Annotated in this window: 100 protein-coding genes, 2 tRNA genes and 3 pseudogenes (2 of these 105 cut by a window edge); 75 read left to right on the top strand and 30 right to left on the bottom strand. The window is 71.3% G+C overall.

The genetic code is table 11. The features are described 5' to 3' along the window. From OHS82_RS15175 to fxsT, 7 genes are all read left to right on the top strand, one after another. Positions 1 to 23, top strand: the 3' portion of a protein-coding gene (locus OHS82_RS15175; RefSeq protein ID WP_328434014.1) for a VMAP-C domain-containing protein. 2,302 nt of this gene lie to the left of the window's left edge; the window shows 23 of its 2,325 coding nt (coding positions 2,303-2,325); the start codon falls outside the window, past its left edge; it ends in the stop codon at positions 21 to 23. A gap of 108 nt (positions 24 to 131) precedes the next feature. Beyond that, on the top strand, positions 132 to 1,154 hold the full coding sequence (locus OHS82_RS15170) for an AAA family ATPase (protein ID WP_020130728.1): 1,023 nt from the start codon (positions 132 to 134) through the stop codon (positions 1,152 to 1,154). Positions 1,155 to 1,161: 7 nt separating this feature from the next. Beyond that, positions 1,162 to 4,602 carry an SAV_2336 N-terminal domain-related protein gene (locus OHS82_RS15165; protein WP_199863982.1) on the top strand — a complete coding sequence of 1,147 codons (3,441 nt, stop codon included), beginning with the start codon at positions 1,162 to 1,164 and terminating at the stop codon, positions 4,600 to 4,602. A gap of 26 nt (positions 4,603 to 4,628) precedes the next feature. Next, complete coding sequence (gene fxsA / locus OHS82_RS15160) at positions 4,629 to 4,844, top strand: FxSxx-COOH cyclophane-containing RiPP peptide (protein ID WP_057584188.1); 216 nt, start codon at positions 4,629 to 4,631, stop codon at positions 4,842 to 4,844. 261 nt (positions 4,845 to 5,105) lie between these two features. Then, the gene (locus OHS82_RS15155) at positions 5,106 to 6,302 is read left to right on the top strand and encodes an FxsB family cyclophane-forming radical SAM/SPASM peptide maturase (protein ID WP_079041605.1); all 1,197 of its coding nucleotides are present in this window, start codon (positions 5,106 to 5,108) and stop codon (positions 6,300 to 6,302) included. Continuing rightward, complete coding sequence (locus OHS82_RS15150; protein ID WP_443042333.1) at positions 6,299 to 7,798, top strand: aKG-HExxH-type peptide beta-hydroxylase; 1,500 nt, start codon at positions 6,299 to 6,301, stop codon at positions 7,796 to 7,798. Before OHS82_RS15155 ends, OHS82_RS15150 begins: the two co-directional genes overlap by 4 nt. A gap of 133 nt (positions 7,799 to 7,931) precedes the next feature. Next, complete coding sequence (gene fxsT, locus OHS82_RS15145) at positions 7,932 to 10,973, top strand: FxSxx-COOH system tetratricopeptide repeat protein (RefSeq protein ID WP_057584186.1); 3,042 nt, start codon at positions 7,932 to 7,934, stop codon at positions 10,971 to 10,973. A gap of 194 nt (positions 10,974 to 11,167) precedes the next feature. On the opposite strand, the gene OHS82_RS15140 is transcribed toward fxsT, so the two are convergent. From OHS82_RS15140 to OHS82_RS15125, 4 genes are all read right to left on the bottom strand, one after another. After that, on the bottom strand, positions 11,168 to 14,977 hold the full coding sequence (locus tag OHS82_RS15140) for a multifunctional oxoglutarate decarboxylase/oxoglutarate dehydrogenase thiamine pyrophosphate-binding subunit/dihydrolipoyllysine-residue succinyltransferase subunit (protein WP_057584185.1): 3,810 nt from the start codon (positions 14,975 to 14,977) through the stop codon (positions 11,168 to 11,170). Between the two features lie 302 nt (positions 14,978 to 15,279). Then, the gene (locus OHS82_RS15135; RefSeq protein WP_057584184.1) at positions 15,280 to 16,395 is read right to left on the bottom strand and encodes a sensor histidine kinase; all 1,116 of its coding nucleotides are present in this window, start codon (positions 16,393 to 16,395) and stop codon (positions 15,280 to 15,282) included. Then, positions 16,392 to 17,132: a response regulator transcription factor gene (locus tag OHS82_RS15130; protein WP_057584183.1), complete on the bottom strand. Its 741-nt coding sequence runs from the start codon at positions 17,130 to 17,132 to the stop codon at positions 16,392 to 16,394. Before OHS82_RS15130 ends, OHS82_RS15135 begins: the two co-directional genes overlap by 4 nt. Positions 17,133 to 17,254: 122 nt before the next feature. Then, a complete protein-coding gene (locus tag OHS82_RS15125) occupies positions 17,255 to 17,941 on the bottom strand; it encodes a spermidine synthase (protein WP_328434013.1) in 687 nt (228 codons plus the stop codon). Positions 17,942 to 18,158: 217 nt separating this feature from the next. On the opposite strand from OHS82_RS15125, the gene OHS82_RS15120 reads away from it, so the two are divergent. After that, a complete protein-coding gene (locus OHS82_RS15120) occupies positions 18,159 to 19,004 on the top strand; it encodes a rhomboid-like protein (RefSeq protein ID WP_328434012.1) in 846 nt (281 codons plus the stop codon). 188 nt (positions 19,005 to 19,192) lie between these two features. Here OHS82_RS15120 and OHS82_RS15115 read toward each other — a convergent pair whose 3' ends face one another. Then, the gene (locus tag OHS82_RS15115) at positions 19,193 to 20,212 is read right to left on the bottom strand and encodes a DUF5954 family protein (RefSeq protein WP_057584177.1); all 1,020 of its coding nucleotides are present in this window, start codon (positions 20,210 to 20,212) and stop codon (positions 19,193 to 19,195) included. Positions 20,213 to 20,557: 345 nt separating this feature from the next. Here OHS82_RS15115 and lon point away from each other — a divergent pair, with 345 nt between their 5' ends. Continuing rightward, entirely contained in the window at positions 20,558 to 22,972 is a 2,415-nt protein-coding gene (gene lon, locus OHS82_RS15110; protein ID WP_328434011.1) for an endopeptidase La, read from the top strand. Between the two features lie 155 nt (positions 22,973 to 23,127). Then, complete coding sequence (locus OHS82_RS15105; protein WP_057584170.1) at positions 23,128 to 23,628, top strand: MarR family winged helix-turn-helix transcriptional regulator; 501 nt, start codon at positions 23,128 to 23,130, stop codon at positions 23,626 to 23,628. 166 nt (positions 23,629 to 23,794) lie between these two features. Here the strand turns inward: OHS82_RS15105 and OHS82_RS15100 are convergent, their stop codons facing one another. Further along, entirely contained in the window at positions 23,795 to 24,586 is a 792-nt protein-coding gene (locus tag OHS82_RS15100; protein ID WP_328434010.1) for a hypothetical protein, read from the bottom strand. Between the two features lie 368 nt (positions 24,587 to 24,954). Between OHS82_RS15100 and OHS82_RS15095 the strand changes: the two genes are divergently transcribed. The 6 genes from OHS82_RS15095 to OHS82_RS15070 all read left to right on the top strand — a co-directional run bounded on the left by OHS82_RS15095 (position 24,955) and on the right by OHS82_RS15070 (position 32,343). Further along, on the top strand, positions 24,955 to 27,978 hold the full coding sequence (locus OHS82_RS15095; protein WP_328434009.1) for a sensor histidine kinase: 3,024 nt from the start codon (positions 24,955 to 24,957) through the stop codon (positions 27,976 to 27,978). Then, a complete protein-coding gene (locus OHS82_RS15090; RefSeq protein ID WP_057584166.1) occupies positions 27,975 to 28,478 on the top strand; it encodes a roadblock/LC7 domain-containing protein in 504 nt (167 codons plus the stop codon). Before OHS82_RS15095 ends, OHS82_RS15090 begins: the two co-directional genes overlap by 4 nt. Next, on the top strand, positions 28,475 to 28,897 hold the full coding sequence (locus OHS82_RS15085) for a DUF742 domain-containing protein (protein WP_057584164.1): 423 nt from the start codon (positions 28,475 to 28,477) through the stop codon (positions 28,895 to 28,897). The genes OHS82_RS15090 and OHS82_RS15085 overlap by 4 nt, the downstream gene beginning before the upstream one ends. Beyond that, positions 28,878 to 29,522: a GTP-binding protein gene (locus OHS82_RS15080; protein WP_057584162.1), complete on the top strand. Its 645-nt coding sequence runs from the start codon at positions 28,878 to 28,880 to the stop codon at positions 29,520 to 29,522. Before OHS82_RS15085 ends, OHS82_RS15080 begins: the two co-directional genes overlap by 20 nt. Positions 29,523 to 29,546: 24 nt before the next feature. After that, positions 29,547 to 30,800, top strand: a complete 1,254-nt coding sequence (locus OHS82_RS15075; RefSeq protein ID WP_057584160.1) for a styrene monooxygenase/indole monooxygenase family protein — start codon at positions 29,547 to 29,549, stop codon at positions 30,798 to 30,800. Positions 30,801 to 30,867: 67 nt separating this feature from the next. Then, on the top strand, positions 30,868 to 32,343 hold the full coding sequence (locus OHS82_RS15070) for a hypothetical protein (protein WP_328434008.1): 1,476 nt from the start codon (positions 30,868 to 30,870) through the stop codon (positions 32,341 to 32,343). Here the strand turns inward: OHS82_RS15070 and OHS82_RS15065 are convergent. From OHS82_RS15065 to OHS82_RS15020, 10 genes are all read right to left on the bottom strand, one after another. Beyond that, positions 32,316 to 33,638, bottom strand: coding sequence for a C40 family peptidase (locus OHS82_RS15065; RefSeq protein ID WP_242433432.1), 1,323 nt, complete (start codon positions 33,636 to 33,638; stop codon positions 32,316 to 32,318). The genes OHS82_RS15070 and OHS82_RS15065 overlap by 28 nt on opposite strands. 103 nt (positions 33,639 to 33,741) lie before the next feature. Continuing rightward, on the bottom strand, positions 33,742 to 34,104 hold the full coding sequence (locus OHS82_RS15060; protein ID WP_057584156.1) for a hypothetical protein: 363 nt from the start codon (positions 34,102 to 34,104) through the stop codon (positions 33,742 to 33,744). Between the two features lie 14 nt (positions 34,105 to 34,118). After that, positions 34,119 to 34,769: a TetR/AcrR family transcriptional regulator gene (locus OHS82_RS15055; RefSeq protein ID WP_266724581.1), complete on the bottom strand. Its 651-nt coding sequence runs from the start codon at positions 34,767 to 34,769 to the stop codon at positions 34,119 to 34,121. Between the two features lie 35 nt (positions 34,770 to 34,804). Further along, complete coding sequence (locus OHS82_RS15050; protein WP_057584154.1) at positions 34,805 to 35,743, bottom strand: AurF N-oxygenase family protein; 939 nt, start codon at positions 35,741 to 35,743, stop codon at positions 34,805 to 34,807. 238 nt (positions 35,744 to 35,981) lie between these two features. Then, complete coding sequence (locus OHS82_RS15045; RefSeq protein ID WP_057584151.1) at positions 35,982 to 37,439, bottom strand: peptidoglycan D,D-transpeptidase FtsI family protein; 1,458 nt, start codon at positions 37,437 to 37,439, stop codon at positions 35,982 to 35,984. After that, positions 37,436 to 38,935 carry an FtsW/RodA/SpoVE family cell cycle protein gene (locus OHS82_RS15040; protein ID WP_079041602.1) on the bottom strand — a complete coding sequence of 500 codons (1,500 nt, stop codon included), beginning with the start codon at positions 38,933 to 38,935 and terminating at the stop codon, positions 37,436 to 37,438. Before OHS82_RS15040 ends, OHS82_RS15045 begins: the two co-directional genes overlap by 4 nt. Before the next feature lie 52 nt (positions 38,936 to 38,987). After that, entirely contained in the window at positions 38,988 to 39,725 is a 738-nt protein-coding gene (locus OHS82_RS15035; RefSeq protein WP_328434007.1) for an SH3 domain-containing protein, read from the bottom strand. A 70-nt stretch (positions 39,726 to 39,795) separates the two neighbouring features. Next, a complete protein-coding gene (locus tag OHS82_RS15030; protein ID WP_328434006.1) occupies positions 39,796 to 41,181 on the bottom strand; it encodes an ATP-binding protein in 1,386 nt (461 codons plus the stop codon). Further along, positions 41,178 to 41,954, bottom strand: a complete 777-nt coding sequence (locus OHS82_RS15025) for a hypothetical protein (protein WP_328436065.1) — start codon at positions 41,952 to 41,954, stop codon at positions 41,178 to 41,180. The genes OHS82_RS15030 and OHS82_RS15025 overlap by 4 nt, the downstream gene beginning before the upstream one ends. 363 nt (positions 41,955 to 42,317) lie before the next feature. Next, positions 42,318 to 42,827 (bottom strand): protein-tyrosine phosphatase family protein, encoded by a 510-nt coding sequence (locus OHS82_RS15020; RefSeq protein ID WP_079041601.1) that lies wholly within the window; start codon positions 42,825 to 42,827, stop codon positions 42,318 to 42,320. A gap of 110 nt (positions 42,828 to 42,937) precedes the next feature. Between OHS82_RS15020 and OHS82_RS15015 the strand changes: the two genes are divergently transcribed. Beyond that, positions 42,938 to 43,741 (top strand): nuclease-related domain-containing protein, encoded by an 804-nt coding sequence (locus tag OHS82_RS15015; protein ID WP_057584145.1) that lies wholly within the window; start codon positions 42,938 to 42,940, stop codon positions 43,739 to 43,741. Positions 43,742 to 43,917: 176 nt separating this feature from the next. Here the strand turns inward: OHS82_RS15015 and ligD are convergent, their stop codons facing one another. Continuing rightward, positions 43,918 to 44,802 carry a non-homologous end-joining DNA ligase gene (gene ligD, locus OHS82_RS15010; RefSeq protein ID WP_057584143.1) on the bottom strand — a complete coding sequence of 295 codons (885 nt, stop codon included), beginning with the start codon at positions 44,800 to 44,802 and terminating at the stop codon, positions 43,918 to 43,920. A gap of 70 nt (positions 44,803 to 44,872) precedes the next feature. Between ligD and ku the strand changes: the two genes are divergently transcribed. Further along, the gene (ku, locus tag OHS82_RS15005) at positions 44,873 to 46,027 is read left to right on the top strand and encodes a non-homologous end joining protein Ku (protein ID WP_328434005.1); all 1,155 of its coding nucleotides are present in this window, start codon (positions 44,873 to 44,875) and stop codon (positions 46,025 to 46,027) included. Positions 46,028 to 46,196: 169 nt separating this feature from the next. Here the strand turns inward: ku and OHS82_RS15000 are convergent, their stop codons facing one another. Continuing rightward, positions 46,197 to 47,600, bottom strand: coding sequence for an acyltransferase family protein (locus tag OHS82_RS15000; RefSeq protein ID WP_079041663.1), 1,404 nt, complete (start codon positions 47,598 to 47,600; stop codon positions 46,197 to 46,199). Between the two features lie 312 nt (positions 47,601 to 47,912). On the opposite strand from OHS82_RS15000, the gene OHS82_RS14995 reads away from it, so the two are divergent. The 3 genes from OHS82_RS14995 to OHS82_RS14985 all read left to right on the top strand — a co-directional run bounded on the left by OHS82_RS14995 (position 47,913) and on the right by OHS82_RS14985 (position 52,511). Next, positions 47,913 to 49,067, top strand: coding sequence for an MFS transporter (locus OHS82_RS14995; RefSeq protein WP_057584729.1), 1,155 nt, complete (start codon positions 47,913 to 47,915; stop codon positions 49,065 to 49,067). Positions 49,068 to 49,293: 226 nt separating this feature from the next. Then, the gene (locus OHS82_RS14990) at positions 49,294 to 51,180 is read left to right on the top strand and encodes a beta-galactosidase (protein ID WP_328434004.1); all 1,887 of its coding nucleotides are present in this window, start codon (positions 49,294 to 49,296) and stop codon (positions 51,178 to 51,180) included. Between the two features lie 248 nt (positions 51,181 to 51,428). Next, positions 51,429 to 52,511 (top strand): LacI family DNA-binding transcriptional regulator, encoded by a 1,083-nt coding sequence (locus OHS82_RS14985; protein ID WP_328434003.1) that lies wholly within the window; start codon positions 51,429 to 51,431, stop codon positions 52,509 to 52,511. 24 nt (positions 52,512 to 52,535) lie between these two features. On the opposite strand, the gene OHS82_RS14980 is transcribed toward OHS82_RS14985, so the two are convergent. Both OHS82_RS14980 and OHS82_RS14975 read right to left on the bottom strand, forming a co-directional pair. Further along, positions 52,536 to 53,366: a hypothetical protein gene (locus OHS82_RS14980; protein ID WP_057584135.1), complete on the bottom strand. Its 831-nt coding sequence runs from the start codon at positions 53,364 to 53,366 to the stop codon at positions 52,536 to 52,538. Between the two features lie 233 nt (positions 53,367 to 53,599). After that, the gene (locus OHS82_RS14975; RefSeq protein WP_057584728.1) at positions 53,600 to 53,887 is read right to left on the bottom strand and encodes a DUF4190 domain-containing protein; all 288 of its coding nucleotides are present in this window, start codon (positions 53,885 to 53,887) and stop codon (positions 53,600 to 53,602) included. A gap of 289 nt (positions 53,888 to 54,176) precedes the next feature. Between OHS82_RS14975 and OHS82_RS14970 the strand changes: the two genes are divergently transcribed. Further along, complete coding sequence (locus tag OHS82_RS14970) at positions 54,177 to 54,959, top strand: hypothetical protein (RefSeq protein WP_328434002.1); 783 nt, start codon at positions 54,177 to 54,179, stop codon at positions 54,957 to 54,959. Between the two features lie 15 nt (positions 54,960 to 54,974). Here OHS82_RS14970 and OHS82_RS14965 read toward each other — a convergent pair whose 3' ends face one another. Continuing rightward, entirely contained in the window at positions 54,975 to 55,625 is a 651-nt protein-coding gene (locus tag OHS82_RS14965) for a dihydrofolate reductase family protein (protein WP_057584128.1), read from the bottom strand. Between the two features lie 375 nt (positions 55,626 to 56,000). On the opposite strand from OHS82_RS14965, the gene OHS82_RS14960 reads away from it, so the two are divergent. The 5 genes from OHS82_RS14960 (at position 56,001) to OHS82_RS14940 (ending at position 62,082) form a co-directional block, all read left to right on the top strand. Further along, complete coding sequence (locus tag OHS82_RS14960) at positions 56,001 to 56,705, top strand: hypothetical protein (RefSeq protein ID WP_328434001.1); 705 nt, start codon at positions 56,001 to 56,003, stop codon at positions 56,703 to 56,705. Between the two features lie 136 nt (positions 56,706 to 56,841). Beyond that, positions 56,842 to 59,907, top strand: a complete 3,066-nt coding sequence (locus OHS82_RS14955) for an ATP-binding protein (protein ID WP_328434000.1) — start codon at positions 56,842 to 56,844, stop codon at positions 59,905 to 59,907. A gap of 118 nt (positions 59,908 to 60,025) precedes the next feature. Beyond that, positions 60,026 to 60,733 (top strand): hypothetical protein, encoded by a 708-nt coding sequence (locus tag OHS82_RS14950; protein ID WP_063894344.1) that lies wholly within the window; start codon positions 60,026 to 60,028, stop codon positions 60,731 to 60,733. Between the two features lie 101 nt (positions 60,734 to 60,834). Then, positions 60,835 to 61,407, top strand: coding sequence for a cysteine hydrolase family protein (locus OHS82_RS14945; protein WP_057584124.1), 573 nt, complete (start codon positions 60,835 to 60,837; stop codon positions 61,405 to 61,407). 162 nt (positions 61,408 to 61,569) lie between these two features. Beyond that, positions 61,570 to 62,082 carry a DUF3761 domain-containing protein gene (locus tag OHS82_RS14940; protein ID WP_242433430.1) on the top strand — a complete coding sequence of 171 codons (513 nt, stop codon included), beginning with the start codon at positions 61,570 to 61,572 and terminating at the stop codon, positions 62,080 to 62,082. 65 nt (positions 62,083 to 62,147) lie between these two features. On the opposite strand, the pseudogene OHS82_RS14935 reads toward OHS82_RS14940, so the two are convergent. Then, positions 62,148 to 62,378: pseudogene (locus OHS82_RS14935) on the bottom strand (CPCC family cysteine-rich protein); the annotation flags it as partial. 349 nt (positions 62,379 to 62,727) lie between these two features. Here OHS82_RS14935 and OHS82_RS14930 point away from each other — a divergent pair. The 5 genes and pseudogenes from OHS82_RS14930 (at position 62,728) to OHS82_RS14910 (ending at position 67,126) form a co-directional block, all read left to right on the top strand. Then, complete coding sequence (locus OHS82_RS14930) at positions 62,728 to 63,264, top strand: HAD domain-containing protein (protein ID WP_328433999.1); 537 nt, start codon at positions 62,728 to 62,730, stop codon at positions 63,262 to 63,264. Positions 63,265 to 63,374: 110 nt separating this feature from the next. After that, positions 63,375 to 63,872, top strand: a complete 498-nt coding sequence (locus OHS82_RS14925) for a lactococcin 972 family bacteriocin (protein WP_057584119.1) — start codon at positions 63,375 to 63,377, stop codon at positions 63,870 to 63,872. Positions 63,873 to 64,720: 848 nt separating this feature from the next. Then, the gene (locus tag OHS82_RS14920; protein ID WP_057584117.1) at positions 64,721 to 65,758 is read left to right on the top strand and encodes an NADP-dependent oxidoreductase; all 1,038 of its coding nucleotides are present in this window, start codon (positions 64,721 to 64,723) and stop codon (positions 65,756 to 65,758) included. Positions 65,759 to 65,806: 48 nt separating this feature from the next. Continuing rightward, on the top strand, positions 65,807 to 66,199 hold the full coding sequence (locus OHS82_RS14915) for a MerR family transcriptional regulator (protein WP_057584115.1): 393 nt from the start codon (positions 65,807 to 65,809) through the stop codon (positions 66,197 to 66,199). A gap of 94 nt (positions 66,200 to 66,293) precedes the next feature. After that, positions 66,294 to 67,126: pseudogene (locus tag OHS82_RS14910) on the top strand (IS5 family transposase). A 139-nt stretch (positions 67,127 to 67,265) separates the two neighbouring features. Here OHS82_RS14910 and OHS82_RS14905 read toward each other — a convergent pair. Then, a tRNA-OTHER gene (locus OHS82_RS14905) sits at positions 67,266 to 67,339 on the bottom strand. A gap of 159 nt (positions 67,340 to 67,498) precedes the next feature. Between OHS82_RS14905 and OHS82_RS14900 the strand changes: the two are divergent. Next, positions 67,499 to 67,690 (top strand): annotated as a pseudogene (locus OHS82_RS14900) (transposase); the annotation flags it as partial. Positions 67,691 to 67,710: 20 nt separating this feature from the next. On the opposite strand, the gene OHS82_RS14895 reads toward OHS82_RS14900, so the two are convergent. Then, positions 67,711 to 68,016 carry a hypothetical protein gene (locus OHS82_RS14895; RefSeq protein ID WP_327691669.1) on the bottom strand — a complete coding sequence of 102 codons (306 nt, stop codon included), beginning with the start codon at positions 68,014 to 68,016 and terminating at the stop codon, positions 67,711 to 67,713. A 790-nt stretch (positions 68,017 to 68,806) separates the two neighbouring features. On the opposite strand from OHS82_RS14895, the gene OHS82_RS14890 reads away from it, so the two are divergent. The 5 genes from OHS82_RS14890 (at position 68,807) to OHS82_RS14870 (ending at position 73,374) form a co-directional block, all read left to right on the top strand. Beyond that, positions 68,807 to 69,736: a hypothetical protein gene (locus OHS82_RS14890; RefSeq protein WP_328433998.1), complete on the top strand. Its 930-nt coding sequence runs from the start codon at positions 68,807 to 68,809 to the stop codon at positions 69,734 to 69,736. A 434-nt stretch (positions 69,737 to 70,170) separates the two neighbouring features. After that, positions 70,171 to 71,022, top strand: coding sequence for a helix-turn-helix domain-containing protein (locus tag OHS82_RS14885; RefSeq protein WP_328433997.1), 852 nt, complete (start codon positions 70,171 to 70,173; stop codon positions 71,020 to 71,022). A gap of 96 nt (positions 71,023 to 71,118) precedes the next feature. Further along, positions 71,119 to 71,523, top strand: coding sequence for an ATP-binding protein (locus OHS82_RS14880; protein ID WP_057584106.1), 405 nt, complete (start codon positions 71,119 to 71,121; stop codon positions 71,521 to 71,523). 178 nt (positions 71,524 to 71,701) lie between these two features. Then, the gene (locus tag OHS82_RS14875; protein WP_328433996.1) at positions 71,702 to 72,553 is read left to right on the top strand and encodes a sigma factor-like helix-turn-helix DNA-binding protein; all 852 of its coding nucleotides are present in this window, start codon (positions 71,702 to 71,704) and stop codon (positions 72,551 to 72,553) included. Further along, positions 72,550 to 73,374 carry an integrase gene (locus tag OHS82_RS14870; RefSeq protein ID WP_328433995.1) on the top strand — a complete coding sequence of 275 codons (825 nt, stop codon included), beginning with the start codon at positions 72,550 to 72,552 and terminating at the stop codon, positions 73,372 to 73,374. Before OHS82_RS14875 ends, OHS82_RS14870 begins: the two co-directional genes overlap by 4 nt. 27 nt (positions 73,375 to 73,401) lie before the next feature. Here the strand turns inward: OHS82_RS14870 and OHS82_RS14865 are convergent, their stop codons facing one another. Then, positions 73,402 to 74,709 (bottom strand): HEAT repeat domain-containing protein, encoded by a 1,308-nt coding sequence (locus OHS82_RS14865; RefSeq protein WP_328433994.1) that lies wholly within the window; start codon positions 74,707 to 74,709, stop codon positions 73,402 to 73,404. 232 nt (positions 74,710 to 74,941) lie between these two features. On the opposite strand from OHS82_RS14865, the gene OHS82_RS14860 reads away from it, so the two are divergent. The 10 genes from OHS82_RS14860 (at position 74,942) to OHS82_RS14815 (ending at position 81,380) form a co-directional block, all read left to right on the top strand. Next, on the top strand, positions 74,942 to 75,289 hold the full coding sequence (locus tag OHS82_RS14860; protein WP_057584100.1) for an SCO3933 family regulatory protein: 348 nt from the start codon (positions 74,942 to 74,944) through the stop codon (positions 75,287 to 75,289). Between the two features lie 5 nt (positions 75,290 to 75,294). After that, entirely contained in the window at positions 75,295 to 76,662 is a 1,368-nt protein-coding gene (locus OHS82_RS14855; protein WP_328433993.1) for an FtsK/SpoIIIE domain-containing protein, read from the top strand. A gap of 87 nt (positions 76,663 to 76,749) precedes the next feature. Further along, complete coding sequence (locus tag OHS82_RS14850; protein WP_328433992.1) at positions 76,750 to 77,442, top strand: DUF2637 domain-containing protein; 693 nt, start codon at positions 76,750 to 76,752, stop codon at positions 77,440 to 77,442. A gap of 15 nt (positions 77,443 to 77,457) precedes the next feature. Next, a complete protein-coding gene (locus OHS82_RS14845; RefSeq protein ID WP_328433991.1) occupies positions 77,458 to 77,643 on the top strand; it encodes a hypothetical protein in 186 nt (61 codons plus the stop codon). Then, a complete protein-coding gene (locus OHS82_RS14840) occupies positions 77,640 to 77,822 on the top strand; it encodes a mobile element transfer protein (RefSeq protein WP_328433990.1) in 183 nt (60 codons plus the stop codon). The genes OHS82_RS14845 and OHS82_RS14840 overlap by 4 nt, the downstream gene beginning before the upstream one ends. A 15-nt stretch (positions 77,823 to 77,837) precedes the next feature. Continuing rightward, a complete protein-coding gene (locus OHS82_RS14835; RefSeq protein WP_328433989.1) occupies positions 77,838 to 77,993 on the top strand; it encodes a hypothetical protein in 156 nt (51 codons plus the stop codon). Positions 77,994 to 78,017: 24 nt separating this feature from the next. After that, entirely contained in the window at positions 78,018 to 78,338 is a 321-nt protein-coding gene (locus OHS82_RS14830) for a SpdD protein (RefSeq protein ID WP_328433988.1), read from the top strand. 101 nt (positions 78,339 to 78,439) lie between these two features. Next, positions 78,440 to 79,807 carry a replication initiator gene (locus OHS82_RS14825; RefSeq protein WP_328433987.1) on the top strand — a complete coding sequence of 456 codons (1,368 nt, stop codon included), beginning with the start codon at positions 78,440 to 78,442 and terminating at the stop codon, positions 79,805 to 79,807. Continuing rightward, positions 79,807 to 79,977, top strand: a complete 171-nt coding sequence (locus OHS82_RS14820; protein WP_328436064.1) for a helix-turn-helix transcriptional regulator — start codon at positions 79,807 to 79,809, stop codon at positions 79,975 to 79,977. Before OHS82_RS14825 ends, OHS82_RS14820 begins: the two co-directional genes overlap by 1 nt. Further along, on the top strand, positions 79,974 to 81,380 hold the full coding sequence (locus tag OHS82_RS14815; RefSeq protein ID WP_328433986.1) for a tyrosine-type recombinase/integrase: 1,407 nt from the start codon (positions 79,974 to 79,976) through the stop codon (positions 81,378 to 81,380). The genes OHS82_RS14820 and OHS82_RS14815 overlap by 4 nt, the downstream gene beginning before the upstream one ends. A gap of 232 nt (positions 81,381 to 81,612) precedes the next feature. Here OHS82_RS14815 and OHS82_RS14810 read toward each other — a convergent pair. Beyond that, positions 81,613 to 81,684: transfer RNA gene (locus tag OHS82_RS14810), tRNA-Arg, on the bottom strand. A 111-nt stretch (positions 81,685 to 81,795) separates the two neighbouring features. Here OHS82_RS14810 and OHS82_RS14805 point away from each other — a divergent pair. From OHS82_RS14805 to OHS82_RS14680, 26 genes are all read left to right on the top strand, one after another. Further along, a complete protein-coding gene (locus OHS82_RS14805) occupies positions 81,796 to 82,287 on the top strand; it encodes a response regulator (protein ID WP_079041662.1) in 492 nt (163 codons plus the stop codon). 260 nt (positions 82,288 to 82,547) lie between these two features. Then, the gene (nrtL, locus tag OHS82_RS14800; RefSeq protein ID WP_057584084.1) at positions 82,548 to 83,630 is read left to right on the top strand and encodes an ArgS-related anticodon-binding protein NrtL; all 1,083 of its coding nucleotides are present in this window, start codon (positions 82,548 to 82,550) and stop codon (positions 83,628 to 83,630) included. Between the two features lie 14 nt (positions 83,631 to 83,644). Further along, positions 83,645 to 85,036, top strand: a complete 1,392-nt coding sequence (gene lysA / locus OHS82_RS14795; RefSeq protein ID WP_057584080.1) for a diaminopimelate decarboxylase — start codon at positions 83,645 to 83,647, stop codon at positions 85,034 to 85,036. 176 nt (positions 85,037 to 85,212) lie between these two features. Beyond that, the gene (locus OHS82_RS14790) at positions 85,213 to 86,511 is read left to right on the top strand and encodes a homoserine dehydrogenase (protein ID WP_057584722.1); all 1,299 of its coding nucleotides are present in this window, start codon (positions 85,213 to 85,215) and stop codon (positions 86,509 to 86,511) included. A gap of 3 nt (positions 86,512 to 86,514) precedes the next feature. Next, positions 86,515 to 87,573 carry a threonine synthase gene (gene thrC, locus OHS82_RS14785; protein WP_057584078.1) on the top strand — a complete coding sequence of 353 codons (1,059 nt, stop codon included), beginning with the start codon at positions 86,515 to 86,517 and terminating at the stop codon, positions 87,571 to 87,573. A gap of 628 nt (positions 87,574 to 88,201) precedes the next feature. After that, positions 88,202 to 89,131, top strand: a complete 930-nt coding sequence (thrB, locus tag OHS82_RS14780) for a homoserine kinase (RefSeq protein ID WP_057584076.1) — start codon at positions 88,202 to 88,204, stop codon at positions 89,129 to 89,131. Positions 89,132 to 89,558: 427 nt separating this feature from the next. After that, positions 89,559 to 91,595: a transcription termination factor Rho gene (gene rho / locus OHS82_RS14775; protein ID WP_057584074.1), complete on the top strand. Its 2,037-nt coding sequence runs from the start codon at positions 89,559 to 89,561 to the stop codon at positions 91,593 to 91,595. A 135-nt stretch (positions 91,596 to 91,730) separates the two neighbouring features. Further along, the gene (locus tag OHS82_RS14770; RefSeq protein ID WP_328436063.1) at positions 91,731 to 93,533 is read left to right on the top strand and encodes a trypsin-like serine protease; all 1,803 of its coding nucleotides are present in this window, start codon (positions 91,731 to 91,733) and stop codon (positions 93,531 to 93,533) included. A 169-nt stretch (positions 93,534 to 93,702) separates the two neighbouring features. Then, positions 93,703 to 94,872, top strand: coding sequence for an LCP family protein (locus OHS82_RS14765; protein ID WP_328433985.1), 1,170 nt, complete (start codon positions 93,703 to 93,705; stop codon positions 94,870 to 94,872). Positions 94,873 to 95,043: 171 nt separating this feature from the next. Then, positions 95,044 to 95,268, top strand: a complete 225-nt coding sequence (gene rpmE / locus OHS82_RS14760; RefSeq protein WP_057584064.1) for a 50S ribosomal protein L31 — start codon at positions 95,044 to 95,046, stop codon at positions 95,266 to 95,268. Positions 95,269 to 95,375: 107 nt separating this feature from the next. After that, on the top strand, positions 95,376 to 96,452 hold the full coding sequence (gene prfA, locus OHS82_RS14755) for a peptide chain release factor 1 (RefSeq protein ID WP_057584061.1): 1,077 nt from the start codon (positions 95,376 to 95,378) through the stop codon (positions 96,450 to 96,452). Between the two features lie 87 nt (positions 96,453 to 96,539). Continuing rightward, positions 96,540 to 97,379, top strand: coding sequence for a peptide chain release factor N(5)-glutamine methyltransferase (gene prmC, locus OHS82_RS14750; RefSeq protein WP_057584721.1), 840 nt, complete (start codon positions 96,540 to 96,542; stop codon positions 97,377 to 97,379). Between the two features lie 89 nt (positions 97,380 to 97,468). Continuing rightward, positions 97,469 to 98,116 (top strand): L-threonylcarbamoyladenylate synthase, encoded by a 648-nt coding sequence (locus tag OHS82_RS14745; RefSeq protein WP_057584058.1) that lies wholly within the window; start codon positions 97,469 to 97,471, stop codon positions 98,114 to 98,116. Then, complete coding sequence (locus tag OHS82_RS14740; protein WP_057584057.1) at positions 98,113 to 98,790, top strand: arsenate reductase/protein-tyrosine-phosphatase family protein; 678 nt, start codon at positions 98,113 to 98,115, stop codon at positions 98,788 to 98,790. The genes OHS82_RS14745 and OHS82_RS14740 overlap by 4 nt, the downstream gene beginning before the upstream one ends. A gap of 76 nt (positions 98,791 to 98,866) precedes the next feature. Continuing rightward, on the top strand, positions 98,867 to 100,105 hold the full coding sequence (gene glyA / locus OHS82_RS14735; protein ID WP_328433984.1) for a serine hydroxymethyltransferase: 1,239 nt from the start codon (positions 98,867 to 98,869) through the stop codon (positions 100,103 to 100,105). A gap of 173 nt (positions 100,106 to 100,278) precedes the next feature. Then, positions 100,279 to 101,625, top strand: coding sequence for an MraY family glycosyltransferase (locus OHS82_RS14730; protein WP_328433983.1), 1,347 nt, complete (start codon positions 100,279 to 100,281; stop codon positions 101,623 to 101,625). 304 nt (positions 101,626 to 101,929) lie between these two features. Then, positions 101,930 to 102,343 (top strand): hypothetical protein, encoded by a 414-nt coding sequence (locus OHS82_RS14725; RefSeq protein ID WP_057584054.1) that lies wholly within the window; start codon positions 101,930 to 101,932, stop codon positions 102,341 to 102,343. Between the two features lie 222 nt (positions 102,344 to 102,565). Further along, entirely contained in the window at positions 102,566 to 103,375 is an 810-nt protein-coding gene (gene atpB / locus OHS82_RS14720; RefSeq protein WP_057584053.1) for a F0F1 ATP synthase subunit A, read from the top strand. Between the two features lie 72 nt (positions 103,376 to 103,447). Next, positions 103,448 to 103,693, top strand: a complete 246-nt coding sequence (locus OHS82_RS14715; protein ID WP_020131181.1) for an ATP synthase subunit C — start codon at positions 103,448 to 103,450, stop codon at positions 103,691 to 103,693. A gap of 46 nt (positions 103,694 to 103,739) precedes the next feature. Then, entirely contained in the window at positions 103,740 to 104,288 is a 549-nt protein-coding gene (locus OHS82_RS14710) for a F0F1 ATP synthase subunit B (RefSeq protein ID WP_079041661.1), read from the top strand. Next, complete coding sequence (locus tag OHS82_RS14705) at positions 104,285 to 105,106, top strand: F0F1 ATP synthase subunit delta (protein WP_057584043.1); 822 nt, start codon at positions 104,285 to 104,287, stop codon at positions 105,104 to 105,106. The genes OHS82_RS14710 and OHS82_RS14705 overlap by 4 nt, the downstream gene beginning before the upstream one ends. A gap of 134 nt (positions 105,107 to 105,240) precedes the next feature. Continuing rightward, complete coding sequence (atpA, locus tag OHS82_RS14700) at positions 105,241 to 106,830, top strand: F0F1 ATP synthase subunit alpha (RefSeq protein WP_057584041.1); 1,590 nt, start codon at positions 105,241 to 105,243, stop codon at positions 106,828 to 106,830. Between the two features lie 21 nt (positions 106,831 to 106,851). After that, positions 106,852 to 107,769 (top strand): F0F1 ATP synthase subunit gamma, encoded by a 918-nt coding sequence (locus OHS82_RS14695; protein ID WP_057584034.1) that lies wholly within the window; start codon positions 106,852 to 106,854, stop codon positions 107,767 to 107,769. After that, complete coding sequence (gene atpD, locus OHS82_RS14690) at positions 107,769 to 109,205, top strand: F0F1 ATP synthase subunit beta (RefSeq protein ID WP_057584031.1); 1,437 nt, start codon at positions 107,769 to 107,771, stop codon at positions 109,203 to 109,205. Before OHS82_RS14695 ends, atpD begins: the two co-directional genes overlap by 1 nt. 133 nt (positions 109,206 to 109,338) lie before the next feature. Continuing rightward, positions 109,339 to 109,713, top strand: coding sequence for a F0F1 ATP synthase subunit epsilon (locus OHS82_RS14685; RefSeq protein WP_057584029.1), 375 nt, complete (start codon positions 109,339 to 109,341; stop codon positions 109,711 to 109,713). 141 nt (positions 109,714 to 109,854) lie between these two features. Continuing rightward, positions 109,855 to 110,301, top strand: a complete 447-nt coding sequence (locus tag OHS82_RS14680) for a DUF2550 domain-containing protein (RefSeq protein WP_057584027.1) — start codon at positions 109,855 to 109,857, stop codon at positions 110,299 to 110,301. Between the two features lie 41 nt (positions 110,302 to 110,342). On the opposite strand, the gene OHS82_RS14675 is transcribed toward OHS82_RS14680, so the two are convergent. The 3 genes from OHS82_RS14675 to OHS82_RS14665 form a co-directional block, all read right to left on the bottom strand. Then, entirely contained in the window at positions 110,343 to 112,163 is a 1,821-nt protein-coding gene (locus OHS82_RS14675) for a glycoside hydrolase family 18 chitinase (protein ID WP_057584026.1), read from the bottom strand. A 126-nt stretch (positions 112,164 to 112,289) separates the two neighbouring features. Beyond that, a complete protein-coding gene (locus OHS82_RS14670; RefSeq protein ID WP_057584025.1) occupies positions 112,290 to 112,943 on the bottom strand; it encodes a response regulator in 654 nt (217 codons plus the stop codon). Then, complete coding sequence (locus tag OHS82_RS14665; RefSeq protein WP_328433982.1) at positions 112,940 to 114,127, bottom strand: sensor histidine kinase; 1,188 nt, start codon at positions 114,125 to 114,127, stop codon at positions 112,940 to 112,942. The genes OHS82_RS14670 and OHS82_RS14665 overlap by 4 nt, the downstream gene beginning before the upstream one ends. A 153-nt stretch (positions 114,128 to 114,280) precedes the next feature. Here OHS82_RS14665 and OHS82_RS14660 point away from each other — a divergent pair, with 153 nt between their 5' ends. Further along, positions 114,281 to 114,850: a hypothetical protein gene (locus OHS82_RS14660; protein ID WP_057584022.1), complete on the top strand. Its 570-nt coding sequence runs from the start codon at positions 114,281 to 114,283 to the stop codon at positions 114,848 to 114,850. Here OHS82_RS14660 and OHS82_RS14655 read toward each other — a convergent pair. After that, a protein-coding gene (locus OHS82_RS14655; RefSeq protein WP_057584018.1) for a cob(I)yrinic acid a,c-diamide adenosyltransferase crosses the window boundary here: on the bottom strand, positions 114,847 to 115,343 show its 3' portion. It continues 76 nt past the right edge of the window; the window shows 497 of its 573 coding nt (coding positions 77-573); its start codon lies off the right edge, out of view; it ends in the stop codon at positions 114,847 to 114,849. The genes OHS82_RS14660 and OHS82_RS14655 overlap by 4 nt on opposite strands.

The following is a 115,343-nucleotide window of genomic DNA, read 5'->3' as shown; positions in this document are numbered from 1 at the left end:
GTGACCTGCTGGAGGCCCCTTGAGCCACCCGTCCGCGGGGCCGGCCGGCCCCTTACCAGGCACCCCCAGGATGGATAACGTGATGCACGTTCGGACCGCCGCGGCAGTGGACGAGTGACGAGGACCGGATCATGACCGAATCCAGTGAGTGGCTCATCTACCGAGGCGCCGGCGAACCGCACGACGGGATCGAGCGGCTGCCCGATCCTCCTCCGTGGCGGGACTTCACCAGCCGGGACGCGGCGGGGTCGGGCGACGGCTCCCAGGACCGCAGGCTCGGCGCGCACCGGCATCTGGCGGAACTGCACCGGCCGGGCGCCGAGGAGCTGGAGATGATCAACGCGGCGCTGTATCTGCGCCGTCCGCTGCTCGTCACGGGCAGCCCCGGCGCGGGCAAGAGCACCCTCGCCCACTCGGTGGCGTACGAACTCGGACTCGGCAACGTGCTGCGCTGGTCCATCGTCAGCCGTTCCGCGCTGCAGGACGGGCTCTACCACTACGACGCCATCGCCCGGCTCCAGGACGTGCAGATCGCCGCGCAGGGCGGGTTCGGGTCGGCGGCCGGCTCGCCGGGCGCGGTCGAGGGCATCGGCAGCTATATCCGGCTGGGGCCGCTCGGCACCGCCCTGCTGCCCTCCGACACACCGCGCGTGCTGCTCATCGACGAGCTGGACAAGAGCGACATCGATCTGCCCAACGACCTGCTGAACGTCCTGGAGGAGGGCGAGTTCGCGATACCCGAGCTGGAGCGGATCGCCGACCGGCTGCCGGACGGCGAGGCGGAGGTGCTGACCGCCGACGGCGTGAAGGTGCGGGTGCGCGACGGACGGGTGCGCTGCCGCGCCTTCCCCTTCGTCGTGCTCACCAGCAACGGCGAACGCGACTTCCCGGCCCCGCTGATGCGCCGGTGCATCCACCTGGAGCTGGGGCGCCCCGACCACAACCGGCTCGCCACCTTCGTCCGCGCGCATCTCGGTGACGAGGCGGCCCGCGCGGGGGACGATCTGATCACGCGGTTCCTGGAGCGCTCGCGCAGTGAACTCCTCGCCGCGGACCAGCTGCTGAACGCGATCTACCTCACCGACGCGGCCGCGCCGCCCAGTCGTGACCGGCTGGCCGACCTGCTCATCCAGCGACTCGACCGCCCGAGGTGAGGGCCTGATGCCCGACGCAGCGGCCCGCCACGGCCCCGTCCCGCCCGACGACCGTCACCAGGACCACCACGACGACCCCTCGACCCCCCGGACCCGGGCCCCGTCCCGGGCCCCGGACGGGGGTGACCCGCTCGCCGAACTGGTCGCGCGCCTGCGCGGGGTGGGGCTCGATCCCGACGTGGAGCAGTTGTGCGACGCGTTGTGGCTGGCGCGGTGGACCCGGCCGGTGGACGTGCCCGAACCGGAGGAACCGCGTGCCGAGGCCGGCGACCGGCCGGCGTTCCGGCGCGACGGCGGTCGGGGCGGGGGGCCGCACGCAGGGGCGCGTGCGGAGCGGCCCGAGCGTGCGGAACCGCCCCCGCAGGAGGTGGGCGCCGGCGGCCGCGTGAGCCTGTACCCGGTGCCCCAGGACGGAGGGCAGCGCGCCCGTGGCGCGGGCCGGGCCGCCGCGCTCCCGGTGGGCGTGCCCGCCGCCCCCGCGCTGCCCGCCCCGCTCGAACTCCAGCGCGCTCTGCGGAGGTTGCAGCGCTACCGCAGCCCGGCGCCGCCGCTGCGCATGCGGCTCGACGAGACGGCGACGGCGGAGCGCAGCGCGCAGGCGGGCGGCCTGATCATGCCCGTCCACCGTGCCGTCGTCCGCGGCGACGCCCGGCTCCAACTGGTCCTGGACGCCTCGTCGTCGATGCGGGTCTGGGACCGGCTCTTCCTCGAACTGGAGCAGGTGTTCGGCCAGTTGGGGGCATTCTCGGACATCAGGGTCAGCCATCTGCACCAGGGTCCGGACGGCGCTCCCGCCGTCAGCCGCAGCCCCGACGTGTACGCGGCGCCGCTGCACTCCACGGACCGGCTCAGCGACCCCACCGGCCGCCGGATCGTGCTCTTCGTCAGCGACTGCGCCGGCCCGCTGTGGCACAGCGGGCAGGCGCACCGGCTGCTGCACCACCTCTCCCGGCAGGGCCCGGTCGCCGTGCTCCAGCCGCTTCCACAGCGTCTGTGGAACCGGACCCGACTGCCCGTGGTCTTCTGCGAGTTGAGCCGGGGCGAGACGCTGGGCGGGGCGGCCGCACTGCGGGTGCGCACGCCGTCCGGCGTTCCGGCGGAGACCCGCCGCGGGGCGCTGCCGGTGCCCGTGCTGCCGCCCGAACCGGTGGCCCTCGGCGCCTGGGCCAGGCTGCTGTCAGGGGCCGGCGCGGGGCCGGTGCCGGGCGCCGTGGGCTGGGTGCGCGCGGACCAGCCGCCCGCCCCCGCCGGGCGCGCCGACCGGCGGCGCACACCGCTCGAGCGGGTCAGCAGGTTCAGCTCCAGCGCCTCCCCGGCCGCCGGACGGCTCGCCGTGTACCTGGCCGCCGCGCCCCTGTGCCTGCCGGTCATGCAGCTCGTCCAGCGCACGATGCTGCCCGACTCGGGACCGTCCGAGCTGGCGGAGGTCCTGGTCGGCGGCCTCCTCACGCGCGAGTCGGAGGAGTACGCCGACGACGGGGCCCAGTGGTACCGCATCGATCCGGACGTGCGCGACGCCCTGCTGTCCCGGCTGGGCCGCGACGAGGCCATGCTGGTGCTCAAGCACTGCTCGGAATACATCGAGCAGCGCTTCGGCAAGGGCGGTCCCAACTTCCCGGCGCTGGCCCTCGCCCAGCTCGGCGACGGCGGCGCGGGCCGCCCCTACGCGCCCGCCGCCGGCGCCGCGGACCGCGCCGAGCGGGCCGACCACGGGGACAACGGCGGCAACGGCGACGAGGCGCCCGTGCCGCAGCCCTTCGCCGAGGTCGCCGCGCGCGTGCTGCGACGGTTCATGCCGCTGCCCGAGCAGTTCGAGACGCCCGGCGGCCGCACCGGCCCGGGCCGTCCCGAGGAGCGGCCGACGCACCAGGCGGTCCGCCGGGCCCGCACGCTGATCGAGCGCTTCGACCGCGAGGGCATGATCCAGGACGTCATCGACGCGGTGCAGCTGCTGCGCGGCGCCACCGAGCACGAGCGGCCCGCCGGGGCGGACCCCGAGCTGTGGGCCGAGTACGCGCACTGCACGCTGCGCCTGTGGGAGGTGCAGGGCGGCGACGATCTGCTGCAGGAGGCGGAGGCGGCCGCGGAGCGCGCCGCGGCGCACCCGAGGCGGCTGCGCGAACGGGCCGTCCTGGCGCGGGTGCTGCACGCCGCGGCGACCGACCGCAGACGCCGCGGCGACCCGGCCGGCGCCCTGGACCTGCTGCGCCGCGCCGACCGCGAGTACGCCGTCGCCTGCGCGGCGCCCGACCTCGACCACCACCAGGCCCTCGGACTCACCCTGGAGCGGGTGCGCGCCCTGGAGGCGCAGTGGCGGCTCGGCGGGGACAGTGCGCTGCTCCAGGGCGCGGTCGGCATGCTGGAGGCCTTCGCCGACGTCTGGCCCGACCGCCGGCAGCGGCCGCCCGAACTCCCCCTGGAGCACGGCCGGGTCCTGCTGCGTCTCTCCGGAGCCACCGCCGACCCCGTGCAGGCCCGCCTCTACGCCGAGCAGGGCGCGCAGTCGCTGCGCACCGCCCTCGACACCGGGGAGGAGCCCGACACCGCGGAGTCGGTACGCGCGCGGGTGCGCGTCCTGCTCGACCTGGTCGACGCCCTGCTCCGGGCGGGCGGCCCGCTCGACGACGCCCAGGCCCGCGTCGACGAGGCCCTCGCCCTGGTCCGCGAGCAGGGCCGGCGGGCGGCGCTGCTGGCGCGGGCGGGCCGGATCGCCGTCGCCCGCCACCGGGAGTCGGGCGATCCGGCGGAGCTGGAGACGGCCGCCGACCGCTTCGCGCAGGCCGCCCAGCGCATGTCCCGCGACGCGCCCGCGCACGCCGACGTCCTCGCCGAGTGGGGCGAGGCGCTGCTGCGGCTGGCGGGACTGCAGTCGGGGGCGCGGGCCCAGGGCACGCTCTCCCGGGCGATCCGGGTGCTGCGGGACTGCCGGATGGAGACCCCGGCGGGCAGCGCGCAGGTCGCCCACCGGCTGCTGCTGCTCGGCCGTGCGCTGATGCTGCGCTACCGGGGCCGCGGGGACCGCGTCGACCTGCGGGAGGCCGAGCACCTCTTCGGGCTCGCCGCCGCCGACGCGGCGGACCCGCTGCTGGCCTCCCGGTGCCGTCTGGAACTCGGCCAGGTCCAGTTCGAGGCCTACCGCAGCCTGCGCCGCCCGGCCCGCCTGGACCTGGCGGTCGACGCCTTCCGCGACGCGGCGGAGTCGGCCCGGGAGGCCGAGGGGGCGGCCACCACGGAACGCGGCCGGCACGAGGCCGTCCGGACGGGTGCGCAGGCGCACCACTGGCGGGGTATGTCCTATGAGGCGGCCTCGCGGCCACGGGCCGCCCGGGAGGCCTACCGGGCCGCCCGGACGGAGTGGTCGCGGCTGCCGGAGGGCAGCCTGGTCGCCGACGGGCCGACGGCCGCCAAAACGGCGGAGCGGCTGGCCGCGCTGGAGCGTGTGACGTGAGCCGAGCGGGTTGGGGAGGTACGGGCATGGACGTACGGGGCGAGTCCGTGGCGGAGGCGGCCGCGCAGGACATCGGCGCGGGTGAGCCCGGCGCGGGCGGGCCGCTGCCGGATCTGCTGGCGCTGGACCTCGCGGAGTTGCGGACGATCGGGCATCCGGTGCTGCGGGAGGTGGTGGAGGACCTGCGGGAGCGGGCGGGGAGGTCGAGCGAGACGCTGTGGGGGTTCGACGCCGTGCTCTGACGGGTCCGCCACTACCCCTCTACAGGACGCATTCGATCGCTCGGAAGTCGAATTCGGTCTCATATGCGCGCGACTCGGACAAGTTCGGTCGGGCGGGGTTTGTGTCCGCGGTACATACGGGCATGCGCCCCGTGCGGCGCTCGCGCCGCGGAGCGGGGGACACGGCGGCACGGGCCGAAGCCGGCCACAGGGCCGCCGCAGGGCTGCCGTACGGCAGCCGCAGGGCCGCTTCAGGACCGCCGCAGGGCATGGGGGTGCTGGATGTCCGGACAGGCCTTCCGGCAGTTCATCGTGAAGATGCACGGCCGCTGCAACCTCGCCTGCACCTACTGCTACCTCTACGAGGGCCCGGACCGCACCTGGCGCGCCCGACCCGCGACGGCGGCCCCCGAAGTCCTCGACCGCACCGCGGCCCGCATCGCCGAGCACGCCCGCGCCCACGCCCTGACGGACCTCTCCCTCGTCCTGCACGGCGGCGAACCCCTGCTGGCCGGCGCCGAGACCCTCACCCGCTTCACCGGCCTGGTCCGGGACCGCGTCCCGGCCGGCTGCACGGTCCACGCCGTCGTCCAGACCAACGCCACCCTGCTCACCGCACGACGGCTGGCCGTCCTCGCCGACGGCGGCATCCGGATCAGCGTCAGCCTCGACGGAGGGCGGGCCGCGCACAACGCGCGCCGCGTCGACCACGCCGGCCGCCCCTCCTGGCCCGCCGCCGCGCGCGGCGCCCTGCTGGCCGCCGAGCACGCGCCGTCGGCGTACGCAGGCATCCTCACCGTCGTCGACGCCACGCTGGACCCCGTGGAGACGTACGAGTCCCTCCTCGGCCTGCGTCCCCCCGCTGTCAACTTCCTGCTGCCGCACGGCAACTGGTCCGCCCCGCCGCCGCACTGGGCCGGCGTGCGGCACGGGGAGTGGCTGTGCGCCGTCTTCGACCGCTGGTGGGACGCCGGCCGCCGGGAGACCCGCGTGCGTCTCTTCGAGGAGTGCCTCGCCCTCCTGCTGGGCATGCCCGCCGCCACCGAGTCCCTGGGCCTCGCGCCCTTCGACGCGGTCGTGGTCGAGACCGACGGGTCGATCGAGCAGACGGACTCCCTCAAGTCCGCGTACGACGGCGCCGCGCACACCGGCCTGGACGTCTTCCGCAACTCCTTCGACGACGCGTCGCGGCACCCGGCCGTCGCGGCCCGGCAGGCGGGCACGGCGTCCCTCGCGCGGCAGTGCCGCGCCTGCCCCCTGCTCGCGGTCTGCGGGGGCGGTCACTACGCCCACCGCTACCGGGCCGGACACGGCTTCCGCAACCCGTCGGTGTACTGCGCCGACCTCCAGCGCCTGATCCGCCACATCGCCGCCCGGCTCGCCGCGCAGACAGCCGTCGCCACCCCTGCGGCCACCGACGCCCCTGCCGTAGCCGCCCGGCACGCCGTGTCCGCCGCCCGCGAGGAGGACGCTCCGTGATCCGGCCCGCGGTCCCGGAACGCAGTCTCCTGGAACTCGGCCGCACCCAAGGGAGCCCCGACACCCTGGCCCTCCTGGTGCGTGACCAGGACACCCGGCGTCTGCTCCTCCTGCGCGCCGTCCTCGACGCGGCCGAAGCGGCGCACCCGGCGGTCTGCTCCACGGCACGCAAGGCCCGGCTGCGCGACGACTGGTCCCTGCTCACCGCGGCCGACCGTCCCCGCCCGCCCGCGGAACACCCCGGCCCCTGCGGTGTGCCGGCCGACGGTCCCCGCCCGCCCGCGGGTCACCCCCGCGCGTCCGGCGCCGCGCACTCGCCCGCCCGTGCCCGTCTCTTCCACCCGTTGACCGGCCCCTGGGCGCTGAGCTGTCTGCGCGGACTCGACGAGCGCGGCGGCCCCGGGGGCGAACACCGCGACCGTCGCCTCCGCCAGGACCTGGCCCACTTCAGCGCCCTCGCCGCAGTGGCCGCCGCGCGCGCCGGCATCCCCTTCACCGTGCGGCTCACCGCCCGCGCCGGGGTGCTCGCCCTGCCGTCCCTCGGCGCGCTGCACACGGCCACCCGCGCGGACGCCCCCGTCGACGTCGCCCACCGCGACGGGCGGCTGACGCTTCGCGGACCCGACGCGCCGGACGTCGTCGTCCACCTGGAGAGCGGGATCGGCGCCTGGTCCGCCGCCCTCGCCTGGACGCCCGTGCGCACCCTGCCCGGCCTGCTGCCCGGCACCGCCCCCCTGCCGCTGGACGACGTCGACCCGTACCGCACCGCGCCCGGTCCCGGCCACCGCACCCTGGGCGGACCGGCCGTGCTCGACGACACGGACCACAAACGCTGGCTGCAGGCCTGGTCGGGCACCGAGGCCGCGCTGCGCTCCGGCGGCGCACACCGGGTGGCCGAGGCGGTGGCGCTGCTGCGCTGTCTGGTCCCGCTGGAGAGCCCGCCGGGCGCCGACGGCCGCGACAGCTGCAGCGCGACCCGGCACGAGGCGTTCGGCGCCCTGCTCGCCAGCCCCCCGCAGGACGCCGTCGCCCTCGCCGCCACGCTCGTCCACGAACTCCACCACGCCAAACTCGCCGCCCTGGGAGACCTGGTGACGCTCCATCACGCCGACTCCGAAGCGCGCTACTTCGCCCCGTGGAAGACGGGACCCCGGCCGTACGACGCCCTGCTGCAGGGGGTGTACTCCCATCTGGCCCTCGCCGACTACTACCAGCACCGGGCGCTCGTCGGCTCGCCGCCCGACGGCGAGTACGCCTGGTCCCGGCACGCCCGCTACCGCGCCCAGGTGAAGGCGGCGCTGCCGGCGCTCGTCGGCTCGCCCGACCTCACCGTCCGCGGACGCCGGTTCGTCGACGCGATGGCCGCCGCCTACGAACGCATGGCCGAACACCCGGCGCCCCGCAGCCACACCGCCCGGGCCGAGGCCTACGTGAAGGCCGCGCGCGCTTTGTGGACACAGCGTCATACTCCCGCGCTGCCACGCCCGAAAGAATGAGGATGGCCTGCGAGGGGCCGTCCGGTGAGCGAAGATCGTCGGGCCGAGGCGCGCGCGGAAGAGGTCGGCGGACTTACGCGCGCCGCGCCGAGGTCCTAGGATTTTCGAGGTACTACGTGCTGGAGGCCGCTGCATGTCTGGAGCTCGTACGCCGGTCGGGGCAACCGGGAGAGGGGCCGCGAGGCAGGCGGTCACGATCCATTTCGCGGGATTCAACCGGGCCTGGGCGGCATGGATCGGAGACCGGCTCGAACGCCGCGGCCTGCGCGTGGTGTACCTGCGCTGGGACTCCCCGGCCGAGGTGCCCCTGGTCGATCTGCTGCGCGACCTGGAACTCGCCGAAGGCCGCGTCCTCATCGTCGTCAGCGAGTGGTACTTCCAGCTCGGTCCCCGTACGCAGGAGGAGTGGAACGCGGCACTGCGCGAGGTCGTCGCCCCCGACCCGTCCCGGTTCGCCGCCGTCTCGGTGACGACGGCCTCCGTACCGGCGGCGACCGCCGTCCTCGCCCCCGTCGACCTCACCAACATGGGCGCCGAGGAGGCCGAGCGCCGCCTGTTCGACCGGCTCGACCTGCCCTTCGAGCCGCAGCCCGACGTCCCCGACGGCGCCCGCCGCGGCCCCCGCTTCCCGGCCGCCATGCCCGAGGTCTGGGGCGGGGTACCGCGCCGCAACACCCGCTTCACCGGCCGCGAGACGCTGCTCAACGACGCCTACCACCTGCTGCAGGGCGCGGAGCCCGGCGCCGGCGTCGTCACGCTGCACGGCATGTCCGGAGTGGGCAAGACCCAGACGGCCGCCGAGTACGTCTACCGGTTCGGCTCCGAGTACGACGTCGTGTGGTGGGTCAACGCCGAGAAACGCGTCACCTACCGCAGGCTGCTCGCCGAACTCGCCCCGAAACTGGGCCTGCAGACCGGACAGGAGTACGGCGAACGACTGCGCGCCGTCCGTGACTCGCTGCGCCGCGGCGACCCGTACGGACGATGGCTGCTGATCCTCGACGGAGCCGACGAGCCCGACCAGATCTGGGACCTGGTGCCCACCGGCCCCGGCCATGTCATCATCACCTCCCGCAACCCCGAATGGACCGAGCACAACAGCAAGTTGCTGGAGGTGCCCGTCTACGCCCGCGACGAGTCGGTGGCGTTCATCAGGCGTCGCGCGCCCCGGCTGTCCGAGGGGGAGGCCGACCAGCTCGCGGACGCGCTGGAGGACCTGCCGCTCCTCCTGGACCAGACGGCGGGCTGGCTGAACGACTCCGACCTGTCGGTGCGCCAGTACATCGCCCTGCTGGACGGCGGCATCGACAGCGACGTGGTGAAGGTGTCGGCGGACTTCCCGCTCGCCTTCCAGACCGCCTGGTCGATACTGCTGAACAAACTCCGCGAGACCGTCCCCGAGTCCGTGGACCTGCTGCGGCTGTGCACCTTCTTCGCCCCCGGCTTCATCCCCGTCCGGCTGCTGCGCGAGATGTCGAGCGACGAACTGCCCGAACAGCTCGCCGGACTGCTCAACGACCCGCTGCTGTGGAACAAGGCCATCAACCAGCTCCGCCAGTACTCCGTCGTCCGTCTGGAGTCCCACGAGGCCGTCGGCGACGAGGGAGCCGGTTCAGGGGAGTCGCTGTACCTGCACCGCATGGTCCACCAGATCGTGCACAAGGACATGCCGGACGCGGACCGCAAGGAGTTCATCGACGTCGTCCGGCTGGCCCTCGCCGCGGCCGACCCGCGCCGGCCCACCGACCCCGACCTGTGGCCCGGATACGCCGAGATCGTGCCGCACCTGAAGTACGCCGACGTGCTGCAGACCCAGGAACCGACCGTCCAGCGACTGGTCTTCAACTGCCTGCGCTACATGTACTTCTCCGGCGAGTACGTCGCCGGCATCAAGCTCGGCGAGCGCGCCATGAAGGCCTGGCGCGAACTGCTCGGCCCGACCCACCCCCGGATCTGGGAACTGACCTACCACTACACCAACCTGCTGCGGGCCGTCGGCGACTACGCCGCCACCGAGGCCCTCAGCCGGGCCGCCTCCGAACACCTGAAGGCGGAGCGCGGCCCACAGGACCTGGAGCATCTGCGGGCCGCCGCCGGCCTCGCCGCCGACCTGCGCGGCCTCGGCCGCTACGACGAGGCGCTGGAACTCTCCCAGTGGGTCCTGGTGGCCTACCGCGACCTGCTGGGCGACCAGGACTCGCGCAGCCTCAACTCGCTCAACAACCTCGCCGTCTCCCTCCGGCTGCTCGGCCGCTACCCGGAGGCCCTGGAGCACGACCGGCGGACCATGGAATCGCGCCGCCTGCTCCTGCGGGCCCGCCATCCGTGGACCCTCGGCTCCGAGATCTCCTACGCCATCGACCTGCGGCTGCTCGGGCGATACGCGGAGGCCGAGTCCATCCAGGCGAAGAACGTGCGCGAGATCCGGCTCGTGATGGGCCGCGACAACCCCCAGACCCTCAAGGCCGAGCACAACCTCGCCCTGTGCCGCTACCGCCTGGGCGAACGGGACCGCGGCCGCGACCGCGGCGCCGAACGCGAGGAGCCCGGGGAGCTGCTCTCCAGCGTGCTGGAGCGCGGCGAGCGCGTGCTCGGCGAGACCCATCCGCTGACCCTGATCTTCGCGACCGCCCAGAGCTGCTACGCCCGCGAGCACGGCGACATCGACCGGGCCCGCGAGCTCAGCGAGGCCGTCGTCGCACGGTACGAGGTGATGCTGGGAGACGAGCACCCGTTCGTCGCCGGGGCCCGCGCCAACCAGGCGCTGATCCTGCGCAACGTCGGCGAGCGGGAGGCTGGCCACGTCCTCCTCGAGCAGGCGCTCGCGGCGATGACCGACGCGGTGGGGGAGCATCACCCCTGGACGCTGGGCTGCGCCCTGAACGCCTCCGCCCTGCGCAACATCGTCGGCGACACCGAGAGCGCCGCCGAGCTCAGCCACGACACGGTGGGCCGGGCCGTCGAGACGCTCGGCCGCACCCACCCGCTGACCCTGTCGGCGCGCATCGCCCACGCGGCGGACCTGCGCGGACTGCGGGACCGGCGGCAGGCGGAGAAGGTCGAGCAGGAGGCGCTGTCGGACCTCGACGCGACGCTGGGCAGCAAGCATCCGCACACCGTCTCGGCCCGCTCCCGCAACCGGCCCTACTGGGACTTCGAACCCCAGGTCATCTGAGGCCCCGGTCCCGGCACCGGCCGCGCATCCGCGCGGCCGTACGGACCGGACCGGCAGACGCACAGCCGTACAGACACACAGCAGTACAGACGCACAGCAGTGCAGACGCACGGCGAAGGGCCCGCCCCCGAAATGTCCGGGGGCGGGCCCTTGCCGTGGATCACGCCGTCGACGCTTTCTCGACGGTCAGCGGGTCACGCCTCGAAGACCTCGCGGACCAGCTGCTCCTGCTCGGCCTGGTGCCGCTTCGCCGAGCCGACGGCCGGGGACGAGCCGTGCGGCCGGGAGATGCGGCGCAGACGCTCGCCGTGCGGGATGTCGGCTCCGACCGCCAGGTCCAGGTGGTCGATCAGGTTCAGGGCGATGAACGGCCAGGCGCCCTGGTTGGCCGGCTCCTCCTGCACCCACAGGTACTTCTCGGCGTTCGGGTACTTGTTCACCTCGGCCTGGACCTCGGCGCCCGGCAGCGGGTACAGCCGCTCGAGGCGGATGATCGCCGTGTCCGTGATGCCGCGCTTCTGCCGCTCGGCCTCGAGGTCGTAGTACACCTTGCCGGCGCAGAAGACGACCTTCTTCACCGCGTCGGCCTGGACCGACGTGTCGCCGATGACCGGGCGGAACTGGCCCGTGGTGAACTCCTCCGCCTTCGACGCGGCGGCCTTCAGGCGCAGCATCGACTTCGGGGTGAAGACGACCAGCGGCTTGTGGTGCGGGTTGTGCACCTGCCACCGCAGGAGGTGGAAGTAGTTCGACGGGAGCGTGGGCATCGCGACCGTCATGTTGTTCTGGGCGCAGAGCTGGAGGAAGCGCTCGACACGGGCCGAGGAGTGGTCCGGGCCCTGGCCCTCGTAGCCGTGCGGCAGGAGCAGGGTGACGCCGGACGTCTGGCCCCACTTCTGCTCGGCGGCCGAGATGTACTCGTCGACGACCGTCTGAGCGCCGTTGACGAAGTCGCCGAACTGCGCCTCCCACATCACGAGCGCGTCGGGGCGGGCCAGCGAGTAGCCGTACTCGAAGCCCATGACCGCGTACTCGGACAGCAAGGAGTTGTAGACGTTGTAGCGCGCCTGCTCCTCGGCGAGGTACTGGAGCGGGGTGTGCTCCTCGCCCGTCTCGCGGTCGATGAGGACCGCGTGACGCTGGCCGAACGTGCCGCGCTGGGAGTCCTGGCCGGACAGCCGGACCGGCGTGCCCTCGAGGAGGAGGGAGCCGACCGCGAGGGTCTCGCCCATGCCCCAGTCGATCGTGCCGTCCTCGACCATCGACGCCCGGCGCTGCAGCTGCGGCAGCAGACGCGGGTGGACGTGGAAGTAGTCGGGGATGTTGACCTGCGACTCGGCGATCCGCTTGACGGTCTCGGCGGAGATCGCGGTGTTCACGGCGACCGGGAACTCCGCCTGCGGGTCCGACACCGGGCCGGCGCTCGGCTGGGCCGTGACGGCCTCGCGGACCTCCGTGAAGACCTTCTCCAGCTGCCCCTGGTAGTCCTGCAGCGCCTGCTCGGCCTCTTCCAGGGTGATGTCGCCGCGACCGATGAGGGACTCGGTGTAGAGCTTGCGCACCGAGCGCTTCTTGTCGATCAGGTCGTACATCAGCGGCTGGGTGAAGGCCGGGTTGTCCGACTCGTTGTGACCGCGGCGGCGGTAGCAGATGAGGTCGATCACCACGTCCTTGTTGAACGCCTGGCGGAACTCGAAGGCGAGCCGCGCGACGCGCACGACGGCCTCCGGGTCGTCGCCGTTCACGTGGAAGATCGGGGCCTCGATCATGCGCGCCACGTCGGTGGCGTACATCGACGAGCGCGAGGACTCCGGGGCGGCCGTGAAGCCGACCTGGTTGTTGATGACGATGTGGACCGTGCCGCCGGTGCGGTAGCCGCGCAGCTGCGACATGTTCAGCGTTTCGGCCACCACGCCCTGGCCCGCGAAGGCCGCGTCGCCGTGCAGGGCGACCGGCAGGACCGTGAAGTCCGAGCCGCCCTTGTTGATGATGTCCTGCTTGGCGCGGGCGATGCCCTCGATGACCGGGTCGACCGTCTCCAGGTGGGAGGGGTTCGCGGCCAGCGACACCTTGATCTGCTCGCCGTCCAGGCCGGTGAAGGTCCCCTCGGCGCCCAGGTGGTACTTCACGTCGCCGGAGCCGTGCATCGACTTCGGGTCGAGGTTGCCCTCGAACTCGCGGAAGATCTGCGCGTACGACTTGCCGACGATGTTCGCGAGGACGTTCAGCCGGCCGCGGTGGGCCATGCCGATGACGACCTCGTCGAGACGGGACTCGGCCGCGCTGTCCAGTACCGCGTCGAGCAGCGGGATGACGGACTCGCCGCCCTCCAGCGAGAAGCGCTTCTGGCCGACGTACTTCGTCTGCAGGAACGTCTCGAAGGCCTCCGCCGCGTTCAGCCGGCGCAGGATGCGCAGCTGCTCCTCGCGCTCCGGCTTGGTGTGCGGGCGCTCGATGCGGTCCTGGATCCAGCGGCGCTGCTTGGGGTCCTGGATGTGCATGAACTCGACGCCGGTGGTGCGGCAGTACGAGTCGCGCAGCACGCCGAGGATGTCGCGCAGCTTCATCAGGGACTTGCCGGAGAAGCCGCCGACGGCGAACTCGCGCTCCAGGTCCCACAGGGTGAGCCCGTGCTCGGTGATGTCGAGGTCGGGGTGCTTGCGCTGGCGGTACTCCAGCGGGTCGGTGTCGGCCATGACGTGGCCGCGGACCCGGTAGGAGTGGATCAGCTCGAAGACGCGGGCGGCCTTGGTGACGTCGTCGTCGTGGCTGGCGTCGATGTCCTTGAGCCAGCGGACCGGCTCGTAGGGGATGCGCAGCGCCTCGAAGATCTCGTCGTAGAAGCCGCTCTCGCCGAGCAGGTAGTTCGCGACGATCCGCAGGAACTCGCCGGAGGCCGCGCCCTGGATGACCCGGTGGTCGTAGGTCGACGTGAGCGTCATGACCTTGGCGATGCCGAGCTTGTTCAGGGTGTCCTGGCTGGTGCCCTGGAACTCCGCCGGGTAGTCCATGGAGCCGACGCCCATGATGACCGACTGGCCGGGCATCAGGCGCGGCACGGAGTGCACGGTGCCGAGGCCGCCGGGGTTGGTCAGGGAGACCGTGACTCCGGTGAAGTCGTCCATCGTCAGCTTGCCGTCGCGGGCGCGGCGGACGATGTCCTCGTAGGCCTGCCAGAACTCGAAGAAGTTCAGCGTCTCGGCCTTCTTGATGCCGGCGACGACGAGCTGGCGGTCGCCGTTGGCCTTCACCAGGTCGATGGCCAGGCCGAAGTTGACGTGCGGGGGCTTGACGAGGGTGGGCTTCCCGTCCTTCTCCGCGTAGTGCCAGTTCATCGACGGCATGGCCTTGATGGCCTGCACCATCGCGAAGCCGATCAGGTGCGTGAAGGAGATCTTCCCGCCCCGGGCGCGCTTGAGGTGGTTGTTGATGACGATGCGGTTGTCGAACAGCAGCTTCACCGGGACCGCGCGCACGGACGTGGCCGTGGGCAGCTCCAGCGAGGCGTTCATGTTCTTGGCGACCGCGGCGGACGGGCCGCGCAGCGTCACGAACTCCGGGCCCTCGGGGGAGGCGGGCGCCGCCGCGGCGGCGGGCGCGGGCTTCGCGGCGGCGGCCGGCTTGGCCGCGGGGGCCGGGGCAGCCTTCGCCGGAGCCGGAGCGGCGGCCGCGGGCTTCGGCACGGCGGCCGGAGCAGGAGCGGGAGCCGGTGCGGCAGCGGGAGCCGGCTGGGCCGGGGCGGCGGGCGCGGGGGGCGCGGTGGTGGTCGCTGCGGCCCCCGCGGCCGCAGTACCCGCCGTAGCCGAGGGGGCAGCGGCCCCTGGCTTGTAGTCGGCGAAGAAGTCCCACCAGGCGCGGTCTACCGAATTCGGGTCCTGGAGGTACTGCTGATAGATCTCGTCGACGAGCCACTCGTTCGGTCCGAACGCGGCAGCGGGGTTCTTGCCCGCTTGGTCTGCGTCGGTCGAGATGCTCGATGCGTTACTGGGGGACTGTGGCGACACGGCGGCAACCGCCCTCTTCCGCTTCACAAGGTGATGGACAGCGGGAATAAAGGCTACGCCCCCCGGAGGGGGAGAGTCAGGCCGGGCCCGTCCATCGTCGCGTAAGTCACATCGGAAGGTGAGTTTCGGGGGTGGAAATGGCGGGAAACAAGCGCGGTTGCGCGTCAAAAGGGTGTGTTGATGTCCGTCACGCACGACGGGCGTGCGGACCCTTCGCCGACCTGCGGCGGCGCTCTGCCTGATCACACGTGTCCGACTGGGCGAACACCGGTGGATCTTGCGGCTCCGCTTCGAACTTTACGTCAACTTGGGATGGAGGACTCTCCCGGAAGAGTGACAAGAATCCGACAGCCTCGCTCGGATTCGGCCACTCCGATCCGGCCTCCGTGGAGATCGACCGCCCAGCGGGCGATCGCCAGCCCGAGCCCCGTGCCGCCGTCGCTGCCCGGACCGTGCGGCCGGCGCACGGCGCCCCGGTTGAACCGCTCGAACACGCGTCGCCACTCCGAGCGCGGAATGCCGGGCCCCTCGTCCAGGACCTCGATCTCCAGCGACTCCGGCAGCGGCCCGCGCCGCGCCTTCACCGTCACCCGTCCGTGCGGCGGGCTGTGCTTGACGGCGTTGTCGATCAGGTTGGCGACGACCTGGTGGATGCGCTCCGGGTCCGCGTGCGCGGTCAGCTCCGGCGGGCACACGTCCAGGTGCAGATGGACGTCCGTGCGGGTGTGGCTGCCGCCCGAGCCCATCGTGGCGCGCGCCGAGGCGACCATGTTGGCCTCCTTCAGCACGCCCGACAGGTACGGCCACACCTCGAAGCGCCGCCTGCGCAGCGGGACGACGCCGTTGTCGAGGCGCGACAGGTCCAGCAGGGTCTCCACGAGTCGGCCGAGCCGCTCCGTCTGCTTCAGCGCGGTGCGCATCGTCTCGGTGTCCGCCTCGGCGATGCCGTCGACGACGTTCTCCAGGACGGCGCGCAGACCGGCGATGGGCGTGCGCAGCTCGTGCGAGACGTTGGCCACCAGCTCCTTGCGCTGCCGGTCCTGCGCCTCCAGCTCGTCCGCCATGACGTTGATCGTCTGGGCGAGGTCGCCCAGCTCGTCGCGGCGGTTCTCGCTCACCCGGCGGGTGTAGTCACCGTGCGAGATGGAGCGGGCCACGGTGTTCATCTCGTCCAGCGGCGCGGTCAGCGAATGCGCCACGAACTGCGTGATGAGCAGCGTCGCGACCATCGAGAAGACCGTGATGAAGCGGAGCTCCGTCTTGGTGTGCACCGCGATCATCGACAGACCGGTGGTGATCAGCACCGAGATGACGACCAGCGCGCCCAGCTTGGTCTTGATCGAGAACGGGCGCAGACGGCCCCAGGGCTCCCCGGTTCCGGGAGCGGGGCTTCTGGGTCCGTCCGGCCCGGGACTCATGGCGTCGGGGTCTCCAGCGCGTAGCCCACGCCGTGCACCGTGCGGATCCGCTCGGCGCCGATCTTCCGGCGCAGCGCCTTGATGTGGCTGTCGACCGTGCGGGTGCCGGAGGCGTCCGCCCAGTCCCAGACCTCGGCGAGGAGCTGCTCGCGGGAGAGCACCGCGCGCGGGGTGTTCGCCAGGCAGACCAGCAGGTCGAACTCGGTGGGCGTGAGGTGCACGTCCTCCGAGCGCACCCGCACCCTGCGCTGCGCGTGGTCGATCTCCAGCTCGCCGAGCCGCAGGATCCCGCTGCGCGGCGTGGTCGCGGCGATCGCGGCCCGCTCCACCCGGCGCAGCAGCACGTGCACGCGTGCCGCGAGCTCCCGCATGGAGAACGGCTTGGTCATGTAGTCGTCGGCGCCCACGCCGAGCCCGACCAGCATGTCGGTCTCGTCGTCGCGCGCGGTGAGCATCATCACCGGCACCGGGCGGGCGGCCTGCACGCGACGGCAGACCTCCAGGCCGTCGAAGCCGGGCAGCATGATGTCGAGGATCAGCAGGTCGGGCTGCCAGGCCTCTGCCGTGTCGACGGCCGCAGGGCCGTCGCCCGCCGTTTGCACGAGGAATCCCTCGGCGCGCAGGCGGGCCGCGATGGCGTCGACGATCGTCGGATCGTCCTCGACCACCAGGACGCGCCGCTGCGCGCCCGGTGTGGCGGTCGCCGTGCTGTTGTGTGCGGTGTGTGTCTGCTCCATCGCCCGCCCCTGAGTGTGCTTTCCGGAACCAGTGGGGTGATCCCATGTCTGCGCATGACTGCGGTTGACGCCTAAATGATCGGCGTCAGGGGTGCAGCGTACGGGGAGTCACCACGGCTTTGCTATCCAGGCCGGACGGCGAGATGCACGACGTCCGGCACTCCTCGGGCAACGGGGATCTCTTCGGTACGCACCTGCCGGAACCCGGCATTCCGCAAGGTTCCCTCGAATTCCGGAGAGGGCCGGGCAGACCAAACGGCCAGTACGCCGCCCGGTCTCAACACTCGTGCGCAGTCCGCGAGTCCACCGGGGGAGTACAGGCTTTCGTTGCCCTCGGTGACGGTCCAGTCGGGCCCGTTGTCGATGTCGAGGCATACCGCGTCGAATGTGTCGTGAGTCTCATGGACGTAGTCGAGCAGATCCGCTGCCACGATCCTCGACCTGGGGTCGGCGATCGCCGGCCCGGACAGCGCGGCCAGCGGGCCGTCGAGATGCCAGTCGATCACGGCCCGCTCGCGCTCCACGACCGTGACCTCGCCCCAGTGCGGGTCGGCGGCCGCGTGGGCGAGCGAGAAGCCCACGCCCAGGCCGCCGATCAGCAGACGGGGGTTCGCGCGGTCGTCGAGCGCCGCACGCGCGGCCGCCACCAGCAGGCGCTCCGAGCGGCCGTCGGAGGTGTCCATCAGGAAGCAGCCGTTGGCGATGATCTGGAGCAGCTTTCCGTGCCGACGCAGGACCACCTCGCCGTAGGGGCCCTCGCGACGGTCCAGCACTTCCGGGGCGTCGGGCATGTCGTACGGGAGAAGCATGTGTCCATCCTGGCAGTCCGCCGGGGGCCGGGCGAGGGAAATCCGGGTGCGGCGGGCGCAGTTGACGTACGGACGTTCGAGCCGGGTTCGGGTCGTATGAGAATCGCCCGAGAGGAGTCTCAGAGGTTTCTGTGAATCCGCCCAGGCGTGGCGCGGATCACAGACAGGGGGCGTGCGGGGCGCGAAGGGTGGGGGTGAAACGGAAGGAGCGCCTCAGGTGGAGCGCACGACCTCACCCACGAGCCCGCCCCTGCCCGGCGTCGCGGAACTGCCCGACGCCGCCGGTCTGCTGGACGGCATCCCCGGCCAGCGTGGCGCGCGGCCCCTCCCGGCGCCCGTCGAACGGCCCGGCGCACAGTGCGCAGCAGGTCCGGCCGAGCCGCCCGTGCGGACGAGCACCGCCCCGCGTCCCCGGCGCCGGGCAGGATCGCGCGTGCGGGTCCCCGTACCCTTCACCCTCGCCTACGCGGCCGTCCTCGCCGTCACCTCGTATGTCGCCGCGCACGCCGACCCCGCCCTGGTGTACGCCCTGTACCAGGGCTCCAGCACCGATGTGACGCACCTGCTGCAGACGCCGGGGCTGGTCCTGGTGGCCAGCGCGCTGTGGGTGGCGGGCGGTTTCGCCTCGCCCTTCACCCTCGGATTCGTGGTCGTCCTCACCGCGCTGGAGCGGCGGATCGGCGGGGCCCGCACGGCGGTGGTCTTCCTGCTCGGGCATGTGCTGGCCACCCTCGCGACCGAGGTCCCGGTGGGTCTGGCCGTGCTGGTGGGCCGGCTGCCCGACAGCTCGCTCCACCGCCTCGACTACGGCATCAGCTTCGGCGTCGCCGCGAGCGTCGGCGCGCTGGCCGGACTGCTCGGGCCGTGGCTGCGCGCGCTCCTGCTCGTCGCGTTCGGCGGGATGCTGCTGCAGGACCTGATCGCCTACACCGACCCGCTGACCAACTGGGGCCATGTGATCGCGCTGGCGATAGGCGTCGCCCTCTGGCCGTGGGTCCGGCGCTGGGACCTGACGGGCCGGTCGTCCCGTCCTCGGCAGGCGGCGTCGCTGCCCGCGGCGTGAGCGTCGCGGGCAGCGACGCCGGGAGTCGAGCGGGCGGGTCCCGGCCGGACCCGTGCGGTCGGACACGTCCGGGGCCGGACCCGTGCGGGGCCGCACCCGTTCGGGGTCGGACGCATCGAGGGGCGGGGGCCCTGGAGGTCGGACAAGTTCCGGTCGGGCGGGCCTCAGTCGTCGGAGTCGTGCGGGCCTCAGTCGTTGAACCGGACCGTGCCGTCCTCGCACAGGGTCGGATGGAGCTTCATGGGGCCGTACTCGTCCACGTCGGACGGGCGGGGCGGTTCGGGACCGTCGGGGCCCAGCCGGATCATCCGTTCGACGCGGCAGACCCGGAACAGGCGGCCCTCCACGCTCGCCTCGTCCGCCCGGCCGGCCGCCCTGAACGCCTCGGCGGCCCGCGCGTAGAGGGCCTTCTTGCGCTCGTCGAAGCGGTAGAGCATCGCCCAGACGCGGGCCATCCCCTCGTACAGCGCGCGGCGCGCCTCGTGCGGGGTCGCGGCCAGCGAGCCGAACGGCGTCCAGTCCGTGCCCTCGCGCTCCGCCACCGAGAAGCCGACCGGCAGCCGGACCACGTCCGGGTGGGTCAGCGCCGCCCGTGCGGAGTCCTCGCGGACGTCGGCAGGGAAGCGGGCGCCCGTGTACGTGAAGTCGCGCAGTCCCAGCCGCAGCGCGCCCGCCATCGGCCCCTCGTCCCGGCCGGGGTCGAGGGCGAAGCCCACGTCCGGCGACGGAGCGGCTCCCGGGTCCTCCCACGACGCGCCCGGGACCTCCGGATCGGTGGGCCGGGGCGGCTCCAGCCCGTCGTCGCCGGTCCGGGCGAACTCGTCGCCGCGCACCACCCGGTAGCGCACCCCCAGTGCCTCGACCTCGTCCGCGGGAGCCCTCTCCAGCACGGCGACGGCGGTCAGCAGCTCCCGCCGCACGGCCGGGTCGCCGGCGCCGTCCTTCGCCTGGAACCACAGGTGCGAGTTCAGTCCGTCCCGGGCCTGCTGGGGCATGCCGTCCACCACCGGCTTCAGCAGCCGCCAGCACGGCCCGTCGGCGGCCGGGTCCAGCGCGGCGACGCCGAAGACGGGCCCGCGCAGCGCGATGTGCGGATAGCGCCTGGATGCCTCGACGGCGTCCGCCTCCGTCACCCAGGCGACGGGGTCGTCGCGGAGGACCAGCTCCGCGTGGAGGGCGTCGAGACGTCGCTTCCAGTCATCGGTCATAAGCGCATTGTGGTCGGGGCGCAGCGCCGCTTCGGGGTGAATGCCGGAAGTGGGCGGGGTACGGGCAGGGGGCGCGGGGGGCGTGGCCCGTCGTGCGGCGGTGCGGGGTGCGCCCCCTCGGCCGGCGGAGGTCGCCCCTGTGCGTCCCCCGTGAACTCCGCGCTCGCCGGCGACGACTCGCGCCCTGCGCCGCAGGCTCGTACAGTGCCCGCCCTCCCGTCGTCCGGCACCCCCTGCCGGAGCGGTGATGATCGCCCACAGCGAACGGAACGGTCCGCGGGGAACATTCAGGGGCTCAGGTGCATTGAGTCGGCATAGCTCAACTTGACTGCCGAAGGGGAGATCATGGCATCGACGTCCGCTCCGCTCACTCTGCCCGTGCTGCCTCTTGATGACGAGGTCGTGCTCCCCGGCATGGTGGTTCCGCTGGACCTCAACGACGCCGACGTACGCGCTGCGGTGGAGGCCGCGCAGGCCGCCGCCCGTTCAACACCGGGCAAGCCTCAGGTACTCCTCGTGCCGCGTGTCGACGGCACGTACGCGAGCACCGGTGTGCTCGGCACCGTCGAACAGGTCGGCCGGCTGGCCGACGGCGACCCGGGCGCGCTGATCCGCGGCCGCGGCCGCGTGAAGATCGGCGCCGGCACGACCGGGCCCGGCGCGGCGCTGTGGGTCGAGGGGACGAAGGTCGACCAGACCGTCCCCGAGCCGCTGCCCGGTCACGTCGCCGAACTCGTCAAGGAGTACAAGGCGCTCGCCACCGCCTGGCTGCGCAAGCGCGCCGCCTGGCAGGTCGTCGACCGCGTCCAGGCCATCGACGACGTCTCCGCGCTCGCCGACAACTCCGGCTACTCGCCGTTCCTGACCACCGAACAGAAGGTGGCGCTCCTGGAGACCGCCGACCCGGTGGCCCGCCTGAAGCTCGCCACCCAGCAGCTGCGCGACCACCTCGCCGAACAGGACGTCGCCGAGACGATCGCCAAGGACGTCCAGGAAGGCGTCGACAAGCAGCAGCGCGAGTTCCTGCTGCGCCGCCAGCTCGAAGCCGTCCGCAAGGAACTGCGCGAGCTGAACGGCGAACAGGAGGGCGAGGAGTCCGACGACTACCGCGCCCGCGTCGAGGCCGCCGACCTGCCCGAGAAGGTCCGCGAGGCCGCCCTCAAGGAGGTCGACAAGCTGGAACGCTCCAGCGACCAGTCGCCCGAGGGTTCCTGGATCCGCACCTGGCTGGACACCGTCCTCGAACTTCCGTGGAACGAGCGCACCGAGGACCGCTACGACATCCGGGGCGCCAGGTCCGTCCTCGACGCCGAGCACGCGGGCCTTGAGGACGTGAAGGAGCGCATCACCGAGTACCTGGCCGTGCGCAAGCGCCGCGGCGAGCGCGGTCTGGGCGTGGTCGGCGGCCGGCGCGGCGGCGCGGTCCTGGCCCTCGTGGGCCCGCCCGGCGTCGGCAAGACCAGCCTCGGCGAGTCCGTCGCGCACGCCATGGGCCGCAAGTTCGTCCGCGTCGCCCTCGGCGGCGTCCGCGACGAGGCCGAGATCCGTGGCCACCGGCGTACGTACGTCGGCGCGCTGCCCGGCCGGATCGTGCGGGCGATCAAGGAGGCCGGGTCGATGAACCCGGTGGTGCTCCTCGACGAGATCGACAAGGTGGGCTCCGATTTCCGGGGCGACCCGGCGGCGGCCCTCCTCGAAGTGCTCGACCCGGCGCAGAACCACACGTTCCGCGACCACTACCTGGAGGTCGAGCTCGACCTGTCGGACGTGGTGTTCCTGGCCACCGCCAACGTGCTCGAAGCCATCCCGGAGGCCCTGCTCGACCGCATGGAGCTGGTCCGCCTCGACGGCTACACCGAGGACGAGAAGATCGTCATCGCCCGCGACCACCTGCTCCCGCGCCAGCTGGAGCGCGCGGGCCTCGCGGCGGACGAGGTCACCCTCGAGGAGAGCGCGCTGCGCAGGCTCACCGGCGAGTACACCCGCGAGGCGGGCGTGCGCACCCTGGAGCGGACCGTCGCGCGGCTGCTGCGCAAGGTCGCGGCCCAGCACGAACTGGGCGAACGGAAGCTGCCGTTCACCATCGGAAGCGAGGACCTGCGCGCTCTGATCGGCCGGCCGCACCACGTGCCCGAGTCCGCCCAGGACCCGGCCGAGCGCCGGACCGCCGTGCCCGGTGTCGCGACAGGTCTCGCGGTCACCGGCGCGGGCGGCGACGTCCTGTACGTCGAGGCCTCGCTGGCCGACCCGGAGACGGGCGCGGCGGGCCTGACCCTGACCGGTCAGCTCGGCGACGTGATGAAGGAGTCGGCGCAGATCGCGCTCAGCTTCCTGCGCAGCCACGGGGCCGAACTGGAGCTGCCGGTGGGCGATCTGAAGGACCGGGGCGTGCACATCCACTTCCCGGCGGGCGCGGTCCCCAAGGACGGCCCGAGCGCCGGCGTCACCATGACGACCGCCCTCGCGTCCCTGCTGTCCGGCCGGCTCGTGCGCACGGACGTGGCGATGACCGGCGAGGTGTCCCTCACCGGCCGGGTCCTGCCGATCGGCGGCGTGAAGCAGAAGCTGCTGGCCGCGCACCGGGCGGGCGTCACCACCGTGATCATCCCCAAGCGCAACGAGCCCGACCTGGACGACGTCCCCGCGGAGGTGCTGGACACGCTCGACGTCCACGCCGTCACGGACGTCCGCCAGGTGCTGGAGCTGGCGCTCGCGCCCGCCGCGAACGGCGCGACGCCGGAGGTTCCCGTGGCGGCGTGACGGACGCCGTGGGAGGGACGAGGGCCCGGGACCCGTGGGGACCGGGCCCTCGTCATGCCCCGGGGGCGGCCCTGCGAGCCGCCGGGCGGCGCCTGCGAAATACTGAGGAGCTGCGCCGATGGCGGCGACCGGCGAACAAAAGCAGAGGTGCTGACGTGCACGAGGACACAGACGGCGACGGACGCGGGGACGAGTCCGGCGCGCCGTCGCGCGGGGTGGAGCGGGACGACCGGGAGTTCCTGTCCCTGGAGCGGGAGCTGACGGTGCTGTTCCGCCGGGCCCGCGCCAACCAGGGGGAGATGGCCCGCGAGGTCCATCCGGACCTGGAGTCCGCCGCCTACGGGCTCCTCGTCCGGCTGGAGGAGTGCGGTCGGCAGCGGGCCACCGAGCTCGCCGCCTACATCGGCGTCGGCAAGGCCACCATGTCGCGCCAGCTGCGCGCCCTGGAACAGCTCGGCCTGGTCGCGCGCGCACCGGACCCGGCGGACGGCCGGGCCTGGCTGGTCGACCTCACCGAGGAGGGCCGCACCCGGGTGAGCCGGGTCCGCGAGGCCCGCCGTGAGCGGTACGTCAGCCACTTCTCCCACTGGGACCGCGTCGAGGTCGAGGAGCTGGCACGACTGCTGCACCAGCTGAACCGGGGCATGGAGAAGTAGCCCGAGAAGCAGCCCCACCGGGCCGGAACCACCGGGCCGGAACCGTCGGGCCGGAACCGTCGGCGATGGCGATGGCGATGGCGATGGCGTCGGGGCCGCCGTGGCCGGGCCCGGGCGGGCCGGCGATGGCGTCGGGGCCGCCGTGGCCGGGCCCGGGCGGGCGCGGTCACGGCTCCACGCACACCACCGTCGCGTCGTCGTGGGTCTTCGCCCGGCCGAGCAGGGGCCGTCCGGCCGCCTCGTCCGCCCGCTCCAGCTCCCGCACCCGCGCCACGAGCGCCCGCGCCCCCTGCTCGCCGACGAGGGCGAACAGGTCCCCCCAGTCACCCTGGCGGAACAGCTCCGCCCAGCGCCCGGCCCCGTCCGACAGGGCGACGAGCGACCGGACCTCGCCGCGCGGCACGGACCCCGTCACCGCGCGGGCCGCCACCGACGGATCGGCCGCCGCCGTGAAGAAGCCGCCCTCCCGGTTGCGCAGCGTGCCGTCGACGACGGCGGCGCTGCGCAGCAGGGCGCGCGGCACACGGGCCAGCCGGTCGTCCTGGACGGCGGTCACCGCGCCCTCGGGCGAGGCGAGCAGCAGCGTCGCGTCGCACAGGACCAGGTACTCCACCGTCCGCGGCGACCAGCGTGCCAAGACCGCCGTCGCCTGAGGCGTGCGCGGGTGAGAAAGGTCACAGGTTTCCGCATGGGCCTCGGCGGTACGTGCGATGGCGAGGGCGAGCGCCCCCGCCAGCGGAACATCCGTGAGCGAAACGGTCAGTTCGACCAGGGCGCCGCCCAACCGTGCCGTGAACCAGGGGACCGAATGCAGACAGCCCCCGCCGTCCCTCGGCGGAGTCACCCCGTCCAGGAGGACGAACGAACCTCCCTGCCCGGAGGCGGCGAGCCCGACACCCGCGAAGTCCTCGTTGGGGCGGGCCCGATCGCCGGCCTCCGAGACAAGTTCCGTACGCATCCGGCCAGTCTGCACGAGCCCTTCACAGCCTTCGCGAAAGACCGGCAACACGCGCCGAACGGATACACCGTCGCAGGTCAGACGCCTGTTTTGGGCGGGAATGAAGCACTCCGGGAACGCGTGTCGGCGAATACTGCCAAAGCCCGCCGCCCACGTCCAACCGGCCGACCGGACGGGGCTGCTGCACACGCCGGAGGAACTTGCCCGCCAACTCCCCTCCGATGTTCACTCCTTCGGGTGGCGGGGCCGACGATGCGCGACCCCTGCCCACCGGCACTGGGAGGGTCGGGAGCCGTACCGGACGTAGGCGTCAGTTGACAGAGCGTCACATCCGGCCCCTGGAACACGAGTCAGGAATGCGAGCACCGGTGCAGAAGACGCGGCCTCGGCGTACAGGCAGGCAGACGGCCTCCGAGGGGGGCGCGGAGCGCACCCCCGTCGGCAAGGGCCGTCCGACCCATGTGCGCAACCGGCTGATCGTCGCGGTGGCCGTGGTGGCCGCCGCCATCGCCGGCGCCGGCGCCCCCTCCATCCTGGCCGCCTCCGGCCAGCTCAAGGACTCCCAGGACCTGGTCACCCTGGCCGAGCAGACCCAGGACGCCCTCGCCCTCGCCCAGTCCCTCGCGGCCGAGCGCGACGAGGTCACCGCCTATGTGGCGGCCGGGCGCGTCAAGTCCCGGGCCCCCTCCACGCAGAGCAGCACCAAAGTGGACCTCCAGGTGCGCGAGCTGACCGCCGAGACCGACGTCTCCGCCGCACTGCGCGCCGCCCTCGCCGCCGTCCCCTCCGCGCGGCGGTCGGCCCTCACCGGCAACAGCACCGCACTGCAGGCGCACCAGGACTACTCCGAGGCGATCGCCGCGCTTCACGCGCTCGTCGACCGGCTGGCGGAGGACACACCGCCCCGCGCGGGCTCCGGCGCCTACGCCTTCGCCGAACTCGACACCGCCGTCCAGCAGGCCGCCGCGACCCGCGGACTGCTGCTCGCGGCGCTCAGCGTGCCGACCACCACCGAGACGGACTACGACCCCGCCACCGGCCGGACGAGCACCGAGAAGGTCTCGAGCGACGCCGACGCCGCCCGGCGCGACGCCCTCACCGCCGCCGCACAGCAGGCACGGCTGCGCTCCGACGCGGCCCTCGCCGACTTCCGCGAGGGCGCGCCCAAGGAGGCGCTGGCCTCCTACGACTCCACCGTCACCGGCGGCGACGTCGACACCGCCGAGGCCTATCTCGCGTCCCTCACCGACCAGCCCAGGCTGAGCGACCGCGAACTCGGCACCGGCGTCAGGAAACTGGACGTCGCGCTCTCCGCCCGCGTCGACCTGATGCGCGGGGCCGAGGCCTCCCTGTACGGCCACCGCGCGGAGGAACTCGCCCGGTTGCGCGACGACGACGTCACCGGCCTGGAGATCCGCGTCGCCGTCCTCGGCGCGCTGATGCTGCTCGCCGTCGCCGTCGCCACGGGCATGGCACGCAGCCTCACCCGCCCGCTGTCCGTGCTGCGCCGCGGATCGGCCAGGCTCGCGGAGGCGGAGAACCCGGCGGCCGAGGAACCGGTCGCGTTCACCGGCCGCAACGACGAGTTCGCCCAGGTCGTGCGCTCCGTCAACGCCCTGCACGAGCACGCCGCGACGCTCCACGAGCGGGTCGCCACGCTGGAGTCCGACCGCAAGCACCTCGTCGGGCAGCGCCAGCGGATGGCCGACGCCCGGGAGGAGCTGCGCGCCGAACTCGGCGACGCGGCGGCCCAGCTGGACGGTCTGCGGGACACCATCAGCGGCACGTTCGTCAACCTCGCCCTGCGCACCCTGGGCCTGGTGGAGCGCCAACTCGCCGTCATCGAGGGCCTGGAGGAGCGCGAACAGGACCCCGACCGGCTCGCCACCCTCTTCAAGCTCGACCACTTCGCCACGGTCATGCGCCGGCACAGCGAGAACCTGCTGGTGCTGGCCGGCACCGAGCACGTCCAGCAGCACGCGGGCCCGATCCCGCTGGTGGACGTGGTCCGCGCCGCGGTCAGCGAGATCGAGCGCTACGAGCGCGTCCGGATCTCCGCGCTCCCGCCGCACGCACACGTGGCGGGCTTCGCCGCGGACGACCTCTCGCACCTGCTGGCCGAGCTGATGGAGAACGCCACCTCGTTCTCCCCGCCGGACCTGCCGGTCGAGGTCTCAGGCTGGCTCCTGGAGAACGGCGAGGTCATGCTCTCCGTCCAGGACGAGGGCATCGGGATCACGGAGGACCGGCTGAGCCGCCTCAACGCCCGCCTCGCCGAGTTCGACCCCGCGACGCCGTACGACCAGGAGGGCGAGGACGGTCTCGGCCTCGGTCTGTACGTGGTGGCCCGGCTCGCCCACCGGCACGGGGTGCGGGTGCGGCTGCGCGAACAGAAACAGGGCGGTGTGGCAGCGGTCGTCGTCCTGCCGGCCCCGCTGCTGGCCGCCGCCCCGGCCGCCGCGATCCCGGCGACGTCCCCGGCCTCGGCCGCCACCCAGAGCTTCACCCTCCCCGGCGCGGACGCGGAGGCCAACTCCAACGTCCTGCCCGGCCGTTCGCCGTCCGCGGACCCGCTGGTCGCCATGGCGGAGCGGGCGGTCCGGGAGGCACGGCCCCCGGCGGAGCGGACGCCCGATCCCGCGCCGGCACCCGAGCCCACGCACGGTGAGCCCACGCACGACGAGCCCACGCACACGCCGACGCCCGAGTCCCTTGCGACGCCCGAGCCCACGCCGACGCCCGAGCCCGCGTCTGAAGCCGTGCCTGCGCCCATGGCGACGCCGACGGCGGATCCGGCGGCGCGGCCGCCCGTGGAACGGCCCGCCGAGACGACGATGGAACTCCTGCTGCCGAGCCTGCCGGACTCGCCGAACACGGCGGAGGAGAGCACCCGGTGGCGGGACGACGACCCCGCACCCGCAGGGGAGACGCCCGCGGTGCCGGCCGCGCGACCGGCACCGACCGCGCCGGTGGGCCCCGGGGCCCGGCCGGAACCCCGCACCAAGACCGACACCCGCAACGACACCGACACCGGAAACGACACGGACGCCGAGGCCGAAGCGGAGCACACCCGCACCCCCGACGCCCCGGAAGAGCTCGTCACCGACAAGGGTCTCCCGAAGCGCACGCCCAGGATCACCGCACCCGCACAGGCCCCGCGCCGGCGGACCGCCTCCGTCGACGCGGACGCCCTCCGCCGCCGTCTGGGCGGCTTCCGCCGGGGGGCGGAGGCCGGCTACCGCGACGTCGAAGCGGAGATCGCCGAACGAACGGGCCAGAACCGGGTCCCGTCGCCTTCCGCGGAACCGGACGCAGCGCGTCCGGCAGCTCAAGAAGTACACGCACACGCCGAAGAAGACACGGGGGGCACAGTCGAGGAGGCAAGCAGTTGACCGCGCCCAGTACCTTCGGACTGAGCAGTGAAGCCCGAAACCTGCACTGGCTGTTGAGCAACCTCGTGGAGGAGGTCCCCGGCATCCAGTCCGTCGCGGTCGTCTCCTCGGACGGCCTGCTGCTGCTCTCCTCCGACCCCGGCCGCAACGCCGCGGCCCGGCAGGCCAGAGAGACCCGGCCCTCCGGACCCCGCGGGTCCTCGGCGGACCTCGCCACCATCGTCTCCGGCATCGGCAGCCTCACCATCGGGGCCGCCAAGCTCATGGAGTTCGGCGGGGTGAAGCACACCATGGTCGCCATGGAGGAGGGCAGCCTCTTCGTCATGTCGATCAGCGACGGCTCGCTCCTCGGCGTGCACGGCTCCGCCGACTGCGACATGAGCGTGGTGTCGTACCACATGGCGCTCTTCGTGGGCCGCGCCGGACACGTGCTCACCCCGGAACTCCGCAGCGAACTGCGGAAATCCCTGGAGACCGAGACGACCGGGAGTCTGCGATGAGCACGGGCCCGAAGAACGTCAGGCAGCAGCTCCCGGTCCGCGGCGGCGACCGCAAGCCGGCCCGTGTGCGCCCCTATTCGCTCACCGGCGGCCGCACCCGCTTCGGCCACGTCCTCCTCGTCGAGACGTTCGTGGCGGCACTCGAGGCCCCCGAGGAACGGCGGGAGCTGACGGGCGGGTCGCTCAAGTCGACCGTCATGCCCGAGCTGCTGGCCATCGTCGAACTGTGCCGCCGGATGCGGACGGTGGCCGAGATCGCCGCGCTGCTGAGGATGCCGCTCGGCGTGGTCCGGGTGCTCCTCAGCGACCTCGCGGACCAGGGAAAGATCCGTGTGTACGGCACCGGTACCGCTCACGGTACGGGCCGTCCCGACCGCGCTCTGCTGGAAAGGGTGCTGAGTGGACTCCGTCGTCTCTGACGCCGCCTCCTCCCCTGGCGTCACCCCCTTCGTCGAACGCGACGAACCCCTGCAGCCCTGGCAGACGGACCGCACGCGGGCCCCCGTCGCCACGAAGATCGTGGTGGCGGGCGGCTTCGGAGCCGGCAAGACCACCCTGGTCGGCACCGTCTCGGAGATCGAGCCCCTCCAGACGGAGGCGCTGATGACCCAGGCGAGCGAGGAGACCGACGACCTCACCGGCACCCCGGAGAAGGTCACCACCACGGTCGCCATGGACTACGGCCGGCTCACCCTCGACGACGACCTGGTGCTCTACCTGTTCGGCACGCCGGGCCAGCAGCGGTTCTGGTTCATGTGGGACGACCTGGTGCGCGGCGCGATCGGCGCGGTCGTGCTGGCCGACACCCGCCGTCTGAAGGACTGCTTCCCCGCGCTGGACTACTTCGAGAGCTGCGGGCTGCCGTACGTGGTCGCCGTCAACCACTTCGACGGCAGTGACCTGTTCGAGCCCGCGGACGTGCGGGAGGCGCTGACGGTCCCCCCGCACATACCTGTCATGATCATGGACGCGCGACGCCGGATCTCGGTGATCGAGACCCTCCTGGCCCTGGTGGGCCACGCGCTCGACGAAACCCCCGAGTAATCCTCGTTTAGGAGCCATCCCCGCATGCGGAAGATACTCGTCGTCGGAGCCGGTCAGTCCGGACTCCAGCTCGCCCTCGGCCTCCAGTCGCACGGGTACGAGGTCACCCTGATGTCGAACCGGACGGCGGACGAGATCCGCTCCGGCCGCGTCATGTCGACGCAGTGCATGTTCCACACGGCCCTGCAGCACGAGCGCGACCTCCAGCTGAACTTCTGGGAGCAGCAGGCCCCTAAGATCCAGGGCCTCGGCGTCTCGGTCGCCGCCCCGGGCTCGCACGACCCCGGTCCCACCCAGCGAGCGATCGACTGGCTGGGCCGGCTCGACGGTTTCGCCCAGTCCGTCGACCAGCGCGTGAAGATGGCCGGCTGGATGGAGACGTTCGCCCAGCGCGGCGGCCAGCTGGTGATCCACGGCGCGGCGGTCTCCGACCTCGACTACTTCTCCCGCGCCTACGACCTCGTCCTGGTCTCCGCGGGCAAGGGCGAACTCGTCCAGATGTTCGGCCGGGACGCCGGGCGCTCCCCCTACGCCGAGCCGCAGCGCGCCCTCGCCGTCTCCTACGTCCACGGCCTGGGCCCGCGCCCGGAGCACCCGGACACCGAGGCGGTCCGCTGCAACCTGGTCCCGGGCGTCGGCGAACTGTTCGTCATGCCGACGCTCACCACCTCCGGCCGCGCGGACATCCTGTTCTGGGAGGGCATACCCGGCGGCCCCCTGGACGTCTTCAACGGCGTCAAGGACCCGGCGGAACACCTCTCCCTGACCCTGGAGCTCATGGAGAAGTTCACGCCCTGGGAGTACGCGCGGGCCACCCGCGTCGAACTGACCGACGCCGGCGGCACCCTGGCCGGCCGCTACGCCCCCACGGTCCGCAACCCCGTCGGCCGCCTTCCCGGCGGCGGCCTGGTGCTGGGCGTCGCGGACGTCGTCGTCGCCAACGACCCCATCACCGGCCAGGGTTCCAACTCGGCCGCCAAGTGCGCGGCCGCCTACCTCGCGTCGATCCTCGAGCGCGGGGAGAAGGAGTTCGACGAGGAGTGGATGCGCGCCACCTTCGACCGGTACTGGGACACCGCGCAGCACGTCACCAAGTGGACCAACGCGATGCTGGCCCCGCCGCCGGAGCACATCGTCAACCTGCTGGGCGCGGCCGGGCAGTTGCCGCCCGTGGCCGATCGTTTCGCCAACGCCTTCAACGACCCGGCGGACTTCGAGGACTTCTTCTACGAGCCGGAGAAGACGGCCGCCTATCTGGCGGAGGTCACCGGAACCTGAGGAACCGGTCGGCGCGAATTCACGCAACGTCGGCGGGAGGGTCCGGCAGCGCTGCCATACTCGCCCGATGCCGTTTCTTGAAGAAAAGATTGCCGGCCTGCATCGCGTCGGAACACGTTCCTTCGGCGAGACCGAGCGCAACCTCGTCGGAGTGAACGGCCCGCACGTCCTGCCCCACAACGAGACCGGAGTGATCGGCTGGGGCACCTCGTGGCGCATGCAGGGGTATTTGCTGATGGCCCGGCGCACCGGCCGGCCCGACTACGCCGAGCGGCTCGCGGAACTCGTCGACCAGGTCCTCCTGGCGCGTGACGACCTCCGGGGCGTGAGCGACTTCCGCGGCCGCAGCCTGCCGGTGTGGAGCACCGCCCACAAGTTCACCGCGGCCTCCGTCGTCCTGCACGACACGGACGACCGGCCCGCCCTCGAGATCACGGTCTGTCCGCCGCACGCCAGAACCGCCAGGGTCGCCGTCCACCCGGACGGCGACCGGCACTTCCGGATATCCGTGACGGGACCCCAGCGGACGGACGTCGAGGTGGCGGGCCTCAGCCTCGACCCGCTGGAGGAACGCCGCGCGGACCGGGTCCTGTACGCCGCGTACGAGCAGCGCACCGCGGTCACCGCCCGGCTGCTGCCGCCCGACCGGCCGGCCCCCGGCCCCCGACGACCGCGTCCCGGCGCCTACGCCGTACGGCCCGCCATGGTCTCGCTCGCGGCCCAGACCGGCATGATCACCTATCCCATGGCCGGTCTGGCCCGACTCGCCCGTGAACGCCCGGAGGCCGTGCCCGCCGCGGTGCGCGGCCGCATCGACGGCTACCTCGAGGCGGTGGACCGGGCGATGCGCGTCCACGACGAGCAGTGGGGCGCCACCGACGACGGGCGCGGCTTCTACCGCTGGCTGCCCGACGAACCCGTCTCCTTCGCGGGCGCCGAGCTGCCCACCAACGAGTTCCTCGCCATGGGCCGCACCGCCGTTCAGCTCGCCGTGGTCACCGGCGAGGCCCGCTGGCGCGACCGCGCCGCCGCGATGGCCCGCGCCCTGCACGGGGACCTCGCGGTCTTCGACGGTGCGGCCGTCTGGCCGTACTGGCCCGGCTTCGGCCGCGTGTACCAGGGGTGGGAGGCGACCGGCTCACCCGGGACCGACGGGTCCGGCGTCCGCCCCTCCTACCGCGCGGTCACCGTTCCCGAGGACGTCACGCACGCTCTGATCGACATCGACTTCCTCTGCCTGTACCACGACGCCCCGGGCCTGCCCGAGGTCTTCACCCAGGCCGACATGCGGGCCGTGGCGCACACCTTCACCCGCAACGTCGTCGAGCGCCGCGGCCGCGGCCGTACCCTGCGGATGCGGCACGACGTCGGCGGCGAGGGGCGGCGCGGCACCGACCGGGAGCAGGCCCACGTCGCCGCCTGGCTCCCGCTGCGCCGCTGGTCCCGTGAGGTGCCCCGGCTCGTCCGCGCGATCCGGCCGGCCACGCCACCGCTCCCGTTGATGGGCGTGGACTCCTACTGCGCCGCTCTCCTGACGTCCTGACCCGCCGTGGCGTGCGGCCCGGGGCGCGGAGCCGCCGTCGCCGTGCCGCGCGCCTTCGGCGGTGCGGAGCGCCCCGGGGACGCCCCCGCACGGTCCGGGCGCACCGCTCCCAGCACCGGAAGGGACGCGATCGGCGAGATCGTGACGGTCTCGCCGGTCCTCGGCGCCTGGACCACCCTCCCCCCGCCCAGGTACAGCGCGACATGGGTGGCCTCGGGGAAGTACACCACCAGGTCACCGGGGCGCAGCTCCTTCAGCGGGATCCGCGGCAGGCGCGCCCACTGCTCCTGGCTGGTGCGGGGGATCGGGGTCCCGGCGTGTCCCCAGGCCTCGGACGTCAGGCCCGAGCAGTCGTACGATCGGGGGCCCTCCGCGCCCCATTCGTAGGGCTTCCCGATCTGTTGCACCGCGTACCGGACGGCCCGTTCGCCCTCCTTCGACGGCTTGCCGTCGTCCTCGCCGAGCGCACCGGACGCGACCAGCCTCTGCTGCGCCTGCGCGACGCCGTCCCTCTCCAGCCTCTCCAGGGCGGCGAGCCGGTCGGCGGTGAGGGAGGCCAGCAGTTTCTCGACGGCGGCCAGCCGCCCGCGTACGGCGTCGCGTTCCTTCTTCTTGCGCGCCGTCAGGGTGAGCTGTGCGTCGAGGGCGGCCCGCGCCCGGCGCGCCAGCCCGTCGGCCCGGCGTTCGCCGCTCGCCAGCCGGCCGACCGCCACGGCCCGCTCGCGCGCCAACTGCCCGATCAGATGCCCCTGGTCGAGGGCGTGCTGCGGATCGCGGGCGAGCAGCAGCCGCAGATACGCGGAGATCCCGGTGCTGCCCTGGTACTGCTGGCGGGCCAGCCGTCCGGCCGCTCCCCGGCTGTCGTGCAGCGACAGCCGCGCCCGCACCAGGCCGACGTCCAGCCGTCCGGTCTCGGCGCGCCGCCGCACGAGCTGCTCCTCGGTGGCGTTGTAGGCCTCGGTGGCCTGTTCGGCCTCGCGGTACAGCCGCTGAAGCTCCGTCAGGAGCTCGGCGGCGGTCCGTTCGCCGCCGTCCTCCCTCGCGCCGCCGCCCTGGTCCGCGCCGCCGGGGACACCCTCTTGCGTGCTCTCGTCGGCATCCGTGCTCTCGTCGGCGTCCTGGGCCGCGGCGGCCGGTGGGGTGCCCGGAGCCGGGAGAGCCGGCGCGGTCGTCGTCGGCCCGCCCGGTTCCGGGGGCTCCTGCGCGGCCGCCGCGCATGCCGGGGCCAGCACGGTCTGGGCGGCGAGCGCCGCCGTGGCGACCGTACAGGCCAGACGCAGCAGTCTTCCTGACACGTCATCACCTCCGCTGCGGGGTGGCCCCTCCATCCCGCAGGGCGAGCTTCGGACGGATCCGCGCGGTCCGCGCGCCGAGCGTGCGCGGTTCGGCGCAACGAGGTCACCCGTCGGCGTCGTCCCGCAGTCCGTCCGGCGTGGCGTCGGGTGTGGCGTGGCGTGCGGTGTCCGGCGTGCCGCCGCCCGGCGTGCCGGGCCTCACGTCGGGCTTCGACCAGGGCCAGCGCGGCCGTCCGCTGTCCTTCCCCTCGGGATCGAACACGTACTTCCAGCCCTGGGGCAGCCCGAGCCGCTTGCTGTGGCCGCGGGGCTCCCGCCGGTAGACCAGGACGGTGGGCGGGCCGTCGGCCGGGTCCGGGACGGGGATGCGGTACGTCTTCGGCGGATGCCCGGTCGGGCCCAGGAGCACGGGCAGCACCCGGCCGTCCATGGGGCCGCCCTCGAAGGGGGTGTCTTCGCTCTTCACGCCACCAGTGTCGATCAGGTCTCCGCGGCCAGCGCACCCCGGACCAGCTCGGCGGTCTGCGGGTCCCGGGCGGCGGTCACCATGAGGACGGCGACGAACTGGTCGACGAGCCAGTCCCGCAGCTCGTCGGCGGGCGGCTGCTTGTCCTCGTCGAGCCAGATCAGCGAGGCCGCCTCGACCGCGGTGATCCACATCCGCACGGTCATCCGCAGCCGCGGTCCGGGTCCGGCCACCCCGAGGTGGCTGTAGATGGCCTCGGCGGCGGCCCGGCGCACGCCGTCCACGATGGCCGTCGTCCGCGACGTCTCGACCACGCTGCCGCCCTGGAGCAGGGCGCTGAAGCCGGCGTCGTGGCGGCCGACGAAGGTCAGATAGCGGTCGAGGACGCGGGCGAGGCGGGGGAGGAGGGGCCCGTCGTGGGGCTCGTCGAAGCAGTGGCGCAGCTCGTCGGCGGCGGAGTGCAGGGCGGCCTCGTACAGCTGCTGCTTGCCGCCGGGGAAGTACCGGTAGACGAGCGGCCGGGAGACTCCGGCGGCCTCGGCCACGTCGTCCAGCGAGACGTCCTCGGGGACGCGGTGCGCGAACAGCGAGAGCGCTGCCTCCAGCAACTGGCTGCGGCGCTCCTCGACGCTGAGGCGACGGTAGGCGGGGGCGGCGGGCGTCATGACGTGCAGCGTAATCCCCCGCCCCCGGGCCGTGCCTACGCCAGGAGTCCGGACGAGCGCCACAGCCGGCGTCCGACGCCCCGTAGTACCCCGATGTCGTCCAGGAAGTCCGTCAGCCGCTTCGAACCGGTCTGCATGACCTCCCGGCGGTGCCCGCTCGCCCGGACCTGCGCCATGGCCTCCCGCCGGTCCAGGCCGACGTTCGTGTAGACCTCCGGATTCACGAAGGCCACCGAGAACACCCGGGCGAACTCACCCGACGTGACCCTGGTGAACTCCTGCGACCAGCGCGGGGCGGTCATCATCTGGCGGCGCAGCTCCTCGCGGGCGTAGCGCACGTGCCGGGCCTCCTCCACGACGTGGATCCGGGTGACGCCCCGGACCAGCGGCTGGACCCGCTCGTCCGGGAAGGTCAGCCGCTGCATCCAGTCGAGGACCTCCTCGCCGAGCAGCGTCGCGGTGAAGGAGCCGGGGGTGGTGGAGATCGTCTTGAAGACGCGGCCCAGGTTCTGGTGGGCGCGGCTCACCGGGTACCAGGGCGTGTCGCCGTGCGAGATCAGCCGGGCGAACATCTTCGAGTGCCGGCACTCGTCCTCGATCTCGGTGAGCGCGTACCGCACGTGCGCGCTCGTCGCCGCCTTGTCGTAGATGTGCCGGACGAGCAGCTGCATGAGGATGATCTCGAACCAGATGCCCAGCGAGGCGAGCGCGGCGGCCTCGTGCTGGGACAGCAGGATGCGCTGCTCCTCGCCCATCCGCCGCCAGAGCGGCGTGTCGTACAGCGACACGAGCTCCGGCGGCCAGAACCACTTGCCCTCCTCGAAGGGGGCGTCCCAGTCCAGCTCCTGGTCGGGGTCGAAGGAGTGCTTGGCGGAGGACGCGAGCAGCCGCTCGGCCACCTGTTCCCGGTCCTTGAGCAGGCCCAGCGCGTCCCGCAGCCCTTCCACCGCGTCGGCATCCGTGAGGGTCGTCATGCACTTATGAGACTGCTTGTCAGCAAGCGCGTCAATCCTTTGCGCGCAATTCCCCGCACCGGACGGCCGAGGTCCTCCGACGCCGCGAACGCCATCGCCCGCGAGCCCGCTCCGGCACGAGGCCCACCCACGCGCCTTCCGGCGCGCGTTCGGGACGGGGGCCGGGTGCGGAACCGGGTGCGGTGGCGCCGGTCGTGCCGCACGCCGGGATCGGGGCCGGACGCCGCGGCCCCCCGTCTCACGAGTCGAGCACCGCCTCCATCACGGCGCGCGCGATCGGGGCCGCCATCCCGCCGCCGGTGATGTCCCCGCGGCGCGCCGAACCGTCCTCCACCACCACCGCGACCGCCACCCTCGGCTCCAGGTCCCGCACGCCCTGCGCCCAGGAGACGAACCAGGCGTAGGGGATCCCGGCGTTGCCGACGCCGTGCTGCGCGGTGCCCGTCTTGCCGCCGACGACCGCGCCCGGGATCGCCGCGTTCACCCCCGTGCCCTCCCGCACCACGTCCGTCATCAGCTCGCGCATCCGCCGCGCCGTCGAGGGCAGCATCGCCTGGCGCGACGGACGGGAACCGGCGGTGGACACCGTGGCCCCGCCCCGGCGCGTCGTCCGCTCCACCAGGTACGGCGTGCGCACCTGACCGCCGTCGGCCACCGCCGCCGACACCATCGCCATCTGCAGCGGGGTGGCCCGCGTGTTGTACTGGCCGATCGAGGACAGCGCCAGCTGCGCCCGGTCGAGCGAGGTGTCGAAGGTGCTGGGCGCGACGGCGAACGGGATCCGCACGTCCAGGTCGTTGAAGCCGAACGCCTGCGCCGTCCGCGTCATCCGGGCCAGGCCGGTGTCCACGCCGAGCTTCGCGAACACCGTGTTGCACGACCACTCGAAGGCGTCCCGCAGCGGAGCGTCCTCGCAGCCGTCCCCCTCGTTGGTCAGCCGCGTCCGCGTCCCGGGCAGGCGGTAGGGGGCGGGGGAGTCGGTCGCCGCGTCCAGGTCGGTGATCACCCCCGCGTCCAGCGCCGCCGCCGCCGTGACCACCTTGAACGTCGACCCCGGCGGATACGTCTGCCGCACCGCCCGGTTGAGCATCGGCCGGTCCGGATCGCCGTTGAGCCGTGCCCAGGCCCGCTCCGCACCGGCGTCGTTCCCGGACAGCGCGGCCGGGTCGTACGAGGGGCTCGACACCAGCGCCAGCACCCGGCCCGTGGACGGCTCCACGGCCGCCACCGCGCCCTTGCGTCCGTCCAGCCCCTCGAACGCGGCCCGCTGGGCCCGTGGATTCAGGGTGGTCACCACATCGCCGCCGGCCGACCGGCCGCGGGTGACGTCGTCCCACAGCGGGAACGAGGCGAGCAGCGGGTCCGAACCGGAGAGCACGCCGTCCCCGCTGTGCTCCAGGAACGTCGTCCCGTACACCTGCGAGGCGAAGCCCGTCACCGGCGCGTACAGCGGCCCGTCGCGGTAGGTGCGCTCGTAGCGCAGCTGCTCGCCGGTGTCCTTGGAGCCCGTGACCGGGACCCCGCCGACCAGGATGTCGCCGCGCGGCTGGGCGTAACGGGAGATGGCCGCACGCCGGTTGGCCGGGTTGCCGTCGTATGCCTCGGACCGGACGACCTGGACGCGCGCGGCGTTGACCAGGAGCGCCGCCAGCAGCAGGGCGCAGAACGCGGCGGCGCGCCGGATGTACCGGGTCACCCGGGCCTCCGTGAGGTGGTGTCGTCGGCGGCTCGGCCACGCGCCGCGCCGAGCCCTTCCCGGCGCGTGTCGCGGCCCGCCTCGTGCCGCCCCGCGTCATGCGCGTCGTCGTACGCCTCCAGGCGTGCCCCGTCGTACGGCCGCCGCGCCGAGTCGCTCACCCGGATCAGCAGCGCCACGATCGCCCAGTTGGTGACGACGGAGGAGCCGCCCTGCGCCAGGAACGGCATCGCCATGCCGGTCAGCGGGATCAGGCCGGTCACCCCGCCCGCGATCACGAACACCTGGAGCGCCACGATCGAGGCGAGGCCGGCCGCCAGCAGTCGTCCGAAGGGGTCGCGCAGCGACAGCCCGGCCCGGAAACCGCGCTCCACCAGCAGCCCGTACAGCAGGAACAGCGCCGACAGCCCCGCCAGGCCCAGTTCCTCGCCGGCCGTCGCCAGGATGAAGTCCGACTTCGCGGCGAAGCCGATGAGGACGGAGTGACCGAGACCGAGCCCGGTGCCGAGCACCCCGCCGGCCGCGAAGGAGAACAGCGACTGCGCGAGCTGGTTGGGTCCCTGGCCGGCGTCGATGGAGGCGAAAGGGTGCAGCCAGTCCTCGACCCGGCTGTGCACGTGCGGTTCGAGACGGCCCACGGCGACCGCGCCGAGCGAGGCGAGCAGCAGCCCCACGGCGATCCAGCCGGTGCGGCCGGTGGCCACGTAGAGCATCACCACGAACAGGCCGAAGAAGAGCAGGGAGGTGCCGAGGTCCCGTTCCAGCACCAGCACGCCGACGCTCAGCAGCCAGATCGCGACGATCGGGCCGAGCACCCGTCCGGTGGGCAGCTGCATGCGCGCGAAGCGCCAGATCCGTCGGCCCGCGTACGTCAGCGCCGTGCGGTTGGCGGCCAGATACGCGGCGAAGAACACCCCCAGCAGCACCTTGGCGAACTCGCCGGGCTGGATGGAGAACCCGGCGATCCGGATCCAGATGCGCGCCCCGTTCACCGGCGGGAAGAGGACGGGGAGGGTGAGCAGGGCGAGCGCCGCGACCACGCACACGTACGCGTACCGCTGCAGCACGCGGTGGTCGCCCAGCACGGTCACCACCACGGTGAACAGCGCCACCCCGACGGTCGACCACACCAGTTGGGTGGGCGCGGCCCGGTCGCCGGGCGTCTCCAGGTCGAGCCGGTAGATCAGCACCAGGCCGATCCCGTTGAGCAGTACGGCGATGGGCAGCAGCAGCGGGTCGGCGCACGGGGCGCGCCACCGCACCGCGAGGTGCGCCAGCAGCGCGAGGACCCCCAGCCCGGCGCCGTAGCCGGCGGCGCCGGGCGGGACGGCGCCGAGCTTCGCCAGACCGACCGCGCAGTAGCCGTACACCGAGAGCAGGACGGCCAGGACGATCAGGGCGAGTTCGACGCCACGGCGCCGGGGGAGGCCTGCCGTGGGAGCGGGCGCGTCGGCCGCCACCACGGTGGTCCCCGCTCCGACTCCGGATTTCGTCATGTCCGGAACTTACCCAAATGTGGCTCCTTGTGAGCCGTGGCGGGCGGTCGTGTCAGCACCAGCGCGGCGCCGCTCCGATGGTCTCGATGTAGCGAGCCGAGCCCCAGGCCCAGGTGCCGTCCGTCAGGAGGTACCAGTGCGTGTTGCCCTGGACGTCCTGACCCGAGGTGCGGCAGAAGATGGAGACGATCTCCCCGCGGTAGGCCACCCGGATCACCTGACTCGCCCGGGTGGGCGCGCTGCGCAGCAGCAGTTCGCCCGCGGTGACGCGCCCGCGCGAACGGCGGCCGTCGTCCTGGCCGCCGGACTGGTTGCCTCCGGACTGCCACTGGTTGCCGCCGGACTGATGACCGCCCGATTGCCACTGGTTGCCGCCCGACTGGTTGCCCGACTGGCCGCCGGACTGGTTGCCTCCGGACTGCCATTGGTTGCCGCCGGACTGATGACCGCCCGATTGCCACTGGTTGCCGCCGGACTGGTTGCCGCCGGACTGGTTGCCCGACTGGTTGCCGCCGGACTGGCTGCCGTTCTGATTGACGCTCGACTGGTTGCCTCCCGACTGCCACTGGTTGCCGCCGCCGGACTGCCAGTCGTCACCACCGTCCCCGCCGCCGGGCTGCCAGTCGTCGCCGCCGTCGCCGCCCTCGTTCTGCCAGTCGTTCGTTCCGCCCTGCTGGGCGTGGACGCCGTCCCCGCCGTCGGCGAGGGCCGGGGTGACGGCCGCGGAGGCGGCGAGGGCGCCGGCCGCGGTGACTATGGCGAGGCGAGTGAGAGCGGTGCGCAGGGACATGGCGATACCTCCACGAAGAGGGTGAAGCTGACTTATCGCCAGACTAGGAGCGGTTCGGGCACGCCGCCCGTCACGCTGCGCCATCGGGGAGGCCGCTCACGGCCGGAGGCGTCTGAGGCAGTGTCAGGGTCGCCACGGCGCCGCCGTCCGGCGCGTTGGCGAACGTCAGCCGTGCCCCCAGCACCTCCGCCTGTCCCACCGCGATCGTCAGACCGAGTCCGTGGCCCTTCGCTCCGCCCTCGGTGCGGAACCGCTGCGGCCCGTGGGTGAGGAGGTAGTCCGGATAACCGTCCCCGTGGTCCCGCACGGTGACCACCGGTCCGTCCACCGTCAGCACGACCGGCGCGCGTCCGTGCCGGCGCGCGTTGGCCAGCAGATTCCCCAGGACCCGCTCGAGGCGCCGCCGGTCGGTCTCGACGCGCGCGTCCCGGACGACGGTGACCGCCACGCCGGCCGCCGAGCCGCCGGAACTCCCGTGACCGCCCGAGCCGCCCGGACCCCCGGCGGCGGACGCACCGCCGACCGCCCCCGCACCGCCGGCGCCGCCCGAGCCGTCCGAGGTCTCCGCCGCCCGCACGACCCGCACCACCAGCGCCGTCAGGTCCTCGGCGTCCAGCTCCAGCCGTTCCCGTCCGGTGTCCAGCCGGGAGATCTCCAGCAGGTCCTCGGTGAGCGTGCGCAGTGCCGCCACCCGGTCGCGCACGAGCTCCGTCGGCCGTCCCGGCGGCAGCAGTTCGGCCGCCGCGTGCAGCCCGGTCAGCGGCGTCCGCAGTTCGTGCGCCACGTCGGCGGTGAACCGCTGCTCGCTCAGCAGCTTGCCCTGCAGCGAGGACGCCATCGAGTCCAGTGCGACGGCGACGGTGCCCACCTCGTCCCGCGGCCGTCCCGGTTCCCTCGCGCGCGGGTCGTTCACGCGGGCGTCCAGATCGCCCGCGGTGATCCGCCGGGCCACCTGCGCGGTGGTGTGCAGCCGCCGTGTCACGCGGGTCACCGCGACCGCGCCGACCAGCAGCGTCGCCCCGATCGCCAGCGCCGACGACCACAGGATCGCGGTGTCCAGCGCCTCGATGGTGCGGGCGCTCTGCGAGTAGTCGACGGCCACCGCGAGGGCCCGGCCGCCGTCCACCGGGCCAGCCGCCCACATCGTGGGCCGCCCGTCGCGGTCGGCGACCATGGTGCCGCGCTCCCCGGCCGCCGCCAACGCCCGCAACGAGACGGGCAGTCCCCGTGGGTCGACGCTCGCGCCCCACCCGAGCGAGCCCCCGGCCTCGAACGCCGTCGTCGCCTCCTTCAGCCTGGACAGCGCCAGGTGGCGGGCCTGACCGACGGTCTGGTTCGTCACCGAGACGTGCACGAGCACGCCGAGCAGGGCGGCCAGCGCGCAGCACATCACCGTGATGAAGACGGCCGCCTTCGCGGCGAGCGTGCCGGCCCACGAGGGCACCCCCAGCCTCATCGGCCGCTCGCGGGGGAGGAGGCGGAGCGGGAGGCGGACCCCCGGGCGGACGAGGTCGCGGACGAGGGCGTGCGGGAGTCGGTCGGAGGGGTCGTGGCTCCGGGGGTGGGAGTGGGGGTGGTGAGGGACGACCGCGGCTTGTGCTTCCGGCCGCCGGTGCGCAGCATCTCGTCGTGGGTGAGCAGCATGGCCTGCTGCTGCTGGTCCCAGGTCCACTGCAGTCGGTACTCGTACCCGGCGACCTCCGAGGGGGCGCGGATGATCACGGACCGCGCGGCCAGCTCGACCCCGCTGACGGCGTCCTCGTAGCCCATGATCTGCACCAGCCGGTTCTTGCGGACGGTGTAGACGCGGACCGCCGTGAGGTTCCCGGGAAGCTGACGGAAGCCCAGCGTCATGTCGTCGTGACCGTCTCCGGTGAGATCGCGGTAGTACGCCTTGAGGACGGGGCACTCGGCCGCCGCCTTCGCGCCGCTCTTGCCGCAGTCCGCCATCCGGCGGGCCGTCTCCGCGTACCCTCCCGCACCGTAGTCGCCCGGATTGCGGGCGATCTCCCGGCGGACCACGGTGACCGGGTTCACCGCCCGGATGTCCCCGCCGGGCACGGCGACGTCCCGCACCACCTCGGTCTCCACCTCGCCGATGTCGAAGGCGGGGCGGGATGCGGGGGTCAGATCCGGCCAGAGGCGGTCCGGACTGATCGCCGTCGGTGTGGCGCCGGCCCCCTGCAGATCCCCGGCGTCCCCGCAGCCGACGACGACCGAGCCCAGCAGGACGACGCCGGCGGCGGCGAGCGCGAACCGGGCGCGGACCGGCCCGCCGCAACGGCCGGGACCGCCGACCGGGCCGCGCGGGCCGGACGCACCCGGACCGTCCACGCCGGCCGGACCGGCCGGACGGCCGACGGGGCCGCCGGGGCCGGGGCCGGGATCGCCGGGGCCGGGATCGCCTGAGGTGGCGGGACGACTGCGGAACACGGGACTCCTGTGACTCCTCTGGCCTACGGCCGGTGGCCACGGCTGCCGCCGGCGTCGTTACCGGCTCCCGCACACCTTAATTCGTAAGGACGTCCGTTTTGCGTACCGGTAGGCCGGAAGGGCGAGCCGATGCCGAGGCGCTGACCACGGGCGAAACGATTACTCGGCCAACTCCTCGAGCAGCCGGGCCGTCGGCAGTCCCGCGCGCAGGTACTCCACGAACAGCTCGTTGTGCAGGGCCCACGGCGAGCGCCGCGACCGTATCAGCCGGATCGCGGCGTCGGCCGACGACCCCCGGCGCACCAGCGCATGGGCGACGACCAGCCCCGACCGGTTGTAGCCGCTGTAGCAGCGCACGAGGACGGTCCGCCCCTCGTCCAGCGCGTCGCCCGCGGCCTGTGCCAGCCGGATCACCCCGGCGAGCTGGGTGCCGTCCAGGGGACCGTCCGGAATCGGCCACACCTGGTGCTGCACACCCGGCCCGGGCCCGTGTCCCGGCCTGGCCCGGGTCAGCGTCTGGACGAGATCGAACTCGTCCCGCACCACGGCGAGCTCCCGCTCTCCGGAACGCCCCCGGAACTCATGGCCGCCCATCCACAGGCCGGGCACGATCTCGCTCCACGGACGATCCGGTTCCGGTACGTCGGGTCGCTTCCTGCGAGTCCGCAACGGCGCCTCCCCAAACGCGCTGCCTAGGCTCTGCCCAACTCGCTCCGGGGGTAACCGCCTTCTTGCCCCGCAGCGTCCCTCCTGTTCCCATGGTCATGGGGTGATGGTGCATGAACGGACTGCGCGTCATACCGACCTGGAGGCATGGCCGGGAGCGGCTCTACGTCTGCCTCACGGACGGCAGGAACATCGCCTGGTACGACCGTGAGGCGGCCAGGATCAACGTGATCGCCGACGACCGCAGGGAGGACGTCCTGGAGGCCCTCGGCCCCTTCGTCACGGGCCCGGTCACGGTCGGCCCGCCCCCCGTCCCCACCCCCGCCGAGCTGGCCCGGCTCGCCCTCCACCCGGACGACGACCTGGCCCCCAACCGCCCCGGCGAGGCCCTCCTGGTCGACCTCGACCGCGACCCCGGCCCCGCCCACCGGCTGCGCACCGACCCGCGCCGGCGCTCCCTCTCGGCGGAGCAGACGGTCGGCGAGGCACTGGACCGTCTCGACGGCGCGGGCTGGCACACGCTGCACTCCCTCCCGCTCCCGGGCGGCGACCGGCTCCACCACCTGGCCATCGGCCCGGCGGGCCTGTTCGCCGTCCACACCCTGTACGCCCGTAAGCAGCGGGTGCGGATCGCCGACCCGGTGGTCGGGCTGGGCCGCCGGGACCCGGAGCCCCTGCTGCGCAGGATCCGGGGCGAGGCCGACCGCGCGTCCCACGCGCTCACGGCCGAGGTCCGTCCCGTGCTCGCCCTGGTGGGCCCTGCGGACGTCGCCTTCACCGGCCCCCCGCGCCAGGTCCGCGTCCTGACCGAAACCGACGTCCCGGCCCTGGCCCGCCTGGGCGGAGTCCTCAAACCGGCGGACGTGGAGGCCCTCCACGCAATGGCAAGAGACCGCACAACCTGGACAGAAGCCTGACACCCGCCGACTGTCCGGCGTCCCCAGTCAGCCCGTCCGGCGTTTGAGGACGAGGCCCGTTCAGGGCCGACACGGGGGTCAGGGGGCAGAGCCCCCCGGCGGGGCCGAGGGGCAGCGCCCCCGACGACGGGACGGGTAGGGGCGGCGGGGGCGAAAACACCTGAGGCCACCCCCCCTCACGGCGGCACCACCCCCACCCGCCCCTCCTCGAACACCGCCCCCGACAGATCCCCGAAATCCCGCACCCGCGAAGCGACATCCGCCGCGAAGAACGTGAGCGCCCCCACCGACCGGCACTCCTCCACCTCCTCCCAGGTGACCGGCGCCGACACGGTGGGCTCCGCCCGCGCCCGCAGCGTGTACGGCGCGGCCGTCGTCTTGCGGGCCGCGTTCTGACTCCAGTCCACGAACACCTTCCCCGGCCGCAGACTCCGCGTCATGCGATGCACCACCAGTCGTGGAGCGGCCCGCTCCGCTTCCACGGCCAGCCGCTTGGCGTACTCCGTGACCCGTTCGGACGACGCCCCCCGCACCGCCGCCAGCAGATGCAGCCCCTTGGACCCGGAGGTCTTCGGATACGCCTCGATGCCGTCCGCCGCCAGCCGCTCCCGCAGCCACACCGCGACCTCGCAGCATTCGACGACGGTGGCGGGCGCGCCGGGGTCGAGGTCGAAGACGAGCCGGTCGGCGGTCTCCGGCTCCTGGATCACCCACTGGGGCGTATGGAACTCGGTGACGAGATTCGCCGCCCACACCAGACTCGGCAGGTCCTGCACGACCACCATCCGGGCCGGCCCCTCCGACCGCGGCACCTCGGCGGTGGTGACCCAGTCGGGCGTTCCGGGCGGCACGTTCTTGGCGAAGAAGACCTGGCCGCCGGGCCCGTCCGGGTAGCGCAGGAAGGACAGCGGCCGGTCCCGCAGATGGGGGAGCAGGACGTCGGCCACGGTCGCGTAGTAGTGCAGCACCTCGCCCTTGGTGAAGCCGGTCGCCGGGTACAGCACCTTCTCCAGGTTGCTGAGCGCGAGCCGTCTGCCCTCCACCTCGGTGATCGGCGTCATACGATGAGAATCACATAATTCAGCTGAAATCACCTCATGCCACCCGCGCTCGGTCGGAAAGGTGCTGCACGTGAGATCCATCTGGAACGGCGCCATCTCCTTCGGTCTCGTCAGCATCCCGATCAAGCTGGTGAACGCCACCGAGAACCACTCGATCTCCTTCCGCCAGATCCACACGGAGGACGGCGGCCGCATTCGCTACCGCAAGGTCTGCGAGCTGGAGGAACGCGAGGTGACGTCGGCGGAGATCGGCAAGGGCTACGAGGACGCGGACGGCACGATCATCCCGATCACCGACGAGGACCTGTCCCACCTGCCGCTCCCGACCGCCAAGACCATCGAGATCGTGGCCTTCGTACCGGCCGACCGGATCGACCCGCTGCAGATGGACGCCGCCTACTACCTTCAGGCGGGCGGCGCCCCTGCGGCCAAGCCGTACACCCTGCTCCGGGAGGCCCTGAAGCGCAGCCACAAGGTCGCGATCGCGAAGTACGCCCTCCGCGGGCGTGAGCGCCTCGGCATGCTCCGCGTGGTCGGCGAGGCGATCGCGATGCACGGACTGCTCTGGCCGGACGAGGTCCGCGCGCCGGAGGGCATGGCCCCGGACACCTCCGTCACCGTCCGCGACAACGAACTGGACCTCGCGGACGCCCTGATGGACACCCTGGGCGAGGTGGACCTGGAGGACCTGCACGACGAGTACCGCGAGGCGGTGGAGGAGGTCGTCGCGGCGAAGGCGGCCGGCGAGGCGCCCCCCGAGGCCCCGGCCGCGCCGTCCAGCGGCAAGGTGCTGGATCTGATGGCGGCCCTGGAGAAGAGCGTCCGGGCGGCGAAGGAGTCGCGGGGCGAGGCGTCGGATTCCGTACAGGAGCCGGAGGCGGCCGAGAAGGCCGAGGTCAGACGCCTGCCCCAGCGCAAGTCGGCCGGCGCCTCGCCCAAGCAGACGGGTGGCAAGAAGTCGACGTCCACGGCGAGGAAGTCCACGGCCGCGCCGCGCAAGTCGACGGCGAAGTCCGCTCAGGCCGCGAAGAAGACGACGGCGAGCGGGAGCACGGCCAGGAAGACCGCCGCGAGGAAGACGACGTCGACGGCGAAGAAGACGACGTCCGGGACGAGCGCGAAGACGACGTCCGGGACGAGCGCGAAGTCGGCGTCCGGGACGAGTGCCAAGGCGGCGGCCAAGAAGACGGCGAAGAAGGCGACGTCCCGCAAACGCACGGCCTGACCACCGCCCACCAGCCCGCACCGCCCCAGGCGCACTGCTGATCAGCCGTCCGGAGTTCTCCCCCCCCCCCCCCGGCCGGTATCGATCAGGCGACCCCGTTCTCCGACGGCCGGCGATCAGCAGGCCGGAGTCCTCCCTCCCGCCGCGATCGACCGGCCGGCAGCGCCCCTCAGACGGCCCGTTGCCACTCCCCGTCGTCCCCGTCGGCCCCGGCGCTGCCGCGTTCGTCGCCCAGGTCGTCCCCGTCCTTCGTGCCGTCCACGTCGTGCAGGTCGCCGCCCCGGCGGGGGAGGGCCAGCAGTGCCGTGCCCGCCCCCAGCCCCAGCGCCGCCAGGACGGGAAACGCGCCTCCGGGGGCGAACCCGTGGCCCGCGAAGCAGGCCAGCGCCCAGACGCTCGCCCCGAGCCCCGCCCACACGCGCCAGGCCGCCGCCCCGCGAAGCCCGGCATCGGGCCGGACGGCCCTCTCCACCGAGGCCAGCCTCCGCTCCAGTGGACGCAACGCCCGGACGACCCCGGCCAGGACCGCCCCCAGCACCAGCAGCCACGGCACACGCAGGACCCACCAGCCCGCCGAGCCGTATCCGGGTTCGGGGGCGAGGCCGGTGAGGTAGAAGGCGGCGGCGACGATCAGCACGGGCAGCATGTGCCACAGATAGAGCGCCATGCTGCCGGACCCGAGCGCCCGCACCGCCCGTTGCGCCCGGTCCCGTTCCAGCGCCCTTCGGACGGCCGGCGCGATCCACAGTGCCACCCCCACCTGCGCGACCGCCCAGGCCAGCAGGGCCGCCGACGGCGGATCGGTGTTGCTCAGATCCTGCCCCGTCACCAGGATGAGACTGACCGGGAACGGCCCGGGCCCGACGAGTGCGGCGAACACCGCCCCTCCGCCCAGCGCCATGGCGGCCGCCGTCCGCCGCCCGCCGCCGGTCGTCAGCAGCCCGTCCCGCCAGCAGAAGCCGAGCTGGTAGACGACGCCCCACACGAGCAGGTAGTTCACCGCCCCGACGGCCTCGACGAGCCCGGAGCGGGGCGGCCCGGCGGCCGCGACGAACGCGCCGACGCCGAACCCGACGACGCCCATGACCACCGGCACGCGCAGGCCCCACCGTCGGTGCAGGGCGTACAGCGCCGGCGTCAGGACGCTGATCAGCAGGTACACCGGCAGGAACCAGAACTGCATGGCCATCGCCCAGCCCACCAGCGCGAGGGTGGCGCGATCCACGCCGAGCGGCCCGCACACGCCCACGGCGAGCAGCACGAGACCGCTGTACGCGGCCGTGGGCAGCAGCAGTCGCACCGCCCGCTGCCCCACCCACCCGGCGGCGGTCGCGCCGGCGTCCCGGCTCCGCGCCCAGGACCCGCCGGCGGCGTGCCCGCCGGCCAGGAAGAACAGCGGCATGATCTGGAAGCCCAGCGTCAGCCACTGCGTCCAGGGCAGCGCGAGCAGCATCTCCGGCGCGGTGAGCGTCCCGTCCGGGTGCCGGACCAGCCCGGTGATCAGCCAGTGCCCCAGCACCACGAGCAGGATCGCCCAGGCCCGCAGGAAGTCGACGTACCGGTCTCGGCTCATGCCCCGCATGCTGCCGCCGGCGCCGACCCCCTTACAGGTCAACCGCGTTGTCGCAACCAAGCCGTGCCCTCAGGACGCCCCGCATCGGGTGCGGGGACCGGTTCCACCGGGCCCTGCCGCGCTCTTGACGCCCCGCATGTTACCGGTAACATCGACGGTCGTCGGAGCATCACATCGCACCCCACGACGCCGTGGGCCGTCCGTCCTGGAGTCCGCGTGACCGATCACCCCACGGCACAGCGCACCCCACCCACCGCACCCCCGTCGCCCACCCCGGCCGGCCCCGTCGTCGCCGGAGCCGGCCCCGGCGCCGTGGAGGCCGGCCCCGTCTTCACGACGTCCGCCGTGGTCGCGTCCTGCTTCGGATTCGTGCTCATCGGCGCGCTCCAGGCCCTGTACGGACCGTCGATCCCGGCCCTCCGCGACGACTTCGGACTCTCCCCCTCCGCCGCGGGCCTCGGCCTGAGCGCCCACTTCGCGGGCGGCGTCGCCGGCGTCCTCCTCTTCGACCGCCGCTTCGGACGCACCGGCAACCGCCGTATCCTCGCCGTCGCGTACCTGCTGATGGCGGCCGGGGCCGCCGGGTTCGCCCTCGCCCCGGACTGGCCCCTCGCCCTCCTCGCGGCCCTCCTCGCCGGCATCGGCTTCGGCGGCATCGACTACGGCCTCAACCGTCTGTTCGCGACGGGCTTCGGACGCCGTTCCACCGCGATGCTCAACATCCTCAACGCCCACTTCGGCGTCGGCGCGATCCTGGGTCCGGCCCTGATCGGAGCCGTCGGCGCCGAGCACTACCCGGCGCTCTTCCTGGCCTTCGCCCTGGCCAACCTCCCGCTGCTGCTCTGCCTGCGGGGCGTCAGGGACCACGCGCCGCAGCCCGCGTCCGCCGGCACCGGCGACCGCACGCCCGTCGGCGCCGCACTGCGCTCCGTCCTGGCCGTCTTCGTCACCCTCTACGTCCTGCACGTGGGCATCGAGGCGGGCGTGGGCGGCTGGGAACCCACCCACCTGGAGTCCGTCGGCTACGGCGCGGGTGCGGCCGCCACCGCGACCAGCGTCTACTGGCTGATGATGACCGTCGGCCGCTTCCTGGCCGCCCCGATCGCCCTGCGCTTCTCCGGCCAGACGATCATCACGGTGTCCTGTGCCGGAATGACGGTCTGTCTCCTCCTGGCGGCGATCCCCGGCCTCGCCCCCTACGCCTACGCCGGCGTGGGCCTCTTCATCGCCCCGATCTTCCCCACCGGCCTGCCCTGGCTCAGCCGGGTCGCCCCCAGCGCCCGCCGGGCCGGCGCGATCGTCATGGCCGCGTCCATGCTGGGCGGCGTGGCGGCGGGCCCGGCCCTCGGCAAGAGCATCGAGTGGTCGGGCGTCGGGGCCGTCCCCCTCATCCTCGCGGCCGTCTCAGCCGTCTGTCTGGCGTCCACCCTCTGGCTCACCCGGACGACACGCAGACCGTCCCCCTGAAGCACCCCGGAACGCGTCCGCGGTCACCCCCGCCCGAGGGAGCGGCGTGACGGCACGACGCGGCACGGCGCGGCCCAGGTCGTCCCGGCGCAGCCCGTCCGTCGCTCAACTCGTTGCCCCCCACTCACCCACTCACCCGCACTCCCCGCCCGCCGGTACCCACAGCGGCCCCACGCCCCTGCCTCACGCCCACCACGCCCCTGCCTCACCCCACCGAAGGGACCTCATGCCCGCCCTCGCCACCACCTCCGACGGCTTCCTCCTCCACGGTGACCCCTTCCGCATCCTCTCCGGGGCGATGCACTACTTCCGCGTCCACCCCGACCAGTGGGCCGACCGGCTGCGCAAGGCCCGTCTCATGGGCCTGAACACCGTCGAGACGTACCTCCCCTGGAACCTCCACCAGCCCGAACCCGGCACCCTGGTCCTCGACGGCCTGCTCGACCTGCCCCGCTTCCTCCGCCTTGCCGCGGACGAGGGCCTGCACGTCCTCCTCCGCCCCGGCCCCTTCATCTGCGCCGAGTGGGACGGCGGCGGCCTGCCCCACTGGCTCACCACCGACCCGGACATCCGCCTGCGCACCAGCGACCCCCGGTTCACGGACGCCGTCGACCGCTACCTCGACCTGCTCCTCCCGCCGCTCCTGCCGTACATGGCGGCGTCGGGCGGCCCCGTCATCGCCGTGCAGGTGGAGAACGAGTACGGCGCGTACGGCGACGACGTCGCCTACCTCAAGCACATCGAGCACGCCCTGCGCTCCCGCGGTGTCGAGGAACTGCTCTTCACCTGCGACCAGACCGCCGGCGACCACCTCCGTAACGGGACGCTGCCCGGCGTCCTGGCCACCGGCACCTTCGGCAGCCGGGTGGAGGAGTCGCTGCGCCGGCTCCGTGAGGCGCAGCCCGAAGGCCCCCTGATGTGCTCGGAGTTCTGGATCGGCTGGTTCGACCACTGGGGCGGCCCGCACCACGGAAGGGACGCCGAGGACGCCGCCGCCGACCTGGACCGGCTCCTCTCCGCGGGCGCCTCCGTCAACATCTACATGTTCCACGGCGGCACCAACTTCGGTTACACCAACGGCGCCAACCACCATCACGCCTACGTCCCCACCGTCACCTCCTACGACTACGACGCCCCGCTCACCGAGAGCGGCGACCCGGGCCCGAAGTACCACGCCTTCCGTGAGGTCATCGCCCGCCACGCCCCGGTCCCGGACGAGCCGGTCCCGGCCCCGTCGCCCAAACTCCCGCCGACCACGGTCCGGTTGACCCACCGCTCGCCCCTCATCCCGCCGGCCGGCCGCCCCGTCCGCGCCAAGGACCCGCTCTCCGCCGACGACATGGGCCGGCGCTCCGGCTACATGCTCTACCGGACGACCGTCCCCACCCCGGGAGACGGCCTGCTCCACTTCGCCGGGGGAGTGGGGGACCGCGCCCAGGTCTTCCTGGACGGCGCCCCGGCCGGCGTCCTGGAGCGGGAGCGCTACGAGGAGACCCTGCCGGTCCACGTCCCACGCGCGGGCGCCGTCCTCGACGTGCTCGTGGAGAACATGGGCCGGGTCAACTACGGGCCCCGCATCGGCGTCCCCAAGGGCCTGCTGGGCCCGGTCACCTTCCTGGGACGGCCCCTGCAGGACTGGGACTGCCACGCCCTCCCGCTGGACGACGCCCCCTCCGTGACGACCCTCACCGCCCCGCACCCCACCGCCCCGCACCCCACCTCCGGAACAGCCACCTCCGGGACGGCCACCTCCGGGACGGCCACCTCCGGGACGGCCGACCCCGAGAGCGCGCCCCCCGGGTCGCCCACCTCGCGGATCCCCGTCCCCGAGGCCTTCGCCTTCGCCGGGCCCGCCTTCCACCACGGCACCTTCGACGTGTCGACCCCGGCCGACGCCTTCCTCTCCCTCCCCGGCTGGACCAAGGGCCAGGCCTGGATCAACGGCTTCCACCTCGGCCGCTACTGGAACCGCGGCCCCCAGCGCACCCTCTACGTCCCCGGTCCGGTCCTGCGCAGGGGCGCCAACGACCTGGTCCTCCTCGAACTGCACGGCGCCACGACGTCCGAGGCCCGCCTCACCGACGTCCCCGACCTGGGCCCGACCGGTCCCTGACCCGCCCCGCACCCCCGCCCGGACCGTCTCCCCGGCCCGTCCCGCCTCCCGGGCCGCACCGTCAACCGTCCGCCCACCCGTCCGTCCGCTCGCCGCCCGGCCTATCCTGTGGATCCGCCGGGCGGTTCAGCACGATCAGCGCGACTGCCCGGACAAGCCCGCCCCCGCGAGCGGAACCCTCCCCACCCCCGCCCGCGCACGGGCTCCTCCGCCCTGTCCGGCCAGTCCACAGGAAGAAGCCCCCCACCATGACCGGTAGCGCGGCCGACGGCCCGGCGCCCAGGGGACGCAGCAGACGCAACTTCGCCGGAGCCCGCCCGGTGATGGACGACGTCGCGAAACTCGCGGGTGTCTCCAAACAGACGGTCTCCCGGGTGCTCAACGACCACCCGGCCGTCCGCGCCGAGACGAGGGAGGCGGTCCGGACGGCGATGCGCACGCTGGGCTACCGCCCCAGCAGCAGCGCCCGCTCCCTCGCCAGCGGCCGCACCCGCATGCTCGGCGTGATCTCCTTCGACGCGGCCCGCTACGGTCCCGCCTCGACCCTGACCGCGATCAACACCGCGGCTCAGGAGGCGGGCTACCTGGTGAGCTCGATCGCGCTGGACACCGCGGACCGGGACACGGTGGTGCGGGCCGCCGACCGGCTGTCGGCGGAGGGCGCGGACGGCGTGATCGCGATCGCCCCCCAGGTCCGGTTGGCGCGCGCCCTCGCGGAGGCCCACCTCGACACCCCCCTGGTCGTCATGGACAACGACCTCGGCGACGGCACCCCCATGGTCACCTCCGACGCGCGCACCGGCGCCCGCAAGGCGACGCGACACCTGCTCTCCCTCGGTCACCCCACGGTCCGCCACCTCGCCGGCCCGACGGGCTGGACGTCGGCGGACCGCCGGGCGGACAGCTGGCGCGCCACACTCGAGGCGGCGGGAGCCGAGGTCCACGCTCCCCTCACCGGCGACTGGAGCGCGGACTCCGGCTACGACCGAGGCCGCGAAATGGCGAAGGACCCCGGCCTGACCGCGGTCTTCGTCTCGAACGACCAGATGGCCCTCGGCGTTCTGCGCGCCCTCCACGAGGCGGGACGCCGCGTCCCCGAGGAGGTCAGCGTGGTCGGCTACGACGACATCCCGGAAGCCGCCCACTTCCTGCCCCCGCTGACCACGATCCGCACCGACTTCACCGACATCGGCACCATCGCCCTGCGCGTCCTCTTGGCCCGGATCGACAGCCCGCCCCAGCCTTCGCGGCCGCCGGAGCCCTCTCTCACGCTCATCCCGGTCGACCTGCGAGTCCGCAACAGCACCACCGCCCCGCCCCGCCCCGCCTGAGCCCCCCGGCGGGCGGCCGTCGGCTCAGGAGGGCTCGTCCATCCGGTCCTTCGCCCACCACAGGAACGCGGCGGCGTGCTGCTGGTTGGCGAACCCGTCGCCGACGAGGGTGTGCAGAAGGTCGTTGCTCCAGAAGACGAGCCGGCCGAGGGTCCAGTTCACCGACTCCGGTGCGGGCAGCTCCAGTCCGTAGACGATCCGCGCGATCTCGCGCTTGCCGCCTGCCTCCGTCGTGTACTTGAGGATCGACAGAAAGCGCTCGGGCTCCACCACGCAGAGCACCCTGGTGAGCAGGGCCTCCTTGAAACCCGTCATGGCGAACGGCTTCGCACCGCTCAGCAGGTGGTCCAGCCGGTCCTCGCGCGGGACGTCGTCCGGTCCGTGCAGGAGGTACTCGACGGTCTGCCGGGTCGACTCGGCGGCCGCGTCGTCGCCGAGGGCGTTCCACGCGCTGTTGAACGTGGCCTGGTTGCCGGGGCGCGCTCCGACGTCGGAGTTCGCGAAGTCCTTGAGGGCCCGCGGATCGCACGCGTACAGCCCCTCACGGGAGAAGATCCTCCGGTACTTCTCCCAGTAGGCCGCCACGTCGGGATCGAAGCCCGGTCGGGCGGCGAGGTAGCGGGCCTTGAGCCGGCCGACGCGTTCCAGGACCTCGGGCTCGACGTCCTCGGCCTTCGGGAAACGCGCCTTGAGATCGACGAAGGAGCGGGGAGGCTGCTTCCTCGGCTCGACGAGTGCGCCGTGCTCCCACTCGAAACCGCACCGGTGCCGGACGAGCCGACGCCCGCCCTCGAGCCCGCGTACCAGCTCGACGTCCTCATCGTCGCTGCACAACGGGCACATCGCCAACGCCATGGCCACCCTCCCGCACGGTGCCGCATCGCACCGTGAACCAGAACACGCGGCACCACCGGCGGCCGCCCCTGCGAAAGCCTGAGACGCGCACACCGGCCGCATGGTTCGCCGACACGGCCCGGCGGCCGCGGTCCGCCGACGGAAACGACGACGGGGTGCCCGGCCCTCCGGCCGGGCACCCCGCTCTCAGCGTGCGTCCTCCGCGTCCGTTCTGAGCGTCCGTGCGGGTCGGGTCAGCCGCCCACGTACCAGCTGAACCCGCCGTTGCTGGCGGCGACGGCCAGCAGCACGAGCCAGAGGACCACGTCGACGACACCGAGGACGATGCCGGCCTTCGCCATCCCGGCACCGTTCCTGACCGCCGCCTGGCGCCGTGCGACGGCGCCGAAGACGATGGCCAGCGGGCCGAGGACGATGTTCAGGAGGAACAGTCCGACGATGCCGCAGCAGAGGCTCGCGATCGCCAGGCCGTTGGTGCGTGACCCGGAGGACGCGGTGGAAGAGTTGCTGTAACTCGACATGGAACACTCCCGGTTGTCGGTGGCACGGACCGAACGGGCCACGCGCTCCTTTGCTTTCGTCTTGCGTCCCCGAGTGCCCCGCGCCGCCGTTCCCATGTCGACACCGCGTCAGTTGACCACCCTCATCGTCTCCTCACCCTCCTCACCCTCCTCACCGGACGGGCACCGCGGCCACGACGTGGCGGACCGGCCGATGCGCCACCCCACCCCCCTCACCCCACCTCGCCGTGTAGCGTGGCGATCTTCGGCCGGCGCAGGCCGGCCGGAGTCCTCGAAGGCCGGGCACCTCATGCACCCCACGCACCTCACGCATCCGCATCTCGCCGCACGCCGTCGCCTCGGCGTCGCCCTGGACGACCTCTTCGACGTCTTCCACGGCATGACCGCACATCCGGACGAGCACAACTGCTCATGCCACTGGGGCAGCGCGGAAGAGGTCGCCCTTCTCAAGACCCCGGACGTGGAACTGGAGCCGGACCTCCTGCGGCGGAGCTGGGAGGCCCTCGACTGGACCGACCACGCGGCCGTGCTGCGCCGCATCCTGCCGCAGTTCGCCACGGCCCTCGTCGCCGGCCGTGTGCGACCCCTGTCCGGGCTGGAAGAGGCCGGCTACTCCTTCGCCCGCGGCCGTTGGCAGCGGTGGTCCGACGAACAGAACCGCGCCGTGAGCGAGTTCCTGCACGCATGGTGGGTGCAGAGCCTCACCGATCCGGACGCGGCCGTCCCGGCGCACCAGGTCTTCGCGATGTGCGCCGAGGCGTCCGGAACGCTGCGCCCCTGGCTCGCCGACTGGGAGACGCACCCCGGGAACCTCAGCGACCGACGTCTCGCCGAGGCGGCCGGGGAGTGGGAGTACGCACTCCTGGGAGACAGCCTGCCGTGGCACGTCCACTGGCCCGAGCACGACGAGGAGGGACTGCGCGCCGAACTGGTCGGCTGGCTGCTGGGCCACGCCGCGACGCGACTGCGCACCTCGGGCGCACCGGCGGACCTGCAGCACCGGATACAGCTGCTCGCCCTCACCGGCGAGGCCCGCTGGACGTCCCCCCACTGGCCCGGCCACCGCTACTGACAACCCGTCGGCCGGTCACTTTCGGTCGTCCTGGCCGAGGCCGCGATCGGGTGCGCTCATGTCCCCCGTCCGGGGCGTGCCGTCAGCAAGTCCGTAGCGCAGGTACACGGTGCCCTTCGGACTGGTCGCCGGCGGTTCGAGGAGGGTGACGTTCATGGGCACCGCGCCACCGTCGAACACCTTCTTCCCGACGCCGAGCACGATCGGGTGCACCCAGAGGTCGAGACGGTCGAAGAGCCTCTCCCGCAGCAGCGTCTGCACCAGGTCGATGCTCCCGACGACCTTCACGTGCTCGTGCCGGTCGCGGATCTCGCGCACCGCGCCGGCCAGGTCCGGGCCGAGGTGCGTCGACCCCGCCCACGACAGGTCGGGCGTGCCGCGGGAGGCGACGTACTTCGGGACGCTGTTGAAGAGCGTGGCGATCTCGTTGTCCGCGCCGCCCTTCTGGTGCGGCCAGTACGCGGCGAAGACGTCGTACGTCCGCCGGCCCAGCAGTAGGGCGTCCGTGCCCTCGTACGCGGCGACGATCTGCGCTCCGGCGACCTCGTCCGACAGCGGCGCCTGCCAGCCGCCGTACGGGAACCCCTCCGGATCCTCGTCCGGGCCGCCGGGTGACTGCGCGACGAGGTCCAGTGATGCGAACATCTCGATGTCGATGAGGCCCATGCCGTGCTCCCGATGAGTCATGAGTCGTGTGTCTCGGTCGGTAGGCAGACCTGCGGGCCGGGCCGGACTCATCGCCGCGACGGCAGCCACCTCGTGGTCCTCGCCCGTCCGGCGCCGGGACACCGCACCGGCACTCCCTGTCACCTCACGATAGAACAAGGGCCGCGTCCCGACCCGGCGAAACCCGGCCCGCCCGTCACCGCCCGTCACCGCAGGTCACCGGGGGCGCGGCCGCCGCCCGCTGCGACGCGCCCCCGGTGAGAGGGGCGGTCACCGCTCGCCGCCGCTCCACGGCGACGTTCCACGGCGCTGCTCGTGGCCACGGTGCGGCTAGTGTCGTGGTCAGGTGATCAGTCACGACTGGGGTGGGCACGGATGACGACCTGGCAGGAGTGGGAAGCCGAGCTGGCAGGACGGTTGGCCGCCGCGTCCCCGGACGAGCGCGTGGTGTTCGCCGTCGGGGTCGCCGAACGGCTGATGCGGGCCGAGGAGGCTCTGCCGGCCCAGGAGCAGGCGGAGTACGCCCTCGGCCTCCGGCCGATGCTCAACGCTCTGTGGGAAGCCGCGCTGGGCAATCCGTCGGGGTTCGGTGAGATCAAGCACGGGCTGGGCGAGTACCTGCTGAGCGAGTACTGCCACAACGACGGGCAGCACGGCCCCGGTGACGCCGACGAGCCGGCCGCGGCCGCAGTTCTGCACACCGCGGTGGCCTACCTGTTCGGCGCGGGCGAGTCGGTCTCGAGGGTGAGCAGCCGGGCCGTCGAAGCCGCGGACGCTCGTCTCAACGCGGACGCTCGTCTCAACGCCGGCGACGAGCGTGCGAACGCCGGCGACGAGCGTGCGAACGCCGGCGACAGCGACTCCGGCGACGGCGACGGCGACGGCGACGGCGACAGCAACGCCGTCGACCCTGACGAAGTCCTCACCGCCGAGGTGTGCCGTCAGCTGCGTGACCTGGCGCTGATCGCTCAGTACGGCGCATCCCTGCGTCACGCGAGGCTGGGCCTCGACATCGACACCTCCGCCCGGCTGCATCGCGCTCTTCGCGTTCCCCTGTCCAGCGTCGAGGCCGACGCGTAGGCGGCACCGCCCCGCGGGACACCCCGCCAACCCCGCCGACGCCGAGCTCGATATATGTCACCCCATATGTGTCGGTAGCCCCTTCTAGGATGGTCGAGGGGAACTGAGATCGAGCGGGCGGGCAGGGTGTGCGAGCGTGACGCAACTGGTGGGCAGAACATCCGAACTCGCGCGGCTCGAAGCCCTGTTGGCCGGACCGGACCTGCCCGACGCACCGGCGGTCGTCGACATCGCCGGCGAGCCCGGCATCGGGAAGAGCAGGTTGCTCGGCGAGGTCTGCGCCCGGGCCCGGCGCGGCGGATTCACGGTCCTTCGCGGCCGCGCCACGGAGTACGAACAGCACGTCCCCTTCCAGGCCTTCACCGACGCGCTGGCCGACGTCGACCCCGGCGTCATCGCAGCCGACCCCGGACTCGATCCCGAGCTCCCCGAGCTGGACCTGCTGCTGCACGGCATCCGGCGAGCGGCGCCGGGAGACACGTCCGGCCCGGGCGGCGTCGCCCGCTTCGGCCTGCATCGTGCGATCACCGCGTTCCTCACACGCCTCGGCGGGCGAGGCGTGGTCCTTGCCATCGACGACCTGCACTGGGCGGACCCCGCGTCGCGGGAACTCGTGGATCACCTGATCCGGCACCCCGCCCGCGGACGCGTTCTCCTGGTCGTGGCACGGCGGGCCCGGCAGACCCCCACGTCCCTGACCGCGGCCCTGGCGCGCGGCACCGACAGCGGAGACGTACTGCACCTCGCACTGGGCCCGCTCCCCGAGGAGGAGTCCCTCCGGACGTTGGCCTACGACGTCCCCGGGCGTGAGGCGAAGCAACTGTACGCCGCCAGCGACGGCAACCCCTTCTACCTGCTCGCGCTGCTGCACGCATACCGCGGCGGCGCCCGGCTGCACAGCGTCCTCACCCGGCCCGACGCGACGGACGCGGTCGGAGTCCCCAACGGCCTCGCGGTCCTGCTGCTCGACGAGCTGACCGCGCTGACCGCGCCACAACGCCGTGTCGCCGAGGCGGTGGCGGCGCTCGGCGCTCATGCCACCCCGGCCATGGTGACCGAGGCGATCGGCCCGTCACTCGAAGAGGCGACGGAGCGGGAGGCGACGGCGGCCGAGAAGAAGGCCGAGAAGAAGGCCGAGACGAAGGCCGAGACGAAGGAGGCGGAGAGGCCGAACGAGGCGGAGGCGGTGAGGGAAGCCAAGGCGGTGAAGGCGGTGAAGGCGGTAGCGGCGGGGGAGGAGGTCGAGGGGGCGGAGGAGGTCGAGGAGGTGCTCAGGGCCCTGGCGGCGCGGGACGTGCTGCGCGCCGGGCCGGGCGGCCGATGGGTGCTCCGCCACCCGCTCGTGCGGGCCCTTGTCTACGAGAACACCGCCCCGGCGCGGCGCGCCGAACTTCATCGTCGGGCCGCGCGGGCACTGGCCCGCAGAGGTGCTCCCGCCACCGAGCAGGCCCACCACGTCGAACGGTCGATGACCGGCTGGGACGCCGAGGCAGCCGCCGTGCTGGAGGAGTCCGCCGCCCAGTGCGCGTCGACCGCGCCGGCCACCGCCGCCCACCTGCTGAACGTCGTTCTCACGCACCTGCCGGACACGCCAGGGCACGACCTGCGGCGAGGCGAACTCGTCCTGGCGCGTGCCCGGGCGCTCGGCGTCAGCGGCAGTCTGCGCGAGAGCCGCGATCTGCTGCACGCCCTGATCGAGACGTCGGGCGAGGACCTCCTCCCGTTGCGCACGGAGGCCGTCGCCTGGTGCGCCGTGATGGAGCGGCACCTCGGCCACTCCCCGGAGGCCACCGCTCTGCTGCGCCGCGAGCTGTCCCGCCGTCCGAGCCCCGCTTCCGGGCAGGCGGTCTCCCTGCGGCTCGCCCTCGGCATGTCCGCTCTGCTGACGGCGTCCTACCCCGAGGCCCGCGCGGACGTCGCGGAAGCAGTCGCCCTCGCCCGAGCCGACGACGACTGCGCGGGTGAGGCGGCAGCCCTGGCGCTGGCCGCCCTGGGCGAGGCGTACGAGGGCGAGACGGCAGCGGCCGTCCGGTACACCGACGCCGCGTCCCGGCTCACGGACGCGCTGACCGACCCCGGCCTCACGGACCTGTGCGAGTCGTTGAGTTGGCTGGCCTGGGCGGAAGTCCTGCTGGAGCGCTACCCGGACGCCGAACGGCACTTCACCCGAGGGCTCGACATCGCCCGGCGCGGCGGCCGGCTCCACGTCCTGCCGCACCTGTTGACGAGCAAGGCTTTCGTGCACCTCACCACCTGCCGCCTGCCGTCCGCGCTGGAGGCTGCCGAGGAGGCGGAGACCTCGGCGCGGGCCTCGGGCAGCTCCGACCTCCTGGCGTTCACCCTCGCCATCAAGACGCTCGTGCTGCTGCTGTGCCGACCGTTCGGGGACGTCACCGCCCTGACCACCGCTGAGGAGGCCGTCGCCGCGACCAGCGGGAGCAAGGGCTGGTGGCCCGCCCTGGCGTGGTGCATGCTCGGGCACACGACCTTCGTGAGCGGCGACGCGCACCGCGCTCAGGAAGCCATCATGACGGCCGGCGGAGGCCGCGAACTCCCCCTGCTGCAACCGTCGATCCGTCCGGGCCAGCTCGACACGCTCACCGCTGCCGCCCTCGCCACGGGCGACGTCGACCAGGCCCGACGCTCGGCCGCACAGGCCGCGCGCGAGGCCGGCCGGCTCGGTCTCGGCGGCCAGCGCGCGGCCGCCCGGCGAGCCGAGGCGTCGCTGGCCGAGCACCGCGGCGACACGGACCGGGCCGTCCGCCTCCTCGACGCGGCCGCCCAGGAGTACGCCCGCTGCGGCCAGCGCCTGTGGGAGGCGTACTGCCTGCTCCGCGCGGCGCCCCTGGTGCAGCGCACCGGCCAGGGCGAACGCGCCGCCGCCATGTGGCACCGCGCCCACCGCATCGCCGTAGGCGGCGGCGCCCGCCTGCTCGTCGACCTGGCCGAGTTGATCCGCCCCGAGGCGATACCCGAGGCGCCCGCGGTCCCGGCGGAACTGGCGGGGCTGACGGCACGTGAGGTCGAGGTGGCCGGACTCCTGGCGGAGGGCCTGAGCAACCAGGACATCGCCGCCCGGCTCCACCTCAGCCGGCGCACCGTCGAAACGCACCTGTCCTCGGTGTACCGCAAGCTCGACGTACCGTCCCGTTCGGCGCTGACCCGCCTCATGACCCGCATCGGCCTGGGCGTCGGATCGTGAGCCGGGCGCGACCGGGTGTACGTCGCGTCCACGGTGTGACGAAGTCTGAGTGCGTGCCCCCACGCAAGTGAGTACGCGTGCTCACGTGGTGGACGTGGCCCGCTCGCAGACTTGGCGCATGAGACGAACCTCCGCACCGACCGGTACGACCGCCCGCTTCCGCCGCCGTACGCGGCGAGCGCTCGCGTCGGCGGCCCTCGCGGCGCTGGCACTCACCGCCTGCGGCACCGAGAAGACGGGCGCCGCCGGATCGCAGGGATCGCAGGGGTCACAGGGATCGCAAGGCGCGCAGGGGGCACAGGGATCGCAAGGCGCCCGCGCCGACACCGCCGGATCACCCTCCGGCGTCGCCTTCACGGAGATGCTCAACAAGGTCGCGCAGCAGTGCCCCCCGAGCGCTCCGCCGGAGGCGCCGCCGTCCGGTCCGGCGCAGACAGCGCCGGCAGGGGAGACGCCGCCGCCCGGGGAGACACCGCCGAGCGACCCGATCGAGCCGATGGCCCCCACGGCGGGGCCGGAGGTGGAGTTGAACGCCCGCGACTGGTGCGCGAGCAGCCTCCATGAAGAGCGCATCGCGCACGCGCTCTGGGATCTGGCGGATCCCACCCCCACCGAGGTCAGGAAGATCCTGAACGAACTCGGCTACATCGACGAGCGCATCCACGACCTCAAGCAGTCCGGCGCGGCCACGCACTTCTTCCTCGACCTGCGGGACCAGGGCGGACGGCTCTGCCTGGACGGCTCGGCGGCCGGTGAGCAGACCGTCGTCGACAAGTGCGTCGCTCCGGTGACCGGCCCGTTCACACCTGGAGAACGGAAAGCCTGAGCGCCGGGGCGGTCCCCCGGCGGAATTCCGAAACCGCCACGGCCCCTCGGTCGATCCACCAGACTCGTTCCTGTTTCCACCCAGGAGAAGGGACGGCGGGCATGGCCGTGGCGGCGAAGAGTGCACTTCTGGTGATGGACGTCCAACGGGACGTCGTGGCCATAGCGGACGACGGTTCGGGGTATCTCCCGCGTCTGCGCAGGGCCATCGACGGGGCGCGGGCCGCAGGCATCCCCGTGATCTACGTGGTGGTCGGCTTACGGCCGGGTGATCCGGTCGTCAGCCCCCGCAACAAGGTGCTGACCAACGCCGTGCGGGCCGGCTTGTTCACCGAGGGCGCCCCGGGCACCGAGATCCACGAGGACGTGGCACCCCGGCAGGGCGACATCGTCGTCACGAAGAGACGGGGGAGCGCGTTCTCGGGCAGCGACCTCGACCTCGTGCTCAGGGCCCGTGACATCGACAGCCTGGTCCTCACCGGCATCGCCACCAGCGCCGTGGTGCTGTCCACGCTGTGGCGCGCCATCGACCTGGACTTCGGCCTGACCGTCCTCACGGACGCCTGTCTCGACACCGACCCCGAGGTGCACCGGGTACTCACCGAAAAACTGTTCCCGCAGTGGGCGGACACCTTCACGGTCGACACCTGGCTCAAAGCCCTCGCCCCCCGATAGCGAAAGGCCGCAGGCACCCTCGGGTCCTGCCGTGCCACCACGGAGCCGGCGGGAAGCGACGAGCCGCGAGGTCACAACTGGGCCAACTTCTTCACTTGTCCATCACATGCGACGTCCCGTTGTCGATAGTTTCCCCCCCTCACGCACCAACCAGGGGGACCCGTGAGCTACTACCAGCCTCAACCGCCGCTGCAGCCGCCTCCCGGACCGCCGCCTGGGCGTCCCGCGCCGAAGTGGGCTCGCAAGCGCTTCGTCCTGCCCGCCCTGGGCCTGGCGTTCATCATCGGCCTCGGCAGCGCCGGTGCGGACGACCAGAACCCCAATACGACGAAGACCGCGGTCAGCGACAAGACCCAGCCGACGGTCACGGCCACGGCCACGGTCACCGCGACGGCCACGGCGACGGAGACCGCGAAGCCGAAGCCCGCGCCGACAGTGACGGAAACAGTCAAGGTGAAGGTGACCGTCACCGCGCACGCCGCCGCGGGGTCGGGCACGGGCGGCGGTTCGACCTCCGGCGGCTCGTCGTCCGGCGGCGGGTCCAGCTCGTCGGGTGGCTCGAGCTCCGAGGGCGGCGGTGCGACGGCACTGTGCAACGACGGCACGTACTCGTACGCCGCTCACCACCAGGGTGCTTGCTCGCATCACGGCGGCGTGTCCGTCTTCTACCGGTAGCCAACGCCTCCCGCACCGGTGTGCCCTGGACGAGACTCGCCACTCGCCCCTCACCCCACGTGATGTCAGACGGCGGGGCATTCGTCCGGCAGAGGAGCGCGCACGAACTTGAGGCGCCGCTCGTCGCCAGCCCCCAGAACACGGAGATTGTTTCGGGCTTCCGTGAGGCTGAGCCGGCCGTTGGGACCGCCCAGCACCCGGTCGGCATTGTCGTCGCCCTGGCCGTCGTCCTCCCGGAAGCACACGGGACGGATCTCGAAGCAGCTGCGCTCTTCGAGCGTCAGGAAGCCGCAGCAGGCACAGGGACAGGGGCCGTCCTCGGGCTCCCGCGGTTGTTGACGAACGGAGTCACCGGCAGGGCATCCTGCCCTGCCGTGCCCTCCACCGCGAGCTCATACCCAGGCACGGCTCGACCGGGCCAGGAGCTCGGCATGCGAAGACCCGGCACCCCTGCCCCCGTACGGCACCAGCAAGCCCAACGCCACCTGCCTGAAGTCGAGTTGCCGAGCGAGGCCACGCCCGACCGATACGGCGACGACCACGGAAGCCCCCAGCGCATGTGGCCTCGAGGAACCGCAGACGACCCCACGGACGGCCCGGCCCCGAGGGAGCTGCTCCCGCCGCGCGGCGGTCTATCGTGCGCCTGTGACAAGCGCAGCGGAGCGTCCCCTCCTCTTCCTCGACGTCGATGGCCCGCTCATCCCCTTCGGGATGCCGTCCGAGCATTCGGGGGCCGCGGCAGCCGACGCCTCGACGCCCGTCGATGAGGAAAACCCCCTGCTGGAGCGCCTCGACCCCGGAATCGGGGCGCGTCTTCTGAACCTGGGCTGCGACCTCGTGTGGGCCACGACCTGGAGGGAGAAGGCGAACGAGGCGGTCGCCCCACGGATCGGCCTTCCGAACCTGCCCGTGGCCAATTGGCCGGACACCACCGCCGAGGCCGATCCAGGCCCGCGCGGCCTGCACTGGAAGACCCGCCACCTTGTCGACCGGGCCGACGGCCGGCCGTTCGTCTGGGTCGACGACGAGATCAGTTCCATGGACCGCCTCTGGGTCGCGGCCCAACATCCGGGCTCATCGTTGCTGCATCGCGTGGACCCGTCCCGGGGCCTCACCGACGCCGACTTCTCCGCCATCGCGCAGTGGCTCGACACCGTCGCGCCGAGGCCGCGCATTCATTGACGATTTCAGGCCGTGCAGGGGCCGTTAATCGGCCATGTCTTGACCGCTGCAGCGCCCTCGTAGAAGATCCCTCCGAGCCCTCGACAGCGGGGAGCGGAAAAAGGGGGAACGTGAAAAAGTTCGGAAAGTCAATATTCTTCGGCATTGCGGGTGCCGTGCTTGCGGTTTCCAGTTTTGCCACCCCGGCGGCGGCCTATGGCTCGCAGAGCGCAACCGGCGCCGACAATACCGTGGTTGAGGCCGACAATGGCCTCGTAACCGGGCAGCCCGTCATCCACCAGAGGGGTGACGGAGTCAACCCGCCGGCGGAGCTGGGCAACCCCTCCGAGTGGGGCGTGGTAAAGCTGGAAATCAAGGAATCCGCGGCTCAGCTGAGGGGGAATACCTGCCAGGATGTGACTCATGGCCGGTGGTGCTATGGGTACGACCTGGTGTCGGCTGGAAAGAAGTGCTACTCGAACTACATCGCGGATGTCAAGCACAAGACGACGGTCAGGGTCCAGAACGTCGACCATTCAAGCGGCTGGGTGGCGAAGGGTGACACTTCCTACGCCAACTCGACGCAAGGCGCGGCCTGGACCTGCTATGCATATTACGATAATGCATAAATACTTCCGCAGTGACGAGGGTTGACCTCCCTCGGGATGGGTCATTACTCCGGGCGCGTTCACGGGCCCGGAGTAATGCCGCATTAGGCCCGCAAAGGGAGAGCGCGAACCTACGCGGGGTGCCACTCGGCAGTGTCTCGCTGGTTTGGCCCCACAGGGCCTGCCGTTGAGCATCGAGACGGCTCCAGTGAGATTTAGCAGCGTGGCCGTTGACCCAGTGAAGACGTTGGGCTCCCGTGCTGGTGAGGGAGGTCGTCCTCGCAACCCGTCGGCACAGGAGCTCTGTTGGTTTCCTGTCGGGCCGCGCTCGACTGCTCCACGCCCTCGTCGAGTGGGTCACCATTCTCACCGTCACCCCCACAGCACCAGCGTGCTCCGGTCCGTCTGGTACCCGTGCCGGCACGACACTCTCGCGCAATTCGCCGCCGGCTTCTGCATCTCCGTCGACACCGCCCGCGCCGTAAGGCCGCGGTGATCGGCCCGCCCTCCGACGACGCGCGCGACGTGAAGCCGCCGACACCTTTGCCGAGTGCGACCGGGCCAGCGACAGCCGTGCCGACTACTCGCCGCACGCGGCATGCCGGCCCGCGGACTCCCCATCCGAGGGCCTCGTCGCCTCCGGGTGCCTACCTGCGGATTGACGCGCTGCGGCCCCGCCGCGAATAAGAGGTCGCGCGGGTAGGCGGCGTCGCTGGGCAGGAAGTAACACGGGGCCGGGCCCCGAGGTCATCGAGCCGTGTGTACTCCGTGCGGGCCAACACCCCGTTCGGCCTCCAGGTACGTCTAGAGGCCGCCACCGGCCGGGCGGCTTGACCTTGACGCATGGGTCAATCTCTAACGTCGTCGGCATGGATACATCTTCGAAGAGCACAACGTTCTCCAGCCGCTCCGGCATATCCCGTACCGGGCTGGAAGCCCGGCTGTTCGCGCGGCCTGAGGGCCTGCCCGTTCCCGGGGACTTCGAGATAACCGAGGTCGCTGTTCCCCATCCCGCATCGGGGCAGGTACTGGTCCGCAATTTGTTCATGTCGCTCGATCCCGGCATGCTCATGCTGATCGCGGGCGAGTCCGGTCTGCCGATGCCCCGCTATGAGGTCGGCGAGGTGATGTACGGCGATGCCATCGGTGAAGTGGTCGCCTCCGCGGATGCATCACTGGACGAGGGCGACCTGGTGATGCACCGGCTTGGCTGGCGCGAGTATGCCGTGGCGCAGGCCGGGCTGTTCCGCCGCGTCGACCGGGACGCCTACCCGACGCCCTCTACTTACCTGGGCTTCGGACTGGTCGCCTACGTCGGGCTCATGGACGCGGCGGAACTACGGCCCGGCGACACCGTTTTCGTCTCCAGTGCGGCGGGGGCGACCGGGAGCATGGCCGGCCAGATCGCCCGGCTCAAGGGGGCGAGCCGGGTGATCGGCAGCGCCGGATCGCGGGACAAGGCCGCCCATCTGACCGGGAGACTCGGGTTCGATGCGGCCTTCGACTATCACGACGGACCGATCGTCGACCGGCTGCGCGAGGCCGCACCCGAAGGCATCGACGTCTACTTCGACAACGTGGGTGGCGAACAGCTGCGCGCTGCGATCGAGATCATGAACCCGCATGGCCGCGTTGCCGTGTGCGGAGCCCTCAGCCGGCAGAGCGAAGCCAGTCCCGGCGACCTGCTCAGTGTCCTCGGTAAGCGGCTCACGATCCGCGGCTTCACCGTGGGCGATCACTTTGAGCGTGCTCCGGAGTTCGGCGCGCAATTCCGTACGTGGCTGCGCGAGGGCGCGATCGTCTATGACGAGACGGTGATCGATGGGCTGGCCAATGCACCGCAGGCTCTCCTCGATCTCGTGAACGGCGCGTACACCGGGAAGACGGTGGTCCGGCTCGGGAGTTGACCTTGACGTATGGGTGAAGCCTTATGGTCGGACTCGGAGGTGGCTGCAATGCTGATCGGTGAACTGGCCGCGAAGGCCGGGACCACAACCCGTGCCCTGCGCTACTACGAGGAGCAGGGCTTGCTGGAGTCCGACCGTACGACGGCGGGTTATCGCCTGTATGAGCCCGGTGCGGTACGCAGGGTCCGGAACATCCGTGAGCTTCTGTCCTGCGGGCTCACCGTGGAGGATGTGAAGTCCCTCCTGGCCTACCTCGACGCCGATCTGCCCGAGGTGCTCTCCTACTCACCGCTGTGCGCCGACGGCTATGGCGTCGGCGCACAGCGGGTAGCTCAGCTGGAGGAGCGAATCGCGATCCTCACCGAGCTGCGCGACAGCCTCGTCCACCGGATGCCATGGCTGGCGGCACCCGGCGACACCGCAGACGAGCAGGCCGCTTGATTGTGAAGTGCCGCGGCCTTTTCGGCCGGACGAGCAATCCATCCAACGTGCCGCGCAAGACGGCCCGGATCTGCTCCCTATATGAGGATCATCCGTGCCTGTCATCCCGGCTTGGCTTGTCGAGCCGTTGTGGGTTCAGTTTTCCGCATTGCTCCCTGAGCGGCCGACGTTTGACCCTGGCCACCCGCTCGGTGTTCACCGCCGCCGTCTCAACGACCGGATCGTGTTCGACGACAAACTGATCCAGGTGCTCCGGTTCGGCTGCTCCTATCAAGCCATTGCCGACACCACCTGCTCTGCGACAACGATCCGCAACCGCCGCAACGAGTGGATCACACTTGGGGTGTTCGCACAGCTCAAGCGCATAGTCCTGGAATGCTACGACCGGATCGTCGGCCTGGTACTGGAAGATATCTCCATCGATGGCTGCATCGCCAAAGCCTCCGGTGGAGGAGAGGTTTCCGGGCGCTCTCCGGTCGATCGTGGTAAACGGGGATGAAACGATCCCTCATGGTTGACGGGTACGGCATCCCGCTTGGCCGGGTGCTGGCTGGCGCTAACCGCCACGACTCGCCGACGCTGGACAAGCTCGACGACCTCGGTCCACTCCCAGATGCGATCACCGTCAACCTGGATGCCGGATACGACTCGCAGAACACTCGTGACGAGCTGGCCAGCCGAAACCTGGCTGGTCGCATCGCACATAAGGGCGACCAGGCTCCGATCCAAGCCAGTCGGCGTTGGCACATCGAACGCACCAACGCTTGGCACAACGCCTTCAACCGGCTCCAACGCTGCTACGAACGAAGAGAAATCGTCATCGACGCGTTCTTCGACCTTGCCGACGCGATCATCGCTCTCCGTAGCCTCATCCGTCGAGCCTGGGCCACTCACCGATGGGAAGCTCGGCCACGGCGCCACCCATGAGGTCCTGCCGATTTGCGCAAGTTCTAGGCTGCCGACGCCGACATACGACCACTCCGAGCGGCACACGGCTGCACGTACGCCAAGACCCCGTCCGCAGCGAAAGCGCTGGTGGCGGGGTCTTCGGGCACCTCGTGCAAGGTGCCCCCGGCAGGATTCGAACCTGCGCACACGGCTCCGGAGGCCGCTTACGGACTGGTTGAAGCAGCAGGTGGCGGCCCTGCGCATGGCAGATCAGGCGGGGCGAGTCCACGGATAGTCCACGTCTGGCTGAGCACCGCTTTACAGTTCGATCGATCCGAGCCCGCTCCGGCTGTTGCCCTCGACTGGTGCGACGGCCAGGCCAGATAGTGAAGCGTCCGCAGGGCGCAGGTCGGGCGTCGGGCAGGTGACCGCGAGGCTTTAGAAACGATCGTGTTCGTCGCCGCGTCGAGCTACACCTGGAGGCAGCTGCCTCCCGTGTTCGGTCCGTACTGGCAGACGGTCTATCGGCGTTTCGCCCAGTGGAGCCGAGAGCGGGTCTGGGCCCGGCTCCACCGTGTCGTTCTCGACGACGGGCTGCGGTAAGAGCTTGGGTGGCAGCAGGCCTACTGCTTGACCAGGCTGAAGTCTCCCTTGTTGCCCGCTACGTCGTACCAACTTCCCGTGTAGGTACCATTCGACGCCTCTCGCAGTCCGCTGTGGAAAGCGACATACTTGGGCCCCACGTTGTGCTGCTTGAGGGTGATGACCTCATGTTGCCGACTGCTTACTTCACCCGAGAACTTGCTCGGGTCTGTGGTGCTGACATACTTCGCAGTGAACGTCTCGCCTTGACTACCGATGATCTCGATGGTCTCGGTCCCTACGGAGCTTCGTTTGATGGTCCAACGGCTGCCCACTGGCAATGACACTTGACTCTCCCTTGTGCGCGCGGATCAGGTCCTTGGCGTGTATCGCATTTGGCGACCACGGTTTCGCCCGATTCGGGCCCGGTGGCGCGTTGGGATCATGCTGCACCCAACGAACGGTCGAGGCGAGTCCAGCGCATCCATTCGTGCAGGGTAAAGAACAGCCACCCGTAGAGCCCTGCTGTGGCCGGTACGGGACTCGGCCGGGCCAAGACCTCGCGCGCTGTCTAGCGGATCAAGTAGTCATCTCCGGCGAGTATGGGCACGGAGTGCCGACGCTTGCTGCCGCCAACCACCGCTTTTAGGAGAGAGAGGCTGGTGGGTTGGGCCGGTGACCTGGGCTTTCGATGCCCGGTGAGAAACCCAGCAACTCGACCGCTAGACACTCCCGTTGACCGTGGCTGACCCCTGCATCTGGCACGGCAGTGGCACGAGCCTCAGCCGATGACAGCCAGCCACGATGGCGGGTGCGCCGGCCGACCAGGTGCGCGTATGCCTCGCTGCACCCCCACCGGCCTCAGCCACGCCGCCAATATCGTCTATGAGAGCAAGCCCCGCCGACTGGGCCGTAAGGACGACTGGGTGTTCGCCCTTTTGACCCAGGTGAGCGAATCAGCGAGTTTCGGTGAAGCGATTGTCACCGCGATCACTAGAATCTCCGTCCATGTCAGATCGAAATCCGCTAGCCATCTCGGGACGGGCTCGCAGACGAGCCGAAGGAGGGGGATGGGAACTTCGAGAAGGGCTGCGAGCGCGTATCTGTGAACTACGTGTCCTCGTCAAAAATAAGCAGATGGTCCTTCAGGCTGATCCTGAACTCAAAGCAGTGGCTGCTGCAGCATTGGAGGAATTGGATGCTGCGGAAGATGCACTCAGTCATCAATGCCCATGGTATCGACGCACTGCACATCTAGCTGTAGCGCAGACCCGTGTCGACATGGCGCAGTGCCTCTTGTTGCGTTTGCTGTCGGAAGAGGAAGTAAAAGCCCTACTGCCGGGCATTGAATTTCTGGTTAGCGAGCAACTCCCGGAAAGCGATCCGCGAAAACAGGAAGTAAAAAGGATCGCATCTGAATCCCGCAAGCCCGAGTCGAAAATCGCGCCTGCACATCGAGAAACTCTTGCAGACGCGACTTGGGCTGCCAGGCTGGCCCTTCAGCGGGAGACTGCTCGCGCCGGAAGCTTTGTTCACACTGTGTACAACATTGCGTTTGTGCTCGCATTTTTGGCGGCATTGGTCGCAGTACTGGGGGGCGTTGCACCCGAGCTGGTTCCGATTTGCTTCCAGCCGGAAAGTGATCTAGTCGTATGCCCTACGGCGGCAGTCAGTGAGACTTCTTTCGTGGGTGGGGTTGCTGCTGCGGCCTCCTCTTGGGATTTTACAGTTGTTGAGGTCACTGGGCTTATCGCTGCCGCTGTTGCCGCAGCCGTGTCCCTACGAGGAATTAAGGGAACTTCTTCTCCTTACAACATTCCCGTAGCCCTAGCCGTTCTAAAACTTCCCACCGGTGCGTTGACTGGATTGCTTGGGCTGCTGCTTATGCGCGGGCAATTCGTTCCGGGCCTGACCGCTCTGGACTCTTCAGCGCAGATCGTCGCATATGCCATCATCTTTGGTTATGCTCAACAGATTGCCACACGTTTCGTGGATAAACAGGGGCAAGCAGTTCTAAATGCCATCGGTGATCCCACTGACGGTACTCCTTCAGATTCGATCGCCTAGTCAGGGCACTCGACCCGCTTCGCGGTGTGAGCATATATTCACAGCCCTTTCGGGACCCTGTAGTTGGCGTAACGAATTTGGCCGGAGCTCCTTTGTGGCGAGTTGATAACGACCCCGTGAGCTTCCGCCCGCCGGGCAGTCTGTGGACCCGGTAAAGCAAGAAGTTGCGGCCGTGATCTTCGAGGCTCGCGCCAAAGCGGCGGGCTGAAGTCACAAGTCGACCGCCCCAGCCATGACGTTTTCTGATGTCATGGACTGCGTGTCTGCCTGTTGGGCGGGCGGGGGGCACCGGCCGTGCCGAGCGGGGCGGAGACATGAGCGGGCGCGGACGGCGGCCCGCGCCCGCCCGGAGGAGCGAAGCGACGACGGGTACTTGAACCAGTAGAGAAAGTTTGAATCATGGGCGGGCTGTCCCGTGGTGTAGAACCCTGGGTATGGGGAGTGAGCGGCAGCAGCGGATGAAGGCACTTGGGGTGCGTCTTCGGGGACTTCGTGCGGAGGCTGGCCTGACGGGTGCCGTGTTGGCGCAGCGCGCCGGCGTGGGGCAGCCAACCGTGTCCAAGGTCGAGAACGGTCGCATGGTTCCCAGCCTCGACGTCCTGCGGCGCTTGACGCTTGCCCTCGACCTCGACGAGCCGACCACCCATGAGGTGCGCGACCTCCTGGCCGCCGTCGAGGCTGCGCCGGATGCCGACGAGACAATCGGTGACGAGGCCCCCGCGGGGGCGACCCTCGATGACGCGGTGCGGTCCGCACGGCTGGTGCGCTCGTTCCAATGCGTCGTCCTGCCCGCCATGCTCCAGAGTGCGGAGTACGCCCGTCACGTCTTCGACAGCGCGCCGAACGCGACCCCTGAGGCCGTCGGCCGTGCTGTTGCTGCCCGTGTGGAGCGGCAGAGCGTCTTGTACGAGCCTGGGCGGGAGTCGGTGTTCGTGCTGACGGAAGCCGTGTTGCGGACCTGGCCCGGGAACCCCTCGCTGATGCTGGCCCAGTTCGACCGGCTCCTGGCCGTCGACAGTCTGACCACGGTGCGCATCGGGGTCATCCCCTGGCGTCGGGCGGTGCCGGTCATGCCTCGTCACGGGTTCACCCTGTGCGACCGGCGGGCGGTCGTCGTCGAGACCTTCCGAGGTGAACGGGTCCTAGACGACTCCGCCGAGGTTGCGGCGTACGAGGAGACCTTCGCCCGGTTCGAAGAGGCTGCGATCTTCGGGATCGAGGCGAGGGAGCTCCTGCTCCGGGTGATGCAGGAGTTCCGGGAGTTGGAGGACTTCACCACTCGTTAGAGGAATAATTCCTCTAGATGCCTGGCCCATCAGTCATGCGTAGGAATACTCTGCTCGCAATGCCGTCTAGCCCCCTAGACGAAGAGGAGAGTTCCCATGCCCAAAAAGTGGTGCCGCATCTTTCCCGGCCTGGCCTGGCAGGTTGCGGAGGCCCGACACTTCGTTGCCGCCTTGCTGGAGGACGAGGGTTCAGGCCTTGTGGATGACGCCGTCCTGGTCGTCGGTGAGCTGGCGGCCAATGCCGTCAGGCACACGCGGAGCGGCTGGTACCGCGGATGGTTCCTCGTGGTCGTCCACTTCGGCGACGACCTGGTGCGCATCGAGGTGACTGACCAAGGTGGCGACGAGGAGCCCCTGCTTCGCAGCGTGAACAGCCAGGTGGAAGAGGGCGGCCGCGGGCTCATGCTGATTGCGGCCTGCGCCAAGGACTGGGGCGTGAAGGACCGGCCCGCCGGTGGTCGTTGCGTCTGGGCCGAGCTGTCGCGGAACGGCGCGTCATGACCTCCTGCCCGGTGGTGATCCGTGGCCGTGGCTGCCTTGTGGGCAGTGGAGGGTGAGTCCTCGGGGTGTGCCTCGGCGGCGGGCCGGCTTCTATGTGATCGGTGTTCATTCGGGCAGGCGACTCCCGCCCATTCCGTCTAGGGCCCTAGACTCCTGGGTACTTCTAGGAGGTGTGGTCATGTCGGACGAGTTGCAGCGGATCATGGCGATCGATGATCCGTACCTGCTCCTGCGTGAGGTCACGACGCGGTTGGCCGACGCGCAGCAGGAGGTGACCGAACTCGCCCGGCTCCGTCGCCGTGTGGTCCAGGACCTCCACGCACAAGGGCTGTCGTATGCGCAGATCGCCGAGAAGGCCGGCCTGAGTCGCGGGCGGATTCACCAGATTCGGCACACCGGTCCGGCACCCGAGGGGGCCTTCCTCGGCGCGGGCGCCGTCACGATCGTCACCCCGTTGCGCTGGGACGGTGAGAAGAAACGCCCGGTCGTCGCCATGGCCGACGTCAACTCCGGGAAGCGACTCGAAGAGCTGGCCAAGTCGTACGGGCTCGACGTCAGCTCCGGCCACGTCCAGGTGAGCGGTGAGGTCGACCTCAACCGAGACGGCCTGGTCGTCGTCTGCGGGCCGGGTATGTCTCAGGCCATGAGCGACCTGTACGCCCAGGACCCGGTACTCGGCTGGGAGCACCCGGAGGGTGAGCCGTGGGCCCTGGCGGACCGGCGTACCGGCACGTCGTACCGCGCTGGAGCGGACACGGAACCGTACCGCCCGCACGACGTCGGATACCTGGGCCGGCTGCCCCGCCCGGATGGCAACGGCTCGGTGCTCGCCATCGCGGGAATCCACACTGCGGGCTCCCTCGGCGTCGTGCACCTGCTCGCCTCTGACCTCAGCGCGCTCTGGGGGCAGGTGGGTGAGCGTCACTTCTCCACGCTGGTGGGCGTCGAGTACGACCCAGAGACCGACGAACCGCAGTCCGTCGAACTGCTCACCCCTCTTTACCTGCACGACGAGGAGACGGAGGCGTGAACGTCGCCCTCGGTTCACTGCCTGCCGAACCCGGTCAGCAAAACGAGGACTTCACCGCCGCCGCACCCGGGGCGGCTGTCCTGCTGGACGGTGCCGGCGTGGCCGGGGCCGAAACCGGATGCACGCACGGCATCGCATGGTTCTCCTCGACGCTGGGCGGGCTGCTGCTGAGCACCATCACGGCGCAACCCGCACGGCCGCTCGCCGACTGTCTCGCCGACTCGATCCGGGTCGTTCGGTCTCTGCACGAGGGCAGTTGCGAGCTGACCCATCGGGCCAGTCCGACCAGTACGGTCGTCGCGGTCCGGGCCGGTGCGGGAGCTCTGGAGTACGTCGTACTTGGTGACTCGACCGTCCTCCTCGCCGACAAGGACGCGAAGACGACCGCCGTCACGGATCTGCGCCTGGATGACGTCAGCGTGCAGCTGCGCGGGCCGGTCGACGCGTTCCCTACTGGTTCCCCCGAGCACGCTGCCGCCCTGTCCGAGTACCGCGACGCCCTGACGGGGCTCCGCAATCGGCCGGGTGGCTTCTGGATCGCCGGGCCCGATCCTCAAGCGGCCGAACATGCCCTTACCGGGTCCGTGCCGCTGGAATCGCTGACCTCCGTGACTTTGCTCAGTGACGGCGCTACCCGACTCGTCGACCTCTTCGAACTCGCCACCTGGCAAGAAGCGTTGGACGTCCTCGGGGAGTCCGGGCCAGACGGGCTGATCCGCCGAGTGCGGGATGCCGAGGCCGATGACCCCGACGGTCGTCGCTGGCCACGGGGCAAGGCACATGATGACGCCACCGCACTGCACTGGGTGCTGCCCGAGTAAGCGGCGTTGCCCTGCTCCCGCCCTTGCTCAGATGCGGTATGCCCCCGCTGGTACGCCATGGGCGACGCCGTACGGAGTCAGGGCGACGACGCTGGTTCCCCGTGACGGTGTGTCGGGGCCGACGTGCAGGGGGCTGACGCCATAGGAGCGGGCGAGGTCCGCGGCCATGTCGTGGGTTGCCGACCGCCACTCGTCTTCGTCGTCCTGGCTCTCTTGGGCGGGGTCCCAGTCGGGCGTGAGGCCCAGTTCCACACGGCGGGCCCGCTCGTACGGCAGGGGCTCGCCGAGGGTGAGCAACTCGTCCTCTCCTTCGCCTGTTTCGCAGTACCGCCGGATCACGGTGCCCTGCTCGGCGATGAGCCAGGCGGAGCCGTCGCCCTGGCCGCCGTAGTAGTACGCGTGGGCCTGGCCGTAGCGGGCGCTGAGTTCGGTGCACAGGCGCAGGACCTCCTCGCTTCGCTCCTCGCCGCACGGGTCGGACCATGCGCCGAGGATGAGGGTCCAGCCGTCGAGCTCGGGCGTCACGAAGACCCGTTCGTAGCCGTTGTGGGGGTCGTCCGCGCCGCAGCCGTGGCCGTCGGCGTCGACGATGTCGTTGCCGAGAGCGAAGGTCACCGGTCTTGGGTCGACCAAGCCAAGGGTCTGCATGATTCCGGCCTGGTCACCGCTCGGGACGGCCATCCAGTGATTCCAGCATGCCCACATCCCTTCGGGCCGGTCGTCCGGGAGTTTGACGCGGATGAGTCGTTCGATCGCTGCCACGTCGACGCGGGACAGTGCCGATTCGCCGCCCAGCTCGGCGAGCACGGTCAACGCACGCGCCCGCTGCCGGCCCGGCCCTTGTTCCCGGATGCGCTGGAGCAGGGGAATGACGTACTCGCCTTGAAGAATCAGGGCGTCCTGCGCCTGTCGGGCGACCCTCGGGTCGTGATCCCCGAGCAGTGGCACCAGGGCAGAGATGGCAGACCGGGCAGCGTCGCCGCAGTGCTGGAGCCCGCGGATAGCCATCCTGCGCACGTGCGGCACGGGATGGGAGAGGGCTGCGGTGTAGCGGTCCAGGGCTGCCGCGCCAAGACAGGAGAACGCGAAGCCGACGCGCTTGCGAGAGCTCTCGGTGGACGCGGAGGCGAGACCTCGGAGTAGGCCGTCGAAGGCGGCGTCCCCGATCCGCTCAAGCACGCTGGCGATCGGCCGCCAGTCCACAGGGGATTCCTCGTCCGTCAGCTCCCGCACCAGGTGCTCCACCGTGTCGGGGCCAAGAGCGGCCAACGTGTCAGCCGCCGCTTCGCGTCGGTCCGGCACCCCGAGGTCCCGTATCAAGTCGGTGTCCACCACGTTCCCTCCAGCAAGGTCGACCGGCCCTCGGGCGTCATGATCCGGGACGGGTCTGACATTGCCAGAGCCACCCGACTTGCATACCCCCCTAGACAGTTGATGGGCTGTCGGTCTACCGTAGTCGTCAACCCCCCTAGACAGTTAGGGCGGGTCGCCTCCCGTGCTGTCTAGGGGGGTATCCAGACCGAAGCGGCGCGGACCGAATGCGTCGCCAACAAGTGAGGTTCAAGAAATGCGTGTCATCCCCGTGGACGTTTCTTCCGCGACGCTGCTCGTCACCAAGCTGCCTGAGATCAAGGTGAAGGACCGTCAGACCGGTGAGGTCGCCGTGGACCCGGTGACCAACCAGCGGCTCATGGTGCTGGAGCTGGTGTTCATCGCGCAGGGCGGCTCGGACATGATCAAGGTGACCGTTCCGGAGCAGGGCATCGGTGAGGGCCTGGTGATGGGTGCTCCGGTCATCATGTCCGGCCTCATCGCCCGCCCCTGGGAGAGTGAGTTCGGCGGGCGGATGCGTCACGGCATCGCCTACCGGGCGGACGCCGTCATGGTCAACGCGCCGGCGTCGGTGCAGGGCTGATCACCATGACTGACACCCTCTGGGCTCTGGTGCTCTGCCTGCTGGCCGTGGCCGCGCTGCTGGTTCTCCGCCGTCGTCTGCCGGTCGCGTTCTGGTGGCTCGTGGGCTATCCGTTCGTCGCGCTGCGCGTGCTCACCACGTACCGGGCGACGATGGACGCCTGTGGCCTGACGGTTCCGGCTTCGGCCGTCCGTCGGGCCACGGCCCGGGTGATCGGGCGCGAGGCGGCGCCCGTACCGCCTCGCCGGTCGTTCCCGCTGCCGACCGGGTCCGGTCTCGTGATGCGGCTGCGCATGGCGACCGGGCAGGCTCCCGAAGACTTCATGGCCTCGGCTGATCGACTGCGGCACGCCTGGGCCGCGCACGCCGTGCACATCCGCCCTACCAAGCCGGGCTGGCTGGAACTGCGCCTGATCGGCTGGGACGTGCTCGCCGACGTGCGGCCCGCCCGGCGGCGGCAGAAGAGCGGCCTGCTCTCCCTGCCCATGGCGCTTCGGGATGACGGGCGGTGGCACGTACGGGACTTCCGCGCCGTGCCGCATGAACTCATCCTCGGCGCAACGCAGTCCGGCAAGTCCGTGTACCTGCGGAACCTGCTGTGCGGGCTGGCCCGGCAACGGGTCGTCCTCGTCGGGATCGACTGCAAGTGGGGTGTCGAACTCGCGCCGTTCGCGCCCCGGTTGTCGGCGCTCGCTGACACCTCGGACCGGGCGAACGAGCTCCTTGACGCCCTGTTGGAAGAGATGGAGGCACGGTTCCGTCTGATCGGTCTTCGGTCCGGCCTGGGTGCGGATGGCGTGCTCACCTCGGACGTGTGGGGGCTGCCGGACGAGGTGCGGCCAGTGCCGGTCGTGGTCGTCGTCGACGAGGTCGCGGAACTCTTCCTCGCCGCGAGCAGGGACGACGAGAAGCGACGCGATGCCATGGTCACCAAGCTCATCCGTATCGCCCAGCTCGGCCGCGCGGCCGGCATCTACCTCGAAGTGTGCGGGCAGCGCTTCGGCTCCGAACTCGGCAAGGGCGCCACCATGCTCCGCGCCCAGCTCACCGGCCGCATCTGCCACCGCGTCAACGACGAGTCCTCGGCGAACATGGCGCTCGCCGACATCTCCCCTGAAGCGGCGCTCGCCGCCACCTCCATCCCCGCCGAACGGCCCGGCGTCGCCATCGTCGGCGACTCCTCCGGCGGCTGGTCCCGCGCCCGCTCACCCCACCTCACCCTCAACGAAGCTGCGGCCATCTGCCGCGCAACCTCCGCCCTCGTGCCAGAGCTGCCCCGCCTCGGCTCCTTCCGGCCCGCCGTCGGCGTCGAGTCCGCCGGGTCGGCTTCTCCCGCCGCTGCCGCGCCGACCGCTCGCCCGGTGACCGAGTAGCCGCACCCCTTTCCCCACGGTCGGCGTGACCGCCTCGCGCCAAGTCCCTACCCCTCCCATGCCTCGAACCGGAAGGAAGCCGAGCCGATGCGTGCCCAACTGGCCCGGGTGGACGCCGTGATCGTCCAGGCCGTCATCGCGGGTGCCCTGTCCTTCTCGCACCTGCACGACCTCGCTGAGGCGGCCGGACAGGGCGGCTGGAAGGCGTGGGCCTACCCCGTCAGCGTCGACCTGCTGCTGGTCGCCGCATGGCGTCGGATGCGCGAGCAGCAGGGCGCTGTACAACCCGCCGGGGGACCCCGGTTGTGGTTCCTGGTGGCCCTGGCCGCATCCCTCGGCGCGAACGTCGCCACCGCCGGGCTCCTCGACCTGGACGACGTTCCCGCGTCGCTCCGCGTCGTGGTGGCCGGCTGGCCCGCCGTCGCCTTCTTCGGCGGAACGCTTCTGGCGCACACGTCCCGCATGCCAGAGGCACCGACGGAGACGGGGACGCCCACTGCCCCGGTCGCCGTCGAGGAGCCCGACCGTGACGCGCTCCCGGCACCGTCCACCGACCCGAAACCGGCTCCGGAGTCCGCTATCGAACGGATCACCAACCCCGTTCCTGCCCCGGCGCCCACTGCTCCCGCCGTCTCCCTGCCGCCCGCCCTCGTCGACCGCGTCCGCGTCCTGGCCGAGGAACACCGCGCTACCACCGGCCACCCCGCCGACCCCGACACCGTCCGAGCCCGGCTCGGCCTGCCCCCGTCCATGACGCCGTCCGTCGCCGCCCACCTCTGAAAGGAGACGCACGCGATGCGTCCCGCTATCCGTTCCGCGCTGGAGTACGCCGCAGAACTGACCCGCCGCAATCGGCTCGTCGAAGCCGTCGCCGTCGCACAAGCCGCGTTCCACCACGCCACCGCCGACGAATTCCCCGAGATCAGGCAGTGGCTCACCGACCACGCCCACGACTTCACCGGAGGGGACACCCCGCGATGACCAACCCCAGGTTCCGCAACGTCCGCCGCATCGGCCCCGTCCAGGTCGCCTCCTACCTCGCCCGTGGCCGCAACCGCCACCTCGCCGCCTGCACCGCACCTCGCTGTGACTTCTCCACCGAATACGACAGCCGCGCCGCCGCCGAACTCGCCGCCCGCACCCACCGCTGCAAGGCCTGACAGGAGACCGCCGCCATGACCGTCCCGCTCTGGTTCGCCGTGCTCGTCGTCGCCGTCCTCGGCATCCAGCTTGCCCGCCCGCCGTGGTGGCTGGTCGCCCTGCTCCTCCTGGGCGGCTACCTCGTCGCCGACAGCGTCCTCGCCCCCGCCGTCGCCGCCCTCCTCGACTGATCGCCCGCAGAAGGGATCACCCACGTGTTCACCCCGAAGTACCCGCCGCAGGACACCGCCCCGGTCCACACCATCCCGGCTCCGACCGTCTACAGCCCGACCGCGTACAGCCCGGCGGCCTATGCCCCGGCTTCCGTCCCCGTTCCGTCCGCCCCGACCTCCAACCGTCCGACTGTCCAGCTCACGCCCGGCAGCACGCTCGCCCTCATCGCTGGTGGCAGTGCCGCCGTCCTCGTCGTCGGTGCGGTCCTGGTCTCCATGCTCCTCGCTGTTGCGATCACCGCCGCCTCCGTGGCCGTCTGCGCGGTCGTCATCCGCTCCATCCTCCGGAGCGACCGCCGCTGACCTCATCCACTTCTCTGCCTCGGCTTGCCCACGCTGTCTAGACCCCTGGACGAGCCGGGGTCTGGCCCCAAACTCCAGCCCCTCCAAGGAGGAACCCGCACATGCGTCCCGAGGCTCCGCCCGGAGCCATCCGTCAGCTGGCGGCCCTCGCCCTGCACGGCGACCTCAGCGGCTACGCACAGCAGATCCAACGTCTCGGTGGTTGCGAGCAGCCCGTACGGATGGAGGGTCACCGCCTAGACGTCCACGCCGCTACGGGCGAGATCGTCCGTGAGGTCGTCGACCGAGACCTTCCGGTCGGACAGCTCCTCATCCGCTGCAACAACCGTCGCGCCACCAGGTGCGCCGCGTGCGCCGAGGTCTACCGCAAGGACACGTTCCACCTGGTCACGGCCGGGCTGAGCGGCGGCAAGGGGATCGGCCCGGTCGTCGCAGGACACCCCCGCGTCTTCGCCACCTTCACCGCCCCGTCGTTCGGCCCGGTCCATAACCGTCCCTCCGCCGGCCGCTGCCGTTGTGGTCGTGTCCACGCGGAAGGGGACTCCATCCTCGGCACGCCCCTCGACCCGGAGCGCTACGACTACCGCGCGGCCGTCCTCTGGAACGCGCACGCCGGTGCCCTCTGGGCTCGGTTCACCACCTACCTGCGTCAGCAGCTCGCCTCCCGCGCGGGCATCGGCCGCTCCGCACTGCGCGACTGCCTCAAGGTGTCGTACGCCAAGGTCGCCGAGTACCAGCGGCGCGGTGCCGTCCACTTTCACGCCGTGATCCGGCTCGATGGTCCGGAAGGTGCCGAGGACACTCCGCCGGCCTGGGCGACGACAGAGCTCCTCAGCGATGCGATCCGCTCGGCAGGTCGTCTCGCCGAGGCGCCTGGTCCGATCCTCGACGGTCGCGCCTACACCTTCCGCTTCGGCAAAGAGCTCGACGTCCGGCCCATCCGTTCCGCCGACTTCACGGGCACTACCGACCTGAGCAGCCGAGCCGTCGCCTCCTACATCGCCAAGTACGCCACCAAGGGCGCGGAGAGCGCGACCGGCACCCTCGACCGCCCGATCCGCAACCCAGTCATCGACCTCATCGGCACCGACGTCACCGACCACGCCCGACGGATGATCCTCACCTGCTGGCACCTCGGCGCGCTCCCTGAGCTCGAAGACCTGCGCCTGCGCAAGTGGGCCCACATGCTCGGCTTCCGCGGCCACTTCTCGACCAAGTCCCGCGCGTACTCCGTCACCCTCGGCGCCCTCCGCCAGGAACGCGCCGACCACAACGAAGCACTCACCCGCGAACGCGCGGCCCTGGCCGGCCACCCCATGCCGGATCCGGACACCGTCCTTGTCCTCTCTCACTGGCGCTTCGCCGGTACCGGGCTGACCGCCGCCGAATCCTGGCTCGCCACCTCACGGCGACCCGACACCCCGGACACGGAAGGAGACTCGTCGTGGACCGCCGACGAGACGAACTGATGACTGTCCCGCAGATCCTCGCCGAGCTGGGCGGAGTCTCCCGCCGCACCTTCTACCGCTGGCGCGAGCTGGGACATGCTCCGGAGGCGATCAAGCTTCCAAACGGTGAACTCCGCTTCTGGCGCAGTGACTTCACCTCGTGGCTCCACGGGCTCGGGGAGGCGGCGTGAAGTCCCATGACGTGAAGGTGTGGAGCATCCGCAAGCGGCCGTACAAGACGCCGTCGTACGACGTGCGATGGAAGGTCGGCGACGTCCCGCCGTTCTCCGAGACCTTCCGGACCAAGGCGCTCGCCGACAACTTCCGCGCGAAGCTGCTCCGGGCTGCGCAAAAGGGCGAGGCATTCGACACGGAAACCGGTCTGCCGGACTCTATGGCGCCGGTCAAAGAGTCCCTCACCTGGTACGACTTCGCGCGGGCGTACGTCGCCATGAAATGGCCGCACGCCGCTCCGAACTCCCGCGACAGCCTGAACGAGACGATGACGCTCGTCACGACTCAGCTCCTGGGGGACCGGCCCAGTCGACCGGCAGATGATGTGTTGCGGCGCGCCCTGCGCGGCTGGGCCTTCGTCGTCCAGGCCGAGGACGAGGACGCTCTGCCGGTGGACATCGCCAACGCCCTCCGATGGGTGGCCAAAGCCTCGCTGCCCCTGGCGACGCTCAAGAATCCGGCGGACATCCGCTGCGTCCTCGACTCGCTCAAGCTCACCCTTTCCGGGGCTCCGGCGGCTGCCGAGACGGTGAGGCGCAAGCGGGCCGTCCTCTTCAACGCCCTGGCCTACGCGGTCGAGCTGGGGGAGCTCCCGGAGAACCCGGTCACGCTCGTGAAGTGGAAGCTGCCCAAGGTGACCAAGGAAGTAGACCGCCGAGTCGTGGTGAACCCCCGGCAGGCGGCCGAGCTCCTGGGGGCTGTCTCCTACGTCGGTGGCTACCGACGGGCCCGTGGTCGCCGCCTCGTCGCACTCTTTGCCTGCATGTACTTCGGTGGGCTGCGGCCGGCGGAAGCTGTGGCGCTGCGCCGTCCGGACTGCACGTTGCCGGACATCGGGTGGGGCTCGTTGATCCTGGAGAAGAGCCGTCCCACCGTCGGTAAGCGTTGGACCGGAACGGGGGAGGTGCACGACAACCGCGGCCTCAAGAACCGGCCCGCCAACGAGACCCGCATCGTTCCGATTCCACCCCGTCTCGTCCGCATGCTCCTCGCGCACATCGAAGAGTTCGGCACCGCCAAGGACGGCCGGCTGTTCGCCAACGAGCGCGGGGGAGTGGTCGCCTCGACCACCTATTGGCGCGTCTGGGACGAGGCCCGGCACCTGGCGCTCACGCCGGAACAGGTGGCCTCGCCGCTGGCCGCTCGACCGTACGACCTGCGGCACGCCGCGCTCTCATCCTGGCTCAACGCTGGCGTCGACCCGACCGAGGTTGCCGAGCGCGCCGGCAACAGCGTCGAAGTGCTCCTGAGCCGCTACGCGAAGTGCCTCGACGGCCGCCAAGACGTCGCCAACCGCCGGATCGCCGAACTCCTCGGCGAGGACCACGACCGGGAGAACGAGCCCCGCGACGAGCCCTGATCCTGACCCACCCGCGACACACACGCCTGCGGCATGATGGCCCCTGGACTATGGTCCGGGGGCTTCGTCGCTTCTAGGGATGACCTGCGGATTCCTGCCCTGCGGCCAGTCCACGCATAGTCCACAGCACCCGACATACGGCCGCTCCGAGCGGCACACGCCTGCACATACGCCAAGACCCCGTCCTCAGCGAAAGCGCTGGTGGCGGGGTCTTTGGGCACCTCGTACAAGGTGCCCCCGGCAGGATTCGAACCTGCGCACACGGCTCCGGAGGCCGTTGCTCTATCCCCTGAGCTACGGGGGCGTGTCGGGCCGGAGTTGTTTGCTCGCGGCGACGGGTAGAACACTACCAGCTCCCTCGGGGTGTTCATGAACGTGTTTCTGCGGGCCGGAGCGGCGTCCGTGGGGGGTGGAAGTGGGGAAAACCCGGACGCGGTGGCCGGTCCGGACCTACTCTCGAGGTGTGCCAGGCGCGTCGGGCCGGGTGCTTGTTGTCGACGACAACAAGGTCATCCGGCAGCTGATCAGGGTCAATCTCGAGCTGGAGGGCATCGAGGTCGTGACCGCGTCCGATGGTGTCGAGTGTCTGGAAGTCGTCCATCAGGTGCGACCCGATCTCGTGACCCTCGATGTCGCCATGCCCCGGCTCGACGGGCTGCGGACCGCCGCTCGGCTGCGTACCGATCCACGCACACGTGATCTTCCGCTCGCCATCATCAGTGCGTGTACGCAGTACGAGGTGGAGGCCGGGCTGGAGGTCGGAGTCGACGCCTTCCTCGCCAAGCCCTTCGATCCCGCCGAACTCGTCTCGCTCATTCGGACCTTGATGGATAGGGAGAGCGACGCGGGGGAGGGTGTGGGGGCCGGGACGGGTGGCGGGTCCGGCGCGGGGCCCATGACCGAGTAGAGCTGTTTCGTCGGCTGCACGGGTGTGGCTGCACGGGTGTGGCCGAGCGTCCGGCTGTGCGTCTCGCTGTGTCCGCGGCGGCTGCTGTTCCGGGCTTGGCGCTCCCGCTTCTCCATTCCCTCGTCTCCCCCTTGCGCCCTCGTCCCCGCTTCCCCGTCCCTCGTCCGCGCCTCCGTTTCTCTTCTGTGTCGGCGTCCACATCGCGGACCTCTCGCAAACCTGCTCGCCTACCCACCCCCCTCCTCCCCTACGCTTGTCCCGTGACCCCCGTCGAGCTCTCCCGTACCGTGCTGCGCGCGGTGCGTCGTGCCGTGGAGGCCGGGGAGCTCAGCGTCGCCGTTCCTGCGCGTGCCGTGGTCGCGCCGCCGGGGCCCGGTGGGCGTGGGGACTACGCCACGAACATCGCCCTGCAGCTCGCCCGGCCGGCCGGGCAGCCCCCGCTCCGTGTCGCCGAGGTGCTCCGGTCGTACCTGGCCGCGTCCGAGGGGGTCGCCGGCGTCGAGATCACCGGGCCGGGGTTCCTCAACCTCAGCCTCGACGGTTTTGCCGCCGCGGTCCTCGTCCGGCGTGTCCTCGGTGAGGGGCCGCGGTACGGGCACGGCGACAGGCTCGCCGGGCAGGTCTTCGCGGTGCGGGTGCCGTACGAGGTGCGTGCGGAGGTCGTCGCCGACGCGCTCGCGCGGATCGTCGCGGCGCAGGGCGGCCGCGTCGACATCAGTCACGACGGGCCCGTCACCCTGCGGCCCGCGCCCGCCCCCGAGGACCCCGCCCCGCTCGGTCTCGACGCCGCACGCTGGGCCCTGCTCCATCCGGCCCCGCACGACCGGCCCCGGGTGACCGCGGATCATCTCGTCCAGCGGGAGAGCAATCCTCTCTTCCGGGTCCGTTACGCCCACGCCCGCACCCGGGCCGTGCGCCGCAACGCCGCCGATCTCGGGTTCGGGCCGTGGTCCGGTTCCGGCAGCCCGCTCGACGGCGCCACGGACGCCGTCACGGAATCCGTCACGGATGTCGTCGCCGCCGACTTCGGCCTTCAGGTGCCGTCCGAAGCCCACGAACTGCTTCCCCTTCTCGCGGACTACCCCCGCATCCTGGCCACGGCAGTGACCGACGTCCCGCAGCCGGGCACCCCCGGTCTCGACCCCGGCGCTCCCTCCCGTCTCGCCCGACACCTTCTGGCGCTGGCCGACGTGACCCTCGTCCTGCTTCCCGTCGTCCTTCCCCGTGGTGAGGAGAAACCCTCGGCCGCCCACCGTGCCCGGCTCGCGCTTGCCGAAGCCGCCGGGGCGGTGCTGGCCGGCGGCCTGTCCCTGCTCGGTATCGACGCACCCGATCACCTCTGAGAGAGCACGCCCAGATGAGCCGTTCCGCCCACCCCGCCGGGCCCCGTCACGCCGACGTACTGACCGAGGGCCACTACTCCGCGCCGCCCGCCGATCTGAACACCCTCGACGGCAAGGTCTGGGCGCAGACCGTCACACGGAACGCCGACGGTGTGCTGACCGTCGGCGGCGTCGACGTCGTCAGCCTCGCCGAGCAGCACGGCACCCCGGCCTACATCCTCGACGAGGCGGACTTCCGCGGCCGGGCGCGCGCCTGGCGCACCGCGTTCGGCAGCGACGCCGACGTCTTCTACGCCGGCAAGGCGTTCCTGTCCCGGGCCGTCGTGCGGTGGCTGCACGAGGAGGGGCTCAACCTCGACGTCTGCTCCGGCGGCGAGCTGGCCACCGCCCTGTCGGCCGGCATGCCGGCGGATCGCATCGCCTTCCACGGCAACAACAAGTCGACGGAGGAGATCCGCCGGGCCGTCGAGTCCGGGGTCGGGCGCATCGTCCTGGACTCCTTCCAGGAGATCGTGCGGGTCGCGCACATCGCGCAGTCCCTCGGCAGGCGTCAGCGGGTGCAGATCCGCATCACCGTCGGCGTCGAGGCCCACACGCACGAGTTCATCGCCACCGCCCACGAGGACCAGAAGTTCGGGATCCCGCTCGCCGGCGGGCAGGCGGCCGAGGCGGTGCGGCGCGCCCTTCAGCTCGACGGGCTCGAGCTGATCGGAATCCACTCGCACATCGGGTCGCAGATCTTCGACATGTCGGGGTTCGAGGTCGCCGCCCACCGGGTGGTGGGGCTGCTCAAGGTGATCCGGGACGAACACGGCGTCGAGCTTCCCGAGATCGACCTCGGCGGCGGTCTCGGCATCGCGTACACCAGCGACGACGACCCCCGCGAGCCGCACGAGATCGCCAAGGCCCTGACCGAGATCGTCACCCGCGAGTGCGAGGCCGCACGGCTGCGCACGCCGCGTATCTCCGTCGAGCCGGGCCGTGCGATCGTCGGACCGACCGCCTTCACCCTGTACGAGGTGGGCACCGTCAAGCCGCTCGACGGGCTGCGGACGTACGTCTCCGTCGACGGCGGCATGTCCGACAACATCCGCACGGCGCTGTACGACGCCGAGTACAGCGTCGCGCTCGTCTCGCGTGCCAGCGACGCCGAGCCGATGCTGGCACGCGTGGTCGGCAAGCACTGCGAGAGCGGGGACATCGTGGTGAAGGACGCGTTCCTGCCGTCGGACCTGGCACCCGGTGACCTCATCGCCGTCCCCGCGACGGGGGCGTACTGCCGTTCCATGGCCAGCAACTACAACCACGTGCCGAGGCCGCCGGTGGTCGTCGTGCACGAGGGGGAGTCGCGGGTCGTCGTGCGCAGGGAGACCGAGGAGGACCTGCTGCGGCTCGACGTGGGCTGAGCGACGGAGAACAGTGCGGCGGAGAAGAACGGGCGGAAGATCTCCTGTCTGCCGCCGCTGGGAAAATGAAATACATGTCTCACGATCCGGACCAGGGATAGAAACCCCGGTCCGGTGAGTGAGACTGAACCAACCGGAAACTGCCGTAGACGGTATTCAGGAAACGAGGTCGGATGATGCGTACGCGTCCGCTGAAGGTGGCGCTGCTGGGCTGTGGAGTGGTCGGCTCAGAGGTGGCGCGCATCATGACGACGCACGCCGACGACCTCGCCGCGCGGATCGGCGCTCCCGTGGAGCTCGCCGGTGTCGCCGTGCGGCGGCCGTCCCGGGTCCGGGAAGGCATCGACCCCGCCCTCGTCACCACCGACGCCACCGCCCTCGTCAAACGCGGGGACATCGACGTCGTCGTCGAGGTCATCGGCGGCATCGAGCCCGCGCGCACGCTCATCACCGCCGCCTTCGAGCACGGCGCCTCCGTCGTCTCCGCCAACAAGGCGCTGCTCGCCCAGGACGGCGCCGCGCTGCACGCCGCCGCCGACGAGCACGGCAAGGACCTGTACTACGAGGCCGCCGTCGCCGGCGCCATCCCGCTGATCCGGCCGCTGCGCGAGTCCCTCGCCGGCGACAAGGTGAACCGGGTGCTCGGCATCGTCAACGGCACCACCAACTTCATCCTCGACAAGATGGACTCCACCGGCGCCGGCTACCAGGAGGCCCTCGACGAGGCCACCGCCCTGGGGTACGCCGAGGCCGACCCGACCGCCGACGTCGAGGCCTTCGACGCGGCCGCCAAGGCCGCCATCCTCGCCGGGATCGCCTTCCACACGCGCGTGCGCCTCGACGACGTCTACCGCGAGGGCATGACCGAGGTGACGTCGGCCGACTTCGCCTCCGCCCGGCAGATGGGCTGCACCATCAAGCTGCTCGCCATCTGCGAGCGGGCGGCCGACGGGGGGTCCGTGACCGCGCGGGTGCACCCCGCCATGATTCCGCTGAGCCATCCGCTCGCCTCGGTGCGCGGCGCCTACAACGCCGTGTTCGTCGAGTCGGACGCGGCCGGCCAGCTCATGTTCTACGGCCCCGGCGCCGGCGGTGCACCCACCGCCTCCGCCGTGCTCGGCGACCTCGTCGCCGTCTGCCGCAACCGGCTCAGCGGGGCGACGGGGCCCGGCGAGTCGGCGTATGCCGCCCTGCCGGTGTCGCCGATGGGCGATGTCGTCACCCGGTATCACATCAGTCTCGACGTCGCGGACAAGCCTGGCGTTCTCGCCCAGGTCGCCACCGTCTTCGCCGAGCACGGAGTCTCCATCGACACCGTGCGGCAGCAGGGCCGACTGGACGGAAGCGGCGAGGCCTCCCTCGTCGTCGTCACCCATCGCGCGTCCGACGCCTCCCTCACCGGGACCGTCGAGGCGCTGCGCAAGCTCGACACCGTGCGGGGTGTCGCCAGCATCATGCGGGTTGAAGGAGAGTAACCAATGACCCACCAGTGGCGCGGAATCATCGAGGAGTACCGGGACCGGCTGCCGGTATCCGACAGCACGCCGGTCGTGACGCTCCGTGAGGGCGGCACGCCGCTCGTGCCCGCGCAGGTGCTCTCCGAGCGCACGGGCTGCGAGGTCCACCTCAAGGTGGAGGGCGCCAACCCGACCGGGTCCTTCAAGGACCGCGGTATGACGATGGCGATCACGCGGGCCAAGGAGGAGGGCGCGCAGGCGGTCATCTGCGCCTCGACGGGCAACACCTCCGCCTCCGCGGCCGCCTACGCCGTCCGTGCGGGCATGGTCTCGGCCGTGCTCGTGCCGCGCGGCAAGATCGCGCTCGGCAAGATGGGCCAGGCCCTCGTCCACGGCGCGAAGATCCTCCAGGTCGACGGCAACTTCGACGACTGCCTCACCCTCGCCCGCGCGCTGAGCGACAACTACCCGGTGGCGCTGGTCAATTCGGTCAACCCGGTGCGCATCGAGGGACAGAAGACGGCCGCCTTCGAGATCGTCGACATGCTCGGCGACGCCCCCGACATCCACGTCCTGCCGGTCGGCAACGCGGGCAACATCACCGCGTACTGGAAGGGGTACCAGGAGTACGCCGCCGACAAGATCGCCGCCAAGACCCCCCGGATGTGGGGGTTCCAGGCGTCCGGCAGCGCTCCGATCGTGCGCGGCGAGATCGTCAAGGACCCGTCGACCATCGCCACCGCGATCCGTATCGGCAACCCCGCCTCCTGGAAGTTCGCGCTGGCGGCCGAGGAGGAGTCGGGCGGCCGCATCGACGAGGTGACGGACCGTGAGATCCTGCGCGCCTACCGGCTGTTGGCGGCTCAGGAGGGCGTCTTCGTGGAGCCCGCGTCCGCCGCGTCGGTGGCCGGTCTGCTGAAGGCCGCCGAGCAGGGTCTCGTCGACCCCGGTCAGCGCATCGTCTGCACCGTCACCGGCAACGGCCTCAAGGACCCAGACTGGGCCGTCGCCGGCGCCCCGCAGCCCGTCACCGTCCCGGTCGACGCGGTCACGGCGGCCGAGCGCCTCGGACTCGCGTAGCGGAACCCGTCCACCACGGACCGGCGGACGGCCCACGAGCGCCCGCCGGTCGACGGCGGACCGCGGCGGGGGCCCGGGCGGGCGACGGCGCTCGACGGCACTCGACAGCGGTCGACGGCGGTCGAGGCGGACGAGCCCACCCGGGAACACCGGCGCTCCGGAGCCGGAGCCGCAACAGCGGCTTCACCGGAACACGGGCCTCCACCGGAACACTCGATTCCATCGGGAACACCCGGTTCCACCGGACGGCCCACCGGAGACGTCAGCCGGACCTTCCGCCGGACCTTCCGCCGGACGACCCGCCGGACGACCCGCCGGACGGCCGCCGGCGACACCCAACCGGCGGTGACCCGGCGGAGGGCTCGACGGAAGGCGCGGCGGCGGCCTGACGTGAGTCGACGCGACCCTCGCCGGGGACTTCCCCACCGGGGGTGCACAGGGGGCTTACGACACGCATCGTGCGCCTCCTGTGCGCCCTATGTCGCCGCAGAACCTTCCTTCGATAGGCTGTACTGAACCCGCCCGCCGCATATGCCGCGGTGCCGCGTCGCCTTAGCGGCGGCAGGGTCCTCATGTACGTAGCGCATCTCATTCGACAGCCCCGCAGCTCAAGGAGAGTCATCGCAAGATGGCCGGTCCCGCCTTCCGTGCCGCCCCCGTGCGTGTGCGCGTTCCCGCCACCAGCGCCAACCTCGGCCCGGGTTTCGACGCCTTCGGCCTCGCGCTGGGGCTCTACGACGACGTCGTCGTCCGGGTGGCCGACTCCGGGCTGCACATCGACATCGCGGGTGAGGGCAGCGAGACGCTGCCGCGCGACGAGACGCACCTGCTCGTCCGTTCCCTGCGCACCGCGTTCGACGTCCTCGGCGGTCAGCCGCGCGGACTGGAGATCGTCTGCGCCAACCGCATCCCGCACGGCCGGGGCCTCGGCTCCTCCTCCGCTGCGATCTGCGCCGGCATCGTCGCCGCGCGCGCGGTGACGATAGGCGGTGAGAGCAGGCTCGACGACGCCGCCCTGCTCGAGCTCGCGACCGAGATCGAGGGCCACCCGGACAACGTGGCGGCCTGTCTGCTCGGCGGTTTCACCCTGTCCTGGATGGAGGCCGGCGCCGCGCGGGCGATCAGGACGGAGCCCGCCGATTCCATCGTTCCGGTGGTTTTCGTGCCCGGAAAGCCGGTCCTCACCGAGACCGCGCGCGGTCTGCTCCCGCGCTCCGTCCCGCACGTCGACGCGGCGGCCAACGCCGGCCGGGCCGCGCTGCTCGTCGAGGCTCTCACCCGGCGCCCCGAACTGCTGCTGCCCGCCACCGAGGACCGTCTGCACCAGGAGTACCGCGCGCCGGCCATGCCGGAGAGCGCGGCGCTGGTGGAGCGGCTGCGCGCCGACGGGATCCCGGCCGTCATCTCCGGCGCCGGACCCACCGTGATGGCGCTGGCCGACGCGGGCACCGCCGACAAGATCGAGTCCTCGGCCGGCGCGGACTGGGCCGCAAACCGCCTGGCCATGGACCTGCAGGGGGCGTGCGTGCTGCCTCTTGCGCCCTCCGGCGACATTTAAAAAGCGCTCGGTTGCCGGATTTCGAGAGGGGGAATGTTTGTTGGATCCGGTAGTGTTAACCTCAAGTCTGCACCCGACCCCACCACGGCGAGGTGCTTCGTGTCCCCCTTCGGGACAGACATTCTTCCGGGAGCTCCCCAAGCCGCACTGCGTTCCGTACGTCGTACCTGGGCAGTACGCCGTGCAACGACGCTGAACGGCCCGCAGGTGGGGGTCCCCCCTCTGGGGGAGCTCCGGAATCGGTGCTACCACGCCACGTGACACTGGGTGTCACGACACGTCGGGGAAGCGCCATCACCAGCAAATTCTCTTCCGCCGCATAAGGCGGACCACCGCCCCGGCTTCGCCACAGCAAGGACCGAAGTCGGACAGCACAAACGGTCGCCGAGCCAGACAGGCCGACGTCCGCTCCAGGGAAGGACCCTTCGTGAGCGACACCACCGATCTGATGGGCGCACGTGTCGAGGAGACCGCTGCCGCGCCCGCCACGGACGCCTCCGCGCCTGCCACCGGTGCAGGCTCCCGGCGACGCCGCGGTACCGGCCTCGAGGGCATGGTGCTGGCCGAGCTGCAGCAGGTCGCATCCGGCCTCGGCATCAAGGGCACCGCGCGGATGCGCAAGAGCCAGCTGATCGAGGTCATCAAGGAGGCGCAGGCGGGCGGCGGCGCCCCGGCCAAGGCCGAGGACCCGGCCGCCGAGGCCAAGCCCAAGCGCCGCGCCACCTCCAAGGCCCGCACGGGAGAGGCCGCCGACAAGAAGGCGGACGCCGCCCCGGCCGAGGCCGCCGCCGAGAAGGCCGTGGCCCAGCAGCAGATCGAGATTCCCGGCCAGCCGGCCGGCGCCGACGCGCCGACCGAGCGCCGTCGCCGTCGTGCCACCGCCGACGCGGGCAGCCCGGAGACGGTCGCCGCCGAGGCGAAGAGCGCCCCGAAGGCCGAGACGCCCGCGCCGGCGCAGACCGACGCCCAGGCCCAGCCGCAGGGCGACGCCAAGAGCGACGCCGACGGCGGCGAGGGCCGTCGCCGCGACCGCCGCGAGCGCGGCCGTGACCGTGGTGAGCGCGGGGACCGCGGCGAGCGTGGAGACCGCGGCGACCGCCGCAAGGGCGACGACCAGCAGGGCGGCCAGCAGCAGCGCGGCGGCCAGCAGGGTCAGCAGCAGGGCGGCGGCCGTCAGGGTCAGCAGCAGCGCGACAACGGCCCGCAGGACGACGACGAGTTCGGCGACGGCCGGCGTGGCCGTCGCGGCCGTTACCGCGACCGCCGTGGCCGCCGCGGGCGCGACGAGATCGGCGCCCCCGAGCCGCAGCTCGCCGACGACGACGTCCTGATCCCCGTCGCGGGCATCCTGGACATCCTGGACAACTACGCGTTCATCCGGACCTCCGGCTACCTGCCGGGCCCGAACGACGTGTACGTCTCGCTCGCCCAGGTCCGCAAGAACGGTCTGCGCAAGGGCGACCACGTCACCGGCGCCGTCCGTCAGCCGAAGGACGGGGAGCGCCGCGAGAAGTTCAACGCGTTGGTCCGCCTGGACTCGCAGAACGGCATGGCGCCCGAATCCGGGCGCGGACGCCCCGAGTTCAACAAGCTGACGCCGCTCTACCCGCAGGACCGGCTCCGTCTGGAGACCGACCCGGGCGTCCTGACGACCCGCATCATCGACCTCGTCGCGCCGATCGGCAAGGGTCAGCGCGGTCTGATCGTGGCCCCGCCGAAGACCGGCAAGACCATGATCATGCAGGCGATCGCCAACGCGATCACGCACAACAACCCCGAGTGCCACCTGATGGTCGTCCTGGTCGACGAGCGTCCGGAAGAGGTCACCGACATGCAGCGGTCGGTCAAGGGCGAGGTCATCTCCTCGACCTTCGACCGTCCGGCCGAGGACCACACCACGGTCGCCGAGCTCGCCATCGAGCGCGCCAAGCGTCTGGTGGAGCTGGGCCACGACGTCGTCGTGCTGCTCGACTCGATCACGCGTCTGGGCCGTGCGTACAACCTCGCCGCCCCGGCCTCCGGCCGCATCCTGTCCGGTGGTGTCGACTCGACGGCCCTGTACCCGCCGAAGCGCTTCTTCGGTGCGGCCCGCAACATCGAGGACGGCGGCTCGCTGACCATCCTCGCCACCGCGCTGGTGGACACCGGGTCCCGCATGGACGAGGTGATCTTCGAGGAGTTCAAGGGCACCGGCAACGCCGAGCTCAAGCTCGACCGCAAGCTCGCCGACAAGCGCATCTTCCCGGCGGTGGACGTGGACGCGTCCGGCACCCGCAAGGAAGAGATCCTGCTCGGCGCCGAGGAGCTCGCGGTCACCTGGAAGCTGCGCCGGGTGCTGCACGCGCTCGACCAGCAGCAGGCGATCGAGCTGCTCCTCGACAAGATGAAGCAGACGAAGTCGAACGGCGAGTTCCTGATGCAGATCCAGAAGACGACGCCGTCGCCGGGCAACAACAACGACTGACGTCGTAGCCCGCAGCCATCGGATCAGGGCCGCCCCCGCACGCGGGGGCGGCCCTGATCCGCGTTTCACGGGCGGGATACGATCTCGCTCTTCCACCATCCTGATCCCTGAGGGGGGACTCGCGTGGGTACACCCATGTCCGGGGGCGGCGGCCGGCACAGACGCCGGATACGGATCGCTCTGCCCGTCGCGGCGGCCGGCCTGGCGGCGGCCGTCGCCGGCACGCTGTTCCTGTCGTCCGCCCAGGCCGCCGAGACGCCTCCGGCGCCCGCCCCGGCCGCGACGAAGTCGGCCAAGGAACTGCGGAAGCTGATCGACGTCGCGGTCAGCGGCGACGAGACGCCGGGGCAGGCCGCGAAGACCTCCCTCAGCGGGAGCACGAGCGTCGGCGCCACCAAGGTCGACCCGAAGATCATCGGCGGTACGACGACGACCGTCACCCGCGCACCCTGGATGGCGCAGCTCTGGTACGGCGACGACCGGGGCACCAGCACCACCACCGACGACGTCGGCTTCTTCTGCGGCGGCTCGGTCGTCTCGCCGACGAAGATCCTCACCGCCGCGCACTGCGTCAAGGGCTACAACTGGCAGGCCCACGGCTACGTCGTCACGGGCAGCGCGCAGCTGATGTCCGACGACGGCAGCCTGCACGGCGGGACCGGCACCTACGTCCGCCGGCAGTGGAACCACCCGTCCTACAGCGCCACGACCATCGACAACGACATCGCCGTGCTGACCCTGGAGACCCCGGTCAGGGCCACGCCGGTCAAGCTGACGACGAGCACGGACACCGCCTCGTACGCGAGCGGCACGAAGGCCACGCTGTACGGATGGGGCCGGACCAGCTCCACCACGCAGGACCTCTCCGAGACGCTGAAGACGGCCGTGCTGCCGATGCGGTCGGACGCCACCTGCTCGGACCAATACGGCGCCGACTACCGCGCCGGCCACATGGTGTGCGCGGGCACGCCCGCCACCGGAACCGACGCGGGCACCACCACCGCCTGCAACGGCGACTCCGGCGGGCCGCTGATCGTGCGCAACGCGGCCGGGCAGGACCGGATCGTGGGCGTCGTCTCCTGGGGCGTCACCGACTGCGTTGCGAGCGGCGCGTACAGCGTCTTCAGCAAGGTCTCCGCGTACGTCGGCAGCGCCTACCCGCGCGTCGACGACACCAACCTCAGCGGTGACCATCTGGCCGACCTGTGGGTGCGCAGCTCGTCCACCAAGACCGGGTACGAGATGGACTCCAAGGGCGCCTCGCTGGGCGCCCGCGAGTCCTGGGGCAGCTGGAGCAGCTACAACCTGGTCCTCCAGACCGACCTGGACCGCGACGGCGTCCAGGACCTCGTCCTGCGGCGCGCCTCCGACGGTGACGTGTTCTGGCGGCACTACGTGCCCTCCAGCGGCACCTGGGCGACCAAGCTGATCGCCGACAACTGGAAGACCCGCACCCAGATCGTCGCTCCCGGCGATGTCACCGGCGACTACCTTCCCGACCTGGTCTCCGTCGACTCGGCCGGCGTCCTGTGGGTCTACCCGGGCAACGGCGGCGGCTCCTTCGCCGCGCGCGTCAAGAACGGCACGGGCTGGAACCAGTACGACGTCCTGCGCGGCCACGGCGACTTCACCGCCGACGGCAGGGCGGACCTGATCGCCCGCAACAAGAGCACCGGCGCGGTCTACCTCTACAGGGGCAACGGCACGGCCGCGTCCGCCTTCGCGGCCCGTGTCAAGGTCGCCACCTGGAGCAGCGCGACGTACAACGCCGTCGCAGCCGTCGGGGACGTCAGCGGCGACGGCGTGGCCGACCTGCTGGCCCGTACGCCCGCCGGAGCGCTCTATCTCTACAAGGGCACCGGAAAAGCCACGAGTGCGATCTTTGCCACAAGGGCCTCACTCGGGACGACTTTCAAGCAGTACGACATCTTCGGCTGAAACCCCGCGAAATCGCAGGTGAGAGCCGGGTGCGGCCCTCACCTGCGAACACGCTCCGTGATTGCTCCGCCGCGTTATGTGCACGGAGCGTCGTGTAACCCTGTCCCGAGTTTCCCCGTCTGACCTGACGGAGTGACGATGGTGAGGTTCCACGAGAACAGAGGAGCACATGTCTGCCGAGAGCACGCCGGAGCCCGGCACACCGGGTGAGGCCGGCACGACGAGCGGGGCAGCCGACCGCAGCGGTCCGGGCGGCCAGGACGGTCGGCGCGGTCCGCGCCACCGAAAGCAGCGCGGCGACAGACGCAAGGGCCTGCTGATCGCCGCGTGGAGCGCCGCGGGCGTCCTGGTGCTGGGCGGCACCGGCGCGGGATACCTGTACTTCAAGCTCAACGGCAACATCAAGAGCGTCGACATCGACCACGCGCTGGGCACGTCGCGGCCCACCAAGGTCGACAACGGCTCGGAGAACATCCTCGTGCTGGGCTCGGACACCCGATCCGGCGCGAACAAGAAGCTCGGCGGCGGCGCGGACGACGGCAGCGCCCGTTCCGACACGGCGATGGTCGTGCACGTCTACGAGGGCCACAAGAGGGCCAGCGTGGTCTCCATACCGCGCGACACCCTCATCGACCGGCCCGCCTGCACGGATCCGAAGGGCGTCACGCACGACGCCGCGTCCGACGTCATGTTCAACTCGGCGTACTCGACGGGCGGCGCGGCCTGCGCGGTCAAGACGGTCGAGGCGATGAGCGGCATCCGTATGGACCACTATCTGGAAGTGGACTTCGCCGGTTTCGAGAAGCTCGTCGACGAGCTCGGCGGCGTCGAGGTCACCACGACCAAGGCGATCGACGACCCCGACAGCCATCTGAAGCTCGACGCGGGCACCCACACGCTCACCGGCGGCCAGGCGCTCGGCCTGGTCCGCACCCGGCACGGCGTGGGCGACGGCTCCGACCTCGGCCGCATCCAGCTCCAGCAGGCCTTCATCAAGGCCCTGGTCGACCAGGTCAAGCACATCGGTCTCTTCCACAGCGGCACCAAGCTGTACGCCCTCGCCGACACCGCCACCAAGGCCGTCACCACCGACTCCGACCTCGGGTCGCTGAACTCCCTGATGTCCTTCGCGGGCGGCCTCAAGGGCATCAGCGCGACCAACATGACCATGGTGACGATGCCGGTCCGGTACGACCCGTCCAACCTCAACCGCGTCCTCGTCTCCGAGGCGAAGGCCGAGCAGGTGTGGACGGCGCTGAAGAACGACCGGCCCGTCCCGAAGGCGGCCACCGAGGGCAACGCCAGCGGCGAGGCCGCCGGGGTCGTGACCTCGTCGTAGCGGCGCGGGTCCGACCGCTCCCGGCGCCGCGGACCCCCCTGGGAATAGATCGCCCCGCCCCCCGGTTTTGGGGGATGCGGCCAGTGCTGGCAGACTGGTACGTCGGCTCCGGTTCACGTTTGCCGTATCCCGCGGCAGCGACCCGGCGCCCTCCCGAAACTAGGAGACACCTTGAAGCGCGACATCCACCCCGAGTACGTCGAGACGCAGGTCAGCTGCACCTGTGGCGCGTCGTTCACCACCCGCAGCACGATCGGAAGCGGTTCCATCCGCGCCGACGTCTGCTCCGAGTGCCACCCGTTCTACACGGGCAAGCAGAAGATCCTCGACACCGGTGGCCGTGTGGCCCGCTTCGAGGCCCGCTTCGGCAAGGCCGCCGCCGGCTCCAAGAAGTAGCGAGCCCCTCTTCGCCGGTCCACGGCAGTGCCCCCGCCCGGGGCACGCCGGGACCGGCGTTTTTGGTCGCCCGCCCTTCCCCCACGTACGTCATTCAGGAGCCCACCATGTTCGAGGCCGTCGAGGAGTTGCTCGGAGAGCACGCCGACCTGGAGAAGAAGCTCGCCGACCCGTCGGTGCACGCCGACCAGGCCAACGCGCGCAAGCTCAACAAGCGCTACGCCGAGCTCACCCCCATCGTCGGCACGTACCGCTCCTGGAAGCAGACCGGCGACGACGTCGAGACCGCGCGCGAGTTCGCCGCCTCCGACCCGGACTTCGCCGCCGAGGTCAAGGAGCTGGAGAAGCAGCGCGAGGAGCTGACGGAGAAGCTGCGGCTGCTGCTCGTGCCCCGTGACCCGTCCGACGACAAGGACGTCATCCTCGAGATCAAGGCGGGCGCGGGCGGCGACGAGTCGGCCCTGTTCGCCGGCGACCTGCTGCGGATGTACCTGCGCTACGCCGAGCGGGTGGGCTGGAAGACCGAGATCATCGACGCGACCGAGTCCGAGCTGGGCGGCTACAAGGACGTCCAGGTCGCGGTGAAGACCAAGGGCGGGCAGGGCGCGACGGAACCCGGGCAGGGCGTCTGGGCGCGGCTGAAGTACGAGGGCGGAGTGCACCGCGTGCAGCGGGTGCCCGCGACCGAGTCGCAGGGCCGGATCCACACCTCCGCCGCCGGCGTCCTGGTGACGCCCGAGGCCGAGGAGGTCGACGTCGAGATCAACGCGAACGACCTCCGCATCGACGTGTACCGGTCCTCCGGTCCCGGCGGCCAGTCCGTCAACACCACCGACTCCGCCGTGCGCATCACCCACGTTCCCACCGGAGTCGTCGCCTCCTGCCAGAACGAGAAGAGCCAGCTGCAGAACAAGGAGCAGGCGATGCGTATCCTGCGCTCCAGGCTGCTGGCGGCGGCGCAGGAGGAGGCGGAGCGGGAGGCCGCCGACGCCCGCCGCAGTCAGGTCCGCACGGTCGACCGCTCCGAGAAGATCCGCACGTACAACTTCCCGGAGAACCGCCTCTCGGACCACCGGGTCGGCTTCAAGGCGTACAACCTGGACCAGGTCCTGGACGGCGACCTGGACGCGGTGATCCAGGCCTGCGTCGACGCGGACTCGGCCGCCAAGCTCGCGGCCGCGTAGGCGTTGTAGGACGGACGCACGACGAGTACGACACGGAGGACTTGCGTGCAGCAATCATTTGGGGGACGCCCCCCGAGCCCTCGCAGTCTGCTGCTCGCTGAGGTAGCTCAGGCCACCCAGCGGCTGGCCGACGCCGGCGTGCCCTCGCCGCGCAACGACGCGGAGGAGCTCGCGGCGTTCGTGCACGGCGTCAAGCGCGGTGAACTCCACTCCGTGAAGGATCCCGACTTCGACGCCCGGTACTGGGAGGTCATCGCCCGGCGCGAGCAGCGCGAGCCGCTCCAGCACATCACCGGCCGGGCCTTCTTCCGGTACCTGGAGCTCCAGGTCGGCCCCGGGGTCTTCGTGCCGCGTCCCGAGACCGAGTCGGTCGTCGGCTGGGCCATAGACGCCGTACGCGCCATGGACGTCGTCGAGCCCCGGATCGTCGATCTGTGCACCGGCAGCGGCGCCATCGCGCTCGCCCTCGCGCAGGAGGTCCCGCGCTCCCGGGTGCACGCCGTGGAGCTGTCCGAGGACGCCCTGGTGTGGACCCGCAAGAACATGGAGGGCTCCAGGGTCGACCTGCGCCAGGGCAACGCCCTGGACGCCTTCCGCGACCTCGACGGCCAGGTCGACCTCGTCGTCTCCAACCCGCCGTACATCCCGCTCACCGAGTGGGAGTACGTCGCCCCGGAGGCCCGTGACTACGACCCCGAACTCGCCCTGTTCTCCGGCGAGGACGGCCTCGACCTGATCCGCGGCATCGAGCGCACCGCGCACCGGCTGCTGCGTCCCGGCGGCGTCGTCGTCATCGAGCACGCCGACACCCAGGGCGGCCAGGTGCCGTGGATCTTCACCGAGGAGCGGGGCTGGGCCGACGCGGCCGACCACCCCGACCTCAACAACCGTCCGCGCTTCGCCACCGCCCGCAGGGCGACGCCGTGAGCGCCCCCCGCACTCCCGACCCGCAGCAGGACGTGTACGCGTCCGCATTCGTGTATTTCGTGTATTCCGTGTACGAGGAGGCTCGCTAGATGGCTCGGCGATACGACACCAACGACGCGACCGACCGTGTGACCGGTCTGCGCGAGGCCGCGTCCGCCGTCCGCCGTGGCGAGCTCGTGGTCCTCCCGACCGACACGGTGTACGGGATCGGCGCCGACGCGTTCTCCTCGGAGGCCGTCGCCGACCTGCTGGACGCCAAGGGCCGGGGCCGCAACATGCCCACCCCCGTCCTCATCGGCTCCCCGAACACGCTGCACGGCCTCGTCACGGACTTCTCCGAGCTGGCCTGGGAACTGGTCGACGCGTTCTGGCCGGGCGCGCTGACGCTCGTCGCCAAGCACCAGCCGTCCCTGCAGTGGGACCTGGGCGACACCCGCGGCACGGTCGCCGTGCGCATGCCGTTGCACCCGGTCGCCATCGAGCTGCTGACGGAGGTCGGCCCGATGGCGGTCTCCTCCGCCAACCTCACCGGCCACCCGGCGCCGGAGAACTGCGACTACGCGCAGGAGATGCTCGGCGACTCCGTCTCCGTCTACCTCGACGGCGGTCCGACCCCCGGCAACGTGCCGTCCTCGATCGTCGACGTCAGCCGTGAGGTGCCGCTGCTCCTGCGGGCGGGCGCGATCTCCGCGGACGAGCTGCGGAAGGTCGTACCCGACCTCGAGGTGGCGAATTGACAGCCCCTGACGCGGGGCGTGGCATAGGCAACGGGGAACGTGCCGCGGAGCAGACGACGACGTTCGGATATCCGCGCGACACCTTCCGCATCCTCCACGTCAGCACCGGCAACGTCTGCCGCTCGCCGATCACCGAGCGGCTGACCCGGCATTTCGTGTCGCAGCGGCTCGGCCTGCTGGGCGGCGGGCTGATCGTGGAGAGCGCGGGCACCTGGGGCCACGAGGGCGCGCCCATGGAGGCCAACGCGGAGACCGTGCTGGCCGAGTTCGGCGCGGACGCGTCCGGGTTCACCGGCCGGGAGCTCCTCGACGAGCACGTCATCATGGCCGACCTGGTCCTGACGGCGACCCGCGACCACCGGGCCCAGGTCATCTCCATGGGCCACTCGGCGGGGCTGCGCACCTTCACCCTGAAGGAGTTCACCCGCCTGGTCAACGCCATCGACCCGGCCACCCTCCCGCCGCTGGACGAGGGCGTGGTGATGCGCGCACGGGCGCTGGTCCGCGCGGCGGCGGCGCTACGCGGGTGGCTTCTGGCCCCGACCCTGGAGGCCGACGAGGTCTACGACCCGTACGGGGCGCCCCTGCCGTTCTTCCGCTCCATCGGCGACGAGATACACCAGGCCCTGGACCCGGTGGTCACGGCCCTGACGGGGGTGCCGACGCGAGCCTGACGGCGCGGGCGCGGGGCGTGGCGGCCGGTGCGGGCCTACATTGGACGTACGTCACCGTCGACGCCCGGAGCGCACCATGTCGGTCACCCATGCCCCCGAGACCGATGTCCTGCGCCGGCAGGACCCCGAGCTGGCCGGGATCCTCCTTGGGGAACGGGAGCGGCAGGCGTCGACGCTGCAGCTGATCGCCGCCGAGAACTTCACCTCGCCCGCCGTGCTCGCCGCCCTCGGCTCGCAACTCGCCAACAAGTACGCGGAAGGCTATCCGGGCGCCCGCCACCACGGCGGCTGCGAGATCGTCGACGTCGCCGAGCGCCTCGCCGTGGACCGCGCCAAGGCGCTGTTCGGCGCCGAACACGCCAACGTGCAGGCGCACTCGGGCTCCTCGGCGGTGCTGGCCGCCTACGCGGCCCTGCTGCGGCCCGGCGACACCGTGCTGGCCCTCGGGCTGCCCTTCGGCGGCCATCTCACCCACGGTTCGCCGGCGAACTTCTCCGGACGCTGGTTCGACTTCGTCCCCTACGGGGTGGACCCGGAGAGCGGGCTCATCGACCACGAGCAGGTGCGCACCCTGGCCCGGGCCCACCGGCCCAAGGCGATCGTGTGCGGGTCCATCGCCTACCCGCGCCACCTCGACCACGCGTTCTTCCGTGAGGTGGCCGACGAGGTCGGCGCGTTCCTGATCGCCGACGCCGCTCACCCCATCGGCCTGGTCGCCGGGGGAGCGGCGCCCTCCCCGGTGCCGTACGCCGACATCGTCTGCGCCACCACGCACAAGGTGCTGCGCGGGCCGCGCGGCGGGATGATCCTGTGCGGCAGGGACCTCGCCGAGCGCGTGGACCGGGCCGTCTTCCCGTTCACGCAGGGCGGTGCGCAGATGCACACCGTCGCCGCGAAGGCGGTCGCGTTCGGGGAGGCGGCGACGCCGGCGTTCGCCGCGTACGCCCATCAGGTGGTCGCCAATGCGAGGGTTCTCGCGGCCGCGCTGCAGCGGGAGGGGCTGGTCGTGACGACCGGCGGCACGGACACGCATCTCATCACCGCCGACACCGCGCCCCTCGGGGTCGACGGACGCGCCGCACGGGGCCTGCTGGCGGCCGCCGGCATCGTCCTGGACTGCTGCGCCCTGCCGCACGGCAACGCCCGTGGCCTGCGCCTGGGCACCGCGGCGGTGACCACGCAGGGCATGGGGGAGGCGCAGATGACGCGGATCGCGGCGCTGCTGGCCGGGGTGCTGCGGGAGGTGACCGACGCCCGGACGGCCCGCGAGGACGTGCGCGAACTGACCCTGGCGTTCCCGCCCTATCCGGCCTGAACCGGGGTAGACGCGCCCTGTGCGCCCCCGGTGCGCACCCCGGGTACGCCACAGTGCACAGCCTCACGTGAAACCATCGTCACTACCCGGAAGTCCTCACACATATGCGTGGTGGCGCAGTCGATCGCTAGGGTGTGGGACTGAGATGGCCGGCGAGACATGTGGGGAAGCCCGTGCGTGAATACCTGCTGACGCTCTGCATCACGGCCGCGGTGACGTATCTGCTGACAGGGCCGGTACGGAAGTTCGCGATCGTGGCCGGAGCGATGCCGGAGATCAGGGCCCGTGACGTGCACCGGGAACCCACTCCGCGGCTCGGCGGGATCGCGATGTTCTTCGGTCTGTGCGCCGGCCTGCTGGTCGCGGACCATCTCACCAACCTCAACGAGGTCTTCGAGAAGTCGAACGAGCCGCGCGCCCTGTTGTCCGGAGCCGCGCTGATCTGGCTGATCGGCGTGCTGGACGACAAGTTCGAGATCGACGCCCTGATCAAGCTGGGCGGCCAGATGATCGCCGCGGGCGTGATGGTCATGCAGGGTCTGACGATCCTGTGGCTGCCGGTGCCGTGGGTCGGCACGGTCGCCCTGACCCAGTGGCAGGGCACGCTGCTGACGGTGGCGCTGGTCGTCATCACCATCAACGCCGTCAACTTCGTGGACGGGCTCGACGGACTCGCCGCGGGCATGGTGTGCATCGCCGCGGCCGCGTTCTTCATGTACACGTACCGCATCTGGTACTCGTACGGCATCGAGGCGGCCGCCCCGGCGACGCTCTTCGCGGCGATCCTGATGGGCATGTGCCTGGGCTTCCTGCCGCACAACATGCACCCCGCGCGGATCTTCATGGGCGACTCGGGCTCGATGCTGATCGGGCTGGTGCTGGCCGCGGGAGCCATCTCCGTCACGGGAAACGTCGACCCGGACAACCTGTTCAGCGTCAGCGGGTCCGAGCGCAGCACCGTCCACCAGATGGTGCCGGTGTACATCCCGCTGGTGATGCCGTTGACGATCATCGCGATCCCGGCCGCCGACCTCATCCTGGCGATCGTGCGGCGCACCTGGCGCGGCCAGTCGCCGTTCGCCGCGGACCGGGGGCATCTGCACCACCGGCTCCTGGAGATCGGTCACTCGCACAGTCGCGCGGTGCTGATCATGTACTTCTGGTCGGCGCTGATCGCGTTCGGCGCGCTCGCCTACTCGGTCAACTCGGCGTCCATGTGGATCGTCCTCGGCGTCGTGTTCCTCAGCGCGATCGGGCTGGGGCTGCTTCTGCTGCCGCGGTTCACGCCGCGCGCCCCGCGCTGGGCCGAGGCGTTCGTCCCGCCGCGCTACCGGCGCCGCCGGCGCTCCGCGGCCGTCCAGCAGCAGCCGGCGGCCTCCGCCGAGCCGTCCGGGGCGGACCTGGAGCCGGCTGCGGCCCGTGCGCAGGAGACGCAGCAGGCGCCCGTCACGGTCGGGGCGACGGGGGCCAACGGGGCCACCGCGATCGGTGGGCGGCGCAGCTCCAAGGTAAGAATCTGACGAGAGCATTGCCAAGTCGTGGGAGAGTTCGGGGAGGGCAAAGCTCCCAATACCAGACAAGCCACCCCGGTTTCTGCACAGACGCGCACTGTCACTCTCATGTGTGACAGTGCGCACACCTTCCAGGTAAAGACCTCATCAAATAGTTTGTGATACGGTTCACGAGAACCCCCGGATAGAGCCGAAGGGCCGTGCTGAGACGGTCCGTTGGAGCGAGGCGGAGCGAGGTCACTCGCCCCCTCGGGCCGGGACTACGCTCGTCCATGACGACACCCTGCCCCCCGTTGAATGCGGAGTTGCCGCCATGCAGTCCAACGACGTACGAACGCTCCTGCACTGTGCCCTGCCCACCGCGGTCGCGGGTGTGGCGGGAGTCGCGGTGAGCGCCGCCGTTGCCGGCGGCAAGGGAGCGCTCGGCGCCGTCTTCGGTGCGGTGCTCGTCCTGCTTTTCATGGGCGGCGGGTTGATGGTGCTGCTGCGCACCGCGCGCCAGCTTCCCCATCTGTTCCAGTCGATGGGGCTGTTGCTGTACACCACTCAGATTTTGCTGTTGATGATCGTGCTGATCACGTTCAAGGGGACCTCGGCCTTCGATCCGAAATGTTTCGCCTTCACGCTGCTCGCGGCCACTCTGGTGTGGATCGCCGCCCAGGTGCGTTCGCACATGAAGGCCAAGATCCTCTACGTCGAGCCGGATTCCGCTCGGACGTCGTCGTGACCTGTAGGGCCGGTGTAAAGGGACTTCCGCTCTTTTGCTATGGTCTCGCCACAACTGCGGCAGAGCTGGCGCGGGCGGCAAGAGTGCCTGTGACGCCTCACGGTTCGGAGCCCGGTCGCCGCCCCCTGATCCGCAAGTCCAGTCCAGTGCCGTCCCGCGGTCGCAGGCCGCGCCGACACATCGAGGTTGCCGTACCCATGCGCCACGCTGAAGGAGCTCGCGGTGAGTAACGCCAAGACGCTCGCCTTCGAGACCGACTGTCATATTTTCGACGGGTGCGGTTTCCCGACCCCCGGCCTGCACTCGTTCATGTTCGAGCCGCTCTTCACCGTCGGCGGCATCGAATTCAACAAGCCGATGCTGCTCTCGCTGGTGACCACCGTCATCGTCATCGGATTCTTCTGGGCTGCCTTCGCCAAGCCGAAGCTGATTCCCGGCAAGCTCCAGATGGTCGGCGAGGCGGGTTACGACTTCGTCCGTCGCGGGGTCGTGTACGAGACGATCGGCAAACGCGAGGGCGAGAAGTACGTCCCGCTGATGTTCGCGCTGTTCTTCTTCATCTGGATCATGAACCTGTGGTCGATCATCCCGATCGCCCAGTTCCCGGCCACCGCGGTCATCGCGTTCCCGGTCGGTCTCGCCGCCATCGTCTACGTCGTGTGGATGAGCCTGACGTTCAAGCGCCACGGCTTCATCGGCGGCTGGAAGAACATCACCGGCTACGACCCGTCGCTCGGCCCGGTGTTCCCGATGGTCATGTTCTTCGAGTTCCTGTCGAACGTGTTCATCCGGCCGTTCACCCACGCCGTCCGGCTCTTCGCCAACATGTTCGCCGGGCACGTGCTGATCCTGATCTTCACCATCGGAACCTGGTACCTGCTCAACGGCATCGGCATCGCCTACTCGGCGGTCTCGTTCCTGATGGTCCTCGTGATGACGGTGTTCGAGCTGTTCATCCAGGCCCTCCAGGCCTACGTCTTCATCCTCCTGTCCTGCAGCTACATCCAGGGCGCGCTCGCCGAGCACCACTGAGCACCCGCACCACCCCCTGAACTTCCGGTGGCCAACCCCCACCGGCCTGTGTAAAGAGAAGGAAGTTACGGCATGTCCGCTCTCGACACCCTCGCCGCGGTCGAAATCAAGGGCAACCTCGCTGCCATCGGCTACGGTCTCGCGGCCATCGGCCCCGGCGTCGGCGTTGGCATCATCTTCGGTAACGGCACCCAGGCGCTGGCCCGCCAGCCCGAGGCCGCCGGCCTGATCCGTCAGAACCAGATCCTCGGCTTCGTCCTCTGTGAGGCGCTCGCCCTGATCGGTCTGGTCATGGGCTTCGTCTACCCGACGTCCTGATCCGGTCTAACGCCGACGAGAGAATTCCACGGAAGGAACTGATGTGATCTCGCCCTTGCTGCAAATCGCGGCTGAGGAGGAGGCCCAGAATCCTCTGATCCCGGAGATCCCCGAGCTCGTCATCGGTCTGATCGCTTTCGCGATCGTGTTCTTCGTCCTGGGCAAGAAGCTCCTTCCGAACATCAACAAGGTTCTGGAAGAGCGTCGCGACGCCATCGAGGGCGGGATCGAACAGGCCGAGATTGCTCGCACGGAGGCCCAGAGCGTCCTGGAGCAGTACAAGGCCCAGCTCGCCGAGGCCCGCCACGAGGCCGCGCGGCTGCGCCAGGAGGCGCAGGAGCAGGGCGCCACGCTCATCACCGAGATGCGCGCGGAAGGCCAGCGTCAGCGCGAGGAGATCGTCGCCGCCGGGCACAGCCAGATCGAGGCGGACCGCAAGGCCGCCGCGTCCGCGCTGCGCCAGGACGTCGGCAAGCTCGCCACCGATCTGGCCGGCAAGCTCGTCGGGGAGTCCCTCGAGGACCACGCCCGGCAGAGCCGCGTCATCGACCGTTTCCTCGACGAGCTCGAGGAGAAGGCCGAGGCGTCTCGATGACCGCACACGGAGCGAGCCGCGAGGCATTCGCAGCAGCCCGTGAGCGTCTCGACGCGCTGACGGACTCCACGTCCGTGGACGCCGCGCAGCTCGCCGGTGAGCTGGCGACCGTCACCGCGCTGCTCGACCGCGAGGTCTCACTGCGTCGGGTCCTCACCGACCCGGCGCAGGCCGGTGAGGCCAAGGCCGAACTGGTCCAGCGCCTGCTCGGCTCCCGGATCAGCGGCCCCGCCGCCGACCTGGTGTCCGGCCTGGTGCGTTCCCGCTGGTCGCAGTCCCGCGACCTGGTGGACGTGCTGGAGGAGCTGGCGTCCATCGCCGACCTCACGGCCGCGCAGAAGGCCGGCACGCTCGACGACGTCGAGGACGAACTGTTCCGCTTCGGACGGATCGTCTCCTCGAACACCGAGCTGCGCGCCGCACTGACCAACCGGAAGGCCACCGTCTCGGCCAAGAGCGAGCTGCTGGGCAGCCTGCTCGGCGGCCGGGCCGACGCGGCCACCGAGCGACTGGTGACGCGCCTCGTGACCGCGCCGCGTGGACGTAGCCTGGAAGCGGGCCTCGAGGCCCTGTCCAAGCTCGCCGCTGAGCGCCGGGACCGCATGGTCGCCGTCGTCACCTCGGCGGTACCGCTGAGCGACCCGCAGAAGCAGCGCCTCGGCGCAGCCCTCGCCAAGCTCTACGGCCGCCCGATGCACCTCAACCTCGACGTGGACCCCGCGGTCCTCGGCGGGATCCGGGTGCAGGTCGGCGACGAGGTGATCAACGGCTCCCTCGCGGACCGCATCGAGGACGCCGCCCGCCGCATGGCGAGCTAGCAGCAACTCAAGACCGCAGTACGAACTGATGGCGGCCCTGGTTGGGCCGTGCAGAGGATTCACCTCTTTCAGGGGGGAGTCCCCATCCCCCCAAAGTGAAACTTCGGGCCCAACAAGGAGAGCAGGGAACCCAGATGGCGGAGCTCACGATCCGGCCGGAGGAGATCCGGGACGCGCTGGAGAACTTTGTCCAGTCGTACAAGCCGGACGCGGCCTCGCGCGAGGAGGTCGGTACGGTCACCCTTGCCGGCGACGGCATCGCGAAGGTCGAGGGCCTCCCCTCGGCCATGGCCAACGAACTGCTGAAGTTCGAGGACGGCACCCTCGGTCTTGCGCTCAACCTCGAAGAGCGCGAGATCGGTACCGTCATCCTCGGCGAGTTCAGCGGCGTCGAAGAAGGCCAGCCGGTCACCCGCACGGGAGAGGTCCTGTCCGTCGCCGTCGGCGAGGGCTACCTCGGCCGTGTCGTCGACCCGCTCGGCAACCCGATCGACGGCCTCGGCGAGATCGAGACGTCCGGTCGCCGTGCCCTGGAGCTGCAGGCTCCGGGCGTCATGGCCCGTAAGTCGGTGCACGAGCCGATGGAGACCGGCTACAAGGCCGTCGACGCGATGACCCCGATCGGCCGTGGCCAGCGTCAGCTGATCATCGGTGACCGCCAGACCGGCAAGACCGCCCTGGCCGTCGACACGATCATCAACCAGCGCGACAACTGGCGCTCCGGCGACGTGAAGAAGCAGGTCCGCTGCGTCTACGTCGCCATCGGCCAGAAGGGCTCGACCATCGCCTCCGTGCGTGGCGCCCTCGAAGAGGCCGGCGCGCTGGAGTACACGACCATCGTCGCCGCCCCGGCGTCCGACCCGGCCGGCTTCAAGTACCTGGCGCCGTACACCGGTTCGGCCATCGGTCAGCAGTGGATGTACGAGGGCAAGCACGTCCTCATCATCTTCGACGACCTCTCGAAGCAGGCCGACGCCTACCGCGCCGTGTCGCTGCTGCTGCGCCGTCCGCCGGGCCGCGAGGCCTACCCGGGTGACGTCTTCTACCTGCACTCCCGTCTGCTGGAGCGCTGCGCGAAGCTCTCCGACGACCTGGGCGCCGGCTCGATGACCGGTCTGCCGATCGTCGAGACGAAGGCCAACGACGTCTCGGCGTTCATCCCGACCAACGTCATCTCCATCACCGACGGCCAGTGCTTCCTGGAGTCCGACCTGTTCAACGCCGGCCAGCGTCCGGCCCTGAACGTCGGTATCTCGGTCTCCCGCGTCGGCGGCTCCGCCCAGCACAAGGCCATGCGCCAGGTGTCCGGCCGGCTCCGCCTCGACCTCGCCCAGTACCGCGAGCTGGAGGCGTTCGCCGCCTTCGGTTCCGACCTGGACGCGGCGTCGAAGTCGCAGCTGGAGCGCGGTCAGCGCCTGGTCGAGCTGCTCAAGCAGCCGCAGTACCAGCCGATGCCGACCGAGGACCAGGTCGTCTCCGTGTGGGCCGGTACCACCGGCAAGATGGACGATGTTCCGGTCTCCGACGTCCGCCGCTTCGAGAAGGAGCTCCTGGAGTACCTGCACCGCAAGGAGCAGGGCCTCATGACCTCCATCAAGGAGGGCGCGAAGATGTCGGACGACACCCTCACCGCTGTTGCCGACGCCATCGCCGAGTTCAAGAAGCAGTTCGAGACCTCGGACGGCAAGCTTCTCGGCGAGGACGCCCCGGCCGCGGCCAAGTGACGTAAGGAAGGGACCTGACTCATGGGAGCCCAGCTCCGGGTCTACAAGCGTCGCATCCGATCCGTCACCGCGACCAAGAAGATCACCAAGGCGATGGAGATGATCGCCGCCTCGCGCGTCGTCAAGGCGCAGCGCAAGGTGGCGGCCTCCGCGCCGTACGCGACCGAGCTCACCCGCGCGGTCACGGCGGTCGGCACCGGTTCGAACACGAAGCACGCGCTGACCACGCAGGCCGAGACGGTCGTGCGGTCCGCGGTGCTGCTCCTCACGAGCGACCGCGGTCTCGCCGGCGCCTTCAACTCCAACGCCATCAAGGCCGCGGAGCAGCTGACGGCCCGCCTCGAGGCCGAGGGCAAGCAGGTCGACACGTACATCGTCGGCCGGCGTGGTCTCGCGCACTACAACTTCCGTGAGCGCAAGGTCGCGGAGTCGTGGTCGGGCTTCACGGACGAGCCGACGTACGCGGACGCCAAGAAGGTCGCGGGTCCGCTGATCGAGGCCATCGAGAAGGACACGGCGGACGGCGGGGTGGACGAACTCCACATCGTCTTCACCGAGTTCGTCTCGATGATGACGCAGACGGCGCTCGGCGACCGTCTGCTGCCGCTCAGCCTCGACGAGGTCGCCAAGGAGGCGGCGCCGAAGGGCGAGATCCTTCCGCTGTACGACTTCGAGCCCTCGGCGGAGGACGTCCTCGACGCCCTGCTGCCGCGCTATGTGGAGAGCCGCGTCTACAACGCTCTCCTCCAGTCGGCAGCCTCGAAGCACGCCGCCACGCGGCGCGCGATGAAGTCGGCGACCGACAACGCGGGCGAGCTCATCGAGACGCTCTCCCGGCTTGCCAACGCGGCCCGCCAGGCCGAAATCACCCAGGAAATCAGCGAGATCGTCGGTGGCTCCGCAGCCCTGGCCGACGCGACCGCGGGGAGTGACAGGTAATGACGACGACAGTTGAGACGGCCGTTGCCACGGGCCGCGTCGCCCGGGTCATCGGCCCGGTCGTCGACGTGGAATTCCCCGTCGACGCCATGCCGGAGATCTACAACGCCCTTCACGTCGAGGTGGCCGACCCGGCCCTCGCCGGCGAGAAGAAGACGCTGACCCTGGAGGTCGCCCAGCACCTGGGTGACGGCCTGGTCCGCACGATCTCGATGCAGCCCACCGACGGTCTGGTCCGCCAGGCCCCGGTCACCGACACCGGCACGGGCATCACCGTCCCGGTCGGCGACTTCACCAAGGGCAAGGTGTTCAACACCCTCGGTGAGGTGCTGAACGTCGACGAGACTTACGAGGGCGAGCGCTGGTCCATCCACCGCAAGGCCCCCAACTTCGACGAGCTCGAGTCGAAGACCGAGATGTTCGAGACCGGCGTCAAGGTCATCGACCTCCTCACCCCGTACGTCAAGGGTGGAAAGATCGGTCTGTTCGGCGGCGCCGGCGTCGGCAAGACGGTGCTCATCCAGGAGATGATCTACCGCGTCGCCAACAACCACGACGGTGTCTCCGTGTTCGCCGGCGTCGGTGAGCGCACCCGTGAGGGCAACGACCTCATCGAGGAGATGGCCGACTCGGGCGTCATCGACAAGACCGCCCTGGTCTTCGGTCAGATGGACGAGCCCCCGGGCACCCGTCTGCGCGTGGCCCTGGCCGGTCTGACCATGGCGGAGTACTTCCGCGATGTGCAGAAGCAGGACGTGCTGTTCTTCATCGACAACATCTTCCGCTTCACCCAGGCCGGTTCCGAGGTCTCGACCCTGCTCGGCCGGATGCCCTCCGCGGTGGGTTACCAGCCGAACCTGGCCGACGAGATGGGTCTCCTCCAGGAGCGCATCACCTCGACCCGCGGTCACTCGATCACCTCGATGCAGGCGATCTACGTCCCCGCGGACGACCTGACCGACCCGGCCCCGGCCACCACCTTCGCCCACCTCGACGCGACGACGGTGCTCTCCCGTCCGATCTCGGAGAAGGGCATCTACCCGGCCGTGGACCCGCTGGACTCCACGTCCCGGATCCTGGACCCCCGCTACATCGCGGCGGACCACTACAACACCGCGATGCGCGTCAAGACGGTCCTGCAGAAGTACAAGGACCTTCAGGACATCATCGCCATCCTCGGCATCGACGAGCTGGGCGAGGAGGACAAGCTCACCGTCCACCGCGCCCGTCGCGTGGAGCGCTTCCTGTCCCAGAACACCCACGTCGCCAAGCAGTTCACCGGCGTCGACGGGTCGGACGTGCCGCTGGACGAGTCGATCACCGCGTTCAACGCGATCATCGACGGCGACTACGACCACTTCCCGGAGCAGGCGTTCTTCCTGTGCGGTGGCATCGAGGACCTGAAGGCCAACGCCAAGGAGCTGGGCGTCTCCTGAACTCCCTGAGTTCGAAGTGAGCCCTTCGGCTCACGTCTGAGGGGGCGGGCGCGTCCCGCCCCCTCACGCACGCCCATTAGACTTGTAACCAACACCCGGCAGAATCCGCCGGGTGGTGACCCGAGGAGCCACCTTGGCTGCTGAGCTGCACGTCGCGTTGGTCGCGGCCGACCGAGAGGTCTGGTCCGGCGAGGCCACCCTGGTCGTCGCGCGCACCACGTCCGGCGACATCGGCGTCATGCCCGGTCACCAGCCGCTGCTCGGTGTGCTGGAGTCGGGCCCGGTGACCATCCGTACGAGTGATGGTGGAACGGTCGTCGCCGCGGTGCACGGCGGTTTCATCTCGTTCGCGGACAACAAGCTGTCGCTGCTGGCCGAGATCGCCGAGCTGTCGGACGAGATCGACGTCCAGCGCGTGGAGCGCGAGCTCGAGCGCGCGAAGGCGGAGGGCGATGCCGCCGCCGAGCGTCGCGCGGACGTACGACTGCGTGCGGCGGCCTCACGCTGAGCCAGCGTGTAACCGCTTGACGTCACTCAGCCGCGGTCGGCACCGGAGCAATCCGGAGCCGACCGCGGCTGAGGCAGATATGGATGATTTTTCCGTTCCGTTACCTATTTCGGTACCTAGGAGACGAGGAGGTCGGTGTCGATGATCCTCGCTCTGACTGTGTGCGGAATCGTCGTGGCCCTGGTGGCGCTGGGGTTGTTCGTCTTCGGTCTGCGCCGCAGACTCATCCAGCGCTCCGGCGGCACCTTCGACTGCTCCCTGCGCTGGGACGTCTCCGAGAAACCGGACACGAGCGGCAAGGGCTGGAGCTACGGCGTCGCCCGCTACAACGGCGACCGCATCGAGTGGTACCGGGTCTTCTCCTACGCGTACCGTCCGCGCCGGGTTCTGGAGCGCGGCACGATCGAGGTGGCCGGCCGCCGGCTCCCCGAGGGCGAGGAGGAGCTGGCGTTGCTGTCCGACGCGGTGATCCTGGTCTGTCTGCACCGGGGCACGCGCCTGGAGCTCGCGATGAGCGAGGACGCGCTGACCGGATTCCTCGCCTGGCTGGAGGCGGCCCCGCCCGGACAGCGAGTGAATGTGGCGTAGCCGCATCCACTCGCCGGATCATCCGGACTCTGCCGCTGCGGTCACGACATTCCGCTGTTGATGGCGCTCACCAGTTCACCGCCCGCGGTGTCGCCGCTGAACTCCCAGAAGAAGGCCCCGCCGAGGCCCTGGTTCCTGGCCCAGGCCATCTTCCCGGCGATGGTGGCCGGGGTGTCGTAGGACCACCAGTTGCTGCCGCACTTCGCGTACGCCGTGCCGGCGATCGTGCCGGTGGCGGGACAGGACGTCTTGAGGACCTTGTAGTCCTCGATGCCCTGCTCGTAGGTTCCCGGCGCCGGGCCCGTGGCCGTGCCGCCCGGGGCGTCCTGGGTGACGCCCGTCCAGCCGCGGCCGTAGAAGCCGATGCCGATGAGCAGCTTGTTCGCGGGCACGCCCTTCGCCTTGAACTTGGCTATCGCGTCGGCCGTGGTGAACCCGGCCTGCGGGATGCCGCTGTACGTCGTCAGCGGGGAGTGCGGGGCGGTCGGACCGTCCGCGTCGAAGGCGCCGAAGAAGTCGTACGTCATCACGTTGTACCAGTTGACGTAGCTCGCGGCGCCCGCGTAGTCGGCGGCGTCGATCTTGCCGCCGGAGGTGCCGTCGGCCGTGGTGGCCGCGGTGACCAGGTAGTTCGCGCCGAACTTGGCGCGCAGTGCCTGCATCAGGTTCTTGTAGGCCGCGGCCCCGCTGGTGTCGCAGGACAGGCCGCAGGCGTTCGGGTACTCCCAGTCGATGTCGATGCCGTCGAAGACGTCGGCCCAGCGCGGGTCCTCGACCAGGTTGTAGCAGGACTGGGCGAACGCGGCCGGGTTGGCCGCGGCCTGGGCGAAGCCGCCGGACCAGGTCCAGCCGCCGAACGACCAGAGCACCTTGATGTGCGGGTACTTGGCCTTCAGCTGGCGCAGCTGGTTGAAGTTGCCGCGCAGTGGCTGGTCCCAGGTGTCGGCGACGCCGCTGACCGACTGGTCGGCGGTGAAGGCCTTGTCGTAGTCGGCGTAGGAGTCGCCGATCGCGCACTGGCCGTTCGTGACGTTGCCGAAGGCGTAGTTGATGTGGGTGATCTTGGCGGCCGAGCCCGACGTCACCAGGTTCTTGACGTTGTAGTTGCGGCCGTAGATGCCCCACTCGGTGAAGTAGCCGAGCCTGACCTTGTCGCCGGTGGTCGGGGGAGTGGTGCCGCCGGTGGTGCGGACGGCGAGGGCGCCGCCGGCCGGTCCCGTCTGGTCGGCGGTGTCGCGGGCCCGGACGGCGTAGGAGTAGTCGGTGCCCGCGGTCAGACCGGTGTCGGTGTACGAGGTGGTCGTCACGGTGGCGACCTTGGCGCCGTCGCGCAGGACGTCGTAGTTCTTGACGCCCTTGTCGTCGGTGGCGGCGGACCAGGCCAGCTTCACGGAGGTGTCGGTGACCAAGGAGGCCGTGGGGGTGCCCGGGGCCGAGGGGGCGGAATCGCCGGGAACCGACGTTCCGTCACAACCGCCGCCGTTCAGACGGCAGTTGGCGGGCGAGCCGGAGCCGGCGCCGTTGAAGCCGAAGGAGACGGAGGCGCCGGGGGCGAGGGAGCCGTTCCACGACTTGTTCTTGGCGGTCCAGTGCAGGCCGGCGGAGGTGACGTCGGCGTCCCAGGCGGAGGTGACGGAGGTCCCGGAGGGGAAGTCCCACTCGACCGTCCAGGAGCTGATGGCGGTGGTGCCGGTGTTCTTCACCGTCCACCTGCCCTCGAAGCCGGTGCCCCAGTCCGAGGCCTTGGTGTAGGTGGCGGTGGCGGTCGTGGCGGCCTGGGCGGGGCCCGCCAGGCCGACCAGCCCGGCCAGGGGGAGCAACAGCGTCGCGAACCCTGCCGCGGCTCTGTGTCTGAAGCGCATCCTGCGCCTCCTCGGGGGAGTCGGGGGGCGTGACTGAGCCTTCACGCCCACGGTGCCGCGAGAATAGAAAGGTCTGGACCACGGGTCAATAGGTCTGGACCAGTGCGGCACGCTCCGCCCCCGGATTCACCCGACGCCCAACTCCTGCGCCAGCACCGCCGCTTGCACCCGGCTGCGCAGTCCCAGCTTGCCCAGCAGCCGACTGACGTGCGTCTTCACGGTCGCCTCCGCCATGTCGAGGCGTTCGGCGATGCCCGCGTTGGACAGCCCCTGTCCCAGACAGGCCAGCACCTCGCGTTCACGCCGGGTGAGCGCGTCGAGGACGGCCGGATCGGCCCCGGGCGCCCGCGCGGGCACGGCGGCGAACTCGGCGATCAGACGACGGGTCACGGCCGGGGCGATCAGTCCCTCGCCGGCCGCCACGGTCCGGACCGCCGCCAGCAGGTCCCGCGCCTCCGTGTCCTTGAGCAGGAACCCGGCCGCACCGGCACGCAACGCCCCGAAGACGTACGCGTCGAGGTCGAAGGTGGTCAGTACGAGGACGTCCGCCAGCCCCTCCTCGACGACCTTCCGGGTCGCCGCCACCCCGTCGAGGCGCGGCATCTGAACGTCCATCAGCACCAGGTCCGGCCGCAGCTCCCGGGCCAGCGCCACCGCCTGCTCCCCGTCCGCGGCCTCCCCGACCACCTCGATGTCGGACGCGCTGCGCAGGATGAGGACCAGACCGGCGCGCACGGCGGACTGGTCCTCGGCCACGAGCACGCGGATGACGGAGCTCATGCGGGCTCTCCTTCGACGAGCGGGAAGGCGGTGTGGACCGTCCAGCGAGGCCCCTGCGGCCCGGCGTGGAACGTGCCGCCCAGCAGGGCCGCCCGCTCCCGCATGCCGACGAGTCCCGCGCCGGAACCCGGGGCGCGTGGCCCGTCCCGGTGGCCGTAAGGGCTGCTCACCCGCACGTCGAGCGTGTCGTCGCGCCGGAGCAGGGTGACGGTGACCCGGCCGGGGCAGGCGTGCTTCAGGGCGTTGGTCAGCGACTCCTGCACGATCCTGTACGCGGCGAGTTCGACGGGGGCGGGCACCCGGCCGAGGCCGGCGTCCGGGGTGATGTCCAGGGTCGCGTCGAGGCCGTTGGCGCGGGCGCCGTCGACGAGGGCCGCCAGACCGTCGAGAGTGGCGGCCGCGGCAGGTTCGTGGTCCCCGCTGCCGTCGCGCAGGATGCCGATCAGCCGCCGCATCTCCGTCAGCCCCTCGACGCTGTTCTCGCGGATGACGGTCAGCGCCTGCCGGGACGTGTCCGGATCGTCGATCGACAGCGCCGCCGTCGAGTGGATGGCGATCGCGGACAGGTGGTTGGCGACCATGTCATGCAACTCCCTTGCCATCCGCGCCCGTTCTGCGGTGACGGCCTGGGTCCGGTCCATCTCGGCGAGCAGCGCGGTCTGTTCGGCCCGCAGCCGTGCCGCCTCGGCGGCGTCCCGGTGGTTGCGCACGATCCAGCCGGTGGCGGCGGGCGCGTACGCGACGACGCCGACGACCACGCCGATCAGCAGGGCCTCGGGCACCCGCCAGAGCGCGAACGGCACCAGCGTCCCCGCCACCGTGAGCAGTCCGGTGACCCACTGGATGCGACGGGCGGAGGCGAGCGGGCCGTACAGGACGGCCGCGTACACGAGGTCGGTGAACATCAGGATCGTGGACAGGCTGCCCTGGGTCACGAGGTCCGCGGTGATCGCGGCCGTGCCGGTGAGCAGCGCCGCGCGGGGAGCCGCCCGGCGCGCCACCTCGCAGCCGGCCATCACGGTGAGCGGCGCCAGCACCGGCCAGGGGCCGTCGAACAGGGTGATCGGGTCGTCGGACGGCCGGGTGCCCAGACCGATCACCACCAGGAACAGCCCGCCCAGCAGCCCGCCGACCGCGACGCAGACGTCGAAACGGTGCGGGCGGGGCAGTCGTCGTACGGCCATGCCCTCCATCCAACACGCCTCGCAGGGCGTGCGCCTGCTCCCCGGGAATGGTCCGGAACTGCATCTTTCGATGTACCGCGACCTCGTCACCGGCGACGACGCGTCCGGCGGCCCGGGGCGGGAGTCTGGGACGGTGAGGGAGAGGAGCGAACCGTGGTCGTCACACTGATCATCGTCTGCGAGGTGGCCTTCTGGGTGCTGCTGGCCGGCGGGCTGGCCTTCCGGTATGTGTTCCGGATGCCGCGGCTGGGCCTCGCGCTGCTGCTGTGCGAGCCGCTGCTGGAGATCGTGCTGTTCGCCGTGACCGCGGCCGACCTCAGGAACGGCGCCGAGCCGGACTGGCGGCACGGCCTCGCCGCCGTCTACATCGGCTTCACCGTGGGCCTCGGCCACTCCACGATCAAGTGGGCGGACGCCCGGGTCGCCCACCGCTTCGCGGGCGGCCCGCCGCCGGTGCGGCCCCCGAGGTACGGCACGGCCCGCGCCGTCCACGAGTGGAAGGTCGCGGGCCGGTGGACCCTCGCGGCACTGGTCGCAGTCGCCCTGCTCCAGGCGGCCGTCTGGTACGTCGGCGGCGACGGCGACACCGGCTCGCTGCGGGCGTGGCAGCAGCGGATGCTGCTCGTCGTCGGCGTCAACGTCGTCATCGCCGCGAGCTACACCTTCTTCCCCAAGCGGGAACCGAAGGGCGGCCCGGAGCGGGAACCGGCCAAGATGGGCTAGCGCTCCCCGCCCGGCACCCACAGCACGTCCCCGACCGCCTTGTTGGCGGTGCGGGCGAGGATGAACAACAGGTCCGACAGGCGGTTGAGGTAGGTCGCGGTGAGCGGGTTCATCCGCTCGCCGTGCGCCTCCAGGGCGGCCCATGTGGAGCGTTCGGCGCGGCGGACCACCGTGCACGCCTGATGCAGCAGCGCCGCGCCCGGGGTGCCGCCGGGCAGGATGAACGACCGCAGCTTCTCCAACTGCCCGTTGAAGCGGTCGCAGTCCGCCTCCAGCCGGTCGATGTAGAACTGCTCGACCCTCAGGGGCGGGAACTCCGGGTTCTCCGTGACCGGCGTCGACAGGTCGGCGCCCACGTCGAACAGGTCGTTCTGGACGCGGATGAGCACCTCGGCCGTCTCCTCGTCGAGTCCGCCCAGTGCTAGGGCCGTGCCGATCACCGCGTTCGCCTCGTTGGCGTCGGCGTAGGCGGCGATCCGCAGGTCCGTCTTGG

This window comes from Streptomyces sp. NBC_00425 (assembly GCF_036030735.1).
Classification (GTDB): domain Bacteria; phylum Actinomycetota; class Actinomycetes; order Streptomycetales; family Streptomycetaceae; genus Streptomyces.
This window is presented reverse-complemented; position numbering and strand designations above follow the sequence as displayed.

Coding starts and splice junctions, on each gene's coding strand:
- OHS82_RS15070 (WP_328434008.1), top strand. CDS start 30,868: ATGCCGTTTCTTGAAGAAAAGATTGCCGGCCTGCATCGCGTCGGAACA.
- OHS82_RS14990 (WP_328434004.1), top strand. CDS start 49,294: ATGCCCGCCCTCGCCACCACCTCCGACGGCTTCCTCCTCCACGGTGAC.
- thrB (WP_057584076.1), top strand. CDS start 88,202: ATGGCCGGTCCCGCCTTCCGTGCCGCCCCCGTGCGTGTGCGCGTTCCC.
- OHS82_RS14850 (WP_328433992.1), top strand. CDS start 76,750: ATGCGTGCCCAACTGGCCCGGGTGGACGCCGTGATCGTCCAGGCCGTC.
- fxsT (WP_057584186.1), top strand. CDS start 7,932: ATGTCTGGAGCTCGTACGCCGGTCGGGGCAACCGGGAGAGGGGCCGCG.
- OHS82_RS15035 (WP_328434007.1), bottom strand. CDS start 39,725: ATGTCCCTGCGCACCGCTCTCACTCGCCTCGCCATAGTCACCGCGGCC.
- OHS82_RS15170 (WP_020130728.1), top strand. CDS start 132: ATGACCGAATCCAGTGAGTGGCTCATCTACCGAGGCGCCGGCGAACCG.
- OHS82_RS14885 (WP_328433997.1), top strand. CDS start 70,171: ATGGGGAGTGAGCGGCAGCAGCGGATGAAGGCACTTGGGGTGCGTCTT.
- OHS82_RS14765 (WP_328433985.1), top strand. CDS start 93,703: ATGTCTGCCGAGAGCACGCCGGAGCCCGGCACACCGGGTGAGGCCGGC.
- OHS82_RS15085 (WP_057584164.1), top strand. CDS start 28,475: ATGAGCACGGGCCCGAAGAACGTCAGGCAGCAGCTCCCGGTCCGCGGC.
- OHS82_RS15000 (WP_079041663.1), bottom strand. CDS start 47,600: ATGAGCCGAGACCGGTACGTCGACTTCCTGCGGGCCTGGGCGATCCTG.
- OHS82_RS14880 (WP_057584106.1), top strand. CDS start 71,119: ATGCCCAAAAAGTGGTGCCGCATCTTTCCCGGCCTGGCCTGGCAGGTT.
- OHS82_RS14970 (WP_328434002.1), top strand. CDS start 54,177: ATGCACCCCACGCACCTCACGCATCCGCATCTCGCCGCACGCCGTCGC.
- OHS82_RS14985 (WP_328434003.1), top strand. CDS start 51,429: ATGACCGGTAGCGCGGCCGACGGCCCGGCGCCCAGGGGACGCAGCAGA.
- OHS82_RS14840 (WP_328433990.1), top strand. CDS start 77,640: ATGACCAACCCCAGGTTCCGCAACGTCCGCCGCATCGGCCCCGTCCAG.
- OHS82_RS14705 (WP_057584043.1), top strand. CDS start 104,285: ATGACCGCACACGGAGCGAGCCGCGAGGCATTCGCAGCAGCCCGTGAG.
- OHS82_RS15050 (WP_057584154.1), bottom strand. CDS start 35,743: ATGACGACCCTCACGGATGCCGACGCGGTGGAAGGGCTGCGGGACGCG.
- OHS82_RS14920 (WP_057584117.1), top strand. CDS start 64,721: ATGGATACATCTTCGAAGAGCACAACGTTCTCCAGCCGCTCCGGCATA.
- OHS82_RS14890 (WP_328433998.1), top strand. CDS start 68,807: ATGGTCCTTCAGGCTGATCCTGAACTCAAAGCAGTGGCTGCTGCAGCA.
- OHS82_RS15165 (WP_199863982.1), top strand. CDS start 1,162: ATGCCCGACGCAGCGGCCCGCCACGGCCCCGTCCCGCCCGACGACCGT.
- OHS82_RS14835 (WP_328433989.1), top strand. CDS start 77,838: ATGACCGTCCCGCTCTGGTTCGCCGTGCTCGTCGTCGCCGTCCTCGGC.
- OHS82_RS15075 (WP_057584160.1), top strand. CDS start 29,547: ATGCGGAAGATACTCGTCGTCGGAGCCGGTCAGTCCGGACTCCAGCTC.
- OHS82_RS14675 (WP_057584026.1), bottom strand. CDS start 112,163: ATGCGCTTCAGACACAGAGCCGCGGCAGGGTTCGCGACGCTGTTGCTC.
- lon (WP_328434011.1), top strand. CDS start 20,558: ATGGCATCGACGTCCGCTCCGCTCACTCTGCCCGTGCTGCCTCTTGAT.
- OHS82_RS14845 (WP_328433991.1), top strand. CDS start 77,458: ATGCGTCCCGCTATCCGTTCCGCGCTGGAGTACGCCGCAGAACTGACC.
- thrC (WP_057584078.1), top strand. CDS start 86,515: ATGACCCACCAGTGGCGCGGAATCATCGAGGAGTACCGGGACCGGCTG.
- OHS82_RS14860 (WP_057584100.1), top strand. CDS start 74,942: ATGCGTGTCATCCCCGTGGACGTTTCTTCCGCGACGCTGCTCGTCACC.
- OHS82_RS14680 (WP_057584027.1), top strand. CDS start 109,855: ATGATCCTCGCTCTGACTGTGTGCGGAATCGTCGTGGCCCTGGTGGCG.
- OHS82_RS14960 (WP_328434001.1), top strand. CDS start 56,001: ATGACGACCTGGCAGGAGTGGGAAGCCGAGCTGGCAGGACGGTTGGCC.
- OHS82_RS15055 (WP_266724581.1), bottom strand. CDS start 34,769: ATGACGCCCGCCGCCCCCGCCTACCGTCGCCTCAGCGTCGAGGAGCGC.
- OHS82_RS14965 (WP_057584128.1), bottom strand. CDS start 55,625: ATGGGCCTCATCGACATCGAGATGTTCGCATCACTGGACCTCGTCGCG.
- OHS82_RS14670 (WP_057584025.1), bottom strand. CDS start 112,943: ATGAGCTCCGTCATCCGCGTGCTCGTGGCCGAGGACCAGTCCGCCGTG.
- OHS82_RS14945 (WP_057584124.1), top strand. CDS start 60,835: ATGGCCGTGGCGGCGAAGAGTGCACTTCTGGTGATGGACGTCCAACGG.
- OHS82_RS14855 (WP_328433993.1), top strand. CDS start 75,295: ATGACTGACACCCTCTGGGCTCTGGTGCTCTGCCTGCTGGCCGTGGCC.
- OHS82_RS14725 (WP_057584054.1), top strand. CDS start 101,930: ATGCAGTCCAACGACGTACGAACGCTCCTGCACTGTGCCCTGCCCACC.
- OHS82_RS14825 (WP_328433987.1), top strand. CDS start 78,440: ATGCGTCCCGAGGCTCCGCCCGGAGCCATCCGTCAGCTGGCGGCCCTC.
- lysA (WP_057584080.1), top strand. CDS start 83,645: ATGAGCCGTTCCGCCCACCCCGCCGGGCCCCGTCACGCCGACGTACTG.
- OHS82_RS15135 (WP_057584184.1), bottom strand. CDS start 16,395: ATGAGTCCCGGGCCGGACGGACCCAGAAGCCCCGCTCCCGGAACCGGG.
- OHS82_RS15115 (WP_057584177.1), bottom strand. CDS start 20,212: ATGACCGATGACTGGAAGCGACGTCTCGACGCCCTCCACGCGGAGCTG.
- OHS82_RS15015 (WP_057584145.1), top strand. CDS start 42,938: ATGAACGGACTGCGCGTCATACCGACCTGGAGGCATGGCCGGGAGCGG.
- OHS82_RS14875 (WP_328433996.1), top strand. CDS start 71,702: ATGTCGGACGAGTTGCAGCGGATCATGGCGATCGATGATCCGTACCTG.
- OHS82_RS14745 (WP_057584058.1), top strand. CDS start 97,469: ATGGCTCGGCGATACGACACCAACGACGCGACCGACCGTGTGACCGGT.
- atpA (WP_057584041.1), top strand. CDS start 105,241: ATGGCGGAGCTCACGATCCGGCCGGAGGAGATCCGGGACGCGCTGGAG.
- prfA (WP_057584061.1), top strand. CDS start 95,376: ATGTTCGAGGCCGTCGAGGAGTTGCTCGGAGAGCACGCCGACCTGGAG.
- OHS82_RS15100 (WP_328434010.1), bottom strand. CDS start 24,586: ATGCGTACGGAACTTGTCTCGGAGGCCGGCGATCGGGCCCGCCCCAAC.
- OHS82_RS15040 (WP_079041602.1), bottom strand. CDS start 38,935: ATGACGAAATCCGGAGTCGGAGCGGGGACCACCGTGGTGGCGGCCGAC.
- OHS82_RS14950 (WP_063894344.1), top strand. CDS start 60,026: ATGAGACGAACCTCCGCACCGACCGGTACGACCGCCCGCTTCCGCCGC.
- OHS82_RS15030 (WP_328434006.1), bottom strand. CDS start 41,181: ATGAGGCTGGGGGTGCCCTCGTGGGCCGGCACGCTCGCCGCGAAGGCG.
- OHS82_RS14980 (WP_057584135.1), bottom strand. CDS start 53,366: ATGGCGTTGGCGATGTGCCCGTTGTGCAGCGACGATGAGGACGTCGAG.
- glyA (WP_328433984.1), top strand. CDS start 98,867: ATGTCGGTCACCCATGCCCCCGAGACCGATGTCCTGCGCCGGCAGGAC.
- OHS82_RS14975 (WP_057584728.1), bottom strand. CDS start 53,887: ATGTCGAGTTACAGCAACTCTTCCACCGCGTCCTCCGGGTCACGCACC.
- OHS82_RS15125 (WP_328434013.1), bottom strand. CDS start 17,941: ATGCTTCTCCCGTACGACATGCCCGACGCCCCGGAAGTGCTGGACCGT.
- OHS82_RS14790 (WP_057584722.1), top strand. CDS start 85,213: ATGCGTACGCGTCCGCTGAAGGTGGCGCTGCTGGGCTGTGGAGTGGTC.
- OHS82_RS14770 (WP_328436063.1), top strand. CDS start 91,731: ATGTCCGGGGGCGGCGGCCGGCACAGACGCCGGATACGGATCGCTCTG.
- OHS82_RS14820 (WP_328436064.1), top strand. CDS start 79,807: ATGACTGTCCCGCAGATCCTCGCCGAGCTGGGCGGAGTCTCCCGCCGC.
- fxsA (WP_057584188.1), top strand. CDS start 4,629: ATGGACGTACGGGGCGAGTCCGTGGCGGAGGCGGCCGCGCAGGACATC.
- OHS82_RS15130 (WP_057584183.1), bottom strand. CDS start 17,132: ATGGAGCAGACACACACCGCACACAACAGCACGGCGACCGCCACACCG.
- OHS82_RS14665 (WP_328433982.1), bottom strand. CDS start 114,127: ATGGCCGTACGACGACTGCCCCGCCCGCACCGTTTCGACGTCTGCGTC.
- OHS82_RS14695 (WP_057584034.1), top strand. CDS start 106,852: ATGGGAGCCCAGCTCCGGGTCTACAAGCGTCGCATCCGATCCGTCACC.
- ligD (WP_057584143.1), bottom strand. CDS start 44,802: ATGACGCCGATCACCGAGGTGGAGGGCAGACGGCTCGCGCTCAGCAAC.
- OHS82_RS14915 (WP_057584115.1), top strand. CDS start 65,807: ATGCTGATCGGTGAACTGGCCGCGAAGGCCGGGACCACAACCCGTGCC.
- atpD (WP_057584031.1), top strand. CDS start 107,769: ATGACGACGACAGTTGAGACGGCCGTTGCCACGGGCCGCGTCGCCCGG.
- OHS82_RS14715 (WP_020131181.1), top strand. CDS start 103,448: ATGTCCGCTCTCGACACCCTCGCCGCGGTCGAAATCAAGGGCAACCTC.
- OHS82_RS15155 (WP_079041605.1), top strand. CDS start 5,106: ATGTCCGGACAGGCCTTCCGGCAGTTCATCGTGAAGATGCACGGCCGC.